At 43.0% G+C, this 115,343-nt stretch carries 82 protein-coding genes (1 of these 82 running past the window's edge); 34 read left to right on the top strand and 48 right to left on the bottom strand.

Annotation, left to right across the window (positions count from 1 at the left end; genetic code table 11):
• Window positions 1–751: 751 nt before the first annotated feature.
• The gene (locus AHMF7605_RS10970) at window positions 752–1,162 is read right to left on the bottom strand and encodes a hypothetical protein (protein WP_106929223.1); all 411 of its coding nucleotides are present in this window, start codon (window positions 1,160–1,162) and stop codon (window positions 752–754) included.
• 321 nt (window positions 1,163–1,483) lie between these two features.
• Window positions 1,484–1,732: a hypothetical protein gene (locus AHMF7605_RS10975; RefSeq protein ID WP_106929225.1), complete on the bottom strand. Its 249-nt coding sequence runs from the start codon at window positions 1,730–1,732 to the stop codon at window positions 1,484–1,486.
• Window positions 1,733–2,087: 355 nt separating this feature from the next.
• Between AHMF7605_RS10975 and AHMF7605_RS10980 the strand changes: the two genes are divergently transcribed.
• The 4 genes from AHMF7605_RS10980 (at window position 2,088) to AHMF7605_RS10995 (ending at window position 8,134) form a co-directional block, all read left to right on the top strand.
• Window positions 2,088–2,924: an alpha/beta fold hydrolase gene (locus AHMF7605_RS10980; protein ID WP_106929227.1), complete on the top strand. Its 837-nt coding sequence runs from the start codon at window positions 2,088–2,090 to the stop codon at window positions 2,922–2,924.
• A 332-nt stretch (window positions 2,925–3,256) separates the two neighbouring features.
• Window positions 3,257–4,177: an arginase family protein gene (locus tag AHMF7605_RS10985; protein ID WP_106929229.1), complete on the top strand. Its 921-nt coding sequence runs from the start codon at window positions 3,257–3,259 to the stop codon at window positions 4,175–4,177.
• A 56-nt stretch (window positions 4,178–4,233) separates the two neighbouring features.
• Entirely contained in the window at window positions 4,234–4,692 is a 459-nt protein-coding gene (gene aac(6'), locus AHMF7605_RS10990; RefSeq protein WP_106929231.1) for an aminoglycoside 6'-N-acetyltransferase, read from the top strand.
• 448 nt (window positions 4,693–5,140) lie between these two features.
• Entirely contained in the window at window positions 5,141–8,134 is a 2,994-nt protein-coding gene (locus tag AHMF7605_RS10995) for an outer membrane beta-barrel family protein (RefSeq protein WP_106929233.1), read from the top strand.
• A 168-nt stretch (window positions 8,135–8,302) separates the two neighbouring features.
• On the opposite strand, the gene AHMF7605_RS11000 is transcribed toward AHMF7605_RS10995, so the two are convergent.
• Together AHMF7605_RS11000 and AHMF7605_RS11005 are read right to left on the bottom strand one after the other, a co-directional pair.
• Window positions 8,303–8,557, bottom strand: coding sequence for an SGNH/GDSL hydrolase family protein (locus AHMF7605_RS11000; RefSeq protein WP_106929235.1), 255 nt, complete (start codon window positions 8,555–8,557; stop codon window positions 8,303–8,305).
• Window positions 8,558–8,759: 202 nt separating this feature from the next.
• Window positions 8,760–10,934 carry a carbohydrate binding family 9 domain-containing protein gene (locus tag AHMF7605_RS11005; RefSeq protein ID WP_106929237.1) on the bottom strand — a complete coding sequence of 725 codons (2,175 nt, stop codon included), beginning with the start codon at window positions 10,932–10,934 and terminating at the stop codon, window positions 8,760–8,762.
• A gap of 504 nt (window positions 10,935–11,438) precedes the next feature.
• Here AHMF7605_RS11005 and AHMF7605_RS11010 point away from each other — a divergent pair.
• Together AHMF7605_RS11010 and AHMF7605_RS11015 are read left to right on the top strand one after the other, a co-directional pair.
• Window positions 11,439–12,239 carry a polysaccharide deacetylase family protein gene (locus AHMF7605_RS11010; protein ID WP_106929239.1) on the top strand — a complete coding sequence of 267 codons (801 nt, stop codon included), beginning with the start codon at window positions 11,439–11,441 and terminating at the stop codon, window positions 12,237–12,239.
• 54 nt (window positions 12,240–12,293) lie between these two features.
• Window positions 12,294–12,692, top strand: coding sequence for a GNAT family N-acetyltransferase (locus AHMF7605_RS11015; RefSeq protein ID WP_106929241.1), 399 nt, complete (start codon window positions 12,294–12,296; stop codon window positions 12,690–12,692).
• Between the two features lie 82 nt (window positions 12,693–12,774).
• Here AHMF7605_RS11015 and AHMF7605_RS11020 read toward each other — a convergent pair whose 3' ends face one another.
• From AHMF7605_RS11020 to AHMF7605_RS11035, 4 genes are all read right to left on the bottom strand, one after another.
• Window positions 12,775–15,234: a TonB-dependent receptor gene (locus AHMF7605_RS11020; RefSeq protein WP_106929243.1), complete on the bottom strand. Its 2,460-nt coding sequence runs from the start codon at window positions 15,232–15,234 to the stop codon at window positions 12,775–12,777.
• Between the two features lie 838 nt (window positions 15,235–16,072).
• Window positions 16,073–16,489 carry a hypothetical protein gene (locus tag AHMF7605_RS11025; RefSeq protein ID WP_106929245.1) on the bottom strand — a complete coding sequence of 139 codons (417 nt, stop codon included), beginning with the start codon at window positions 16,487–16,489 and terminating at the stop codon, window positions 16,073–16,075.
• Window positions 16,490–16,910: 421 nt separating this feature from the next.
• Window positions 16,911–18,599 carry a sodium:solute symporter family transporter gene (locus tag AHMF7605_RS11030; RefSeq protein WP_106929247.1) on the bottom strand — a complete coding sequence of 563 codons (1,689 nt, stop codon included), beginning with the start codon at window positions 18,597–18,599 and terminating at the stop codon, window positions 16,911–16,913.
• Window positions 18,600–18,819: 220 nt separating this feature from the next.
• Window positions 18,820–19,698 (bottom strand): inositol oxygenase family protein, encoded by an 879-nt coding sequence (locus tag AHMF7605_RS11035; RefSeq protein ID WP_106929249.1) that lies wholly within the window; start codon window positions 19,696–19,698, stop codon window positions 18,820–18,822.
• Between the two features lie 178 nt (window positions 19,699–19,876).
• Between AHMF7605_RS11035 and AHMF7605_RS11040 the strand changes: the two genes are divergently transcribed.
• The 3 genes from AHMF7605_RS11040 (at window position 19,877) to AHMF7605_RS11050 (ending at window position 23,318) form a co-directional block, all read left to right on the top strand.
• Window positions 19,877–20,893, top strand: coding sequence for a LacI family DNA-binding transcriptional regulator (locus AHMF7605_RS11040; RefSeq protein ID WP_106929251.1), 1,017 nt, complete (start codon window positions 19,877–19,879; stop codon window positions 20,891–20,893).
• Window positions 20,894–21,145: 252 nt separating this feature from the next.
• On the top strand, window positions 21,146–23,005 hold the full coding sequence (locus AHMF7605_RS11045) for a beta-N-acetylhexosaminidase (RefSeq protein WP_106929253.1): 1,860 nt from the start codon (window positions 21,146–21,148) through the stop codon (window positions 23,003–23,005).
• Between the two features lie 28 nt (window positions 23,006–23,033).
• Window positions 23,034–23,318 carry a hypothetical protein gene (locus tag AHMF7605_RS11050; RefSeq protein ID WP_106929255.1) on the top strand — a complete coding sequence of 95 codons (285 nt, stop codon included), beginning with the start codon at window positions 23,034–23,036 and terminating at the stop codon, window positions 23,316–23,318.
• A gap of 266 nt (window positions 23,319–23,584) precedes the next feature.
• On the opposite strand, the gene AHMF7605_RS11055 is transcribed toward AHMF7605_RS11050, so the two are convergent.
• Complete coding sequence (locus AHMF7605_RS11055) at window positions 23,585–24,631, bottom strand: IS110 family RNA-guided transposase (RefSeq protein WP_106929257.1); 1,047 nt, start codon at window positions 24,629–24,631, stop codon at window positions 23,585–23,587.
• Between the two features lie 531 nt (window positions 24,632–25,162).
• Between AHMF7605_RS11055 and AHMF7605_RS11060 the strand changes: the two genes are divergently transcribed.
• The 7 genes from AHMF7605_RS11060 to AHMF7605_RS11090 all read left to right on the top strand — a co-directional run bounded on the left by AHMF7605_RS11060 (window position 25,163) and on the right by AHMF7605_RS11090 (window position 34,686).
• Entirely contained in the window at window positions 25,163–26,434 is a 1,272-nt protein-coding gene (locus AHMF7605_RS11060; protein ID WP_106929259.1) for a Gfo/Idh/MocA family oxidoreductase, read from the top strand.
• 273 nt (window positions 26,435–26,707) lie between these two features.
• A complete protein-coding gene (locus AHMF7605_RS11065) occupies window positions 26,708–30,169 on the top strand; it encodes a DUF1080 domain-containing protein (RefSeq protein ID WP_233219009.1) in 3,462 nt (1,153 codons plus the stop codon).
• Between the two features lie 729 nt (window positions 30,170–30,898).
• On the top strand, window positions 30,899–31,147 hold the full coding sequence (locus AHMF7605_RS11070; RefSeq protein WP_106929261.1) for a hypothetical protein: 249 nt from the start codon (window positions 30,899–30,901) through the stop codon (window positions 31,145–31,147).
• Between the two features lie 407 nt (window positions 31,148–31,554).
• Window positions 31,555–31,806 carry a hypothetical protein gene (locus tag AHMF7605_RS11075; protein WP_106929263.1) on the top strand — a complete coding sequence of 84 codons (252 nt, stop codon included), beginning with the start codon at window positions 31,555–31,557 and terminating at the stop codon, window positions 31,804–31,806.
• 490 nt (window positions 31,807–32,296) lie between these two features.
• Window positions 32,297–32,752 (top strand): tellurite resistance TerB family protein, encoded by a 456-nt coding sequence (locus AHMF7605_RS11080; protein WP_106929265.1) that lies wholly within the window; start codon window positions 32,297–32,299, stop codon window positions 32,750–32,752.
• A gap of 181 nt (window positions 32,753–32,933) precedes the next feature.
• On the top strand, window positions 32,934–33,116 hold the full coding sequence (locus AHMF7605_RS11085; RefSeq protein WP_106929267.1) for a hypothetical protein: 183 nt from the start codon (window positions 32,934–32,936) through the stop codon (window positions 33,114–33,116).
• 670 nt (window positions 33,117–33,786) lie between these two features.
• On the top strand, window positions 33,787–34,686 hold the full coding sequence (locus tag AHMF7605_RS11090; protein ID WP_106929269.1) for an SDR family oxidoreductase: 900 nt from the start codon (window positions 33,787–33,789) through the stop codon (window positions 34,684–34,686).
• A 293-nt stretch (window positions 34,687–34,979) separates the two neighbouring features.
• Here AHMF7605_RS11090 and AHMF7605_RS11095 read toward each other — a convergent pair whose 3' ends face one another.
• The 4 genes from AHMF7605_RS11095 to AHMF7605_RS11115 form a co-directional block, all read right to left on the bottom strand.
• Window positions 34,980–35,930, bottom strand: coding sequence for a DMT family transporter (locus AHMF7605_RS11095; RefSeq protein ID WP_106929271.1), 951 nt, complete (start codon window positions 35,928–35,930; stop codon window positions 34,980–34,982).
• A 310-nt stretch (window positions 35,931–36,240) separates the two neighbouring features.
• Window positions 36,241–37,173, bottom strand: a complete 933-nt coding sequence (locus AHMF7605_RS11105) for an ROK family protein (RefSeq protein WP_106929275.1) — start codon at window positions 37,171–37,173, stop codon at window positions 36,241–36,243.
• Window positions 37,174–37,176: 3 nt separating this feature from the next.
• Window positions 37,177–39,732 carry a glycosyl hydrolase-related protein gene (locus AHMF7605_RS11110; protein ID WP_233219010.1) on the bottom strand — a complete coding sequence of 852 codons (2,556 nt, stop codon included), beginning with the start codon at window positions 39,730–39,732 and terminating at the stop codon, window positions 37,177–37,179.
• A 249-nt stretch (window positions 39,733–39,981) separates the two neighbouring features.
• On the bottom strand, window positions 39,982–40,905 hold the full coding sequence (locus tag AHMF7605_RS11115) for an SIS domain-containing protein (protein ID WP_106929279.1): 924 nt from the start codon (window positions 40,903–40,905) through the stop codon (window positions 39,982–39,984).
• Between the two features lie 28 nt (window positions 40,906–40,933).
• On the opposite strand from AHMF7605_RS11115, the gene AHMF7605_RS29710 reads away from it, so the two are divergent.
• Entirely contained in the window at window positions 40,934–41,107 is a 174-nt protein-coding gene (locus AHMF7605_RS29710) for a hypothetical protein (protein ID WP_158267497.1), read from the top strand.
• A 25-nt stretch (window positions 41,108–41,132) separates the two neighbouring features.
• Here the strand turns inward: AHMF7605_RS29710 and AHMF7605_RS11120 are convergent, their stop codons facing one another.
• From AHMF7605_RS11120 to AHMF7605_RS11270, 30 genes are all read right to left on the bottom strand, one after another.
• Complete coding sequence (locus tag AHMF7605_RS11120) at window positions 41,133–42,926, bottom strand: RagB/SusD family nutrient uptake outer membrane protein (RefSeq protein ID WP_106929281.1); 1,794 nt, start codon at window positions 42,924–42,926, stop codon at window positions 41,133–41,135.
• A gap of 11 nt (window positions 42,927–42,937) precedes the next feature.
• Window positions 42,938–46,315, bottom strand: a complete 3,378-nt coding sequence (locus AHMF7605_RS11125; RefSeq protein ID WP_233219011.1) for a SusC/RagA family TonB-linked outer membrane protein — start codon at window positions 46,313–46,315, stop codon at window positions 42,938–42,940.
• Between the two features lie 288 nt (window positions 46,316–46,603).
• Entirely contained in the window at window positions 46,604–47,647 is a 1,044-nt protein-coding gene (locus tag AHMF7605_RS11130) for a FecR family protein (protein WP_106929285.1), read from the bottom strand.
• A 44-nt stretch (window positions 47,648–47,691) separates the two neighbouring features.
• Entirely contained in the window at window positions 47,692–48,369 is a 678-nt protein-coding gene (locus tag AHMF7605_RS11135) for an RNA polymerase sigma-70 factor (protein WP_106929287.1), read from the bottom strand.
• A gap of 723 nt (window positions 48,370–49,092) precedes the next feature.
• Entirely contained in the window at window positions 49,093–51,876 is a 2,784-nt protein-coding gene (locus tag AHMF7605_RS11140; protein WP_106929290.1) for a PQQ-dependent sugar dehydrogenase, read from the bottom strand.
• A 98-nt stretch (window positions 51,877–51,974) separates the two neighbouring features.
• Window positions 51,975–53,237 carry a nucleoside permease gene (locus AHMF7605_RS11145; protein WP_106929293.1) on the bottom strand — a complete coding sequence of 421 codons (1,263 nt, stop codon included), beginning with the start codon at window positions 53,235–53,237 and terminating at the stop codon, window positions 51,975–51,977.
• 208 nt (window positions 53,238–53,445) lie between these two features.
• Complete coding sequence (locus AHMF7605_RS11150; protein ID WP_106929295.1) at window positions 53,446–54,204, bottom strand: 3-keto-disaccharide hydrolase; 759 nt, start codon at window positions 54,202–54,204, stop codon at window positions 53,446–53,448.
• Window positions 54,205–54,347: 143 nt separating this feature from the next.
• A complete protein-coding gene (locus AHMF7605_RS11155; protein WP_106929297.1) occupies window positions 54,348–55,994 on the bottom strand; it encodes a RagB/SusD family nutrient uptake outer membrane protein in 1,647 nt (548 codons plus the stop codon).
• A gap of 19 nt (window positions 55,995–56,013) precedes the next feature.
• A complete protein-coding gene (locus AHMF7605_RS11160; protein ID WP_106929299.1) occupies window positions 56,014–59,067 on the bottom strand; it encodes a SusC/RagA family TonB-linked outer membrane protein in 3,054 nt (1,017 codons plus the stop codon).
• 413 nt (window positions 59,068–59,480) lie between these two features.
• Window positions 59,481–62,366, bottom strand: a complete 2,886-nt coding sequence (locus AHMF7605_RS11165) for a PVC-type heme-binding CxxCH protein (protein ID WP_106929301.1) — start codon at window positions 62,364–62,366, stop codon at window positions 59,481–59,483.
• A 16-nt stretch (window positions 62,367–62,382) separates the two neighbouring features.
• The gene (locus AHMF7605_RS11170; RefSeq protein ID WP_106929303.1) at window positions 62,383–62,604 is read right to left on the bottom strand and encodes a hypothetical protein; all 222 of its coding nucleotides are present in this window, start codon (window positions 62,602–62,604) and stop codon (window positions 62,383–62,385) included.
• A gap of 59 nt (window positions 62,605–62,663) precedes the next feature.
• Window positions 62,664–63,548 (bottom strand): sugar phosphate isomerase/epimerase family protein, encoded by an 885-nt coding sequence (locus AHMF7605_RS11175; RefSeq protein ID WP_106933431.1) that lies wholly within the window; start codon window positions 63,546–63,548, stop codon window positions 62,664–62,666.
• Window positions 63,549–63,914: 366 nt separating this feature from the next.
• A complete protein-coding gene (locus AHMF7605_RS11180) occupies window positions 63,915–65,660 on the bottom strand; it encodes a GMC oxidoreductase (protein ID WP_106929305.1) in 1,746 nt (581 codons plus the stop codon).
• A 41-nt stretch (window positions 65,661–65,701) separates the two neighbouring features.
• Window positions 65,702–66,622, bottom strand: coding sequence for a sugar phosphate isomerase/epimerase family protein (locus tag AHMF7605_RS11185; RefSeq protein ID WP_106929307.1), 921 nt, complete (start codon window positions 66,620–66,622; stop codon window positions 65,702–65,704).
• A gap of 232 nt (window positions 66,623–66,854) precedes the next feature.
• Window positions 66,855–67,736, bottom strand: coding sequence for an AraC family transcriptional regulator (locus AHMF7605_RS11190; protein WP_106929310.1), 882 nt, complete (start codon window positions 67,734–67,736; stop codon window positions 66,855–66,857).
• A gap of 707 nt (window positions 67,737–68,443) precedes the next feature.
• The gene (locus tag AHMF7605_RS11195) at window positions 68,444–69,409 is read right to left on the bottom strand and encodes a phosphotriesterase family protein (protein ID WP_106929312.1); all 966 of its coding nucleotides are present in this window, start codon (window positions 69,407–69,409) and stop codon (window positions 68,444–68,446) included.
• An 11-nt stretch (window positions 69,410–69,420) separates the two neighbouring features.
• On the bottom strand, window positions 69,421–70,824 hold the full coding sequence (locus AHMF7605_RS11200; protein WP_106929314.1) for an FAD-dependent oxidoreductase: 1,404 nt from the start codon (window positions 70,822–70,824) through the stop codon (window positions 69,421–69,423).
• Window positions 70,825–70,941: 117 nt separating this feature from the next.
• Entirely contained in the window at window positions 70,942–71,742 is an 801-nt protein-coding gene (locus tag AHMF7605_RS11205) for a sugar isomerase domain-containing protein (protein ID WP_106929316.1), read from the bottom strand.
• 66 nt (window positions 71,743–71,808) lie between these two features.
• The gene (locus AHMF7605_RS11210) at window positions 71,809–72,738 is read right to left on the bottom strand and encodes an ROK family protein (RefSeq protein ID WP_106929318.1); all 930 of its coding nucleotides are present in this window, start codon (window positions 72,736–72,738) and stop codon (window positions 71,809–71,811) included.
• 12 nt (window positions 72,739–72,750) lie between these two features.
• The gene (locus tag AHMF7605_RS11215) at window positions 72,751–73,533 is read right to left on the bottom strand and encodes an SDR family NAD(P)-dependent oxidoreductase (RefSeq protein ID WP_106929320.1); all 783 of its coding nucleotides are present in this window, start codon (window positions 73,531–73,533) and stop codon (window positions 72,751–72,753) included.
• 246 nt (window positions 73,534–73,779) lie between these two features.
• Entirely contained in the window at window positions 73,780–74,985 is a 1,206-nt protein-coding gene (locus AHMF7605_RS11220) for a Gfo/Idh/MocA family protein (RefSeq protein ID WP_106929322.1), read from the bottom strand.
• 468 nt (window positions 74,986–75,453) lie between these two features.
• On the bottom strand, window positions 75,454–76,449 hold the full coding sequence (locus tag AHMF7605_RS11225) for a mannonate dehydratase (RefSeq protein WP_233219012.1): 996 nt from the start codon (window positions 76,447–76,449) through the stop codon (window positions 75,454–75,456).
• A 129-nt stretch (window positions 76,450–76,578) separates the two neighbouring features.
• A complete protein-coding gene (locus tag AHMF7605_RS11230; RefSeq protein WP_106929325.1) occupies window positions 76,579–77,322 on the bottom strand; it encodes an RraA family protein in 744 nt (247 codons plus the stop codon).
• A gap of 404 nt (window positions 77,323–77,726) precedes the next feature.
• Complete coding sequence (locus tag AHMF7605_RS11235; protein ID WP_106929327.1) at window positions 77,727–78,572, bottom strand: SDR family oxidoreductase; 846 nt, start codon at window positions 78,570–78,572, stop codon at window positions 77,727–77,729.
• Entirely contained in the window at window positions 78,547–80,040 is a 1,494-nt protein-coding gene (uxaC, locus tag AHMF7605_RS11240; protein ID WP_106929330.1) for a glucuronate isomerase, read from the bottom strand. The genes AHMF7605_RS11235 and uxaC overlap by 26 nt, the downstream gene beginning before the upstream one ends.
• A gap of 39 nt (window positions 80,041–80,079) precedes the next feature.
• Window positions 80,080–81,789 carry a sodium:solute symporter family transporter gene (locus AHMF7605_RS11245; protein ID WP_233219013.1) on the bottom strand — a complete coding sequence of 570 codons (1,710 nt, stop codon included), beginning with the start codon at window positions 81,787–81,789 and terminating at the stop codon, window positions 80,080–80,082.
• Between the two features lie 411 nt (window positions 81,790–82,200).
• The gene (locus tag AHMF7605_RS11250) at window positions 82,201–83,634 is read right to left on the bottom strand and encodes a GH39 family glycosyl hydrolase (protein ID WP_106929332.1); all 1,434 of its coding nucleotides are present in this window, start codon (window positions 83,632–83,634) and stop codon (window positions 82,201–82,203) included.
• Window positions 83,635–84,024: 390 nt separating this feature from the next.
• On the bottom strand, window positions 84,025–85,443 hold the full coding sequence (locus AHMF7605_RS11260) for a TolB-like translocation protein (protein WP_106929336.1): 1,419 nt from the start codon (window positions 85,441–85,443) through the stop codon (window positions 84,025–84,027).
• Between the two features lie 10 nt (window positions 85,444–85,453).
• A complete protein-coding gene (locus AHMF7605_RS11265; protein ID WP_106933433.1) occupies window positions 85,454–86,908 on the bottom strand; it encodes a RagB/SusD family nutrient uptake outer membrane protein in 1,455 nt (484 codons plus the stop codon).
• A gap of 23 nt (window positions 86,909–86,931) precedes the next feature.
• On the bottom strand, window positions 86,932–90,063 hold the full coding sequence (locus tag AHMF7605_RS11270) for a SusC/RagA family TonB-linked outer membrane protein (RefSeq protein WP_233219014.1): 3,132 nt from the start codon (window positions 90,061–90,063) through the stop codon (window positions 86,932–86,934).
• Window positions 90,064–90,435: 372 nt separating this feature from the next.
• On the opposite strand from AHMF7605_RS11270, the gene AHMF7605_RS11275 reads away from it, so the two are divergent.
• The 12 genes from AHMF7605_RS11275 to AHMF7605_RS11330 all read left to right on the top strand — a co-directional run bounded on the left by AHMF7605_RS11275 (window position 90,436) and on the right by AHMF7605_RS11330 (window position 102,917).
• Complete coding sequence (locus AHMF7605_RS11275; protein WP_106929338.1) at window positions 90,436–91,329, top strand: AraC family transcriptional regulator; 894 nt, start codon at window positions 90,436–90,438, stop codon at window positions 91,327–91,329.
• A gap of 776 nt (window positions 91,330–92,105) precedes the next feature.
• Window positions 92,106–92,609 (top strand): hypothetical protein, encoded by a 504-nt coding sequence (locus tag AHMF7605_RS11280; protein ID WP_146153568.1) that lies wholly within the window; start codon window positions 92,106–92,108, stop codon window positions 92,607–92,609.
• A 418-nt stretch (window positions 92,610–93,027) separates the two neighbouring features.
• Window positions 93,028–94,278 (top strand): site-specific integrase, encoded by a 1,251-nt coding sequence (locus AHMF7605_RS11285; RefSeq protein WP_106929341.1) that lies wholly within the window; start codon window positions 93,028–93,030, stop codon window positions 94,276–94,278.
• A gap of 565 nt (window positions 94,279–94,843) precedes the next feature.
• Entirely contained in the window at window positions 94,844–95,926 is a 1,083-nt protein-coding gene (locus AHMF7605_RS11290; RefSeq protein ID WP_106929343.1) for a hypothetical protein, read from the top strand.
• A 97-nt stretch (window positions 95,927–96,023) separates the two neighbouring features.
• The gene (locus AHMF7605_RS11295; RefSeq protein WP_106929345.1) at window positions 96,024–96,359 is read left to right on the top strand and encodes a helix-turn-helix domain-containing protein; all 336 of its coding nucleotides are present in this window, start codon (window positions 96,024–96,026) and stop codon (window positions 96,357–96,359) included.
• Window positions 96,347–97,174 carry a BT4734/BF3469 family protein gene (locus tag AHMF7605_RS11300; RefSeq protein WP_106929347.1) on the top strand — a complete coding sequence of 276 codons (828 nt, stop codon included), beginning with the start codon at window positions 96,347–96,349 and terminating at the stop codon, window positions 97,172–97,174. The genes AHMF7605_RS11295 and AHMF7605_RS11300 overlap by 13 nt, the downstream gene beginning before the upstream one ends.
• A gap of 305 nt (window positions 97,175–97,479) precedes the next feature.
• Entirely contained in the window at window positions 97,480–98,814 is a 1,335-nt protein-coding gene (locus AHMF7605_RS11305; protein ID WP_158267498.1) for a primase-helicase family protein, read from the top strand.
• A 539-nt stretch (window positions 98,815–99,353) separates the two neighbouring features.
• Window positions 99,354–99,638: a hypothetical protein gene (locus tag AHMF7605_RS11310; protein ID WP_106929351.1), complete on the top strand. Its 285-nt coding sequence runs from the start codon at window positions 99,354–99,356 to the stop codon at window positions 99,636–99,638.
• Window positions 99,639–99,976: 338 nt separating this feature from the next.
• A complete protein-coding gene (locus tag AHMF7605_RS11315; protein ID WP_106929354.1) occupies window positions 99,977–100,339 on the top strand; it encodes a hypothetical protein in 363 nt (120 codons plus the stop codon).
• A gap of 190 nt (window positions 100,340–100,529) precedes the next feature.
• Window positions 100,530–101,414, top strand: a complete 885-nt coding sequence (locus AHMF7605_RS11320; RefSeq protein ID WP_106929356.1) for an AAA family ATPase — start codon at window positions 100,530–100,532, stop codon at window positions 101,412–101,414.
• Window positions 101,389–102,384, top strand: a complete 996-nt coding sequence (locus tag AHMF7605_RS11325) for a DUF3871 family protein (RefSeq protein ID WP_106929358.1) — start codon at window positions 101,389–101,391, stop codon at window positions 102,382–102,384. The genes AHMF7605_RS11320 and AHMF7605_RS11325 overlap by 26 nt, the downstream gene beginning before the upstream one ends.
• Before the next feature lie 74 nt (window positions 102,385–102,458).
• On the top strand, window positions 102,459–102,917 hold the full coding sequence (locus AHMF7605_RS11330; protein ID WP_106929361.1) for a JAB domain-containing protein: 459 nt from the start codon (window positions 102,459–102,461) through the stop codon (window positions 102,915–102,917).
• A 246-nt stretch (window positions 102,918–103,163) separates the two neighbouring features.
• Here the strand turns inward: AHMF7605_RS11330 and AHMF7605_RS11335 are convergent, their stop codons facing one another.
• From AHMF7605_RS11335 to AHMF7605_RS11345, 3 genes are all read right to left on the bottom strand, one after another.
• Window positions 103,164–103,697 carry a CPBP family intramembrane glutamic endopeptidase gene (locus AHMF7605_RS11335; protein ID WP_106929363.1) on the bottom strand — a complete coding sequence of 178 codons (534 nt, stop codon included), beginning with the start codon at window positions 103,695–103,697 and terminating at the stop codon, window positions 103,164–103,166.
• Between the two features lie 138 nt (window positions 103,698–103,835).
• Window positions 103,836–104,726, bottom strand: a complete 891-nt coding sequence (locus AHMF7605_RS11340; RefSeq protein WP_158267499.1) for a helix-turn-helix domain-containing protein — start codon at window positions 104,724–104,726, stop codon at window positions 103,836–103,838.
• Between the two features lie 759 nt (window positions 104,727–105,485).
• Window positions 105,486–106,664 carry an alpha/beta hydrolase gene (locus tag AHMF7605_RS11345; protein WP_106929368.1) on the bottom strand — a complete coding sequence of 393 codons (1,179 nt, stop codon included), beginning with the start codon at window positions 106,662–106,664 and terminating at the stop codon, window positions 105,486–105,488.
• Between the two features lie 379 nt (window positions 106,665–107,043).
• Between AHMF7605_RS11345 and AHMF7605_RS11350 the strand changes: the two genes are divergently transcribed.
• From AHMF7605_RS11350 to AHMF7605_RS11365, 4 genes are all read left to right on the top strand, one after another.
• Window positions 107,044–107,649: an RNA polymerase sigma factor gene (locus AHMF7605_RS11350; RefSeq protein WP_233219015.1), complete on the top strand. Its 606-nt coding sequence runs from the start codon at window positions 107,044–107,046 to the stop codon at window positions 107,647–107,649.
• A gap of 35 nt (window positions 107,650–107,684) precedes the next feature.
• Window positions 107,685–107,930 (top strand): hypothetical protein, encoded by a 246-nt coding sequence (locus AHMF7605_RS11355; RefSeq protein ID WP_106929370.1) that lies wholly within the window; start codon window positions 107,685–107,687, stop codon window positions 107,928–107,930.
• 20 nt (window positions 107,931–107,950) lie between these two features.
• Window positions 107,951–108,157, top strand: coding sequence for a hypothetical protein (locus AHMF7605_RS11360; RefSeq protein WP_106929372.1), 207 nt, complete (start codon window positions 107,951–107,953; stop codon window positions 108,155–108,157).
• Between the two features lie 947 nt (window positions 108,158–109,104).
• Entirely contained in the window at window positions 109,105–110,319 is a 1,215-nt protein-coding gene (locus tag AHMF7605_RS11365) for a sensor histidine kinase (protein WP_106929374.1), read from the top strand.
• A gap of 221 nt (window positions 110,320–110,540) precedes the next feature.
• On the opposite strand, the gene AHMF7605_RS11370 is transcribed toward AHMF7605_RS11365, so the two are convergent.
• Both AHMF7605_RS11370 and AHMF7605_RS11375 read right to left on the bottom strand, forming a co-directional pair.
• A complete protein-coding gene (locus tag AHMF7605_RS11370; protein WP_233219016.1) occupies window positions 110,541–111,284 on the bottom strand; it encodes an IS3 family transposase in 744 nt (247 codons plus the stop codon).
• A gap of 35 nt (window positions 111,285–111,319) precedes the next feature.
• Complete coding sequence (locus tag AHMF7605_RS11375; RefSeq protein ID WP_146153569.1) at window positions 111,320–111,655, bottom strand: transposase; 336 nt, start codon at window positions 111,653–111,655, stop codon at window positions 111,320–111,322.
• 387 nt (window positions 111,656–112,042) lie between these two features.
• On the opposite strand from AHMF7605_RS11375, the gene AHMF7605_RS11380 reads away from it, so the two are divergent.
• Window positions 112,043–115,343: the 5' portion of an SBBP repeat-containing protein gene (locus tag AHMF7605_RS11380; RefSeq protein ID WP_106929382.1), read on the top strand. It continues 2,024 nt past the right edge of the window; the window shows 3,301 of its 5,325 coding nt (coding positions 1–3,301); it begins with the start codon at window positions 112,043–112,045; the stop codon falls past the right edge of the window.

Consider the following 115,343-nt stretch of genomic DNA (forward strand, 5'->3'; position numbering starts at 1 on the left):
TTAACAAAACTGAATTATTGTACTTATTTAAAAAATATAATTCTTATCTTTTTCTAACTCTGAATGTATATAATCTAATATTAGAAATGGGTGCTCTTAGATTATATAGAAGTAAATATGTTTATTTATTAATGTTTGTAGTAACACCCACTCAGTATATCCTTTACTTAGTTTTACTATTTATCCTATAAAAATATATAATATCTTATAGAAAAGTCATTGTATTCTATCTATAGAAAACCCTAGTCTTTATAGTAAATACTATTATAACCTAATTAAGTACCCATTATTAAGCATCTACTACAAGAATTTATTCAATTTTTTAATCAATATAGTCTATTATATTTAAACTTAATTAAAGTGAACAACATTACTAAATTAAGCACTACTTTAGAAAGTACCAAATTTAAAAGGTTGCATTTTTATTTGGTTATACCCGGATAATTCAGAAGTTATATTTTTTAACCACTAAAGTGCTTAGCTTGAATACTTGAAGAGGTTCAATATCAAAGAAGTACAATAATATATTTCAAGAAATTAAATATAGAAGAAAGTAGCAATCAGTGCTACCCGTAAGTTAGAACCGTTTCATCATCAGTAACTTGAGTTATTTAGCCAATCATAGACTTCCATTGTTAACTATAACGAGGAACTATTATCTACTTAAAGTGACTGGTTGTGAAATCGGATGGTTGTTTGAGTTTTAACCAGGAATTGAAATTAGAAAAATTAATTTCCTGTCTGATTTTAATTAATCTTGACACAGCCAAGCAAGCGCCGTTTCCTGATTATTGAATTCTTTGGTTTGAAAAGCTAATGTTTCTTTATGCTTTATTTCAGCAGCGTAGCTTTTTAGCAAATTTTCGCGTAGTTCATTTTCTGAAATAATACGGGCCATTTTCCGCAATCGGGTATGATTAAAGGCAAGTACCAGCCTAAATAACATAGGCTTGTAAATTTTATCGTCCAAGGTAACAACCGATTTACTGGAATCAATCAATAACCTTTTAATATCATAGTGGCTAACAGTATCCAGCAACTTCTGAAAAGAGAACTCTAACTCCGAAACAGAAACATCTTTTATATCCGGCCACTGCACACTTAAAATGTCTGTCTTAACATCGTATATTAACTCCAATAAAAGATCTTGGTGTAAAATCATCTTGTATAAAAAGTATTAACTTTCTTTTAATCTACTTATATCACCGAAGTAATGCCACATATAGGAGGTTCGATAGATGAAATTCTAGGAGTATAATTTAACTAAATAATTGCTACTTCTAGCCTGGTTCCTGATAAGACTTTTAAGCAGAACCTGCCAGGTTACCAAATAACCAATAATTATAAGGAATAAAAAATTTAAATTATCCGCACCTACGTTTTTCCGGATAAAACGCACCTGACCGTAAGTTGACAAAGAATTTAGAAGCCGAAAAGTATTTAGATTCTATTCCCTTAACTAAATAAGTATATCGGCACTAAATTATTTGGGTTGACTAGGTACCAACTGTCCCCGCTCATCATAATAAAAAGCTCCCTCGAAGTAAGACATTGGAACTCTTAAAGCAGCCGCTACGGCCTTAACTGTTGCTGCTCCGTGTTCTTCGCTTTCCAGATTATGATACAATAAAATGGGAGTGAGCCCTAAATTGTTGGCTAGCTCATCAATAGTAATCGCAGAATGCTCTAAGGCTGTTTTAAGAAGTTGCGTACGGTCGTATCCGTTATCCATGAGTTCATGTTGTTTCTAGGTATTAATAACGATAAAATAGCAGAAAGTATTAACCCAAACTAAAATTTTGAAACTTCCCCAGGCAACTAATTCAAAGCCAACAAATTTTATTCAAATGCTGCTTGAAAGCTTTGATACAGCAACTCTCTTTCATGTGTGTACCCATTCTTCTAATCAAGATAAATCGGCATTAAAAGCAAAAGTAAGTAGTTTTACAATAGTTCCGGCTTGTTGCTCTCTGCTCCCCACTAGTTAGCAAAAACTATTTTAAAGCTGGCTACCCGAACTTATTAATTTTTTTTGATGGCAACAGAAAAATGGATACTTTAAAGTTTAATCTAAAGCAAAATCTGCTATGGCTCGCCTATTTAAAAGTCTTCTCTGTATTTTATGTTATTTTATTTTTACTCAGGGTGCCTTATCGCAAGAGAACCATTCGAATGTGGGCCTGAATATTGGCAAATATTATACTTCTTTTGACGGCATAAAAATTTATTATGAAGTACAAGGTGAAGGGCAACCGATACTATTGCTGCATGGCTTCACGAATACGCTGGATAACTGGAAAAAGAAAATTGTATATCAGGATTTACTAAATAAGGGCTTTCAAGTAGTAGTTTTAGATTTACGCGGCAATGGTAAATCGGATAAACCCCCAACTGTAGCTGGTTACCAGAAAGATGCCGAAGCCCGGGATGTAATGGGTTTAGCTTCTGCTTTGAAATTTAAAAATTACCAAGTGGCGGGCTACTCGCGCGGTGCTATCATTACCGCCCGATTACTGGTACTGGATAAAAGAATTACTGCCGCAGTATTAGGCGGTATGGGCGAAGCTTTTACCAATCCTAACTGGCCCCGCCGCCTTGCCTTTGTAAATGCTCTAAGCGGTAAAGAAGAAAACAAAGATTTTGAAGCTTTTTTAAAATCGGTTCAGGAACGCGGCCTCGATCGCCAGACCCTTACCTTTCAGCAACAAGCCCAGCCTAGCACCTCTCCTACTGAATTAGCCAAAGTACAAATACCCGTTTTGGTTATTTCCGGCGTTGCCGATAATGACAACGGCTCCGCCGAAGAATTAGCTAAATTATTACCCAAGGCCGTTGTTAAGAGAGTGCCGGGCGTGCATAATACCGCTTGGCAAACACCGGAATTTGCCCAGGAAGTAATAAGCTTTTTACAACTGAATAAATAATGGAAAAAGGAAGGTGAATTTAAAAAACGAAGTACCTGCTTCTTTGAAATAAGCTTTCAGGAATTTACCAGCACTTAAGTCAAAAAGCTTATTCCTAATAGTATGATTTTCATGTACTTATTTTTAATTGAATTATAGGCAAAAGTACAGAACAAACTTACCTCAATTAGGGAAGATATTTTATTGAGAGATATAGAATTAAAAACTACGCTTATTTTTCACCCGGTTAGGGAATTACCATTTTTTACTGCTTCCGATTTACTTAAAAAAATAAAGGAGTTATTACCGGCAATACTTAACTCTTGCATCAACAGTTATAAAAAAGCTACAAAGTGACTGATATAATCATTGTCGAGTTTCCTTCAAATCTCGGTTTAAAAGCTCCGGCACCGGGTAAAGAACCGGGCGTTAAAAAATTACCGGAATGGTTGCGCCAACATCGCTTCCACGAGTTACTAGCGGCTGATGAAGTTCTAACATTAGAGGCACCTTTGTACTCTCCGGACCGGGATCCGGAAACGGCCGTTCTAAATGCAGAAGCTCTGGTCGGGTATGCTCAGGAACAATCCGGATTATTGCAGAAAGTGCTAACAAAGCAAAAATTTCCGGTGGTATTAGGCGGCGATTGCAGCATTTTGCTGGGCACTGCGCTGGCTTTAAAACAAACCGGCAATTACGCTATATTTTACCTCGATGGGCATACCGATTTTATGGAACCTCATTTATCCGCTACGGGTGGGGTGGGTGGTATGGCTGCTGCCATGGTAGCGGGCTACGGCCCCCCAAAGTTAACCAATATCAATGATTTAGGCCCTTACTTTAAAGAAGAATACGTTTGGTGCGTTGGGAACCGGGAGTACGACGAAGAATATGAAAAAGCAATTCAGGATTCACAAGCGCATTACCTTTCCTTAAATGCCTTACGAGCAAGAGGAATAAATACTAGTATTAACTCCTTCCTCAAAATGATTGAAACACAAGAATTGGATGGTTTTTGGCTCCACCTGGACGTAGATGTTTTAGAAGACGAAGTAATGCCGGCTGTGGACAGCCGCACCCCCGGAGGATTAACCTATGAAGAACTGAACAGTATTCTAGCTGCTTTAATGGCTAGCCCAAAAGCAACCGGATTAGAAATAACCATTTTAGATCCGGACCTGGACCCCACCGGCCACTATACCGCCAGATTTGTTTCTGAATTCACTCAATCTTTTACCCAAGCTCGAAAAGTATACTCTCCTAATACGCTTTAACTAAAACCAGCCTATTACTAAATTTTTTGACCAGGAAACCGAACTACCAAGTTTACATGAGTACAGAACCCGAGGAACCAATTATTACGGCCCAAACAGAACACTTGGAAGAACTACTGACCATGGCTTTAGATTTATGGCCCGACCAGAATTACGAAGACCTGAAAACTGTTCTTCTAAAAATTCTCTCCTCCGATAGATTCAAAGTATTTCTGTTTCGGTGGGCAGAAGAGTTTGTAGGCTTTATTTATTTAGGTATCAGAACGGATTACGTAGAAGGTTCCGAATCGAGCCCAACGGGGTATGTAGAAGGCATATACGTGAAACCAGCCTTCCGGCGCAAAGGTATTTCCCGAAAGCTGCTGCAGGTGGGAGAAGATTGGGTAAAAGAAAATAACTGTACGCAAATAGGCTCCGATACAAGCTTAGATAATACCGTAAGTTACCATTTTCATTCGAGTGTTGGCTTTAAGGAATCCAGCCGTGTCATAGCTTTCATTAAAGATTTAAAATAATTTATGCTGTAATACTAGTTCAGGTTCCTCTATTTTTATTTTCTGCTTTTTGGTTTTTCTCAAATCTTTTAATCCTACTTTCAAGCGTTAGCTACTTTCCAATTTCCTTACCATCAATTTCAGTAAAACAACATTAAATTTTAAGCCGATTCTGAATACCAGCAAACGTGCTATTTGCAATTTTAGGATAGAAGGCGTTTGTTATTATGTGAAACTTCCGCCCTTAATTTTCAATAATCTTTGTCTGAGCAAATTAAACCCTTTGGCCTACTTACAATCTAATGGCCCTCCTACCTAGTTTAGATGTCTTTTTAAAAATAAAAAAGTCTTACGTAAAAGAATAAGTTATAAAAGTTTGTTTATAAACAGTATAACCTAAAAAGATACAGATTTACTTCAGATTTACCAACTACTTTTACCCGAATCATACTATTTTTTGCCCAGTACTATGAAAAAACCTGTATCTCTTCTGCTTTTACTAATTTTAGCGCTTTGCAATCAATTAGCCATTGGTCAAGGAACCGGAAATAGCGGCGCCCTGACGGGTTCACTGGCACCTAAAGGCAATAGCCGGATTACGGGTACGGTGCTGGATGCCACCAATCAACATCCGGTTAGCTTTGCCACCATTACCCTTAATAATCCTGCTTCCGGCAAAGCCTTGGATGGCGCTCTTGCCGACGATAAAGGTAAATTTACGATTAGCAATATTGGGGGCGGTACGTATCAGTTGGTGATCACTTTTATTGGTTACCAAACCCGGACCATTAACGATGTAAAAGTGAGTGGCCGGGACGAAGCCGTAAATCTGGGCGAAATTAAAATTAATACCAGCACCCAAACCCTGAAAGAAGTTACAATTGAAGCCCAGCGGGCCATGATTGAGGAAAAGGTCGACCGGACCGTATACAACGCCGAAAACGACCAAACCAACCGCGGCGGCGATGCTACCGATGTGCTCCGGAAAGTGCCGATGTTATCCGTGGATTTGGAAGGTAATGTTTCCATGCGGGGCAGCCAGAACATAAAAGTATTAATCAACAATAAACCCTCTACCATTGCCGCCAGCAGTGTGGCCGATGCGTTAAAACAAATTCCGGCCGACATGATAAAATCGGTAGAAGTAATTACGTCGCCTTCGGCCCGGTACGATGCGGAAGGTTCGGCGGGAATTATTAATATCGTTACCAAAAAGAATAATTTATCCGGATTTTCCTTGAATGTGGATGGCAGCGCCGGTTTACGGGGTTCTAATTTAGGTTTAAGAGGCTCGTACCGCAAAGGTAAAATGGGCTTTTCCTTGGGTGGCTTTGGCCGGTCTATGTATAACGTAAAAGGGGCTTTTAACAACGAGCAAACTAGTATTTTTACCGATGACTTAGGTATCGAAATCCAAAATTTAAGAAAACAAAGCGCGGATACCCGAAGCCGCAATTTGTTTGGCCGTTATACTCTAGGCTGGGATTATGATATAGATAAAAACAACTTTATTACCGCTTCGGTAATGTTCGGTGTCCGGAATGGCCGGCAAAATCAAGACTTTCTCCGCACTTTAACTTACCGCAATGAAACTTTTATTCGAAGCATTTTAGAGGATAGCGAATCCAAAGATTTATCGGGCAACGTGGATGTTAGTTTAAACTATACGCATACTTTTGCCAAGCCGCAGCAGGAGTTAAATATACTAACGCTTTTTAGCCGTAATAACCGCACCAACGATTTTATTCGCGATTCTTTAAACGAGGACAACAATGCAATCTTGCACCGCTTAAAAAACGACAACCAAAGTTTTAATCAGGAATCTACCATCCAGGTAGATTATCAAAATCCCATTGGGAAAACGCAACTGGTGGAGTTTGGGGGAAAAATCATTAGCCGCCAGGTTACCAGCGATTATCAATCTTCCGAAGCGGATGGACCTAATCTTCCTTTCGTGCCGCTCTTAAACCAGCAGTTTGCCAACGTATTTGATTATAACCAAAATATTTCCGGGGCTTATACTTCTTATACCTTAACGACTCCTAAAAATTATAGCTTAAAAGCTGGTGCCCGTTACGAGTATACGACCATTGATGCCCGTTTCAAAAATGGCACTAACGGCGAGCGGGATATTCCTTCGTACGGCAGCCTGGTACCCAGCGTAAACTTATCGAAAAAGCTAAAAAGTGGAAATACGGTAAAATTAGCGTATAACCGCCGGATCCAGCGGCCCTCATTGCAATATTTAAATCCAAACGTACAAAGTGCCAACCCCATAAATATCACCGTAGGTAACCCGGATTTAAGGCCCGAATTCACGAATAACTTTGAGTTAGGTTATAACACTTACCTTAAAAGTACTTTCTTAACCTTTTCCACTTTCTTCCGCAATACCAATAATTCTATCCAAAGCGTGCGGGAACCTATTCGGCCTGGCTCCGACACCATCCGTACTACTTATGCCAACATTGGTCAGGAAGATGCTTATGGATTTGGGGTATTTGGGAATGTTAACCTATCCAATAAATTATCGATTAACGGTGGTACAGATGTGTACTACGCCGTGCTCGACAATAACCTTGCGGACCCTCTGTTGAAAGCAAGTAACACGGGTTGGGTAGCTAGTGTTCGGGCCATGGGTTCTTATAATTTTGCCAAGGATTGGGGATTACAGTTATTTGGTTTTTACCGGGGGCGCCAAGTGCAGTTACAAGGTTTTCAAAGCGGCTTCGGAATTTATTCTTTGAGCCTACGCCGCGACTTTAAAGGTAAAAGAGGCAGCATTGGCATTGGAGCCGAGAACTTTATTACCTCTAATATTAAAATGCGCAGCGAATCACAATCCGCTAACTTTTACCAAAGAAGTACCAATACCATGTACAATACCAGCGTAAAAGTTAATTTCAGCTATCGCATTGGTAAAATGAGCATGGATGATCAGCCCCGGCGCCGGAAAAAATCTGTTACCAACGACGACCTAAAAGAAGGTGGTGGTGATGGCGGCCAGGATAATGGCGGAGGCGGTGCAGCCGGCAATAATGGTGGCCAAGGCGCAGCGGGTGGCGGACAAGGTCAACGCTCCGGAGGACAAACTCAAGGTACCGGAGGACGGCCTGGTGGGCAGATGCCACAAAGACCTGGCGCTGGCAACGGGCAGGCTCCAGCTGGTCGCTCTGGTCAAGTAACTCCTGGTCAAATAGTACCTGGTCAAGCCCCAACAACTGCACCTGGACAATCTTTACTCGGCAACACTCCCGCTGATTCAATAAAAAGAGCGCCGCTGACTCAACCAAATCAACCAACTGATTCTGTAAAGCCAGCAGCACCTACGGATTCTTTAAATCAAGCACCCGTTACTCAGCCTTCAGCTACCCCAACGGATTCGCTGCAACAAGCACCGGCTAACAGACCCACAACTCCGACTATGCCGGAAGTTAATAAGCAACCAGCCAGACAAGAGTAGGAAGCTTAAAAATAGATGCAAAAACAAAAAGCTGTTCTTAGTCAGAACAGCTTTTTGTTTTATTAGTTATTGCAACAACTATCGTCTAAATCAGAAATTTAAATTTCAAGCATTTAAAGTAAACCTGCTTAAAAGATTAGTGACAGCTTATAAAAATTTTAAAGTTTATTACCAAAGTTCCCGGCTTAGGCTATAACCTGGATGGCCTTGACTCAGAGCATCGGTAATTAAACCGGCAATAGTAATGGCTACTTCGCCGGAAAATTTATCCGCTTCGGCGCCGTTGGAGTAATGAACATGCAAAGATTTTACGTCGCCGTTTTGCTCAAATAAACAACGCGAAATCGCATTTAAGTTAATCAGGTACGATTGTTTTCTATCTAGTTCGGAATAAGTAAAAAGAATAACGTTTGGTTTTTCCATAGTAATAGTTGAGTTCCGTTAATAGTACCGCTTCGGTTACAAGTTACTCTGTACGGCTATCCTCTATTTTCCGTTATTTAATTTTCGAAGAGGTTTGTTTTTAGATAATGATTAACTAACAGTAATTTAAAAAATCAAATATTATCTTCATCGCCACTTTATAAAAATCCAGTTTAAATTAATTATAAGTTTTAATTAGTTTTTACATATTCCACCAATAAGTAAATTTAAAAACCAGCGCCCTACTCTTCACCGCAAAGTTGGTGGGTAAATAATTATCGGTGTACACGATAAATAAATCCGAAGCGGGTTTATAACGCCATTGCAAACGGGCATTTAAATTTACGTTATCTATCTGCTCGTTATATTGCACAAAAGTTGTCAGATACAAAGTGTTCGTTAGGGTAACATCCAAACGCGGCCCAATCAACCAGAATTTATTTCTTCCCCAAGGCTCGGGTAAGGTTATGTCGTTGAAATTGGCGGCCACCGCAATGCTCACGAAAGGCTGAAATCGATAACCTAAACTGCCCGCCAAATTTAACCGGGTACCATTGGCATAGTAGCCACCGTAACGCGTGCTAAAAGAATAAGTAAAAATGCTTTGCGGCTTCGAAATAAACTCCGTTCCCCACGATTTCCAGTTATGTTCCGTCCCGCGGGCCAGGGTGTCGCGGCGAAAGTTAGTCGGATCAAAAGGCTGCAATAATTTCACGTAATCATAAGCTGTCCAAGCGGTAAAGGTGCTCCGGCTCCGGAAAGTAAACGCATAAGAAAAGAGGCTGGTATTATCGGTAGTTTTAAAAGCTTCGTTCGTAATATAATTGGTACTAATACTGGGGCCATGGTTCAAAACAGGTCCTTTCTTCGGGAAAAAAGAATACCCTACTTTCGGATTTATCTGAATAAAACTTTGGCGCGGTACGTAACCCACTTCGGCCGTATAATTACGCCCTACGTACTGGTGCTGCCAGTTAATTAACCAGGCCCGACTAGAATATTGCAAATTGGCCGCATGTACCCAATCCCGCCCAGTTTTCCCCGGACTAAACGACTTTAAAACCATGGCTTTACCGGTCCACATATTATTGGCTGAAGCTAGGTTATATTCAAAACCAAAATTCCGATTATACCGGGAGTAAACCGGCTTGCCCGGTTCTTTGCCGGGAGTATAGTTTAAGGATTCTTTATTAATAAAAATAACGCCGATGTTAGACCGGGCAAAAACCCGCCTTTGCAACGAAGCTACCGCAAAGTTCTGAGCCGGAAGACCCATTTCGTCTACTTCGCCGGTTTGCATATCCATAATACCGAGCCGCCAGTCTTTATTTAACCGGCCGCTTAAGCGGGCACCGAAACGAATGGGTACGCCCAAACCAATGCGCCGGGAGAAAAAAGGCCGGATATTGGCGTAACCATAATTGGTAAATAAATCGCCGTTTTCGAGGAAAAACTGCCGCCTTTCCGGAAAAAACAATTCGAACCGATCCAGATTAGTTACCTGCTGATCCACATCCACTTGCGAAAAATCCGGATTGACCGTTAAATCCAGGTTTATAGCAGAAGTAATGGCTACCTTCGCGTCAATGCCTACTTCTTTGCGGTACTCCGTTTTTTGCTTACCCGAAAAATCACGAAAAAGACCGCCCAAAGCATAAGGAATTAAGGAAATATTGGTACCCGCTTCCGGTGGCGGTTGGTCCCAAACCAAGGTACCCGTATACGCCAAGGCGGCGCTCGGGAATTGCCGGGGAACCGGCGCCCAGGCCGATTTTTCGGTGCTTTTTAAATCCTGGCGGCTAAAGTTAATGCCCCAATTAGTGATGCCTTTTTTGTACCGGATGGTTTTAAATGGAATAGCAGCTTCAAAAACCCATTTATCGTCGTAATTTTTAACCGTAGAAACCCATTTATTATCCCAGCTTAAATCTACTTTACTGCCTTCGTACATAATACCGTCCCATTGCGCCCCGGCGGCATTGGCGCCAAAAGAGAAACCATTAGTTTGGTCATCGAAGGGGTCGATGAAAAAAATAAAATTATCGTTTTTCCCGAAGGCCCAATCCCGGCGAAGAGATTCTACCATGTACGGTCCGGGCAGGGTAACGTAGTTTACCGCTATTATGTAAATGTTATTTTTATCGTACGTCATGCGTACGTCTGTAGGAACCTGGGCAAGGCTGGTATCCATGGGCAACATCATGAAAAAATCTTTGGCTACGGCGGCTTCCTGCCAGGCCTGTTCGTCCAGTACGCCATCAATTTTTATTTCGGAAGAAGCTTCTTTAATGGGTAACTGATAAGCCGCATTCTTTTTCTGGGCCAGCAACGATAAGGAAAGAATAGTTAAGCAAAGCGTAAGTAAAGTTATTCTCATAAGCGATAATGAGGTATTCGGGTTTATTAGAATAAATAAAAGAGCTGAAGTAAAAGAAATTTAAAGCAAAGACGAATGTAGTGTTTTACGCGCAGGTGTACTTCATGAAAATAAAAAATAAATAATGCTCTTTAGCCAACATCATACAAGCGGGCAGATATTTCTGGTTTTAAATTAAAAAGGTCCGGGCTCAAACTCTAATAATAATTAATTTTTTCGTTGAGAAAGGACAATTGCGAAAGCAAAGCTAACCTCTAATTTTTTTATTATTAGTATATAAATAAGCTTTCTCGGGCTTATATTGCCTTATACTTTCATTAAGAGCATGCAGCAATTTCTTATTTTATTGTTGCTGGTTTCTGGCGAAGCCTTGGGGCAAAGCAAAGAACCAAATTATAATAAAGTGGCTGTACAATCATCTTAATATTGACTAGTGAATTAAGTTTAGATTTTAAATTTTGAAGAAGGACTCGCTCCTGATTCAACCAAGAAAAGCCAGATTACATGAGAAAACAAATTTTTTTACTACTTCTATTATTTACCATCTTCACATTTGTAACCCAAGCCCAAAACAAAACTCTTTGGAAAGGGAAAAAAAGTGCGGTTGTTTTAACTTACGATGATGGTCTGAACACGCACGTGAACCAAGTTATTCCGGCTTTGGATTCAGTGGGTTTAAAAGGTACATTCTATATTTCCGATTATTTTGGTGGGCTGCAAACGCAAATTCCTAAGTGGCGGGTTGCTGCCGCCCAGGGGCACGAATTAGCCAATCATACGATTCATCATCCTTGCACCGGCAGTTTGCCCGGTAGAGAATTTGTAAAACCCGATAATGATTTAAATAATTATTCGGTGCGCCGGATGACCGATGAGATCCGGACGATGAACACGATATTGTTTGCTATCGACGGAAAAGTTAAAAGAACCTTTGCTTATCCTTGCGGCGACACTAAAATTGGAAATACTCCCTACCTGGAAGGTTTAAAAAATGACTTTGTCGGTGCCAGAGGAGTTAGTCCGGCCATGCCCACTCCGGACAAGGTAGATTTGTACAACATTAGTTGCCACCTAGTAAACGGACAATCGGGGGAAGAACTGATAAAATTAGTAAAGCAAGCCGAAGCTAATCAAGGTTTACTGGTGTTTCTTTTTCACGGGGTTGGCGGCGAACACAGTTTAAATGTTTCGCTAAAAGCGCATCGCCAACTGCTTCAGTATTTAAAAAAGCGCGAGCAAGAGCTCTGGGTGGCCCCTATGCTGGACGTAGCGGAATTTATTAAAGAGCAGCAAAAAAAATCGTAATTCAAATCGTAAAATCTGGCTATTTTAATCTTCTATATAATTTCTAAAAGCAAAATGCCGATCATTTATAAATACGACGTGGTACCATCCGCTGAACAAATAATTGAATTATACAACAACGCCGGTTTACCCAGACCTACCCAAGATGCGGAACGAATCCGGAAAATGTATCAGAATGCCAATTTAATTATTACGGCCTGGAGCGGAGAGTTGCTGGTAGGTGTTTCCCGATGTATAACCGATTGGGTATGGAGTTGTTATTTAGCTGATTTGGCAGTACGCGATGCTTTTAAGAAATCGGGCATCGGGAGAAAACTAGTAGCATTAAGTAAAGAAAAAGTAGGCCCGGAATGTATGGTCTTGTTGTTAAGTGTGCCAACGGCAATGGAGTATTATCCTAAAATTGGCATGGAGAAAGTAGAAAACGGTTTTATCCTGCCTAGAAATAAATAATCTTAGAATAGAAGTTCCTGTAATGGATTCTCTTCTTTAGTATTTAATGACAGACCAAAGTATTTAATGACAGACCAAAAAATTAAAACGGAATAATAACCTTTACGCTGAAGTTTCGACCCATATTATAAATTCCCCGGTGATTATTCGGCGAAGCCTGGTAATATTCAAAATATTTAAGCCGGTTTAAGTGCGATTGGTACGCTTTATCCCATAAATTATTCACCTGAAAGAATAGCTGGCAAAATACCCGTCCGGATTTTTGTTTTACGGATGTTCCTAAACCGGTATTAAAAAGCACGTAGCCGGGAGTAGGCGTTTCAGTTTTATCTACCGCGTATATTTTGTTTTGCCGGGCGTAAGCATCCAGTTCCAAGCGGGCGTAAATGCCGGTGTAAGCTCCCACGGATTTCCGTAAAGTACCCCGGATTTCCGAACGAAAATGCAAAGGCAATATAAAAGGCAGGTATTTGGCGGCATCGCCGTAGGTTTCGCGGAGCTTGCTGTTTTTGTTTATACCTTTCACGTAAGCCAGGCTGTTGTTAAAGTTCAGCCACGATACCGATTCAGGATGCAGGTTTAAAGTAAATTCTCCGCCGTACAATTGGGCTTTGGATTGTTGGTATTTATAAGTAAGATTTCCTTGGTCATCCACAATGGGTTGTCCTTGGCTATCGCTTAAACGAGCCTGAAAAATATAGTTAGAAATGCGGTTATCAAAAACTTCTACGCTGACATCTACATTTTTCAGGTAAGCCAGGAAGCTTATATCTTTTTGAAAATTAAATTCGGGCTTAAATTCCCGGTTGCCTTGGTAGCGGATGTGCGCTCCTGGGTCCAGGCCGTTGGAACCCACTTCGTTTATGTTGGGAGAACGATAACCGCGGGCTAAATTAGCTTTAAATAAAATTCTCTCCGATAGATTGTACGTTGCCCCTAAACTACCCGAAACGCCGTGATAGGGGTGAGTAAACTCCGGAAATTGTAAATAAGCCCCCGGTTCCTGGGCATTTGCTTTCCGTCCGAAGCCGGCCGCATCCGTGCTGGTGTAAAAATTGTTCCAAATTAAAGAACGGGTATCGTACCGGATACCACCCGAAATATCGAACTTACCCAATGCCCGTTTGGTAAACACAAAAGTACCCACATCAAATAAGGCATAATCCGGAATCGGGAAATTAGTGGCATCTTTATTTTTATTCGTCTGGAACATGCCATTTACGCCCACGGTAGTTTCTAAACCATTCCAGGCGGGCAAGTTATAATGCACGTCGTAATTAAGTGTATTTAGCACCAGGAACAAAGCTGCTTTATCCGGCAGAGTAGGAAACAAAAATTCGCGCCGTCGGCTTTGCTGGAAGCCGAAAGTGGCATTGATATTTCCCTGACCAATGATGAACTGATTATGCGTATATACCCGGTAATGTTGGATGGCTTGGTGCAAATCGCCGATAGAATACGTTTTTAATTCGTTTTCCGGTACAATGGGCCGGTTTTTAACGTCATCGGCGTTCCCTTCCCGGATAGGTTTGGTAAATTGGCGGCTTAAAGAATCGCGGCTGCCATCCGGAATTTCCTGCAGATTATCGTAAAGAGTAGCCGATATTTGCGAAAAACCCCAAGATTTATCTACCCGGGCCGTACCGCTCACATTGTACTCGCGGTAGGCGCTGCCGTAAACCCGGCCATCCACAGGATTGCGGTAATTATGCGCTCTTTTTTGGGTACCGCGCAGATAAAATTTCCAATCGTTTTTGTTGTAAGATACGCCTAAAGAAGTGCCAATTAAGCCGTTGTTGCTGTGAAAATCCGTTAATAAATCGCCTTTTAACTTTCCGTCTACGCCTTGGGGTATTGCCGGAATCATGTTAATTACGCCCGCTAAGGCATCCGATCCGTAGGTAAGACTGGCCGGACCTTTTACTACTTCGGCCCGGTCAATACCGTACTGGTCTACCTCGGTGCCGTGCTCATCGCCCCATTGCTGCCCTTCCTGCCGGATACCATCGTACATATTAAGTACCCGGTTATACCCCAAACCCCGAATAAATGGCTTCGAAATGTTAGGTCCCGTAGTGGTAGCACTTACGCCGGGCACGCCTTTTACAATGGCATCAATAATATTAGAGTTTACGTTAATGTTAATTTCTTTCTTAGAAATGGTAGCAATCGGAATGGGGCTTCTTTTCACTTCGGTGGCCCGGGTAACTCCTGTTACCACAATTTCATCGAGCTTAGAGGTAATTTCTTTTAAAGTAAAATTGATGGTAGTGGTAGAACTGGGAGTTAAGGTGGTCGAAGCTTTTTCGGGCTGGTAACCAATACTGGAAGCTCCTACTTCCATGGTACCCGGCGGTACATTTTTAATTTCGTAATACCCTTTATCGTTGGAAGTAGCCCCAAGCCGGGTTCCGACAATCCCAACGGAAGCATAAGCCAAGGGTTCGCCATTCGCCATTACTCTCCCTTTAATTACACTATTCTGCGCAAAAAGGGAAAAAGAGGAAAGTAAAATAAAAATTAAAGTAAAAATATTTTTCATGTATCTGTTTCAATCAGCAGTTAACCACCTTCTTAATCGTTTAAACCCAGAATGGTATAAACTTAAAATCCAAGATGAAAAATTCTGAATTACTTTATCGATTTCAAAATTTGATAAAACCAAAAATGTAACACCTCCTTCTTTTAACTCCCAAAGCAGAAAATTTTCAGGATTAATATATTAAGCATTCATTCGCAATAATATAAAACAGATTAGATTTAGTATATTCATTTTTCAATAAATTGTTGTAAAATACACCACGGTAGCCGTTAAAACTGGAATAATTAACGGCCAGCGCTTCTTTGTTAAGAAAAATACCTACCAATAGCTTGTTTTTATTTAATGAATGTGGTGGAAGTTATTCATCAGAAAGATAAGCAAAACTAGCTTGAGGTATAAAAGACGCACTAAAGTCGGTTTACTTGTGGAGCCGGTTTCCGTCTTCAGGCGGCGACGCTCTCTTATTTCAACCGTAACTTGTTTGCCTCGTGGCTGGCGGGCACCGCCCGGAAGAACCAAACGGACTTTGAATGCTAGTAGTTGCTGCCTATCGGTAACCTCCTACCATCTTGGTAACCAGTAAATACGTTCTGTTTACTTCCATTTGAAATAATTTGCTATTATACAGAAATAATGGCTTAGCTTATATCTATCTCTTGCTTCTGAAAACTACTACAATTGCTTTCTTATAGTATCCCGGAAACTGAAATAAAACTAAAGGGGATAGGCAAATTGACTAAAACTTAGCACCTGAATCGGAATAACAGGAAGCATCGGGAATAAAAACGGATGCTTTTCTCTAGTTGTTTCCTTTCTTTGGATTGATACAATGGAAATATTACACTTCTTTCAGCCAGGCCGAGGCAGTTTCAATATCGTCGAAAACCAGGATGGTAATGTTGGGAATTTCGTATTTTAAGGCTTGTTCCAAAGAAGTTTGGCTTTCGGGACAAGGAGATTGCACCCAGGCCATAAAAAAACAACCCGCTCCTAGAAAACGGGGAAACCAGGAGTGTATCAACCAATTGTTAATACCCTCCGCCCAACGACCATGGACGTGCTGGTTATCGTTAATAATTTTCTTAACCGGATACTTATGTAAGGCTAGCAGAATATCTTCACACCCGACCATACCCATTTCATCGGTAATATTACCTTTCCAATTAATGTAAAGCCATTCCGCTTCCGCGTTGTAATCAATCTCTATGTAAGTTCTTTTTATCAGACTAACAGTAGTAGATAAGGAGGTTATCATTAGGTTAATTTAAAATATATAATGGAGTTCTGTAAACAAGCTTACACTTAGCTAGGATTGAGGAAATACAGGTCGGAATTTATACGAAGCTAATAAAATAATGCAAATAAATTGAAGATAAATATTATTTCATAAAAAATATTTCCCGGAGAAACATAAAAGCATTTCGGAGAACAATAATTTATTTATTAATATATACACATAAAAACCTAAAACATTTATATTTTCTTTTAATCTAATAACGTGACGAAAGGAGTTAATTATATAATTAATCAGAATAATTCTAAATTCACTAAACAACTTGCATATGTTTAAAATAAAAATTCATACTATTGATTTACCGCCTCTTACGTTTCATTTACTTGCACTATCAAAATACGTACATGATCAACTTTATCACAGGAAATTGAGTACTAGCAATTTACCAGAATTTAATGTATAAAGCAGATAAAATTAATAAGGTAAAAACCATCATTACAACGGTGGAGGATTGTAAACGAAACAGGTGCGAGTCTAATACAAATGCTTTGGTATTTACTTTTTCCCCGGCCAAACTAATGACCACCATTAACAATACCGTAAAAAAGAACGACCAACCCATGCAGATAAAGAAAGGAATTTCGTAAACATTATTGCTGTTCCGGAAGGCGGTGTACAACCAGGTTTCCGGGCCTAGCACATTAGGAGCAAACTGACCAAAGAAAATAGATAAAATAAAACCCGATAGGATACCGGCAATGGCCGCCGCGCCACTGGTTCTTTGCCAGAACATGCCCAGTAAAAAGGTCGCAAACACGCCCGGGCTAATATAACCCGTATATTTATTAATAAAGGTATAACCGCCTTCGCTGCTAATGCCCATCCAATCGTCCCAGGTGAAAATAATGCCTACCACCATGGCAAAAACAATAAAGAAACGGCCTACCCAAACCAATTGCTTCTCGCTGGCATTCCGGTGCAGGTATTCTTTGTAAATATCCAGGGTAAAAATAGTAGAGATGCTATTCGCCTTACCGGCCAAGGAGGCCACTATAGCCGCCGTTAAGGCGGCCAGCGATAAACCTTTAAGTCCGTTGGGCAGAAAACCCAGAATTGCCGAATAAGCCCCATCTTTACTGCCCCCGGCTAACTCCGGTAAGTGTCCGTTTTTATATAATACGTAAGCCACAATGCCGGGCAACATAACAATTACGGGCATTAAGAGTTTTAAAAATCCGGCGAATAAAATACCGGTGCGGGCGGTTTGTAAATCGGCGCCCAATGCCCGTTGAATAATATATTGGTTACAGCCCCAGTAATTTAAATTATTAATCCACACTCCCGCATAATACATAGTAATACCCGGCAAAATCAGGTATTTGTTAATACTTTCCTGCGAAGCGCCCGCGCTGGGTTTGTCAAATATCATATGAAAATGATCGGGAGCGAATTTCATTAAAGTGGTAAAACCGGCTATGGCGCTGCTGCCCAGCCCAAATTTTTCGCTCACCATAGTTAAGGCCATATAAGTAGTAGCCAGCCCGCCAATAAGTAATACGGTCACCTGAATAACATCGGTATACCCAATTACCTTCATGCCGCCCAAAGTAATAAAAATAGCAAATACGGCCAGGCCAATCATTACCAGATGAAAGGATTGGCCGCCTACTAAGCCATTTATAGCCAGGGCGCCCAAGTATAAGATAGAAGTAAGATTGATGAAAATGTACAGAAATAGCCAAAACACCGCCATTATTAAAGCTACCGTGTGGTTGTAACGGGTTTTAAGAAACTGCGGCATGGTGTAAATGTGATTTTTCAGGTAAACCGGAATAAACCAGATAGCCACAATAATCAGCGCCACCGCCGCAATCCATTCGTAAACGGCAACGGCAATTCCCACAAAAAAGCCTTCGCCGGACATGCCAATAAATTGTTCCGCCGAAATGTTAGAAGCAATCAGGGAAGCGCCAATGGCCCACCAGGTTAAAGAACCTTCGGCCAGGAAATAATCTTTGGTATCGGCAACTACTCGCCTTTTTTTCGAATAAATCCAATATCCATAAGATGCCACAAGAATAAAATAGATGATAAATACCAGATAATCAGCTAAAGTAAGCTTGTTGCTCATAGAAGGCCGTAGGTTAGAGGTTACAACGCATTAAAGTAAAGTAATAGTAACGGAAATGTCTGAAAAAGCAATAAAAGAGCTCGCGGTAGTTTAAAACCCCTTAAGCCGCAGGCAACTCATTCAAGCGAGTAGTTACCTGAGTGAATACATCTTGTTACTTAAATATGGGAAGAAAAACCCCTTCTAAGTTAAGAGAAGGGGCTGAAAACAAGATCAAAAATTAAAATTTAAGCGTTGCCGGTAAGTATTTGGCTATCAGATTTTCGTAATAAGGACGAAGTTCCGTCCAATTAGGTGGGGTTGGATTCTTTGAGTATAAATCGTAAGGGTTAAATAATTTTACCCATTTAAACATTTCGTGATCGTGCGCGTCCATTAAGTGGTCATAGGCGTTTTCGCGGTGTTGTGGGTAAAAGGAGTGATAGCGGAGCATGTATAAAGCTGGTTCCGGTAAATAATCTTTCATCATGTGGTACACATATTCATCGTGCCCCCAGGATAAATGCACATTCCGCAAACCGCAATTAGGTTCATAAACGCCGTATTTGGTATTAAATCTTGGGTCATTACTATCCGGATTGTCTTTGAAAAATTCCGGGTAAACAATTTTATCGGAAAATGCGCAGCCTACCGGAAAGGTATCCCCCACTACCGCCCACTGAGGTTCGCCGAATAAGCAAAGCACCTTACCCATATCGTGCATTAAGCCCACCATTACCATCCAATCCGGGTGCCCATCGGCGCGAATAGCTTCGGAAGTTTGCAGTAAATGCTGCATTTGGTCCAGATCGGTATCAGGGTCGGAATCATCTACCAGTTGGTTTAAAAACTGGAAAGCGTCCCAAACCGGCATTTCTTTCTTATCGAAGCGTAAGAAATCTTTCTCCTTCTCCAGCACAAAATCATAGCTCTGGTATCGGTGATTGAGCCGGTAAAATTCTTTTACGGTATCGCGCACGGGAGCTTCGTAATTCCGGTAGGCTTCGGTGGCTTTACCTTGGGCAATTTCTTCCGGGTCCGGATAACGGTCCAGTAAATTTTCTTCCCACTCTTCCAGGCTCTCCAATGGATTCAAGGCGTCTTTTTCGGCTAAGTTCATAACAATTTGCAATTTTATTAAAGTAGAGATTTCTTATCCTGCTAATTTTACTAATTTACTAAAATTTAAAGGCTTATTGTACCTTTTATTGGCTGTTTTATTTACGCAATCGTTTGCCTAAACTTATGCAGCGCTTCTATTGCATTGGCTATTTTGATTTTCGGTACCAGATTACATTATGGAGAAAGTAACCATTAAAAAATTAGCGGAAGAGTTAAACCTTTCGGCATCTACTATTTCCCGGGCCTTGCAGGATAGCTACCAGATTGGCAGCCAGACCAAACAAAGGGTGCTGGAACGGGCGGCTCAACTTAACTACGTCCCGAATTACCACGCCAGCGGTTTACGAAAAAAAGTAAGTAAAACCATTGCTGTAGTTATTCCGGAAGTAGCCGATAGTTTTTTTGCGCAAGCCATAAACGGCATTGAAGCCGTGGCGCAGGATTCAGGATTTCACGTTTTAATCTACTTAACCCACGAAAGTAGCGCCAAAGAACAGGCTATTTTAAAAGAATTTCAAAACGGCCGGGTCGATGGCGTTTTACTTTCTATTACCGCGGAAACTACCCACTACAACTACATTCAAGAACTAATCACCCGCGGTATTCCTTTGGTTTTATTCGATCGGGTTTGTGAAGACATGCTCACCACTAAAATTACTACCAACGATTTTGAAAGCAGCTATTTGGCAACTAAACATTTAATGGACTGCGGCTGCCATTCTATTGCTTTATTATCGGCCTCGAACAGTTTAGCCATTAGTAAAAACCGATTAGCTGGTTACAAGCAAGCTTTAACTGATAGGGGAAGACATTTTAAGGAAAATATTGTTGTAGAGTGCTCTAAAATAGAGGGAAAAAATTATCTATTAATTAAAGAGTTGTTGAGCCGCCCGGACCGGCCCGATGGTATAATGGCGACCGTGGAGAAACAAGCTACCAGTATTTACCAGGTTTGCCGCGAGTTAAATTTACCGATTCCGGAAAAGGTAAAAGTGGTGGGTTTTTCTAATTTACAATCGGCGGCTTATTTAAATCCGGCCCTTACTACCATTACTCAACCCGCTTTTGCTATGGGAAAAGCCGCGGCTACCAGCTTATTTAAAGCCCTTAAAAGAACGAATGGAAGTATAGTTGCCGAAAGCCAGGTATTGTCTTCGGTTTTGCACGTCCGGGATTCCACGTGCCGTCTTTAAATATTTAAGAGTCAACCTCCCAAACAGTTTGCTTTTAGAGTCTAAATACGTAAGCTCTATTAACTAAGAGTATTTTACTATAGAGTTACTACTTTCTATTTACTTAGCTAAATACCTTCCTTATAGAATTTAACTTCATAAGAAAAGAACAGATTACTGATTACGGAATATATTTTTATCCGCTGAAAGTTCCTGTAAATTTGTGGCGTACCTTCCGAATGATACCTTCTCTTTTATTCAATTAATTATTTCATGATAAAAAAAGTTTTCCTCTTTGTCGTCCTTTCCTGGTTTGGTCTTTTCTGGGCCCATGCTCAAACCAAAGAAATTCCCGTTGATAACCTCGGCTTAGTTCCGTTACCTTTAGAAGTTAAAGCTTACGAAGGTAAATTTACTTTGCCCGCTAAAGTAGTAATTGCCGCCAAAACCGCTGACGAACAAAACGTAGCCGGATTTTTAAAAGATTATTTTACGGTACTGGGTAAAGTGGCTACCGTAACCGCCGATGCGAACCTGGCGACGATAAAATTAAAAATCAGCGCGGTTACGGATAAAAATCCCGAAGGGTACCAACTAACGGTAGACCAATCAGGAGCTAGTATAACAGCTTCGGCCGGACCTGGATTATTTTACGGCGCCCAGACGCTGATGCAGCTTTTACCGCCCAAAGCGCAGGAGAATGTGGCCATTCCGTACGTGCGCATCACCGACGAACCGGCTTTTAAATGGCGCGGCAACATGTTAGATGTAGCCCGGCATTTCTTTCCGGTAGCTTTCGTTAAAAAATACATTGATAACTTAGCCACATATAAAATCAATACCTTCCATTGGCACCTCACCGACGACCAAGGCTGGCGCATCGAAATTAAAAAATATCCTAAGCTAACTACCATAAGCGCTTTCCGGAACGAATCTTTAATTGGGCCGCAGCAATTAATGAAAAAGCCCGAAGATTTTAAATACGACGGCCAACCGCACGGTGGCTTTTACACCCAGGAAGAAATTAAAGAGGTGATTGACTATGCCCAGAAACGCTACATTACCATTGTACCGGAAATAGAAATGCCCGGCCATTCGGTATCTGTTTTAGCGGCTTATCCCGAGTTAGCTTGCAAGCCGGGACCCTATCAAACTCGTACTTTATGGGGAATTTCCGAAGATATTGTTTGTCCGTCGGAGCAAACTTTTCAGTTTTTTGAAGATGTGTTAACCGAAGTGGTGCAGTTATTCCCGGGTAAATACGTGCACATCGGCGGCGACGAAGCCCCCAAAGACCGCTGGCGCGAAAGTAACCTGGTAAAAGATGTTATGAAAAAAGAAAAACTGAAAGATGTAGAAAAAGTGCAGGGTTGGTTTAACAACCGCATCGAAAAGTTCTTACTGGCTAAAGGCAAAAAATTAATTGGTTGGGACGAGATTCTGGAAGGTGGTATTTCTCCTAAATCTACAATTATGAGTTGGCGGGGCGAAAAAGGCGGCATTGAAGCCGCCCGCCACGGCAATGAAGTGGTGATGTCGCCGGCCTCGCATTTGTACTTAGATCACGGGCAGAACCCCGTTCCGCATAGCCCAGTAGAGCCTACGATGATTGGCGGTTATTTGCCTTTAGAAAAAGTGTACAGCTATAATCCGCTATCCAGCGAATTAACCCCAGCGCAGCATAAATTTATTCTGGGTACCCAAGCCAACTTATGGACCGAGTACATTACCATCCCGGAAAAAGTAGAATACATGTTATTCCCGAGAATTTTAGCGCTATCGGAGGTAGCCTGGACACCCTACGCAAAAAAAGAGTATTCAAACTTCCTGCAACGCTTGGGTAAACAATTCCCGCGGCTTGACGCTAAAAAAATAATGTACCGGGTACCGGAACCAGTAGGATTAGATGCAAGTAAAATCGTAACGCAAGGCGACAAAGCTATTCTTACCCTTTCTACGCTCTATCCCGATGCTCAGATCCGGTATACTTTGGATGGCTCCGTTCCGAACGAAACCTCGGATGTTTACACCAGACCTTTAGCTATTCCCATTAACCGAAATATAAAAGTTAGAACGGTAACCATTACGCCTAATGGCCGCCATAGTGTACCGGCTGAGGTAGTAATTCCTTAAATATTGATTTTGTTAAGCAAAGAGATAAATGGCAAGACACAAACCTTTAAAAAGTGTTTCACATAACTTCGGGCATTCATTTATTAGCTTAATGAACTACTTAAATGATGACTACTTCTTAGGGCATTTGTTGAAGCAGGTAAGGATAACCAAACTAACTCGGCTTGAAGTAGATATTCTAAATAATAAAGCTAAACCCGAAGAATTACTCACTAAACCAATCCATGATTCTGTAGGATATTGGAATGAGTGGTTTCCTGCTTTGGTCGAGAGTAGTGGCTCAACAATGGAGTTTGTTAAAAAGCAACTTTAGCAATAGAGTTTGACATACAGAATTCTAGATCTTATGCGAATGATAATAGTATTTTGGAGAATTCATTTATCTGTGAGATAAGAATAGTTGACGATAAGGGAAAAGAATACAAACATAGACACGAAGGATGGTGGTTTCCTGAATCATAAAAGAACTACAAGTGCTAACCACACCTATACGGCAGCAATGCCGCCGCAAAGGTACTGTGTCAAAAGTCAAGTTTATTTTCAGAATTTTTTAGGAAGCAGTCAACTCACCAGGTTCTGTTATCCTATGCAGCAAGGGCTTAGGTTCTTGCTGTTTTTTTGTTCGAACTCTGGGTTATAATATTGATTTTTCTGGTAAAGGCTATACATCAAGAGCAACAATTTTCGCTGGACGGCTACTAGAGCTACAATCGGTTTGGCTTTCTTTGGTCGAAGGCGTTGGTAAAATACTTTCAAGGTTGGATTCACGCGTATGGCCGTCATGGAGGGCATGTGCAGCATGCTCCGGATATGCTTGTTGCCTTTCTTGCTGATTTTGGTGCTGCCCCGGAAGTTGCCCGATTCCTTGAGTACCACATCGTAACCCGCATAGCTGGTCAATTGCTTGGCGGAGCTTATTTCATTAAACCCGCAAGTTTCTCCCACTACCGTTGCCGCTGAAAGAAAAGAGACGCCCGGAATGCTTTCCAGATAATCCATCTTTTGGGCCAGCTCTTCATCGGTGGCTACCAACTCCCGCATTTCCTGCTCCACTTCTAACAACTGCTCCTCCAGCATTTTTAAACGCCTGGTATACCTTTTTACTTCTTTTTTATTACTGTAAGCGGCCGTTTCTACGGCGTGTAGCCGGTTTTTCTCCCCATTCTTCTGCTTTAATAAAGATGATCGCTCGCGGCTTAAGGCTTTTAACTGGCGCAGGGTTTTATCGGGTGGAGACCAACGGGTGAGTTTGCGCTCGCAGCCCAGCATGGCTAGCATCCGGCTGTCCAAGGCATCCGTTTTAGAGCGCTGATCCAGGCTCTGGGCATAACGTTTTACCCGGCCTGATTGCATCACACTGATGGCAAACCCTTTCTGGTGCAGGTAGACGGCCAATGCCTCGTGATATACGCCAGTTGCTTCCAGCACCACGACTAGTTTTTCTTTGTTAACCCCCAGCTTGGTTAGCCAGTCGGTTATTTTCTGAAATCCGGCAGAGGTATTAGCGACCTCAGCAATAGAAATAAATTCCTTTTCTAGGTCCTGCCGTAAGGTGCCCAGGCAAACGGCTAAGGTGGCTTTGGCCACATCAATGCCCAGGGCGTGTTTTAATACATCTGCTTTCATAGGTTAATTGTTTTTAAAACCAGATTACTCTCTTCAACGCCTTTGCTCGTTTTTGATTCGGCCTTATCAAACGGACCTAGGTACTGTTCAAGCTCTAAAGAAAGTAGATAGCAGGGTGGAAATTCTATGCGGCGGCATCATAAACATGTGCCCAGCCAAGTCCACCCTATCCCTGCTACCTGATTTTTGTTAGAATTAATTTATTTATATTTAACCTACATACATAAGAAAAAGCTAACATACGAGCTAAGTCCGGTTAAGCGAAGAGATAGAGAATGATAATAAAAGGTTACCCGGAGCTAATATTTTAGAATTAGTCGGGTAACCTTTTTATTTTAAGGGAAAGATCTGTTTTTTAATTAGTTTAACGCAAAAGAAAATTAACGATAAAAAAGTAGCAAATTAGTAGTTTAAATACACCTTGTTTTAATCTTCCGGTGTCTTTATTAAGTAATCGGGTTAACTAAACTAGTATAAGTGATAAAAAATTAAGTATTTTAAGATTAAAACTATCATAAAGTAACTCCAACCATGACTCTACCAGAAGCAAACTCCAGGCGGAAATTCCTTAAAACTTCCATTTCGGCCCTGGCCGGTATCACCATTGTTCCCCGTCATGTTTTAGGCGGTAAAGGGTATCTTGCTCCGAGCGATCACCTTACCAAAGGTATTATCGGGGTGGGTTCTATGGGCCGGGGCCATATTCCTTATGCCGGCACCAAGGTGGTAGCTATTTGCGACGTAGAGCAAAACCATATAAAAATTGCTTTAGATAAAATTGGCAGTACGGTTAAAACTTTTTCGGATTACCGCGAGCTGATTCAATTACCGGAAGTGGATATTGTGCATATTGCCACCCCACCGCATTGGCACGGCATTATGGCCGCCGACGCAGCCCGGGCTGGTAAAGATATCTGGTGCGAAAAACCCATGACCCGGACTATTGGCGAAGGCAAGCGAGTGGTAGAAGCGGTGCAGCAACACGGCCGAATTTTCCGGTTAAATACCTGGTTCCGGTTCCAGGATATGTTCTACGGCATGCGCACTCCGGTTAAACCCATCAAGAAATTAGTAGAAAGTGGTTTATTGGGCTGGCCTTTAAAAGTTACCGTTGGCGCTACCACCGGCTACGACTGGAAGTTCTACTGGGTAGGTAAAACAAACCTGGATCCTATGCCGGTACCGGCTACCCTGGATTACGATGCCTGGCTGGGACCGGCGCCTTACAAACCTTATAACCCGCACCGCGTGCACCAAACTTTCCGGGGATACTGGGACTATGATGGCGGCGGTTTAGGCGATATGGGCCAGCATTATTTAGACCCTATCCAGTATTTCCTGGGTAAGGATGATACTAGCCCGGTTTCGGTGGAGGTAGATGCACCCCAACAGCATACGGATGCCGTAGGTACCTGGCGCCGGATTACGTACACCTATGCCGATGGCTGCCAGATTATTTTAGACGGCGAAGGCAAAGACACGAATGCCGCTTACATTGAAGGCCCTAAAGGGAAACTGTATCCTGGTTTCCGGTCGGATATTCCGGAACTAGAGAAAAAACTTGCTGCTTTCCCGGACCCGCAACCGCAAGTAACGGATTTTGTAGATGCCGTTAAAAACCGGAAGAAGTTTGCCTTAAACGAAGAAAATGGTCACCGTTCCTGCACCATTGTCAACATGGGACTCGCCGCTTTAAAATTAGGCCGTTCGCTCAAATACGATCCGGTAAAACAAGAATTCATCGATGATGAAGGTGCCAACCGCCTCATTGACCAACCCATGCGCGCGCCATTTGTGATTTAAATAGTATCTGCGGATTATCAGACTAAAGACGCAAAGTTGCTTCTAATTAGCTTTTGTAGAGCAAAACAACCATCTGTAAGCGTTAATAAATCTTTTATCCAGTTAGCTATGCAACATTAAGCAATTCAAAGTGCAGGATTGACGATTTTGTGTTTGAGCGTAGCGAGTTGAAAATCGTCTTGACTTTTTTGGTTCTATTTGTGTCAAGACAAAAAGAACAAATACTTCAACAATGAAACAACTCACTTTATAATCAAAGCAATAAAGCTAGCTATGCGAACATTTATTTTTGATTTTACCCCTTCGTTATACATGAAAAAACTTTCCTTAATATTTCTTTCTTTTCTATTAGTTTCGGGCAGTTTAAAAGCCCAGACTAAAGTCGATAACCGGACTATTTCTACCCGCATTGCCGATGTTTTGGCGCAGTTCCCGGCCCAAGATGCCCAGCAATTAGCTACCAACATGAACGAGGTGGGTGCCTTGGGAGAAGCCGGCTTAGTAGAAATAGCTAAAATGCTGGTTCCCCCTGGTCAAGGGGATAATTCTAAAATACAATATGCTTTAGGCGGTTTTTCTTATTATGTAACACAGGGCAACCGCGAAAATCTACGAGCCATGGCGGCCAATGCCTACGTGAAAGCTTTGGACCAGGTAACCGATCCGATCAATAAAACTTTTTTAATTTTTCAGCTGCAAATGGTCGGTAAAGACGAAGCCGTAGCAGCTCTAATTAAAAACTTGGGAAACGATCAGGTTTGTGGTCCGGCTGCCCGGGCGCTGGTTAAAATAAATACCGCATCGGCCAAAACAGCTTTATTAAATGCCTTGTCCCAATCTCAAGGAACTTGCCAAATGTCGTTAGTAGAGGCGTTAGGTGATTCGCGCGATGCGGCCGCTGTATCGGCTATCAGTAAATTAGTTAGCAGCAGCGATCCGAAAATGAAAAAAGTGGCGCTTTTTGCCTTAGCTAACATTGGGGACCCTGCCGCCGAACCGGTATTAGCCGCCGAAGCCGAAAAAGCAGGTTTTGCTTACCAGAATGCCAATGCCACGGCCGCTTATCTGCGTTGGGCCGAAACCATGCTCGCCGCCGGCAATAAAAGCCAGGTAGAGAAAATGGCGCAAACTTTATTAAGCAAAACTACTCAGGATAACCAGGTTCCTACCCGCATTGCGGCTTTAAAATTTTTGGTCAGAATTCAGGGAGAGCAGAGTTTACCTTTATTGTTAACCGCCGCGAACGATAATAATCAAGCCTACCGGGTAGCAGCCTTAACCCAAGCGACCGAATTTAAAACCGGCACCTCGGAGTGGTTAACTGCCCTGAAAAAAGCTAAACCAGCCGCCAAAGCAGATATTATTAATTTTTTTGGTATCCGTCAGGATGCGGCGGCTTTACCGGCCTTGCTTAAAGCCGTAAAAAATAAAAAACAAGATGTTAAAGTAGCCGCCATAATTGCCGCCGGAAAAGTAGGTCAGGAAGCCGCTTTGCCAGCTATTATAAAAGCCATGCGCAAAGGAGATTCTACGGTGGTGCAGACAGCCCAAACGGCAATTCTCACCATGAAAGGTACCAATGTAGTGCCACAGGTAAGCCAAGCCTTGCCAAAGATGAAAGAACCTGCCCGGGCAGCCTTATTAGAAGTTTTAGGATCGCGAAAAGCTTCCGAGCAAATTAATGTGGTACTGGCTCAGGCTAAAAGCAAAAATCCGGAAGTAGAGTTAGCGGCCTTAACCGCCTTAAAAGATATGGCTACCCAGGAGAATTTAACCTCTTTGTATCCCTTGTTATTAGCTGCTGACCGGCCGGAAGAAGTAACCGTTATGCAGGAGGCCATTTACAACGCCGTAAAAGGTGAAAGCGATAAAGCCAAGCAGACCGATATTATCCTGCAGCAAATGGCGCAGGCGCCCGCCGATAAAAAATTATTGTATTATTCGGTTTTAAGCAAAATTGGTGGTAAAAAAGCCCTACAAACCGTAGTTACTAACTTTAAATCCGGGAACGATGAAACCAAGAAAGCCGCTTTTGCCGCTTTAGGCAACTGGACGGATTTTAGCGCGGCCACTGAAATCTTTAATATTGCGCAATCTGATCCAAATTCATCTTATTTTGACCAGGCTTTGCGGGGATATGTTCGTCAGGTAAGTACAGCTAAATTCCCGGCAGAGCAAAAATTATTGCTGTTAACCAAAGTAATGGATATTGCCAAAACCAGCGATCAAAAAACCGTTATCCTGCGCGAAGTAGGTAAAAGCCCAACTTATTTATCGTTGTTACTAGCCGGTAAATATTTAGACGATCCGGCTTTAAACCAGGTAGCCGCCGATGCTGTTACCAACATTGCTTTAAATAACAAAAACATTTTCGGGCAGGATGTACGCGATTTGCTGAACAAAGCAATGAGTGCCATGCAAGGCGCCGAAGTAGAATATACCAAAGCAAACATCCGCAAGTTACTCGACGAAATGCCCAAAGAACCCGGTTTTGTATCTATGTTTAACGGCACAGATTTAACTGGCTGGAAAGGTTTAGTAGCTGACCCTATTAAGCGGTCGAAAATGGATGCGAAGACTTTGGCCGCCGCCCAACAAAAAGCCGATGAGCAAATGCGGCAAGATTGGCAGGTTAAGAACGGCGAAATTGTATTTGTTGGAAAAGGGTTTGATAACCTGACTACCGTAAAAAAATACGCTGATTTTGAAATGCTAGTGGATTGGAAAATCTACGACGACGGGAAAAAAGAAGGCGATGCCGGTATTTACCTACGCGGTACTCCGCAAGTGCAGATGTGGGACACGGCCCGCGTGAAAGACGGCGCTCAGGTAGGTTCCGGGGGTTTGTACAACAATAAGGTAAATCCTAGTAAGCCATTGAAAGTAGCGGATAATCCTTTGGGCGAATGGAATAACTTTCGGATTCTGATGCAAGGAGATCGGGTAACCGTTTACCTGAATGGCGAACTGGTAACCGATAACGTAATTTTGGAAAATTATTGGGATGCCAAGCTGCCGATATTCCCCCAAGAACAAATTGAACTGCAGGCGCACGGTTCACCAGTTGGTTACCGCAACCTATATATCCGGGAAATTCCTCGCCCCAAACCTTACCAGCTGAGTGCAGCTGAAGAAAAAGAAGGGTATAAAATTTTGTTTGATGGCACCAACATGCACGAGTGGCAAGGCAATACCATTGATTACACCATTGATGCAGGCACTATGTTGGTTTCACCGAAGCCAGGCAGCCGGGGAAATTTATACACGAAAGATCAATACAGCGACTTTGTTTTCCGGTTTGAGTTCCAATTAACTCCTGGAGCTAATAATGGATTAGGAATTAGAGCGCCTTTAGAAGGCGATGCCGCCTACACCGGTATCGAATTACAAATCTTAGACAACGAAGCGGATATTTACAAAGCTTTACAACCTTACCAATACCACGGCTCGGCCTACGGTATTTTGCCCGCTAAACGCGGGTACCTAAAGCCAATAGGCGAGTGGAACTACCAGGAAGTAATGGTAAAGGGTCCGAAAATAAAAGTAATTCTAAACGGTACTACCATCTTAGATGGCGACCTAACCGAAGCCCGCAAAAACGGCACCGCCGATCATAAAGATCATCCGGGCATCAATCGCGACTCAGGTTATATTGGTTTTCTGGGCCATGGCTCTACTTTAGCTTTCCGGAACATCCGGATTAAAGATTTAAGCAAGAAATTAGCCGTTAAATAATATTTTATCTGTCCTGCAACAAGAAACTATAGCTCAGCAGCAAATTAGTTGTTTCCTGCTGCAGGACAGATGATTTAAATATTGTTGTTATAAAATTTCCTAGCTACAACTTTAGAGATAAGGTTAATTTTGATCGAAATCAATAAAAAATTTCACCTTCCATTTACTCACAACAAAGAAATTAGAAGTGCAACGGTGCTTTTAGGTTCTCCCTCCCAAGTAAGCCTAAGTAAATTATTTTAATCGCCCTACCCAGTAAAATTATCACATAACATTATAGTAGTTATTTCCGGATTGTTGGATTTTATAAGCCGAACAACGAACAACTACTGACAACTTTTCAATTAGTTAAAGTTGCTATTTAAATTTTGCTTTTACCAGGTAAAGCAAAAGCTTACCTGGTAAAAACAGGTTATGGAATGAATAACCTTTTTCATTGAAATTCTTGCCGGCTTGGGGGTAGCCAGTTTGGGAAACACCCGTAAATTCGGGCTTTAAATATTTGCTTATTGTTCCCGCCGATAGTAGGTAGCTTGCCGTTCTTTTTTTCTAAAAAAATACAGATTGAAAACAGAAGCTCAAAAAGTTCTGGCTTGCTTCTTTAAGGAATAATACGTATACAATCCATCTCCCATTTTTAAACAACTTAGTTCGACTTCCTGGCAACTATTTCCCCTACCCTTTCCGTCTTGTGGTAAACTATTATCCTGCCATTAAACCACTAGAGCTATGCTGAATTTAAAAGACTTCAATCATTTAACCCATTTAGAAAAAATGGTGTATCTTAAAAAATGGGGAACGTATTTAGCTATTCGCCGGACTAATGTATTTGAGATTAAGCTCTATTATTTGCATAATTTCTATGTAGAACTTTATTGCCGGCCTGCTTATGGCACCTGTGAATACATTGGCAATTTTCAGGATACTACCATGCTGGAACCATACCTGAATAAGATTAAACTAGATATATATTCTTAGGTTTGTCTTCGGTAAATTGTATGTTAATTTTACAACCCCGGAACCTGTTGTAATAGGCTCAGGCAATTATAAATCTTCACAAATTAGTTTAACCATTTAAACTAATTTGGGTACCGGCAAACTCTTTACCCATTCCTCCCTGACCTACCTTATTCCCGAGTAATTAGCGGATAAAAAATGGCCATTTGTCTCGTGGAATAATTTTATCGTAAAAGTTTTTATTCCCGCCTCTAAAAACGTAGTCTGGCATAATATTTATAATTACATATATAAATCATAATCAATATAATATGCTAAAATCTTTACTCACTTTTACTCTAATTCTCGTATTTATAGCTGGTTCTAAAAAGAACGAGGAAAAGGACAATCTTTTTATCTAATTTCTATCCATTTATACGTAAGCCATTATGAATTTATACGATTTTTTTAGTTGCGATCACGAGGAACGGGCAGAGTTAGTTTGTACCCAGGGCGAGTTAGTAATAGTTCGTGGAAGCGGGGCTTACCGTATTTGTCTTTATACCATGGGCAGATTTTTTGCGGAAGTATGGTACCGGGCAGACAATAACGAGGTAGATCTGGTAAGAGGCTTTAAATCTTTGGATATGCTGGAGCCTTACCTGGAGTTGGTAAACTTATCGGAAATAACAGAAGATTAGTGATGAACGAATATCAGTGGATAGTAGCAGTAACCGTAATTGCCTGGTTAATCTGGGTTAGCATAGAATGGTTAAAGCAGCGATGGACATCGAAACCAAATAATCGGCGTAAATACAAAAGCTTATAACTATTTAATTTAAAATTTTCTTAAAGATATTTTCCGGCAAAGATCAATACCTTGAGTTTGTTCTTTGCCGGAATTACGATCCTAAAAAATAAAAAGCCACTCTCCCGGGTGGCTTTTTTCATTTCCAATGTTGTAATAATTTAAAAATTATCGGCTTACCATTTCCGATTTTTAGCATCTTTGCTTTATATTTAAGTATGTTTAACCATTCAGGCAGATACTAAGTAAGAAAAAGGTTAAAGTTAAACATTATTTTTACCGGCTTGTTTACCGAAGAAGTTACAGTTGATTTTGGCGGATAGTTCTAAATTTTACGTAGTTTTCCGCTGCTTTACCTGTTAGTCTATTTTACCTGTACAGCTATGGGACTTTTTGATATTGTATTAAACCCAACTCAACCGCCAATCATCTATACTCCCAAGTCTGAACCCGAAGCCTGGTTAGCCATTATGTTTAGCTGCATGGCAGTAGATGAAGATATTTCTGAGGCCGAGACGAATAAACTTTCTCAGATAATGGTGGCTAAAACTCTTTTCCAGAACATAGACAAAGTAGCGCTGTACGAAAAGGTTATGAACCTGCAATTGCAACTGGGCAGTAAAGAACTTATCGATCGAAGCGTAGAAAAAGTGGCGGAGGAAAATAAACCTACCTTATTTGCTCTTATCGTAGAGTTATTGTTAGCCGATGGCATCTTGGCCGATAAAGAAAAGGAAATTACCGACTACCTGGCCAGCGCTTTGGATTTAGAGGAACACCTGGCGACAAAAATTATCCAGGTAATTTTGATAAAAAACAAAGATAATATTCAACTCTGATGGCCCTACCTATAGCGCTATAAAACTTACTTCCATTTACGTACTCGAAAGAGAAACGGAAATACATTTAAAGAAATATTTAGTTTTTAGAGCCATTAGCAAGTTCTACGAAAGTTAAAGGAATCCACTGCTACTAAGAACAACTAAAAATTAAGCTTCCTCCGAAGGTACGAACCACTCCATGGCCTTGGCGCTGGTAGTAAAGTTTTTAAATGCAATAGGTAATTTAAGTTCTCGCCTAAGCTCGCTGGAAAGCTTAGCCGAATTTTCTTCTCACTTTTTATCGGATGTTCCTACCCACGCTACCTTCTTTAAATTAGTATTCATTAAATCCATCCCGAAGCGAAGAGTAATGGTTTTATAGACATCCTCTTCCACCTCAATAATTGATTTGCTCGAATCTAACAGCAGATTTTTATGTGGTAATTTCTAATATTTTCCACAATAAGATTTAAGCAAAAACTCACTTCCGACATCCCAAATTCCCGGACATCCGGCATACTGGTTATCAGAACGTCCTTTGCCGGACTATAATCAAGCGTAATAATCGTACTATAAAGGAGCAAGTATTTAATCGTTTACAGACAAATAAGCAAAATTACTATTTTAAAATCACTACTTTTCTACCAGGTTTACTCAGTGCTTAATCAAATTAAAAATTAGAAAGGATGAATGAGAAGGCCAGACTAAAAAGGGGATAAAGCTAGAATTGGTACCAACTTTATTTCTACAAATTAAATTGGAATAGCACAAGTACTTCTCCAAAGTAGATAGTAAAATAAGGCTTATGGATGAAGTAAATAGAAGAAGCACCCAATCCTCATTCATCCTTTCTAATTTTTAATTTAATTAAGCACTAAGTTAAAGATGGCGTTCCCTTTATCCCACTTTATAAATATCGGAATCCTACAGCTAATGAATTAATACTTCTGATTATCAAACAAGTAAAATAGTGTTGTAACGAAAGCCGGCCTTCCTCGTCCTAAATTTTATGATACATAACTATTTATAAATCAATATATTACTTTATAATTATGAAAGAAAACGAGGAAAACCAATCTGCTATGCAAAACCCCCAGGAGCAGTATCCGCAACCACCTTTCTCGGAGAAAGAACAATCTGTACCCGGTACCGAGGCCGAAATGCAAACCAAGCCCGATCACGGCGAAGACTCTTATCAGGGATGCGGAAAACTGACCGGGCGAAAAGCAATTATTACGGGCGGAGATTCGGGAATTGGGCGGGCGGTTGCGATAGCTTTTGCCCGCGAAGGAGCAGATGTACTCATTTCTTATTTGAACGAAGACGAAGACGCCCGGGAAACGGCTAAATACGTGGAAGCGGCTGGCCGCAAAGCCGTTTTGGTACCCGGTGATATTAGCGAAGAAACCCATTGTAAACACGTCGTTCAACGCGCAGTAGAAGAACTCGGCGGACTCGACATACTGGTAAATAATGCGGCTTTCCAGATGGAACGGGAAAGCTTGCAGGAAATTTCAACCGAAGAATGGGACCGGACGTTTAAAACCAATATTTATTCGATGTTTTATTTGTGCAAGGCCGCCGAACCGTACCTGAAACCGGGGAGCACCGTCGTTAATACTACTTCCGTTAATGCTTACAAAGCTCCTCCTAAATTAATACCGTATTCGGCAACGAAAGCGGCTATTCAAAATTTTACGGCTAGTACGGCCCAGCTTTGGGCAGATAAAGGTATCCGGGTAAATTGCGTAGCTCCCGGTCCTATCTGGACGCCCCTTATTCCTGCTACTATGTCGCCGGACCATGTTAAAAACTTTGGCGAAAGTGTACCCCTGAAACGGGCCGGTCAGCCGGCGGAACTGGCGCCCATTTTTGTTTTATTAGCTTCACAAGACTCTAGTTACATGACGGGCTCTACGGTGCAAGTAACGGGTGGTTATCCAACTATCTAAGCGGGTAAGTTAAAAGTGGTATTTTCAAAATTTAACAATTTCCGGCCAGGAACAGGCGTTTCCTTATCGGTTAAGGGAACAACACTGCAAAAAATACTTTCGCAAGGTGGGTTCGACACAAAAATAGCTTATTTTTCCGTCAGCTGGTGAGGATATAATTGAAACAGAACAAATGAAGTAGTTGCTAGAGAAGGTTACTCTATTGAATTTAGTACTATTTTAGATTTGTTTGTCAGTAGCTATTCCCTTCTACCAATAGGACCTTTTTAAGATGCCAAACAAAGTGCTCCTAATTACACTATCTTACTAATTTCCAAATTAACGTCCACCGGCGGAACATTTGTTTTCTTTTTCTCTACCGACAGGAATAAAGAGCCAAATATGGCCAGGCAAATGCCAATCAATTCGATGGAGGCCAGCTTTTCGCCCAATAAAAGAATAGCTAGAATTATAGTAAAAACCGGCTGTAATGCCCCCGCAATGGTGGTTACCTGCGAGGCTTTGCCTTCGGCCCGGTAGGCAGCAAAACTGGCCAGCACGCCTAAGCCGTTCAACATGCCGGCTAAAGTGCCTACCCAAAGTGTTTGCCGGGAAAAGTTAAATTCAACCAGGCCAAAAACTATAAAGCCACCTGCCATCAGCGCGGAGGAGAGAATAAAACTAAGGTAAGACCATTCGGCGGAAATGTAATTGGTAGTTACTTTTTGCGCCGCACTGAAAAACCCCCAGAATAACAGGGCAATAAACGCATACAAGAGCCATACTTTTAAGCCTAATTCTTGCCAAAATAATCCTGGATTATCTAAAATCTGAGATTGCCCCGAAAGCATAATAATGGCCGGTACGATAATCACTATACCAATGGCGTTGAGCCAGTGCATTTTCTCTTTGAACACCAGCAACGCAATCACGATAGTAATTAAAGGATACAAATTAGTAACCGGAATTACTACCGCCGCTTGCCCGCCGGTGCTGAACGACTGGAAAACGGCCACATTCCCAACCACCGCCAGCACTCCGGCCACAATGCCCCAGATGATTCCTTTCGTACTTATTTCCTTTACTTTACATTTCCGGATTATAAATGGCAGGGTAAACAACATACCAATGGAAAAAAGGAAGTGATTGGTGAAAGGGGTAATATCGCTGGAAATAAACTTGGCCAACACGCCCCAAACACCCCAGCAAAGCGCAGCCAGGATGGCAAAAACTAACCAAAGCCTTTCTTTAAAATATTGCATCATACATTATCTTTTAGTTGTAAAAGGGGATAGAATAAAATATCTGTTGGCATAGCTGTGGCTTTTGTTTTGACTATAGCTTGAGTTGTTTCATTTCCTCTGCTATTGTTCTTTTTGCCTTGACACAAAGTAAGAGGGCCCCTACCCCCACTTGCTCCGCTCAAACACAAAATCGTCAAGCCTTGCACCTGGCTGAGGCTGTTTGTTGCATAGTTAATGGGTAAAATTAAATTGGTACATAAAGCAGCTAGTACTATCGCGAGCGCCCTCGATCGTGAGGCCTATCGTCCGGCCTCTGGCCGGTTGTACAACCCTACTGATTAAATAAGGCCGCACTCCCCAGTATTCCGGCATGGTCGCCGAGTTCCGAGAGTACAATGCTGGTATGATAACTTTTATATGGTTTTAAATAATTAACTTGGCTGAGTTGACTCAAATAGGGATTCATCCCTCGGGCTACCCCTCCACCCAATACAATAATATCGGGAGCAAACAAATTGATGTAATTATGAATACCTGTTTTTAGATGGGTTAAAAAACTGGATACGACAGAATGAGCATCTAAATTACCTTTTTGTTGCGCTTCAAAAATGGTATCTACCGTTAAGGGTAAAGTCGGGTATTTCTCTTCCCATTTTAAGCGAATGGCGGAATCAACAATACCGGTGGCGGAAACCAATGCCTCCAGGCAGCCGGTTTTGCCGCAGTAACAGGCAACATCGGTTTGGCCGATTGATTGATGGCCGCTCATGTGGCCAAAGGCGAGCTTACTTTCAAAAGTACCATCGGCTACAAACCCTACACCTAAACCGGTTCCCAAAGTAAGCACCAATACCCGATTATATCCGTTTCCTTTCCCATACAAAGCTTCGCCTAAAGCTACCACGCGGGCGTCGTTATCAGCCTTACAGGCTAAGGAGCAAGATTCTTGAATCAGTTGCGTTAAGGGGTAGTCCTCCATAAATTCCAGAAAGCCATACGTAGAATCTACCGTACCATTTGCCAACACAAAGCCGGTCACGCCAAAGCCAGCACCTAATAAAATAGTTGGCTCTTTCTCGGCCCGGCTCTTTAATTGCGCAATTCCAGATGTTATGGAATGTAAAAATTGAGCTCCATCCTTTTTCTCGGTAGGTGCTATTACTTTTTCCAGAACTTCTCCCTTGTTTAAATCCACCAGTCCCATTTTGGTTCGGGTTCCGCCAATATCTACCCCAATAGCTAATTTTCTTTTTCTGTTTGACATGCGCTATTTTGTTGCTTTAGCATTCTCAAGAACCACCCGGAAAGTTTTGATTTGATGATGCCCAATGGTTTCCTGTAAACTTCCGTTTAGGATGGTGGCTTTGTTCAAATCAGTTTCCACGTGGGTCGTTTGGTGCGCAGTAGTAATCTGAGGGGTAAAAGATAGCTTAACCGGGGAGTTGTTATTTTTAAAATTCCATAACCGGGTAATTATTCCTTTCGCGGCACCTTCTTCGGCTGGTTTAAGGCTCCACAATAAAACATTCGGGTCACTTACCTTTAAGAAGGAATAAGTTTTATCTGAATAAATGGTTTGGGTGCCGGTTATCCTGCCAGCGACCAGCGGGTTTTGGTGTTCTAAGGAAAAACGCATAGAAGCCGCGGCATTAAAACCGGCATTTGTGCTTAAGGCAAAGCGCTGGGTAAACAAACTATCGCCTCCTTGTTTTAAAATGCCTAATTTAGCCCCATCTACCTGGCCGCCCGCTAACACCGAAATCTGAGCAGTTTTTGTATCTAAATTGGTTAAGGCACTGTTACCGAGTTTCAGGAAGGCGCAATCGGCGTTAGATAAGGTAATACCCTGCTTGCCGTTGTTAATAGCTGCGAAATGGTTTAAGGTGAGCCAATCAAAGCGGGCATTCTGGGTGGCATAGTTCCCGCCTTGGATTACTGGTTTTGCTTTTAATATAGTGCCGGTTTCTTCGTGCCATACATCCGCGCCTGTTAGGTTATAAGAAAAAGCCCAGCTCTGCACTTCTCCAAAATTTTGGGTTATCTGATTCTCTATATCCACTCTCGGTATTTCTTTAAATAAGGTAATCCGGCTGGTATGCGCTAAAGGCTTTTGGCCAGTACAGAGTATGGTCACGGATACTGGTCCCTCGTGCTCAATCACAATCGAACCTATATTATCGGAGCCCGAACCCAAATCATTCATAAATTTACCATTCACTTGCGCGGCATACTCTTTATTGCCTTGGCGTTTATCAACAAAACTGGTAATGACACCCTGGTTGGTTATTTTTAACTTATAAAAACTATTCTCGAAAACTTGGTTGGCGTAAGTTGCGGCTTTTGGTAATGCTTTAGCTGGGGAAGAAGTTATTTCGAATACTTTATACCCGACGGAAGGTATATCCGTCGCTAAAATCCGGATAAATTCTTTGCCTTTACTCTTAATTAACTGGGAAGGTACTTCCTGGTTGGTCTGGGTATCTATTACGCGAACGTTTTTAGTGCCGGTGTAAGGGAAATCGCAAACATCGGTACGTTGCCAGCTAAGAGGGTTGAAGACGTAAAACTGGGTTTTATTAGAGCTAGTTTTAATGTAGGTTCCTAGCTTTTGCTGCGACAGGTTATACAATGTATCGACGTAGGTAGTCAGCTGGTTTTCAATTTTGCGTTGCCAGGCAGCTCTATCCTCTCGTGATACCGGACCATCAGCGGTCCAATCGTGTTCGTAGTAAAGCCCCAACGCCATCCAGGCCGTTTTTTTCAAATCCGCCAGATTACCGGCAAAGTTTTTATCTTGTTGGCTTACCAGCGAAGCCATAGCTTCCGCGGCCCGGAGCTTTTCGACGGACCGTTTTACTTTGGCCGAAAGCTCGGCCATAGAAGCACTATACAAATCCCATTCGTTGCCATAAGCGAGCGACTCCTCCGGAATGACCTTACCGTAAGCCGCTTCAAAGGCTTTAAAATAATCCGATTGATTCGATACAATAACTTGCCGCTGGGCATTAGTTTTAGCTTGGGCGGTAGTGGTAAAAATATCCGTGGTGGTTTGCAAATCGTCCCAGCCGAACCCAAAAGCGCCGGCAATGTGGTACGGATGCGCCGGCGATTGGCATAAAGCCGTTAATTGGTCGACGGCTAAAGCCGGGTCGCGCGCTTCCGCGTAACCCCCCAGTTGTTTATTTCCGCCGGGAGCAATGGAATACCATTTCATGAGCACCTTACTGTTATCCAGCCCTGTATACCAGTACACTTCTTTGTTGCGCTTTTTTAAATCTTTCATTTGAGAGGCACAATCGCAGACTCCTTTCCAGCTATATTTTACCCCCGCGCCCGCCCACAACGAACCTAAGCCTAAGGGCAAAGTCTGATTTTCCATAGCTACGGCCTGGTCCAGGTCTAAATTATATCTTCTTTGGAGGTAACCCGCGTAATACATGCCGCGCAAAATACCTTCCGTAGGGCTAGCGCCATAACACGATACTACCGCATTGTAAGGCACGCTGATATGCCCTGATTTTATTTTAGAGATTAACTTCTCAAACTCAGCCGGGCTTTTATTTTTTTCGTATTCCCACAACCAATAACTACCATCGCAGTTAAACCGGCTTTGGTAAGGGGCAGGTAAGTTGGCGGTTTTATCACTTTGCCCGATATAATAATCGAGCATCTTAATAAAAGCTTCTTTATACTGCTTTTCATTCCCCGTCCACATATAATCGGTATGGTCATCGTTGGAAATGTAGAATTGGGTTTGTTTAGTTGGTTGAGCAAAAAGCAGGTTTGGTAGGGCCATACCCAAAAACAAAAGGTATATTTTCATAATAGTCGGGTATCTGATTACGCGGTGAACTAATTCGGTAAAAGTTTGAAAAAGTGCTGTATTAGCTAAAAGAAGGCATTTCCCTCCCCTACCCCCTCCAAAGAGAGACTTTTCTACTAATCGCTATTTTCTCTTAAGTTAATTACCTCACTGTGTACTGAATACACCGTGAACTAAGTAGGTTGCTATTTAGTAGCATCAGGCGCGGCATGTTTTGAAACCCGCCGGGTCTATTTGCTGAGAAACAGGTTATTCTACTTCGGTAACTTTGCCGCCCACGATGAAGGTATCGCCGGCATTTAATTTCTGGGCCAGGTAATACGCCATAAAATTAAAGGGTATTATATTATTTAAAACCGATAGATTTTCGCTTACTGCCGGTTCTTCCACGGTAAAAACGTGCGCTCCGGCTTGCTTTATTTTTTCTGAAAGTTTATAACTGCGGTTATAAGATTCTCCTTGCGCTATTATTTGTATCACAATGCTTTGCCGGGCGGTTTCTTTAGGACCGTGGTCGTATTGCGCCATGGGCAAACCATGGAAATTACGTTTGGTACTCTCACTTAAAATAAGCGCCGCTTCTAAAGCAGTGGCAATATTTGGGCCGTCGCCCGTAATGTAAATGCCGTGGATTTTTTCACTTTGCAGCAACGAAAAAACTTCAGCGGCCAACTGCTCTCCTTTTTGTTGGTACGCCCGCATATTTTTAGTTAATACCTGCCAGGCGTCGGAGGCATCTAGCCCAAGTCCTTTAAAAAGGGCCAGTAAGGTATTAGTATAGGTTTTAGAAGAAGAAAACTGCTCTTCACCCGCCAGGATGGGTATTACCTGTTTTACATTTTTGGCGGTGGCCAACAGGCTTTTACCATCATTTGTAATGGCAGTATAATTCTGGAATAAATTACGGCACCATAGCGCTTCACTGCTTCTGCCAGATTGCGATAGAATAACGGCATGGGGAAGCTTTTGGTCTGATTTTAAGTAAGTAAAATATTCCGAAGCTAGCTCCGGATAAATGGGAATACCCATGTACTTAAAGGCGAGCGGCGCAAAATAAGAAGACCCCATGCCTAAGTAGGGCACCTGCAACGGTAATGTATATGGGGGTGATTCAGTCAGCAGTATTCTTCCTTTTTCAGGTATTTCCAGTATTTCTTCCAACATTTTATTCATTAGAACTTAAAATTTAAATTTAGTGCGAGTGTCCTCACTCGAGTTTGTCTATTGTTCTGTCAGAGGCCGGTATAACCCCAGTTTAGTTATTCTGATAGAGCGTATGTCGGTTCGCCTGGCCAGAGACTTCCCGGATAATAGACACGAGCAAGGACACTCGCGCCAGAGAAACGATCATAAATTTAGTAGCCCCACTGACTAATTTTGAAAATTCTTAATCCCTGCTTTTAGTAAAGCGGATTTTGAATGAGCAGTTTGTTGCGATTCATTTCGTCTAACTTAATAGGCATGAAATAAGACCAGTCTTTCCAGGTTCTATCCCGGACACTCACAAAGGAGTAGGTCGGTTTTTCCATACCTAATTTATAGCGGATGTCTACGCCCAGTGCGTTAGTAGAAAGTACTTGGGGGGCAATCATCCACCGCCGGATATCGAAAAAGCGCTGGTCTTCGTACATTAGTTCTATTTTTCGCTCCTGCCTTATCTTTTCCCGCAATTCATTACCCGAACCAGTAATAGTAGGTAAACCGGCTCTTTTCCGGATAATATTAATTACCTCCAGTGCTTGGGCATCTTCGCCTAATTCATTAGAAGCTTCGGCATAGTTTAATAAAACTTCGGCGTACCGTATAAAGCGCCAAGGCGCATCTTGCTTTAAAAACTGGGTATTCACGGTAGGATCGATAAATTTACGCAGGTAGTAACCGGTATAGGTACCGTCTTCTTTCGCAGCAAACGAACTGTTGCGGGTATCCAGGCCACCTACCCAGGAGCCATCAGGCTGCTCGTAATACCCTACTTGGATTACTCCCACTGGGTCTAAAGATACCGCCCCAGCCTGACGAGGTTGCCATTTGGCTCCTTCGAACAAAATGTTGGCGTAAAAACGCGGCTCGCGGTTTTTATAAGGGTCGGCCCGATGCACCGGATTATCCCAGCTAAATTTACTGCCATCGCTCATTTCAAAGGCATCAACTAACTGACTGGTAGGCGTATTGCCGCCATAACCGAAGTAGCCATTTGGGTTATTGTACCGTCCCGGGTTATAGCCCTCCGCAGAATTCTGAATAAAAAAACGAACAAAAATATCTTCATTGGTTTCTTTCGATAAAAAAATCTCTTCGTAATTCTTGGCCACATTATCGCCCGGAGCCGGTTCTTTTTTGTACAGGTCGTATACATTTAAATCCATTACGGCTTTCGCGGCGTTCTTGGCTTGCCGCCAGCGTTCCGCCCGGTCGCCGCCCACGTAGCCAATTAATTCCGGATTAGGGTAGCCCTGCGACCAGGCATTCTGGTTATGGTATAAATTGCTGGCCGCAAATAATAATACCCGGGATTTAAGAGCTAAAGCCGCTCCTTTGGTAGCCCGGCCTTTCAGATTTCCGCTGTAACTATCGGGCAATAAAGCCGCCGCTTTGTCGCAATCATCCACAATAAATTTAATGCATTCTTCAAAAGTATTCCGGGCCGCGAGGTGGTCGTCGTTCAGCCCGTAAGGAGTGGTAATGATGGGCACGCCCCCGTATAGAAAAACCAAATTGTGGTAATGGTACGCTCTCAAAAAGTAAACTTCACCCAAGAGCCGGTTTTTCAGTTCTTCATCGTCGTAGGTATTTTTTTCTACTTCCTGCAGAAAGAGGTTACAGGCCCGGATGCTTTTGTAAACAGTCTCCCAAGACATTTTCCAGGCCCTGGCATGTACGCCGCTCATCCAACCATTATTGGGTTCAAACACGGAGTAATCGCTGGGTGTTATTAACGATTTTGTAACGTTGCTGCTGCCGCCATCGAAGGTAAGAATGGCCTCGTCCGAAATAGAAGCCATCATTAATTCGGTAAACCCATGCGGAATATTATTGTAAACGTTATTCACAAAAGTCTGCATTAAAGCCAGGTCGGTCCAAACAACATTGCCGCTGTATTCGCTCGATGGTTGTTTATCCAGGAAATCGTCGTCGCAGGCAGGAATGGGAATCAGGAATAAAAGAACCAGGCAAGTGTATAGTAAATTCTTCATGATATCCGAAATTAAAAAGTTAAAGTAAGGCCACCATTCACTACGCGCTGCACCGGATAACTGGAACCGGAAGTATTATCTGATTCCGGGTCAAAGTCGATTAAGTCCGGGGAAATAGTGAACAGATTATAACCACTCACGAAAAAGCGCAAGGCGCTAACTCCTATCCGGTTAATCAGGCTCGCTGGTAAATTATAGCCTAATTGCAGGGTTTTTAATCTCACATAATCGGTGTTCCGGATAAATTGGGTGTTAAATTGGGTGCGCCAGTATTCCTGTGAGCGGTTAAAGGCCCGGGGTTCACTGGCATCCGGATTAGCTTCCGTCCATCGGTTATTATAAAAATCTTGGAGAAAATTGCCGCTGTCGCCGGAGTAGGTATCGATGTAGCGAATGGCGCCCGTGGCTCCCTGAAACAATATCGATAAATCAAAGGCTCCATAAGCCAGGTTGATATCCACGCCGCCGTTAAACCGGGGAATATTGGTTTTTTCATTCCGGACCCGGTCATTCCCGTTAATAACGCCGTCGTTATTTACATCTTTAAAAATTACATCGCCGGGCCGGGCACCTTGCCAGTGCGGGTAAGCATCTACGGCAGCCTGGTCCCGGAAAATGCCCAAAGATTGGTAAAAAAGGTCTCCATCTGGGTTATTCGGGTCGGTAGGAATAGGTTTGCCGGTAGACTGCTGATATTCCGGCCGGCCCGGTGATTCATCCCAGAAAAGGATTTTGTTTTTAGAATAACTGCCGTTTACCGATACGTTATATCTGAACTTTTGAAGTTGGTTTTTATAACCAACATTAAACTCCACGCCGCTATTTCGTACTTTGCCGATATTTTCCTTGGGCAAGGTAATACCGGTAGAAGAAGGTACGGAAGCATTCCGCTGCCATAATATCTGGGAACGCTTATTATTAAAATAATCGAACTCAAAATACAATTTGCTGTTAAAAAGACCGGCTTCAAAACCAATATTAGCTTGATTGGCCACTTCCCAGGTTACGTTCTCGTTTGGAATCCTAACTTCCCGGAGCAGTTTATTTTCTTGGGTGATGCCAAAAATGTAGGTATTGGCGTTAAAGCCGTAAGAAGATAAATATTGCCATTCGTCGATGCGGTCATTACCGGTCTTGCCCCAGGATGCCCGAACTTTAAAATTATCGACCACGGGCAACGCATTCTTCCAGAAATTTTCTTCGGATAATCGGTAGCCGGCCGAAACACCCGGGAAAAAGCCATAACGGCCTTCTTTCGGAAAAATGTACGAGCCATCATACCGCCATACAAATTCGAGGAGCAGTTTTTCGAAATAATTGTAATTAACCCGGCCAAAGTAATTTAAGCGAGCGTTTTCGTAGGCTACCCCGGTATTATCTTTATTTATATCGCCACCGGCAAACAACTCATCAATGGCCGATGAAACAAAAAACCGGCGGTAAGCGGAGAGGCTATTGCCGCGTCCCCGACGCGATTCCGAGCCAACCATAATTTTGAATGCATTCTTCTCAATGTTTTTTTCGTAGGTTATAATTCCGTTAAGCAGAATATCCTGGTTATCTTCGGCCCATTCCTGTAACCTTGGGTCGTCGAAGCCTTTCTTGCCTTTTACCAAAATGGGTTTGCCGTTGGTGTCGTACGAACTGCCATCCCAGGAATACAAGTACCAGGGAGTTTCCCAGCGTTTGCGAAAACGGAACGTTTTATCGAGGCTGGCATTGCCGCTAAAAGCCAGTCCTTTTACCCACGGAACTTTTACATCTAACCGGATATTACTGTTTAAAACAAATTGCCGGGTCCGGTCGTAACCGGTAGCATCGGTACTGGTAACCGCGGGGTTATTGCCTTGTTCTACGTCCGGGCCGGGTGTGCCATCGGGCCAATAAGCGTGTTTTCCGGGGTCGGAACGCATCAGGCCCGAGAATATATTGCCACTGCCGAAATTTGGCGCATTTCGGTTTTCCATTCGGCCCGCTACATCAAACCGCAGGCTTACATTATCGGATATTACCCCATCAATGTTGCTGCGAAAATCATATTGTTTATAATCGGTAGAGCTTTTATAGTAATAGCCATCCTGAAAGCGGGAACCCATATTCAGAAAATATTTAATTCTTTCACTGCCTCCCGTAAGAGTGGCATTCAAGTAATTTTGCCGGGAACGCGGCTTTAGTACTTCTTTATACCAATCGGTATTGGGGTGACCCCAAGGGTCGGAGCCATCCTGAAATTTCTGAATATCACCCGGACTATATCGTGGTTGCCGGTTATTGTAAGAATCAATTTCATTAAGCAGGGTAGCGTATTCGGCGGCATTGGCCATTTCCGGTATGCGGGTAGGCTGGTTATAGCCTTCGTTGTAATTAAAAGTAATTTCTGGTTTGCCGGTTTTACCGCGTTTGGTGGTAATTAGTATTACCCCGTTGGCCGCTTGCGAGCCGTAAATAGCCGCCGAAGCATCTTTCAGAACAGTAATACTTTCAATGGTATTGGGGTCGATGCGTTCTAAGGACCGGCCCGGAATACCATCTACAATTATTAAAGGATTATTATTGCCTAAGGAATTGGTACCCCGGATGCGAATATTAGAACCATCGCTACCGGGTTCGCCACTGCGTTGAACTGCCGTTATGCCAGGTAAACGTCCGACCAAGGCATTACTCACGTTGGCTACCGGGGTTTGAGTAATTTTTTCGCCTTTCACCGAAACTACCGAACCAGTAATAGTGGCCCGCTCCTGACTACCATAACCCACCACCAAAACTTCACCGAGTTGTTTGGCATCCGGCGCAAGGGCAATATCTATCACACTTTTGCCGCTTAGTAGCACTTCTTTAGGTAAATATCCTACATAAGAAAACACCAGCGTGCCAGTGGTATTTTCGTCCGGTACATTTAATGTAAAGATACCCTCTGGGTCTGTACTGGTGCCAATGGTAGTTCCTTTTATTACCACCGTTACCCCTGGCAGACCGGCTCCGTTTTCATCCGTAACTTTTCCGGAAACAGATACATCCAAAGGATTTGAAAACTCATTTTTTATCCCAGCTGCGTTCGATGTACTCTCGGTTAAGATTCCGGAGAGACCAGCGGAAGTAGTTGCCTTATCCGTTGTGTCGGCCGATTTAGGAGCCAGAATCAGGTACGTTTCTTCATCAATTTTTTTATATCTCAGGCCGGTTTTCTTCAGCAAGCTTCTCAGGTTTTCTTCCAGTTTCCTGCCCGGCTGAATCAAGGTTGGATTAACGTATACGTCGTTGAGCAGTTTCTCCTCGAACATAACATCTACGTGGTACTTGGTTTTTAATTGCATCAGCGCCTCCCTCAGGAGCACCGACGAGTTAGCTTGTGGGCTGGTTTGCTGGTTCTTTTGGACAGGTGGCTGCATACTAACCAAGTTTTGCGAGTAGCCAACCAGTGGGTAATGTCCATACCCTACCAGGCACATGAATACTAAACAATATCGGGTAGACTTTCTCATAAGTAAAACGCAATTAATAGGTTAACTCTATAAAAAGGTAAGCGTATGCGGAATAGACGTGGCGTACTTGCGCCACAGTAATCTGAATAAAATGAGACTTATAAGGTTCAAGCCACAAAAGCTTGAACCAGGATTATTTTATTAGAATGGTGTTCCCTCCTAACTCCTTTAGGAGAGTATTAAAACTTTTTTAAATTAAGGCTGCGCGGTTACGGGTTCGGTAAGCTGATAAGTAGATTTATCTACTAAAACTAATTGCAAGTCCAGCATTTCGGAAAGCGATTGCAGAAGCGATTCGGGTTTAGTTACTTTAAAAGTTCCGCCAAAGGTGCGATTGGCCACCAAAGAATCCGGTATAATTAACTTAATTCCAAAACTTTCTTCCAAAATAGCCGCAATTTCCCGTACCGACGTATTGTCGAAAATAAACCGTTTTTCTTCCCAAGCCTGATGCGCCAGCAACGATTGTTTATGTTTCAGTTGTAACTTGCCACCCGAATTAATGGTAACCACATCGCCGGGCCGGATAGCCAAAGGAGTTTTAAGCCCACTTTTAGGTGACCGCAACCGTACTTTCCCTTGGTTGAGCACTACTTTACTGCCTCTTTTCCGGCTGAACACCACAAATTCGGTCCCTAGTACTTCTACCTCTAGTTGCTCAGGAGTCCGAACGATGAATTTCTGGTGACTTTTTGTGTGTACTATTTTAAATTTTGCTTCGCCACTTAGTAAAACCTCCCGGCTCTTGCTTCCAAACCCAAACCTTGGAACTCTCAGGCTTGAATTAGCATTCATGACTACCCGGCTGCCGTCGGGGAGCGCCAAGGTTTTTACTTCTCCGTAGGCAGTCCGGTATTCGGTATTTAAAATTTGGTCTTTTTGTACCCAAAGCGTAGCAAAAGAAATTAGCAGAAAAACCACGCTGGCGGCAGCATACCCGTATCTAAAGCTCCGAATAGAGCTAAGAAAGGGCAATACCTTGGTAAAGTCTGTATTGGAAGTTGTGCAATTTTTACTGCCTGTGCCAGCTTCCTGTATCCGAAATAATAATTTTTGGTAAGCTTCTCCCGTGTCGGGGGTTAGTTGCAGGTTCTCATTCTCCCATTCTTCGGTCCATTGATAATACAATTCTTGGTTAGCTTCTTCTTCCAGCCACTTTTGTATAAGCGCCCGCTGCATGAGAGTCGCTTTTCCCTCAAAAAAATTAAACAATGTATGTTTATCAATTTCCGCTTTCATAGTTTAATAAAATGTATGCCCTCTCCAAGGTCATCAGTATAGAATCAATGCTCGGCCATCATCAGAACCTGCACCATCCCGACCAGAGTCAGAAAGGCATCTTTCTTTAAGATTTTCCGGAGAATGTGGAGTACCCGAGTGATATGACCTTCCACGGTTTTAACAGAAATCTCTAATTTATCCGCGATTAAAGCGTTTTTCATGCCTTCAAACCGGCTCATTATAAACACCTTCTGGCTTTGCGGCGAGACCTCCTTAATCAGCTTATCAATTTTCAGGTAAAGTTCGTTGTACTGCAGCATCTCGTCGGGCAAGGCTTTTTTATCTAAAGGGTCATTTTCGTAAATATCTACTTTAGGCCTTTTATGAAACCCCGACCGCAAATAAGACAAAGCCTGGTTACGAGCTGCCACGAACAAATAAGCCCGGTAAGAGGTGTGGTTCTTTTGGTATAATTGATGTTCCCAAAAACTAAAAAACACATCGGCTACCAAATCTTCGGCTATGTCCCGGGATAAAGTAATACGGGCCACATGGCTGCACAAGGGCCGGTAATACCTTCTGAAAAGCATTTCGTATCCAGCTGCCGGGCTGTTTTCAAAGGCTTTCCGGATGAACAATTCGCTATCATTCAAATTAGTAGGAACCACCTCTTCTTTCCTATCCGACACAGAAATAGGATTATAGCAGTCCTCTGAATTCAGCTTGTCACTTGCAAACATAATGTTATCCGAACAGTTATCAGTAAGACGCAACAGGTTCAATTTACCCTTGGTCTTTTGATAAAATTTATTGAAAAAAAATATCCAGATGATTGTCGTTTATCAAAAAACTTCAATTATCGGGTTCTAGTTTGATGATTGTGGCAAAAGGAGGCGGAAGAATAAATTCCATTTAAGGTCATATCAGCAACTGGTTTAAGGTAATAAAGCTAAATCCTGTTATTTTTATAAATCAATATTTATTCAATACAAAAAACTGCAGTTGAATGCTGTATCTACCTCTTTTATGGAATTAAGTAAAATCAATTTGGTGTTAATTCCCGATTTAAAAGATAATGGTGTAGTGTGAATGCAAATAAATAAGAGGACAGAAATAAGTTCAAGTATTCTGTCCTTCAGGAGAAAACTATTCTGCTTCATAGCTAAATAGTTTCCTCCTGAAGGACGTAAAAAATTATCTTTCTCTATTGTAATTTAATTTTGGCCAATTGCTTATTATAGTTTAGTTTACAGTTACCCCTAAGTAAAATTATCTAATTCTCCATTTAATCTATTTCCAAGGTAGACTTCGGTATCCTCCATACTAAATTATTTACCGACTATATGCCCACCTCTTTCTGGGATGTCTATGCAAATGCCAAATCAGCCAAAGAGCGAATGAAAACTCATTAGATTGGTTATAAACTTTAAGTTTTCAAGATTGAAATCTTTACATAATTTAAATTATTTATAAGCGGTATCGGATGGCAGGAAATAAACCCAATTGAGGCTTAGGTATTTGTTCCCTTGGTCAGGTGGGAAATTCGTTGCGACTACATAGAGCGAATGTTTGCCGATCAAAGGTTTAATCCGGAGGGTTTGTTCTTTCCAATCCGTAATCAGATTGGTGATATTTCCCCCAGGGGTTTCGTTGGGTTGTAAATCAAGGGCACCTATTTCGATGCCACTAGGTTTATCTAGCCGGAAAGATAAACGGCAAGTAAAAGAAGTAGAAAAAGCTATCTTCAGGTTTTCAATAGTCGTCAGATCCAGGTTTTGGAAAGAGATATAGCTATTGTCAGCGGGAAAACGAATATAGGCATTGTTGTAGCGGATGGCAGCCTGATTCTCATCACAATAGATGGCTTTTACCTTGGCATTGCGTAAGGCCTGCGTGATTTGCCCCACCTGAGGTGGGGTATTCCCAAAACCTTTGTCCTGGTACATGCTCCGGAAAATATATAATCCTTCCGCCTTATTATCTGGTTTAAATATACCCTGCATAGGTAACCGGTTTTTTGCTTCCTGATTCATTTTAACAGCCAGGATATATTTAACCATTTGGGAAACTTCTTTGTCCGTGAGTTGGGGGTGGGCCGACATGGCTGCTTCGCCCCAATTGCCATTACCACCTTTAATAACTTTTTGCGTTAAAGCGCTGATGCTTTTGTCCTCTTCGGGGTAGCGGTTGGCAATTTGTACCCACGAGGGGCCAATGGACTTTGTTTTTTCCTGATGACATCCCAGGCAGTCGCTTTGCTTAATTAATTGTTGACCGGGATGCAGATAAATGGAGGTGGGTTTTTCCTGATTCTGAGCCAGAAAGGTTAGGTCCGTTCCCATATCGGCCAAATCTACCGTCGTTAATACTTCCTGAGGAGCAATTTTTCCAGTACCCAAACTGCCGTCCTCCTTGTCTTTCACTTTCACCTGGTAGCGAACAGGCATCTGATTCCAGTAAAAACTCTGATTACCGGCAAAGTTGATGGTTACTTCCGGTTGCTCATTCCCTGCCTCAATTTTAATTTCCTGGGTAGAACTCTCACCTTGGTTATCGGTTACTTTTAAAGAAATTCGGAAGCTGCCAGGGCGATCGAACTGATATTTTGTTTCGGAACCTGCTGCAAGGGATTTTTCCGAGTCCAGTAGTTGCCATTCATACGTCAGCTTATCGTTTTTATCATAATCAAATGATTCTGCTCCCGAGAAAGAAACAGTCAGGGGCACCGCGCCCGCCGTTTTGCTGGCCTTAATTTTAGCTACTGGCGGTCGGTTACCTTCGATGTAATCAATCCGGACGAGGCGGGAATTCTGATTTTGGGCAAACCAACCGGTACCATATTCCAGCACGTAGAGCGCTCCATCCGGCCCAAACTCTAAATCTATCGGATGGTCGAATTTTGCGGTCGGCATAAACCGTTCAATATCTTTGATGTTACCGGCTTCATCCAGAGTTACTACATTTATCCAGTCGCGCAGCCACTCGGCGATAAACCACTTGCCATTGTAATAATCCGGAAATTTACGCGGCGTTTTCACCCAGGCAGGTGTTTGCTGGTAATTTTTGCTGTAATAAAAGGGTCCGGCAATCGGGCTTTTGCCGCCCGTACCTAAATTTTTGAATTCTTTCGATTCGTCGTAAGAATACCAGATTAACGCGCCCACAGCCGGTGGCAACTCCTGTGATCCGGTATTGTTGGGCGAATTATTAATGGGTTTTAGTGGGTTAAAAAACAGGCCTGTTTTCTCGGTAGCAAAGTCGAAGTCCGCGTAGGGTTGGTTGTTGCCGGCAAAATAAGGCCAACCGAAAAAGCCGGGTTGTTTGGCCTGGTGCCATTCGTCGTAGCTGATGGGCCCACGGGCCGGATTATCAATGGTATTCTGGCCAACATCGCCCCAGTACAACCAACCGGTTTTGGCATCAATAGCAATCCGGTAAGGATTGCGCACACCCATGGCGTAAATTTCGGGCCGTGTTTTAGGCGTATTTACCGGAAACAAGTTTCCTTCGGGTATGGTGTACGTACCATCCGGTTCGGGTTTAATGCGCAGTATTTTGCCGCGTAAATCATTAGTGTTACCGGCGGTTCGTTGCGCATCCCAGAACTCCCGGCCTTTTCTTTCGTCGATGGAGTTGTAATAACCCGGATTGTGCGGATTGGTATTGTCGCCGAGGGCAATGTATAAGTTCTTATCCGGTCCAAAAGCCAGCGAACCCGCCGAATGACAGCATTCCTGACGTTGCGTCGGAATCTCCAGCAATACTTTTTCGGACTTTACGTCTAAGGTGCCATTGGCAAAATTAAACCGCGACACCCGCTGTACAGCTTTATCCCCTACCGGAGAATAGAAAAAATAAATAAAATGATTTAGCGCATAATCCGGGTCTAAAGCCAGACCTAATAAACCATCTTCCAAATCGTGGAAAACGGGTAGATTAGTTACTAGCCGCAGTTTATTTTCTTTGGCGTCAAACAGCTTGATTCCCCCGGTCCTTTCAATTAGCAATACATCCCCTTCTGGCAAAATCTGCAGTTCCAGGGGTTCATTTAAATTAGAAGCCAGTTCTATTTTCTGAAAACGTTCCGGGTCGGGTACTATTGGCTGGGTTGGTGCTTTGGTTTCGGAAGAGGTTTTGCTGTTTACTGCTTTATTCGCACTGGTACCTGTACAAGAAGAAAAACCTAATGCAATAGCTAAACAGATAAATAATAGTGAAATTTTAAAGGCTCCGAATAAAACCTGCATAAACTCAAAATTTTTATTTTTAAAGTATTTGTAACTAGTACCAACGATTACCTGCCTTATGCCGATTTAAAGTTAGAAAAGACAAAAATTTTGTTCCTTTAGGTAGTTGTAATAGAACCAGCATACTCTTCCTGAATCGGTAACCCGGCAGCATTAGGTTTATTTTTTTTATTTTGATCTTTGAAGAACAGCAAAAATAAAAAGGTTACCACGCCAGCAATGGTAGCGGGTATTAACCAGATAAATGACCAATCGTGATTTCCGGTTGGAGTCTGCCATTTATCTACCACTAACCCTGAAATAAGCGAACCGATAAGCATGCCAACCCCGTAGGTGGCTAAGGTAATCAGGCCTTGAGCCGCGCTTTTGAACCTTTCCCCGGCTAAGTTATCGGTATAAATCTGACCGGTAACAAAAAAGAAGTCGTAACAAATACCGTGTAAAACAATACCTACAATCAACATCCAATAGTTGGCAGCGGTATCTCCGAACGCAAATAAAATATAGCGAAAAATCCAGGCCAGCATTCCAACGGCCAGCATCTTTTTTACTCCCAAACGGACAAAAAACAAAGGCATTAAAATCATAAATAACAATTCTGATACCTGGCCTAAAGACTGTTTGCCAGCCGCCGCTGCCATTCCTATTTCATTCAGAAAGGGATTGGTAAAATTGTAGTAAAAGGATAAGGGAATGCAAATGGCAATAGAGGAGATAAAAAACAACAAATAAGATTGGTTTTTAAGTAAGCGCAGGGCATCTAAACCCAGGATATCCGCAATGGTAGTTTTCGCTCCTTTTTTTACGGGTGGTGTAGCAGGCAATGTAAAACTAAATAAACCCAGCAGTGCCGAAGCAATGGCGGCCATTTTAAAGGTTAAATCTAACTGCCCGCCCTGTTCCCAATTAAGCCAACCAATGGTAAAACCCGCTATAATCCAACCCATTGTTCCCAGCACCCGGATAGGTGGGAATTCCTTACCCGGATTTTTCATTTGCCGAAACGAAATAGAGTTGACCAAAGCAAGCGTGGGCATAAACAAAATCATGTAAATTAAAATGGCAGGATAAAAGCTATCGAAGTTAGCCGCCGTAGAAGCATTCCATAACAAAACACTACCTAATAGATGCAACCAGCCCAGAATATACTGCGCCGAAAAGAAACGGTCGGCAATTAAACCGATAATAAAAGGCGCTAAAATTGCTCCAATAGATTGAGCCAAAAAAGCCATTCCTACCTGGGTAGCCGAAGTGTGCAGATTGGTCAATAAAAAAGTACCCATGGTAACAAACCAGGCGCCCCAGATAAAAAATTCGAGAAACATCATGGTGGAGAGGCGTAATCTTGTTGCTATTTGCATTTAACTTTAAATTTATTTTTTGTAATAAGATTCTAGCTTATCAGTGAGCTAAAAGAGCATCATTTCTGGCTCTTGGCTGATAATTTACGGCAGAGCTATTATTAAAGTAGAAGCTTTTCCCTAAGCATAGAAGGGACGGGATGGTTGATTTTACATTGGATTACCCCATTTCCCTTAGAATTTCCCACGGGCAGTTTTCTAGCCTGCTTTACAACTCCCTAATCCAGATATTGCGAAAACTCACTTCGCTGCCGTGCCCTTGCAGCCGGATAGATGCTTTATCATGAAGTTCGTAGCGGGGAATACCGATGTACTGGATGGTTCCCTGAATTTCGAAATGGTTCAGCGTTAAAATGCCGTTATGCACCACCGTAACATAAGCGGGTTTTTCGAGAGAACCGTTGTATCGAAAACGCGGCGCGGTAAAATAAATATCGAATGTTTCCCAATTGCCCGGTTTATTAGCAGCATTTGCCAGCGGAATAACTTGTTTGTAAATGCTACCCATCTGGCCATTGGCGTACAATGGAGTTTCGTTGTTATAGGAGTCAAAAATTTGAACTTCGTACCGTTCTTGCATAAACACGCCACTATTACCCGCATTATTACGGTCCTTACTGGTTTTAGCATCAGCTGGTATTTTAAATTCCAGGTGCAATTGGCTATCCCCAAACTTTTGTTTGGTCTGGATATCGCCGCTGCCTAATTTAACCGTCATAGCGCCGTCCTGCAGTTTCCATTGGCAAGCGCTATTATCTTTGGCCATCACCCAACTATCGAGGCTTTTCCCATTAAAAAGTACGATGGCATCGGAAGGTGGGGCGCCATTTAGGCCCGGCGTCACTACTGCGGGTTTTGGCTCCCATAATTCCGTAGCCTCCGGTTTAGAATAGTCTTTTTTAAAAATATCCTGCGCATGAGCTATACTACCACCCAGCACAAGCAAGCAAAAAATTATTTTTTTCATATAAGTAAATAACAGATAGCAGGAAGGTTCAACAAGTTTTCAGGCACAAAAAGCTACTGGGTAATGCAGATAGGTTGCCGTACTTGCCCAGCGGGAGGTTGATGGAGTCCTAAACCCGCTGAGCAAGCAACGTAACATTACTTTTAATAACCAGGATTTTGTTCTAAGCCTGTTTTATTTATTTCGGATAATGGAATAGGCAGGTAATACATTCTGGCGGTAAAACTTCTTTGCTGCACATCAATAATATTATATTTCAAAACCCCGTTTTCTTTTTTCCATTCGATTCCTTTGGCGTTTTTATTGCCTGTTTCCTCCGCAATCATCCATCGGCGTACATCAAAAAACCGTTTCGATTCAAAACATAATTCAATTCTTCTTTCATGTTGGATATCTTCCAGTAGCTGTGCACCCGAAGAATTAATTTCCGGCATGTGAACCCTGGCACGTATTTTATTTACATATTCTTTCGCAACGGCTTCATTGCCCAAATAATATTGAGCTTCGGCGTAGTTTAAATACATCTCGGCCAGCCGGAAAAAGATAAAAGGTTGCTTTCCTAAACCTTTTTTAAAATCCAGGCTTTCATCCATAAATTTGCGCATAGAATAACCGGTAGTAGCATAATTCCACGATTCCGGACCATCCCGGGAGTCTAAACCGCCGGGTAAAAAAAACTCGGTTTGCCGGCCCCGGTAAGTAGCGCCCTGGTACACGATATTGGCATAAAACCGGGGGTCGCGGTTTTTATAAGGTTCGGCCGCATGTTCCGGATTGGTCCAGTCGAAGTTGGTGCCGTCCATCATCTTAAAATCATCTACTAAGTTTTGCGAAGGAATATTACCCGACCAGCCATTATAGCCATTGGGAGTATTAATCTGGTCGATGTTGGGATGACTAAATTCAGGAGAATACGGTCGGGCGAAAATAATTTCCGGATTAGCTTTCAAGAAAATCTGGGTATACTCTTGCCAGGTATTTACCGGTACCAGCGAATAATAATTTAAATCTATTACTGCTTTGGCTGCGTCGGAGGCTTGCTGCCATTTATTTGCTTGATCATAAGTAAAAAGCGGACCGTTGGGCGTGCTGGCCGGATCGTGTAGTTTACTGGCCGCATACAGCAACACTTCCGATTTTAAGGCTAGGCAGGCTCCCTGGGTTACTTTACCCCAATTTTCGGCAGTCACTGTGGGGGGCACCATCTCTTTGGCCTCATCCAGTTCTTTTACTATAAAATTAACGCACTCCTGGTAGCTGGCTCTTTTTTCGGTAAATTCATCGTTTAAGCTATAAACATTGGTAATAAGTGGTACACCGCCAAAAAAACTGATTAAATCGGCGTAAGCCTTGGCCCGGATAAACTTCATTTCACCTTTTAAACGCTTTACTTTTTCAGGATCGGCTCCTGGCACATTATCAATCCGGTTCAGGAAAATATTGATATTCCGGATGCTCTTATATCCGTCTCGCCAGCTATTTGTAAACACACCCATATTACTGGCGTCGATGGTTCCGGAACTTACGGGCCAAAAGCCATAGTCAAATAGCATAAAGGCTTCATCGGTAGCCGTGGAAAGCAGGCCACCCGCCCCTTCCTGCGGCCAGCCCCAGCCTCCTAAGGCATCATATGTGGAAAACACCAGCTTCTCTGCTAAATTAATATCCTGCCAAACATCCTCATCAGTGAAAGAAGATCTAGACTTTTTATTTAAAACTTCTTTTTCACAGCCCGTAACTATTATCAGTAAAAGGCTGGTAATCATCCATATTATTTTAGTCGCTTTCATATAACTTGCCCTTATACTATTAAAAACTTAGATTTAATCCGCTCATTATGGTGGTTTGCTGCGGGTAATAGCCGGCATTAGAGGTGTTTATTTCCGGATCGAACTGGCCTTCTATCTTTTTGAAGGTAATTAAATTGGCTCCTCGCACATATAATCGTAATCCTTTTACTTTAATCCGGGATAGCACATTGGAAGGCAGATTGTAGGCTAATTCTACATTATTCAGCCGGAGAAAGGAAGCATCGTATAACCAGAAATCGGAAGCTTTGGTATTGTAAATATCTGTTCTTTGGTAGGCCCGGGGGTATTTAGCGTCCACATTATTTTCGGTCCAGCGGTCATTAAACAGGTACTCCGGCTTATTACCCCCATCCAAAAACAAAAGCATGGTTTCGGCTTTGGCCTGCCCACTGAAAACTGCGTTTAGTTCAAAGGCCTTATAGGCCATTCCTACGTTAAAACCATATTGAATCCTGGGAATGGGGGAAGTATATTTTCTTACCTGGTCATTACCGTTAATCTGTCCGTCTCCATTTACATCCACGTATTTGATATCGCCGGGTTTGGTACCGGGTATATGGGGAGAATTGGTGATTTCGTCTTCCGAACGATATAAGCCATCCGTTTTATAAACCACCCAGGAATTTAAAGGATGGCCTTCCTGAGCTCTATATGGAGGAACATCTTTCGGCTCATCCATAAATACAATTTTATTTTTATTGTAAGTTAAATTACCACCCAGGTTGTATTTTAATTCGCCCACGTTGCCCTGATGATTTAAAGCTACCTCTACACCTTCATTATCTACTTCGCCTAAATTTTCGAGGGGCAGTTCCAAGGCCGTATATTCTGGTACAGATTCGCTTCGGGTAATTAAAATTTGACTGCGTTTGGATTTAAAATAATCCACACTGATGGATAACCCCCCTCGCCATAAATCAGCGTCTAAACCCATGTTCCGGTTTTCAGATACTTCCCAGGTAATATTCGGATTACCGGTATTCGTGATGGTAAAGCCGTTTTCCCGCCGCGGGCTTTCGCCAAAAATATAATAGTTGTTTAATTCGTATTGCGTTAAATACTGAAAAGCGCCAATCCGGTCGTTGCCCATCTTGGCCCAGGAGGCCCGCAGTTTTAAATTATCCAGCCATTTTTTCGTGAAGCCCATAAAGGATTCCTGCGAAATATTCCAGGCCACTGCTACCCCCGGGAAAGTACCAAATCTTTTGCCGCGCGGAAAATTGAAAGAGCCATCCCGTCGTACGGTAATATCCAGCAGGTATTTTCGCATATAATCATAACTGAAAGAACCAAAATAATTGACCCGACCCGTTTCACTGGACGAGCCCTGGTTATCGCGCAGCGCCTGACCTCCGGTAAATAATTCTACTTTCTGATCACTGATTAAATCTCTGCGGAAACCACTCAAGGTTTGCCAGGTACCTACCTGCTGCTCGTATGCAATAAAGCCACTATAGTTATGTTTGCCAAAATTCCGATTATAGGCTAACCGGGCATGGTACAACTGGCTTTGGTTCATATCATTAGCCTGATTTAAGGTTCTAGTATTTCCTACGCTTTGATTTTGGCCGCCTTGCGGCACATATTCGCCGGTGGTTTCGTTGTAATCATACACGGTCCAGATATTATTAAATACTTCTCTACTCCGGATATCAAAATCAAAAGCCGCGTAGCTATTTAGCGCTAAGCCTTTGGTTAGCCAATCCAAGTTGTAATTGAGCGATAACCGGGATTGAAAAATTTTATTCTTATTCTCTACCCAACCGGCCTCATCACTGGATATAATAACCGGGTTTTGACCCTGGGGCCCACCTACCCCCGGCAAACCATTGGGGTAATAGGCGGTATTGTAAGGATAAGCCCAATTCGCAATAAAGGGCATCATCGAAGTTACATCGGTAGCCGTGCTGTGTTGCTCCTCTAACCTGCCGGTTAAATCAAATCCTAAATTTAAATTTTGCGTAACTTGGGCATCTATGTTCGATCTTATTTGATATTGATCATACTTCAGATCCTTGGATTTATACAGCCCGTCCTGATGCAGATAATCACCGCTTATGTAATACTTCACTTTTTCGCTACCGCCAGAGGCCGATAGGTTATGATGCGATTGGGGTGCCCAATCTCTAAAAACTTCTTTGTAAAAATCGGTATTGGGGTGCGTTAACGGGCTAGTGCCGTTTCTGTACTTTTCTAAGTCTTCTGCGGTCCATTGAATGGCCCTTCCGTAACGTTCCGAAATTTCATTTTCCCAGGTGGCATACTGATAAGAATTCATGTATTTGGGCAAACTGGTAAAAGAAGAAACCCCGTAATTAGAAGATAACCGGATTTCACTTTGGCCTGCCTTGCCTCTTTTGGTTTTTACTATTATTACTCCATTGGCTGCCCGGGCACCATAAATAGCGGCAGCAGCATCTTTTAGTACACTAATGCTTTCAATATCATTCGGAGTTAAATGGGAAAAGCTTTCCCGGGGTACCCCATCAATAACAATTAATGGAGCGTTATTTCCCAGGGTCGATTGTCCCCGGATTATAATATTGGCATCATCACTGCCCGGAATCCCTCCTCTGTTATTTACTACTAACCCGGGTATTTTTCCTTGTAGAGCCTGGGTTAAATTCATCTGCGAAGTCTGCTCAATGTTTTTACCATTGATATTGGCAATGGCACCGGTAAGTTCCCCTTTCTCTTTTTCTCCGTAACCTATTACCACCACCTCTTCCAGAGCTTTTGTATCGGATGCCAGTGATATATTAAAAGTAGATTGATTATTAATTGGCACCTCCTGCGTAAGGTAGCCAATAAAAGAAACTACCAAAGTACCAGCAGCATTGGGGACCGGGAGCGAAAAACTACCGTCAGTACCAGTAGCGGTACCAGTAGAAGTTCCTTTGAGTAAAACGGTTACCCCAGGCAAAGCCGCCCCGTTTTCGTCGGTAATTTTACCTTTTAGGGTTACCCCTTGTGCGTAAGCCTCTACAAACGCTATAAAACAAAGAAAAAATAGCAGCAAGTATCTCGCCTTTTTAAATAAAGAATGTTTCATAACTTTTTTGGGTTTAGATTTTATTCGATAAATAATAACTAATTAAATGTTGACTCTTTAAGCTACTGCCGGGCAATTAGGAAATTCTAAAATTTTAAAATCCTGAATTGTAATCACCCAGGAGCGTGAAGCTTAGCTACCGGATGCTATAACCACCGGAGAATATAGGCTGCGCTTTCAGGCTTCAGCCGGTACATTTTTAAGGTTGTTTTACTATTCTGGTAATAGCAATAACCCTTTCGTGTAGGCACATAAAAAGTACCCCAGACTCGTTTGAGCTGATTTTTACCGTTTTATCAGGAACTCGATTGTAAAAAACGAAGAGAAAACCTTACCTGAATTCTGTATCGTAATGTAGTTTGGTAACTTTAGCTGCTCTTTAAATACGTTTAAATAGTGCCATTCTGAAATTATTACAAACTCTTATCTTTTTGCAGTAAAAACGCCGTAATATCGGCTACATCCTGCTCGCTGAGTTGCAGGTGTTTCGGGGAAGGCATGGGACTCGTTTTGAGTTGCTTTTTACTTAAAACCCGCGTGGATTCCATCATGTAACGCCGGCCATAGATATCCAACACGGTTACTACCGGTCCTTCGGATAGTAACAAACCATACAGCATGCCGCCATTTTTTAAAGTAATTAAATAAGGCTCCGAACCAAAAGCGATACCAGCTTCCGGTTGTACGATGGCTTGGGACAAACTTTGTTTATCGTACTTATTATTAATATTAGTCAGCACCGGCCCTATTTCACCACCGGCTTCCCCTACTTTGTGGCAGACCAGGCAATTACCATACAACAACTTCTTACCTTTAACCAGATCTCCGGGCAAAGCAGTTATTTTTTGAATAGAGTAAGAAACCGAATCCGAAGTGTCAAAATAACGGGAGATTAATGATTTTATATAGCGGTCATCCTCCCGCAGCATTGGAGCTTTTACCAATTGCTGAATAGTATCGGGCAATTTCTGGTCAGCGGCTAAGCTTACTAAATGCAGCTTACCCACTTTACTTTTTGCCAGTTCCATCGCCGCGCCGGAACGTTGTGCTATATTCAGTTGGGAGTTAGTTACCTTGTTCCGCAGAACCAACAATTCCGGATGGGCTTCCGGTAATTGATTATCGGGGCTTTGCCAGTTTTTCAAATATGCCCGCCAGTCGTTGGTTTTCCGGAACTGCAACCAGTATTGCGCGAAGCTAACCATATCGTTTGGTGCGTTCTGAGCTAGTTGACGTACGGCATCAGCAGCCGGACGAGTAGGAACAAAAGCGAGGGCTACTAGGGCTTTTTCCCGCTCCTTAGTCGATAATTTTTCATTACGGGCTCTTTCCTGCAGGGCATTAACCGCAGCAGGCGGATGCAATTCCCAAACCAGATTAACCAGTGATTGGGGCCAATTGGCTGGTTCTTGGGCATTAAAATGCTTCAGTAAGGTTGGGTAGAAAACCTCGGCCTCTCCTTCCAGGGCAATTCCTAAGGCATTCAAATACCACCGGTCATGGCCGTCGTAACCGTCTATTAGAGTTAAGAGGATGGGTTCCGTTTTTTCTAAAGGCAATCCGCGCAGTGCAATTGCCACTTCTCTTCGTACGGCCGGCGACTTATCCGAAGCTAATTGCCCGGCGTAATTTATTACATTTTGAGGATTAGCTTGCCGCAAAGCCCGCAGAGCCGTTATTCGAATCTGCGCGTCCGAATCTTGCAGCAAGGTTTCTACTTCTTTAATCCCCGGATTACCTAATTGTGCTAACAGATAAACGGCCCGCGCCCGCTCATACGGATTCTCCGAAGATAATACTTCTTTTATCCGCGGTACTACTTTTTCACCTTGAGCTTTCAGAAGTTTAAAACCCTGGTTCCGGATATTAATAGCCGGATTTAACAAAGCTTGTATCTGGCCCGCCGTGTTACTTAGGTCGATTGCCGGAACAGTTAATTTTTTATTTTTAGGAGCAATGCGGTAAATGCGGCCATATCCTTTTTTATCGTTCATCTGGTGCCCACCGACCACGGGGTCATAAAAATCGGCGACATAAATAGCTCCATCGGTACCAATAGCTACATCACTGGGTCGGAACCATTTGCTTTTATCTTCCTTTATATCGTTCCATCGGTAATTCGTATCATCCGTTTCGACGGAGGAGATAAAGTTTGTCCGGTTTTTTAACGGAAAACCGGCACCTTCCAGTTTGGGCAAGTAACCAAAAATAATATTGCGGCCCGCATCGGCGCTAAGCAGCAACCCCCTATATTGTTTTCCAAGAGCATCACTTTCGTTCAGTACGATTCCAGTGGGTGAACCCGAACCATAAATATCTCCGACGGGCAATACGCCCGGGTCTTCCTGGTGCCAATGGGCCGTTTCGATACTTTGTCCCGGACGCCGGTCGGCCTGCCAGGTGCGTTCGCCGGTAGCGCTAAAGTAACCAGCGTTGCTTCCTTCCATTACCCAGGTAGTACGGCAAGTAGCGACCTGGTCGTCATTATCACTTTGCCATAAATTACCATAAGAATCTACGGCTACTTCGTACGAATTACGGAAATTATGCGCCATTACTTCTAAACCGGTACCATCCGGGTTTACCCGAAAGGCGAAACCTCCCGTATAAATTTTACCATTACTACTTTTTAATGCCGGGGTATTTTTATCATTATAAGGAGAGCCGCCGGTATAGACGCTACCGGCACGTATGGTTCGCCCGTCTTTTCCGGTAACATTATGGGGTCCGGCATTGCCGGTAATAAAATACAATTTTCCGTCCGGACCCGCCAGGCCAGCATGTAAACTATGGTCATGGTCTAGCCCCCCAAAACCGGTCAGGAAAACTTCTTTTTTATCCGGCTTATCGTCTCCGTTTTCATCAGTATACACAATAACCGATGGCGAACAGGAAACTACCACCTTATTACCTAACACCGCAATACCCAATGGGGAACGAAGGTCTTTGTCCTGCACAAATACTTTAGAAGAATCTGCTACACCATCGCCATTGGTATCTTCCAAAATCATGACCCGGTCACCTTCCGGATGTTTTAAATAACCGTCCGCATTATTAAAGTTCCGGTAATTTACGGCTTCGGTGGCCCAGATGCGTCCTTTAACATCTACATCTATATTGGTAGGATTATACACTTGCGGCGATTCAGCCCAAAGGGTTGCTTCCAAATCATCCGGAACAAACAGCGCCGGTCTATTCTGGGTAATTTTTTCGGTTTGTTCTTTGCCGGGCTTGCAGGAGAAGAGCAGCAGCAGAAAAGATAGAATAAAACAAACTTTGGTTTTATAAATTTTTATCATTGGATAAATATTGCTGTTAAGTAAAGAGATTACATAAAGTAACTGTTCGCATAGCTTCTGCTAAAACTTTGACTTCTAAGTAAGTTGTTTCATTGCTCAGGTCTTGTTCTTTTTGTCTTGACACAAAGTAAGAGGGCCCCTTCCCCCAGAACCAACGAAAGTCAAGACGATTTTCAACTCGCTGCCGCTCAAACACAAAATCGTCGGGTTCTGCACTTTGAACGGCTGATTGTTGCATAGCTTTCTGTTAATTGGTAAATGGAAACTGGTAAATGGTATTTGGTAAATGGTAGCCAACTAAGCCTTATTCAGCACCGACCGAAGGTATTTTAAATTGGTAACATAAGATTTATAAAGGTCTGCTCCTTCCGGCAACGCTCCTTCTATGATTACCCAACCCTCAAAACCCATATCGTCCAGAACCTTTTTAAGCCGGACAAAATCTACTTTACCCTGGCCTAATAAAAAACCATTCTCTTTCGCGTGTACTTCACAGATGTATTCTTTGCCGAGGCGGCTCATTTCTTCGTAAATGTCGTAGCCCATTTGGGTAGAATTTGCTACATCGTAATACACTCGTACATTTTGGGAGCCAACGGCCTGTATAATCTTTAAATGATCATCAGCGCTCAGCCAGGATTCAATGCCCAGTATTATCCCGGCTTTTTCGGCTTTGGGCGCTACTTTCATTAAACGACGAATGACTTCCTGAATGCCCGCTTCATCGCCTCTCAGGTCTCCTTTACCAAAGAAAGCCAGCAGTATTACCTTACAGCCCATGGCTTTCGCTACATCGATGCTGTCGCTTACCCATTCTTCGGTTACTGGTTCCGACTTGTAAGGCACGTTATTTAATTCCCCAATGGCCAGACTGGATATCTGCACCCCCTGTTTTTTGGCGGCGTCTTTATAAGCTTGCTGCACTTCAGGGCGCCGGAGATGCATGTTGTTCGCTACCGTTCCTAAACTCACCTGCACGCCATCAAAGCCTATTTTCTTGGCAAAAGCCAGGGCCTCTACATCGCTACCCTTATTTATAGACCAATCGCAGGTACTTATTTTGTATTTTGCCTGGTGGGCAGAAGCAAATACCTCCCACCAAGGAGCAATAATGGAAAGACCAGCCAAGGCCGCACTGCTTTTAATAATTTGACGACGGGAATATAGATTCTCCAGGAGCATAAGTAGCGAATAATTAGTATTCTTTCGTTTTTCGCAATCTTTAACCAAATAAATATTATTCAAATATGACTAATAATACAGGCTTATTCTGATGCTTTTTTATCGTTTTCTACAAATGTTCAATCACTTGTTATTTCCACTTGGTAACAATTTTAGTAAAATTTAAAAAGGAGATGTGGAAGAAAGTTTAATTACCGGAAATAAATTCTGATCTCTTTCCTACAAGGTCGCTTCTTTTATTTACAATGCGGATTTTGGACGGAGCGAGAAAAGATTTATCTGCGACGCTACTGATTATTTAAAATAAACAGCGCAACGCCCGCTGGGCAGACGTTGCGCTGTTTTAATAAAATTTAAAAAATAGACTCAAGAAAGATTTTGTCTTTTTAATTCTTTAACGGCGTAGTCCACAGCCCGAGCCGTTAGAGCCATATACGTTAAGGAAGGATTTTGGCAGGCATTAGAAGTCATGCAGGACCCATCGGTAACAAATACATTCGGGGCACCCCACACCTGGTTATTCGCATTTAATACCGACGATTTCGGATCTCTTCCCATGCGGGCCGTGCCCATTTCATGAATGCCTAAGCCGGGTGCCTGGTTATTATCGCTAGCAGTTATATTCTTAAAGCCCGCTTGTTCTAACATTTCAGAACCACTAGAGAGCATATCTTTCAGCATACTGGTTTCATTGGCCTTAAATTCACAATCAATTATTAATTGCGGAATACCCCAGGCATCTTTCTTTTCCGGGCTAAGAGTTACCTTGTTTTCATGATAAGGCAAGCATTCTCCCATACCCGTCATGCGAAAGCTCCACGGACCAGGTTTAGTGAGTGCCTCTTTATAAGCTGCCCCCATTGCTTCGGTTGTTACATTTCCTGTTAAACGCACTCCGCTAGCCGCAAAAGCATAGCCCCGGATAAAGCTGCTTTGTCTGTCGTGGCCCACGTTTCTGTAGCGGGGTATATACACGCCGGCCGGTCTTCGTCCGTAATAATAGGAATCTTGCAAACCATCGAACTGGCCGCTGATGTGCCCCCGGTAATTATGGTCCATTAAATAATGGCCTAGTACGCCGCTATCGTTGCCTAAACCATTGGAAAAGCGGGCGGAAGTAGAATTTAAAAGCAGTAAAGTAGAATTAAGGGTACCAGCATTTACAAAAATAATTTTCGCATAGTATTCCGTTTCCTCTTTGGTGTTGGTATCTATTACCCGTACGCCCTTTGCTTTTTGCTTTTGCTCATCATAAATTAGGGAATGCACCACCGAAAAAGGTCGTAAAGTCAGGTTTCCGGTTGCTGTAGCGGCAGGCAGCGTTGCCGAGTTACTACTAAAATACCCGGCAAACGGGCACCCTCGGGCGCAAAGGTTCCGGTACTGGCAAGGGCCGCGGCCTTTTAGACCTTTGGTAAGATTGGCGGTGCGGGAAATAATTAAATGCCGGTCCGGGTAATTCTTTTCGATACTGCTTTTTAAGTGTTTTTCCACACAGTTCATTTCCATGGGAGGCAGAAACTCGCCGTCCGGCAAATGCGGAATTCCATCGCGGTTACCACTGATACCTACAAACTTCTCTACATAAGAATACCAAGGAGCAATATCTTTATACCGGATGGGCCAATCGATGGCAATGCCTTGTTTGGCATTGGCTTCAAAGTCCAGGTCGCTCCAGCGCTGGGTCCAGCGGGCCCACATTAAAGACTTGCCGCCCACCTGATAGCCTCGAATCCAGTCGAAAGGCTTTTCCTGGCTATAAGGATGTTCGTTATCTTTTACAAAGAAATGTTGTGTAGATTCATCGAAAGCATAACACCGGCTTACAATAGGGTTTTCTTGTACTGTTTTCAGGGCCAAGCGCCCCCGGTGCGGAAAATCCCAGGGATTTAAATTAGCGGTAGGATAATCTTTGATGTGCTCCACCTGGCGGCCGCGTTCCAGCACCAGGGTTTTCAGGCCTTTCTCGCACAATTCTTTGGCCGCCCAGCCACCGGATATTCCCGAGCCAATCACTATAGCATCGTAGGTGTTTTCCGCAATGCCTTTTAGATTCAGATTCGGAGAACCTTTGGTTTGTTTATTTTGGCTCTCGTTATCTGCTGTTACCATATATCTGAAGCATGAAATAGGAATGAGAAATTATTTGTTTTTTACCAGCCAAAAACCTTCGTTACATAATCGCGGCTTTTCTTCCAGTCTTCTTTTACCGGATTTACCGGTGGGTTATCAAAAGCTAATTCGATAGCCGCTCTCCCTTTAAAATTCACCTTTTGTAAAGCTGCCGCCATAGCCGGAAAATCGGTAATTCCCTCGCCCACTGCTTCGGTCCATTTACCGTCGGCTTTCTGGTCCCGGATATGCAGGTAAACTATTTGCTTACCATAGGTATTAATAAACCAAACCGGGTCAACGCCCCCGCGAACCAGCCAGTTTAAATCCGGGCCCAATTTAATATTCGGAATTCGGGCCAAAGTTCCTTTTAAATCGTGCAGGTTGTTTACTACTTCATAGGTATGGTTATGTAAATTGGCTTGAACCTTATTTTTGTCACAAACCTGAAGTATCTTTTTTAATAAATCAGCCTGCGCATCTAATTCCGGTTCCGTTTTAACTCGCTTGGCATCTCCTACCGAAATACCGAAGGTACTGCCTCCCAGTTGATGCAGGCGCTCCACTACCAATTCTACATCTTCCAGTATTTCCTGCTGTTTATCGCGGTTCCACATTTCGCCGTTGTAGGAAGTACCGGTTACCGGCAACTTATATTTTTGAATTAATTCTTTAATGCGGGAAACGGCATCAGCATGCTTCAGGTTGGGCTCCATCATTTCCACCCCTTCTATGCCGGCATATTTAAAATCCTGGAAGACTTGCTCTAATATAGGGGTACAATCCCAGTTAGGAGGATATTTGCTGGCATACACCCAAAGGTGCCCGCTCACAGGTATACCCTTCTCAATGTTGTTCTTCCCAAATAACTTTTCCGGAGAAAAATTACCCACTAAGCCGGCACCAGCTAAATAAGCGGTTGCTTTCAAAAATCCACGCCGGGAATTATTCTTGGTTTTCATTTATATTCGTTTGTATAAGCAAGTGTTATTCCTGAGATTCCAACCAGTATCCCCTTAAAATAGATAAACCGGTCCCCTGCATTCACTTTTTTTGCATTTTAGACGGCAATTAAAATCCTCAAAACTAAAGCGGTTCTGGTAATTTATTATTAATAGTTTGCAAACGTTCGTTTAATTACCACTTGCTTTTAGCTCATAATTCCGAAATAATAACTTGAGTTAAAGGAGAATGCTAGACATAGGAAGAACTTTCGGTTCTCAATTTTTTATATTTTAGGGGAGGAATCCCGGTAACTTTCTTGAACTGCAGATTGAAATTGGACATATTATTAAACCCGCTTTCATAACAAATCCGGGAAATATTAAATTTATCTTCCAGTAGTAGCTTACAGGCGTAACCTACTCTTACTTCGTTAAGATAATGCGAAAAGCTTTTTCTGGTGCAGGCTTTAAATGAACGGCAAAACGACGGAACCGACATATTGGCCACTTCTGCCGCATTGGCCAGGGATATATCTTTCCGGAAGTTCGTAATAATGTATTCATGCACTTTGGTAATTGGGTCGGTACCGGCGGCAATATACTGCTCCACGAATCCGGGACTGACTAAAAGCTGGTATTCTTCCGATAAAGCAAGTAGTTCCAGAATATGTAGTAAGTGCGTAATCCGTCTGTAACCACTTACCTCCAGCATTTCCTGCATGCAATCTGTAATTTGCTGGCGAGTGTTTCCCAGAATTTTTATACCAAATTTAGCTCTATCAAAAAGTTGATTCACTGAAATCATTTCTGGCAGGTTAAAAAAATCCTTACCCAAAAATTCTTCCCGGAAGTGAATAACTATGGCCTCAGCTCTGAGTGCTGTATTACCCTGATAATAAATCGGGTCATTTTGATAAGAATGGGGCAAATTCGGACCTAAAAAAACTAAATCACCATCGGTAAATCTTTCGGCATTGTCCCCCACCGTTCGTTGCCCGGAGCTTTTGATAACCAGTACGAGTTCATATTCCGGATGATAATGCCAAGGGGTGGGGTAATAGGAATATACATCCTTTTGCAGTATAAAAGAATATTTAGGCTCTAAAGTTAGCTTTTCAAGTCGCGGTTTCATAAACGAGAATATGGGCTTATGTAATATATCTATTTTTTCCTAAATAACCTCTAAACAGAGTTGCTTTGAAAGAATCATTTCATCATCATTTATTTACTTAGTCAATAGGCAGTATAAACATTTATTTCGTCAGAAAATCTACTCTGTCTTTTTCACTTCCTTCTATGGAGCCTTTTCAAGTCTCCAAGCGGTGGTGCTGATGAGGTAGAACCGTACCCTGTTTGCCTCATGGCCGGCGGGCCCCATCGGGACACTCGGGCGGGCTACTTTTCCTTTGCTCCTAACGTCGCAATGCCTAACGGCACCGGAAAACCAGCAGGCCCTCGCTGTCCCGACTGACGTCTCTTCTACTAAAGACTGCTTATCTAAATTTCTAGCTTACATTTTAATTCTTGTTCAAATATTAGCCTAATCTTAGGAGGAAAGCATTTAATTGCATTTCCCAATCAACATTTACTTTTTACCTATTTGCTATGAAACAATGAACCAATCAAAGTGCAAGAGTTGACGCTAAACTGTTCGAGCGGTCAGCGAGTTTTTAGCGTCTTGACTTTTTTGGTTCTTTTTGTGTCAAGACAAAAAGAACAATACCTAAACTATGCAACAACTCAATTAGAAATAAAACAACCGCCGCAGCTATGCTAATGATTACCTGTTATTCAAATAATTAATTGTTCTTAAATTTAAGAAGAGCCAAAAACTCATTCTTATTTACAAAAGGCATAAAGTTGAGCCGGATTTTTAAAAAAGATATTCTCGTAATAATTACCTAAACCCATCTGTTGCAAATTATCTTTAAAAGTAGTTAACAAGAAATTCAAGCCTGGCTTTCCGCCATACGATAGCCAGTAACTACTTTTAGCCGCGTCCATCCCCATGGTAATCTGGTCCGGAAAATCAGGCAATAAGGCTTCCAGAAATTTGTAAGTCCAGTTAACTTCTTCTTTCCAGCGAAAGGCACTATCGAGTTCTACTCTAACACCCGTTTGCAGCAATTCGCGGTTATACTCTATATCCTGGTAGCGGTCTACATGCGAAATAACAACATGTTTTAAATCAGCGCCCATTTTATCGAATAGCTTTGCTTGGTCCAGGGAATGTTTACCAAAATTAGTGTGCGTTAATATGGGAACTCCGGTTTCTTTGTGGGTATTTACCACCGTGTGAAATATCTTTTCCTGGTGCGCCGTAATTTTTTCATCGCCGGTGGCCAATTTTACCATGCCGGCTTTGTGCGGGGTTCGCTCCACGTAAGGCCCATTATAATCATGCGCATCAATGCCCTCTGTTACATCGGCCACAAATAATTGCGTTAATTGTTCTTCGGTGTAGGCGTAGCGCCAATGATTTGGCAAATAATACTGTTCCAGGTGAATTCCGGTTGGGGCAATAATGTGCACCCCAGTCCGGCGGGACACTTCAGCCAGTTTAAGCACATTTCTCCCGCAATCGGCCGGCATGGTGTCGACCATCGTGCGGCCACCTGCTTCGTAAAAACGCTGCAATTCCTCGACAACTTTTTCTACGTCGTTCAGCAGAAACAAAGGATTACCGAGGGTCGGATAGCTTTCGTCGATAATAATGTGCTCGTGGGAATAGGTTAATCCCATCGCATCCGGAGAAATATCGCCGAGTACGGTACGCACAAATGGCTGGTTAGGGCTTGGTTCCATAGGCTAAGAAATTACAGCGAATGAGCGATGGTATTTTTAACCCGGAAATTATTCTGCCAACCATTCCGACTAGTATCGGCTATTGTATCGGGGTTATCCAGAATAGCCCCTATTTGCAGCAGTTTGGTCTGTAATTGCGGAATATCTACAGCATTCGCAGCCGTATTGGTATCCAGTGAAAGTACCGCCGCTAAACCCGCGGCCTGCCCCATCGACATGGTCTGGGCCATGGACCGGCAGGAAGCATGCGCATCGTGAGTGGCCGAAAAACAACGGCCGACTACCCAAACCTGTTCGCTGCCTTTCGGAACAATCGTACCATAAGGGACGCCATACACGCCATTTTCCGGAATGTATTGCCAAAACGTTTCGTCTTCGCCGTTTTTGCCGGGCCGATGGTCTTCAATGGGCGCTCCGCAAAGAAAAATACGGTCAGGGGGCATAATACCGGATAAGCAATCTTCTTTGGTGAGGCGGTACTCCCCGTAAACGCGCCGGGTTTCCCGAACGCCAATCTGGTGCGATAGCCCGATAATTTTAGAATTTTCGTAACCGGGAACTTCCTGGCGGAAAAAATCCTCGTAAATAAAAGATTGCCTCCTTCCTTCAATTTCGGCCTGGGTCAGTTCCTCTACCTGCAACGCGCGTAAATCACTTACCTTTACCGCCACCGTAGAAATACAACCGGGCTGGCACATTTCATGAGCGGAGCCTTCTTTGCGGGGCAGCGGATGTTTACCGGTTTCCATAGCCTGAATCATTTTTTCTTGCAGCATCTGCTTGCCGCCTGCTTTTTTAAATTTATCCAGGTCTACGTTACACATCCGGAAAGTGGTGGTCATGCTTTGGGCCGGCTCTAACTCACCGGCAACTTCGTAAGCGTACCCAGCTAAATGGCAAAAATCAGCATCTCCCGAAGCATCAATTACTCTCTTGGCTTTTACCTGGTGGAACCCACTTTTATTCCAGAAAATACAACTTATTTTCTCTCTTTCGGTTCTTACTACATCCACCAGGGTAGTATGCAGCAGAAAACGGATACCCGCATTAATAATTTTTTGGTCCCAGACCAGTTTTAAACGTTCCGGATTATAATTAACGCCGGTGCCTGCTCCGTAGGTATTAGGCCGTAAAAAGATATCACCGGTTTTATTTAATTCATTTACAATAGCGTCCGGTAAACCAGCCACTATTTTTTTAGGCGCTTCCCCAGGGGTGAAAAATCCATAAAAAGTATCCAGCATTTGGGTAGAAGTACCACCGGGAAAACCATATCTTTCTACCAGCATCACTTTATACTTACCCGAATGGCTGGCGGCTAATGCGGCCAGGCAACCGGCCGAACCGGCGCCAATTACCAGAATATCGGTTTCCGTTAGTAAGGGTACCTGATGATGATTGATAAAGGTCAGCATGGTTTTGAGTTAGTCCACAGTCCATAGACGACAGTCCACGGCTATTTTTTATATTTTTGATTAGTAACTTACTTCAAGCAGAATGAAGGAATTAAATAAGATTGTTTACATTATGACTCAACATGACTCAACAGGTAAACCCGCTCCAACTGATTTATACAAGCCCGCTAAACGGTGAGCGTGCTGGTCGTAGGCACTTTCGAATAATTCTACAGCCCTTTCTGGCCCAACTATTACGGCCCCACTCAACACGGTAGGTGGTTGGCCGGCTTCGGTAAGCAAACGAGCCACTTCGGCTTTAATGCTATTCACCAGTATAGCTCCCCCAACGGTAGAACCGGGAGCAACCGGCGTATCCAAGTTTGGCACGTATACCATCGCATCACCTGCCGGGGCACCCGTGTCGAGGATTAAGTCCGCAAAATCGCTCAGCTTTTTGCCATCCTTTCTTTTACTGGTGCTACCGGCGGAATGTGCGTTGGTAATTAAGGCTACTACTTTAATACCTTTCTTTTGAAAATTTTCGGCAATTTCAATAGGTACCACATTACAGCCACTTGAGGAGATGACTAGAGCAGTATCCTGCGGACTTAAATCAAAATTGCGTAAAATTCTTTCAGCTAAGCCCGGTACGTTTTCCAAAAACATTGCCTGCCGCTGGCCGTTGGCGCCTACTACCAGGTTATGGAAAGTCAGGGATAGTTCCACGATGGGGTTAAACCCGGGAAAAGAACCATACCGTGGCCACATTTCCTCTACCATAATCCGGCTGTGCCCGGAACCAAACACGTGTACCATACGACCGGCTAAAATAGTTTCGGCAAACCAGCTAGCTGCCGTCCTTATTTCCTCTGATTGTTTTTCTACTACTTCGATTATGTGGCGGCATTTATCCAGATAATTCTTTATTACATCCATATTAATAAGCTTACAGATTAAAAATTTAAAAATGCAAATTTGTACTTTGAGTATAAGCGGCAAAAATTATAGCAACTGTCCCTGTAAAACCCGGTTCATGGCAAATCCGGCAGCGCCTACTGCTCCGGCTATATCACTGTAATAGGCTTGCTGAATGGGAGTTTTTTTGCCCGAATTTTTCCATTCGTACACTTCTATAAAACTGGCTAAAGGCTTATATAATGCCTCGCCAGCTTTGGTTATTCCACCACCTAAAATAATTAAATCAGGAGAAAGTAAATTACCTAAGGAACAAAGACCCAAAGCCAACTTCCTAACCGAATTCAGCCAGACATAAGTAGCAAAAGCATCTCCCTGTAAATAGGCCTGCACCAAGGCCTTAGTGGATGTAAATTTTCCGAAAGAACGTATCGAAACTGTAGCATCGCCAATGGCATTTTCCAAGGTTCCGGGCATACCGGTTATGCCGGGGTCTTCTTTATCTACATCCAAGGTCATGTGTCCTAAATGGCCAGCCATTTGATAATTGCCCTGGTATAATTCACCGTTAATCAATATACCCCCTCCTACCCCTGTTCCCAAAGTAAGCATCACTATATTTTTAATACCCTGACCGACCCCAAACTTTGCTTCGGCCATGAGGGCGGCATGGGCATCATTTAATACTCTCACCTCTTTTTCTCCCAAAAACTCTGACCAAACAAGATTTTCTAAACCATCCAGCCTACCCGGCATGTTTCGAATGGCCGAATTTGAGTTATTAGGAAGACCAGGTGCGGCTACTCCAATGGCTTCTATGGCATAGGCACTTTTAAATTTTAAATCCTGAACCATTTGAAATACCGCCTGTTTCCAATGGCTACCCTGTCCATTACTACCCATGGGTTCAGATTCAGTGGCTTGCACCGCCCGATGTAATATCTCCCCGGTGGTGGCATTCAGCAGTACTCCTTTAATGTTTGTGCCGCCTAAGTCAATTCCGATAGCTGTTGTCATACTTCTGATAAATTAGGATAGCTGCCCATCGCTTATACTCCAACCGCCATCTATGGCTAAAACCTGGCCGGTAGTAAACCTAGAACTATCCGACATAAAAAAACAAGCTGCTTCATCCAGGTCCTCCGGCTTGCCAATCCTGCCACCGTCGAGGGGTTGTTTAGTTTGGATATAACCCATGATGGCATCATCCTTGGCGGCCCTTTGGGCCATAGGCGTTTCAACCAGAGCGGGGGCAATAACATTTACGCGGATATTTTCTTTGGCATAATAAGCCGCAATAGATTTGGAAAAACCGATAATAGCTGCTTTAGCGGTGGCATAGGTGTGGGTAGCAAAGTACCTGGGTGCCGGTGAGTAGCCAAGTACGGAACCCATATTTAATATGGTGCCACCTTGTTTCGCCTCCCGAAATGCCCGAATGGCTGCCTGGTTGGAAAGCATGACCGAAGTAAGATTAAGGTCTAAGGTTTTTTGCCATCCTTCCAGGGTAATTTCATGTAAGGGTCCATCGCCCATGCTCCGGCCACTACCACCCGCTACGTGGTAAAGTCCATCCAAACGACCCCATTTCTCCAGGCAAAGCGCAATGGCCTGGGCAGCGGTATCTTCATTTGTGGCATCTCCCGTTAAAACCAAACCGGATGAACCAAGTTCTTCCTGCGCCAGTAGAGCCGTTTCCGGATGACGGCCAACTGCTACCACCTTGGCCCCTTGTTGCAGGAATGCCTTGGCCGCCGAAAGTCCTAATCCAGTGGTACCCCCGATAATGACAATATTTTTGTTATGAAGCATAGTTTAGTCCATAGTCCATAGACGACCGTCCATAGTAGCAATTATTTTGTTGTTAGATTTTTAAGTTTATTATCTCACTTAAGAAATAACCTCGAAGAACTCATAGCCAGGCAGATGTTACTCATTAAAATTCAAGAACTTCGACAAGATAAAATTTAAATTTATTGTATTATTCCTTATTAATTATCAGGTAATTACAAACCAAACAACTAATAACAAATAACTAACAACTACTAACTACCCTTGTTAATCCAGCACTCGTTGCACCACTTGACCACCTGCTTTTTCCTTTAGAATCAATTTTTTTCTACCATCCGGCAATAATTCTTCTTTAATCAGGTAGTGGTTGTAATCGTATTCTATGTAGTTCTGCTGTTTTTCCTCTACCTCATTACCTCGCCACACTTCTAATTCTACTGGTTCCCATTTTTTTGTTCTGGCTGATTTATAGCAGGCATCCATAATGGCATTGACCACATAGCCGTCGTAAAAAGTTTCCATGGGTGAGGTGCCTTTATCCAGGGCAGTAAACATGTCGTCGAACATTTGCGGATAACCTAAGGCGTGGGATTCGTCGCCTACCGGAAAGAGCCAACCTGTTTCACTTTCGGCTTTTTCGGCCACATAACCTTGTTCTCCTATACTGGTAAACATTTCCAAGCCGGTCCGTAAAAAGTGGTCTACCCGCAGTGTACCTTCCGTACCAGATACTTCATCTCTCAAATCCATACCTCCCCGGTAGGTCCAGCTTACTTCAAACTGGCTCATGGCACCGTTGGCATATTTCACTAAGCCAATCGCATTGTCCTCCGCTTCAATTGGTTTTACCAAGGTATCGGCCCAGCACATAACTTCTACTGGCCGAATATCTTTGCCAATATAGTTTCGTCCGATTTCAATACAATGGCAACCCATGTCGATAATGGCGCCGCCGCCCGAAAGTTCCGCGTTCCAGAACCAATCGCTGTGGGGTCCGGGATGGGCTTCGCGGGAGCGAGTCCAAAGAACTTTTCCTAAAGCACCGTTTTTAATGGAGGTTAAGGCTTTCAGGGTTTTAGCCGGATAGGCCAAATCTTCTAAATAACCATGAAAGACACCTGCTTCTTCCACTATTTTTAACATTTCCATAGCTTCCGCGGCATTCCGGCCCAAAGGTTTGGTACATAAAATACCTTTACCCGCTTCGGCCGCCAAACGAACCGCTTCTAGATGCAGGTTATTGGGCAAACCGATAACTACCACATCGGTCTCCGGCGATTGAATAGCCTGAGCCAGATCGGTTTCGTAATGAGGAATATCCCATTGAGCGGCAAACTTTTGGGCTCTTTCCTCTGAACGGGAATATACCGTGTGTATCCGGTCCAGCTTGCGTTGCCCGTGTAAACTCATAGCATAAAAATTACCAATCAGACCGGTGCCCAAAAGTAAAATGCGGTAGGGTTTGTTTTCCATGGTGTTAGGTTTATGAGTATCAGTACATTTATGGGTGGTGACTTTTGTAAAGGTTTTCTTAGAAAATTCAGGCTTACATTCCCTCCACAGTTCCATCTAGGAGCCAGCTTTCAACTTTATTGGATTGGTTTGAAAGGTAAATCCCGAAACTTTAAATCTAGTAATAGACTGATTGATCCTCTTTCCATTTTCTAATACCTCCTGATACAAATTTGAAAAATTAAGTAGTGCTATTCTGATGTTTTTTAATCAGTTTTTACAAATATTTTATTAGCATTTCGTTTCCTACTAAATAAAATTGCGACCATCCTTCTTAATTCTTAAAAAATAGAAGGATGGTCGCAATCAAGGCTCTTGCTGAAGATCCTTTTATTTCTCCGAAATTAGATTCGATAAATTTTGAAAAGTTTAGGAAGTATTGAATTCTTTTAAAAGGTAGTTATTGTTGTTTATCTATTTATTCCTGGTTTATTCCATCGGAATACCATAAGCATCCGCCGCTCCTTTGATACAGCCTACGGCCAATATTTTGCCGGTAATTTCGTAACCCACCGACATCCCACCCGCAAATAGATTTTGATTTTCGCCGTACATGGCGGGGGCATGGTCGGGGCGCAACGGACCAGCAAAGCCGTAATCACCGTAATGTTTCAGCATTTCGGCCATGGGCGTAGGGCCGTTGTCGTGAAAGGTTTCCCGGAATTTATATTTGTCACCGGCTACATCCCGCAGGTGCAGAAAAGCAATTCTATCTTGCTGTAACCAATTTTGAGAGATTGCTTTTAAATCTTCGTCCATGATTTTAAATGTAGCCTGACAAAACGTGATGCTGTTACTTTTTACCGGAAATTTTGCCCAAACTTTATCAAAAGCGGCCGCACTGGTCAGGATTCGGCTCACCCCTTTTAAAGGGCTGACGGGTGGGTCATCGGGGTGCAAGGCCATTTTTACGCCAGCTTCTTCTGCTACGGGCAATACCGCATTTAAAAAGTAAAATAAGTTCTCCCAGAGTTTAGCTTCGGATATCTGCTGTTCTTCGGACACCAACTGCCCTTCTGTATCGGCTACATCGAACTCACTGACAATAGCCCCTCCCCGCTCGACAATATCTACGCGCGTGCGGAACCAACCAATGACGGCCATGAAGTTGTAACAGAGTAAAGGTATTTCCAGCCGTCCCATATTCCGGAGCATCGCCTGGTATTTTTCTATTAATGCATCGCGGCCGGGCAGTCCTAACTTAATTGCGGACATATCAAACTGATCTCCTTCCAGACCATACAAATTGAATCCAGCCTCGTTAAAATCTTCTTTAATGGCTTGCAACGACGCAAAATCATAAGGAGCCGGGCGACCGGATAAATCAGGCGCAGCTTTAGTAATGGCATAGTTTACCCCGATTTGTCTGGCCAGCGTCCATTTGCGCTCGTCGAATTTCGGAGGTAAGAGCATGGATAATTTCATGGGAGAGGGGGTTGCAGGTTGGAAAGTTGCAGGTTGCAGGTTGAAAAGTTGAAAGGTTAGAAAGAATCAAACAAACAATTCAGTAGTCCAACAATCCAACTATTCAACAATCTAATAATTCAGCCATACTTAAAAATAGCCGCCTTGTTCGGTTATCTGGTGGATGGTTTGGCCTTCGTGTACCCAGCCGAATATTTTCTTTTCATTTTCTTTAATTTCTTCTGCCCGTATTAACACTTCGTAGGCTATGTCGCGCGGTACGGCTAACACGCCATCGATATCGCCGAGTAAAATATCGCCGGGTTTAATGGTAACATCGCCAATTTGCAGGGTTATCTGGTAATGGGTAATCAAGCAGCGGCCCAGGCTGCCGTTGGAGGTGCGGTACTTATAAAATACCGGGAAATTGGCTTCCAAAATCTGGTGGGTGTCGCGGATGCCGCCGTCAATGCAGGCTGCTTTTACTTTTAAACCTTTAGCGGTAGCCGTCATCACGCCGCCCCATAAGGTGGCTTTTTCGTCTTTGCTGGTATCCCAGATTACAAAAGCATCTTCGTGTAATTCACCCAGCATTTTCGTCCGGTATTCCATTTCGCCGCTTATCATGCTGTTGGGCGCACTTTTTACGGTAAAAGCAAAACCGGCCACCGTTTGGTACTCCCGCAAAGGAATGATGCGGTTGGGCAAAGCTTGATTTAATAAGCAAAACTCCCGCAGCACATCGTTCACGGCCCCGGTGTATAATTGTTCAAACCGGGACAGCAACTCTTTATCGGAAACCGGAAAAACTTTATTAGAAACACTTTGCCGCGATTCTATAAGTTTCTCCAGATTCATCATTCCTACCTCTTTTTTATATTGGTCTACACTCATTTTTTTAATTTTTATTAAAGTTATGTTACTTGATTAAACTTAAACATTCTTCTCTGGCGCCAGTTTTAGCAGAGCGAGACTGGTGACGAACAGACAAGAGCCAGTCTCCCGAGCAATGTCTTTAAGTAAGGGAATAATAGCTTTTGAAAAAATTTAATCAGATGCTATTTGTCATCCCCCTACCCCCTGCGAAGGGGGGCTTTTTTCTTCCGATTGGCTCAGGTTAAAGACATTGGTTGAAAGACTGACCGGTGCCTTTTAAGCATTAGTGATGCTCTGGTTAACCCTAGCGCTTGTAGAGAAGTAAACTTGTTTGCTTCGTGGCAAAATAAAGTCCACCTGAATGACACGAATATTACGTTACCTATAAATTGCACTTTTGAAATACTGCATTAGACCATGAATTACACTCCCGAAGACGCCAAAAAGCCTCCATCAATGGGAATTACTGTGCCGGTTACAAAGCCAGCGGCTTCGTCGTTGATGAGCCAGTTCATGCAGCCAATTAATTCGGTAGCTTCGCCAAAACGGCCCATGGGCGTATGCTGTATAATATTGGCGCCCCGGCTACTGTAGCCTTCGGGGGTTAATAAGAGTTTTTTGCTGCGCTCGTTTAAGAAAAAGCCTGGAGCAATGGCATTCACCCGGATGTTGGCCGGAGCCAAGTAAGCCGCTAGCCATTGGGTAAAATTGGCAATACCGGCTTTGGCAATACCGTAAGCGGCCACCCGGGAAAGCGGCCGGTAACTGTTCATAGAAGCAATATTAATAATACAGCCTTGTTTGGTACGCGCCATGTCTTTACCGAAAACAAAACTTGAAATAACGGTGCCCATGGTATTTACCTCTATCACGCTTTTAAATTTTTCCATATCCAGGTTAAAAAAGCCCCGGAAATCGGCGCTTCCATCATCCAGTTCCTGTTCCTCAAATTCATTAATCGTGGTTATAGCATCCGGTTGGTTACCACCGGCTCCATTAATTAGTATGCTACAGATGCCTAATTCTTTTTTAATCAATACCTGGGCTTCTTCTACTTTTTGCTGGTCCGATACATCCGCGCTCACCGAAATAGCCGTACCGCCTTCCGCCTTTATCTGCTCTTCTACCTGCACTAGTTTATTCATATCCCGGCCAATCAGGGCTACTTTTATTTCTTGCTGGGCGAGCGCACGAGCCATTTCGGAACAAAGCGTACCACCGGCTCCGGTAACTACCGCCACTCTATTTTGTAAATTTATATTTACCATTATTTATTTTTAAAAGCCAATTCTTCGCGTTGTGATAAGATATATTCCGGATTAGTTCTTCGAGCGTGGATTTATCGCTTGGGATGCGCCCTGCTTCGGCCCATTTGCCTAGTAGGTTACAGAGTATTCTTCGAAAATAGTCGTGCCGGGTAAAAGAGAGTACACTCCGGGAATCGGTCGTCATGCCGATAAAATGGGGCAGCAAGCCGTAGCTGGCAACCGCCAGTAATTGTTTTTCGATGCCGGTTAAATGGTCGTTGTACCACCAGGCGGGCCCGAACTGAATTTTTGCGGTAACCCCATCTTCCGCAAAAGAACCGGTTAAAGTTGCCAGCGCTTCATTATCAGCCGGGTTTAGAGTATACAGAATAGTTTTAGGTAAATTATTCTGGCTATCCAGGGCATCTAAAAAGCAGCATAAGCTATCAATGTCGCAGGTTTTTCCGATGGTGGCAAAGCCGCCGGCCGGACCGGCTAATTTTCGTAAGCGGGTGCTGGTAGCGCGCTGGGCCCCGATGTGCAGTTGCATGACCCACCCACGTTTTCGGTATTCTTCCCCCAGAAAAACCAGTAAAAAAGATTGTAACTGCACTTGCTCCGCCAGTGGCAAAACTTCGCCTTGTATTAGTTTTTGTAAAAGTTCATTTTCTTTTTTTGGGGCCGGTAAATTAAAATGAAATCCGGCATTCAGGGCATGGTCGGCTAATAAACAACCCGTGTCACTAAAATAATCCAGCCTTATTTGAACCGCCTCCCGGAAAGTTTCCGGAGAATGAATGGTTACTCCTGCTTGAGCAGCTAGTTTTTTAAGCCAATTAGAAAAAGCCGGATGTCCTACATTCAGAATGCTATCGGCCCGCAAAGAAGGCAGCACCGTAATATTGTTCGACTTAAAAGTGGCCGCCTGGTGGAAGGCTAAATCATCCAGTAAGTCATCGGAAGTACAAACTAATTCGGTATTAAATTTTTTTAAAATATCTAACATCCCGAAGTTGTTCCTTTTCAATTGTTCGTTGCAGGAGTGCCAGATTTCTTCGGCAGTACCGGGGTTTAGTAGTTTATTTATCCCAAAAACAGTTTGTAGTTCCAGGCAAGACCAGTGGTATAAAGGATTACCCAGAGTATTGGGCAATGTTTCGGCCCATTTCAGAAATTTTTCCTTATCCGCAGCATCGCCCGTAATATACTTTTCCGGAACGCCATTCAGGCGCATAGCCCGGTGCTTATAAGGGTCGTGGGTAATCCAGAGCTGGGTGATATTGGCAAAGGTTTTATTTTCGGCTAAGTTCTGCGGATGCAAATGATTGTGGTAATCCAGAATAGGTAAATGGGCTGCTACCTCGTGGTAAAGTCCGGCGGCCGTTTTATTATCCAGTAAAAAATTTGGCGTTAAAAAGCTGCCGGCAACGGGCGCGGTGCCCAGAGCTTTGGCGGCTTCGGCTAATAAAAAATCTTCTTTGTTATACATGTTGTTTACCGTTAGTTGGTAGGCAATTCTTTTACCCGATTAGTTTTGCTGATAGGTAATTGCTTCCGGCTCGGGCAATGCCGATATTGCTTTTTTATCTTTGGATTTGGCTTGTACCCATAAAATTCCGGCCCCAATCAAACAAATAGTCCCAGCGCCAAAACTTAACTGTCCGCTTAATTTAGTGATGGAGGGTAAACTCATGGTTAAGAATAAAACGGCGGTGGTACTCATGGCAATGGCAAATAAATATTTTAAGGAGCGCATAAATACTTCATTTACTACCGGCTTTTCGGCGGCCGAAATAGGGGTGGCTAATTTTTTAAAAAAAGTATTTACACGAGCTTCGTAAGTTGGATTTTTACTCGGAACCCAGCCAGAAACAACCATTATCAGAATACAGATAACTATTTGCAGGAGCGTGGCAGCTTCCCAGGAAATACTTTTATCCTGGTTTAAAATCAAGCCGATGATAATACCCGCCACAATGGTAACCAAGGCTCCCCAGGGTTTAGGCCGGCGGTATAAAATACCCATGAGTAAAGGAATAGACATGGGAATGGCAAAAAGCCCAGTGAAAAGTTTATTGGCTTCGAAGGCACCGCCAAAATTGCCGATATACAAAGCCCCGAACGTTACCAGAATACCAATCAGGAAGGTAGAACCACGGGCTACCAGTAACAAATTACGGCCTAAAGCATAAGGAGAAATTAAACGCTTGTAAATATCCTCGGTGAGTACGCCAGCCACTACATTATAAGTAGCACTTAAAGCCGACATAGTAGCCGCAAACATAGCCGCAATCATCACGCCCATTATCCCTTCAGGCAACAGCCTCAAACACATGCTCACGTACGCCATTTCTTTATCCGCTAAATCCGGAATATAGCTGCGGGCCGCAATGGCCGGAATCAAAAAAACTACCGGAAAAACAAAAAAGAAGGCGGCCGTAATTAGGCCCATTTTTGCCCCTGCAGCTTCGTCGCGCACGCTGTAAAAACGCTGAATAAACGCCCAGTTGCCGTTGTACTTAATGAGCACCATGACGTAATAGCCCAGTAAAAACAAGGGGGTTCCTTTGGGTCCGTTAAAAAAGGTAAAATGCGCCGGAATGGTGAGAGTCAGATTGTCCAGTCCGCCCACTGCTTTAATGGAAAGCGGCAATAATATCAACGTGGAAAATATCAGAATCACAAACTGAACCGCGTCGGTTACCACTACGGCCCAAATTCCGCCTAAAACCGTGTAGAGCACGACAATCAGGCCCGATACCAAAATAGCGGTTTCCAGGGAAAGCGGAGTTGCCGCTGCGATAAATAGCCCAATGGAATAAAGGCGCACCAAACTATCTAGAATTTTAAAACCAATACCGCCCCAGGATAAAATTTGCCGCACCGGTGCATTATAACGGGTTTCGAGAAATTGCATGGGCGTAATTAACCCAGCGCGACGCCAGCGGTGCGCAAAGTATTTGGCGGCGATTAAAGCGGGCGGCACGGAACTCCATAATATTAATATGGCCACTAAACCGTATTCGTAAGCAATGCCGGCGTACGCGACAAACACAAACGTACTGAACAGCGACATAAAATTACTGATGGCTCCACCCAAAGGCGGAATAGAGTTATCGCCGACAAAATAATCGTTAATATTTTTGACGTATCGGCCCAGAAACAAGCCAATGGCTCCCATCAACACCATATAAATGCCTATGGCGGAGTAATCTAACAACTGCAGCGAATCCTTCATACAATTTAATTTACTATTTGCGGGCTTTTTTTAAATGTGATATAGGGTTGATTCCTAGCGCTTTGTTGGTTTCTCTTTGGAGCCTTTTCAAGTCTCCAGGCATTGGCGCTGTCTAACTTGTTGACTTCAAGTTTGCCTCATGGCCGGCGGGCCCCGTTTGGCTCTTCCGGGCTGTCTAAGCTTCCTTTCCTCCTTCGTCGGAATTCTGCTCCGCAGAACCACAACCTTAGAAGGCCCTCCACAGCCAAACTGATGTCTGTTGTTAATAGCCACCGCTTACCGGGTAGCCACCGTTTAAATATTTCCGGGACTTACGCAAAAGTATCAAAATGTCCCCCTTTGAGGGGGGTAGGGGGATGATGAGTAAGAACGTTCATTTTGCCAAAATTCTGATTCCCTAAATTATAGCGGTTATTTAATTAAAGTAAGGATGGATTTTTCGGCAATAGCTACGGGATAATCGGGTACTGGAATATTGGTGAACGTATAAGTGTTACCTTCTTTTTTCCAGTCATTTTTCGGAATTTCATATACCTTACCCGATATTAAATCAATAAAAACCGGGGCTTTAAAGGTACCCGAAAGAGTGAGGGTAGTTACTTTAGGTGGGTACCTTTCGGCAGGTGTGGCTTCGTCGGCCCAAATGGTGGCCAATGAGCCGTTGCTTTTTTTGTGCCGGTAACTGAAAGTAGTAATATTTTCCTGGTTTACTTTTAATTTATTTTCTGGATTACGTTCCAGTTGGTTATCAAATAGCGAGAATATGTTTTGGGCCGCTTTGTAAGCTATTTTGGGCCGTTCAATGGTTTTATCGGGATTCGTTTTCAGCAAGCCTTTTGAATTAACCCCGGTCATATGGTCACCGGCAGCATAATGAATATCACTAATGGTAAATAAGTTAGTGGAGATACCCCGGCCATGGTCGCCGAGCATCCGGCGTAAGTCCCATTTTACCTGGGTAAGTTCGGTCCAGTCACGTTCCCGCATGGCGCCAATGGTAATTTCTTTAGGCGTAGATGGGGCCCCATTTTCTCCTTGCATGTACTCAACCTGCATGCCGTGTTTCGCGAATACTTTCCGCAGTTCATCCACCCGTTTATAGGTATCTTCCGGACGTAAAGCATAGCCGTGAAAAGTTACCACATCCATTAAATTTTTCTTATTAACGGTACTTAAATGCGTTAATACGGTATCGGCATATTCGTTCCAGGTCATGCAGCACAAGGCCAAGCCAATAATCCGGGCATCAGGTTGTTCCTGGCGGATAATACTAGCGGTTCTTTCGTGAAAACGGGCAAATTGACTGGCCGTAAACTTTTTGCTTAAGTCAGGTTCATTCCAGATTTCCCATTCGGTAACCCGGTTTTTAAAATGTTTCACTAAAGCTTGTACCCAGGCATCCCAGGCTTTTAAGGCTACTTCCGATGTTGGAATTCCTCCTGCCAAAGCTGCCTCGCCCCCACCCTCGTAAATGGAATTACCATAAGAAGTCTGAATCCAAGGCTTTATTCCCTGGCTCAAGGCATCGTCTACCACGGCATCTAACCAAGTAAAATCGTATTGGCCTTTTACTTTTTCACATTTGGCCCAGCCGCCCTGCAACCGGATGCGGGTAGCGCCCAACGGGCCCAGGTATTCTTTGTACGCCTGGTAATTGGTATAATCCCGGTCCAGGGTTTCCCCGCCAATGCTCCAGGTAGAATTTCTTATTTCTTTCGCAGACCGTGATTTTAATTGGCCTACTTCTTTCCAGCTAGTTGGCACCAATGTATTTTTTGGTTCTCCTATACTGGTTGTAAATAGTAGCTGTGAAAGCAGGGTGGCAATAGTTAGTAATGGTAGCATATATTTTTATTTCGTAATTTTTTATTCTATAATTTAAATTTTACAGAAGTTTATAATAACCTCCGTTTTGCATATTCTGGAAAGTCCCCCTTGGAAGTGACGGCCGTTAAATTCTAGCAAGCCTTCCTTCACAATGGCGCGAGCGTCCTCGCTCGTGTCTGACCATTGTCCGGCCTCTGGCCGGTAGAAAACCATTTTAAGCCTATAATTTAAAATTAACCTTATATCCGTTCGCCCGGCCAGAGGCCTACCAGATAATAGACACGAGCGAGGACGCTCGCGCCAGCTATAATCAGCTTTAATATAAGGCAACTTAACTGCTCTTCCTTCCAGAAGGAGAAAATACAACAGCCGCATAAAATCAGTTTATAATATAAGTAAACAGCCACATTAAAATCCTTCAGCAGTTTTTAGCTTCTTTTCACTTTGCTTTTCGGCGGGGATATTTTTAGAATATTTAGTTACTAAATCTTTTAAATCAGCAATAAACACGTTCCGGGTATTTCCTTCATAGCCATTGAATATGACGTAGCCACCGATGCGGTCCCAGGCCGGATGCGGGTCGATACGGAATTCGCCTTGCGTATCGGAGACAAAAATTTTAAAAATTTCTTCTTCCTGACCGGTGTAGGTGTTTAACAAACGAATGGGTGAGATGCCCTTCCCCGGCGCAATTGGTTCATCGGGGTAAGCATCGGTAATAACCAGCGGCAAGCCCGCGGGGTGGTAAGAGGGATGGCCGGAACCGGGTGTAAAAGCTACTTTCAAGTCGGAACCATCGTATTTGGCCGTGATAAATTCTAAACCGGGCTGGCCGTCTACGTTCAGGTTCATCGAAATACGTTCGCCGTCGGGCATCCAGTTCACGTGGTGCCCGCCTTTGGACCATTGCTCCGGCGTGATGGCCGTCCGGATATCGCTGCCATCCGGCCGCATGGTGATCACTGCCCGGCGCCGGCTCCCGCCTTTCACCGGCGACCACTGAATAGTAGTTAAAAGCCGGGTACCCTGCGGATTCCACTTCACCTGAAAGAGGTAAAATTCATGTTCTTCCGGATTTGGAATTTTTATACTGGGTACGGATTGTTCATAAATTTGCCGGATGGTAGCTATGCGCTTGGTTTTGTTAGTAGCAACAGTAGTAATATCCAAGCCATCCGTTTCTACCGGGCCGATGTTTCGTTTTGTTAGATTATCCGGTAGAACCACGCCGTAGCCTACCTGGGCAAACCGCGAAGATACCAGGTTGTAAGAAACTAAATATTTACCATTGTTCGACACCATAAAAACCGTGTTGCTCATCCGTTTGGCTTTACCTGAAAAAGGGTTTAGCTGTACCGCAAAAGCTTTCCAGGTGGTAGTGTCTACGTCGTTAAAATATAGTTTCTGGTCGGAGCTGCCCCATTGCACGTTAGCTCCCATTTGCATTTCGTAGCCGCGCGATTGCGCCACCACCCGTTCTTTGTTGGTTTGCATATCTACTAAAACTACATCCCCGGCCCTGCCAGGTTTAGGCGATTCACTCTCCGAAGGAAACCGAAACAATGCCAGGTACCGGCCCGAGGGGCTTAAAGGCGAAGTATCAAAAAAGCGGTGGATAATGCGACCGGAAATTACTTTTCTGACCCGGCCAGAATAAGAAGAATCAGCTTCTGCCTGCCCTAATTGATTACAGCCAAATTTTAAATCTTTTGCCTTATTGGCAACCGGCAACCGGCTACCAGCCCTAACAATAACTTCTTCGGCCCGGGAAACTACTAGGGATAAACAGTTAAGAATAAAAATTAAGGTAAACAGGAAATTCTTCATTATTGGATTATTAATAACCAGGGTTTTGGGTAAGCTGACTGTTCAAATCGGTTTCACGCTGCGGTATCGGAAATAGACGATGGAATTCTTTTACCGCATATCCCTTAGTCGTCATGACGGGTAGATAGCGACCGGTCCGGACTAAATCAAACCAACGATGGCCTTCAAACGCTAGTTCTACTCGCCGCTCCTGTTCTAAAGCTAAGGCAAAATCAGCCTGGCTTAACCCGGTTTTTTCCGGTAAGCCCGCTCGGGTCCGCACTTGGTTCAGGAATGGTTCGGCGGCAGCGGTCTGTCCCTGCGTATTCAGCGCTTCGGCGTACATGAGCAGCACATCGGCGTAGCGCAAGAGCGGGAAATCGGTATCGGCATCTCCGGATTGTGGCCCGGTTTGTTTGTATTTCACTACGTAGCGTACATTTACAAGGGTACCATTAGCGGCGGTGTAGGTCGATTGCATGGAAGCATCTTTGCGCAGGTCACCCGGCTCGTAAGCTTTTTCCATATCTTCGGTGGGTTGCATAAAGCCACCACCCGAACCAGTAGTACCGAATAAAGTGCCCGGTATGCCCCAAGGAATTAAATCGGACCAAAGCGCGCTTCCCTGCCCAACCAAACCGGTTTTATACTGCACGGCCAAGATTACATCTTTATTATTGGCGTAAGAAGTAGCCGGGCTGAAAGTAGCAGCGTATCCCGTAGATAAATTAAATTGACCCGAAAGAATAACTTCATTCAGTTTGGGAGCCGCTAATTCCGGTTGGTTCCGGGTGAGGTAAACCTTACCAAGTAAAGCTTTGGCGGCCCATTTAGAAGCCCGGCCCGCTTCAGTAGCCGGAATAGTAGCCGGTAAATTATTTTCGGCTACAATTAAGTCAGAAATAATCAAGTCATAAACCGCATCGGCACTGGTTCGGGCGATGGTATTGGTGCCGTAAGGATTATCAATGCTATTTTGAATTAATTGCACGTCGCCGAATAAGCGCACCAGGTTAAAGTAATTAAAAGCACGCAGAAACCGAGCTTCTGCTTCGTAACGCACTTTCAGGGGTTCTTCGAAAGTAGCATTTGGCAATTGGTCCAGGATGGTATTTACCCGGCCAATACCGATGTAATGCCCGGTCCAGGCCGCCGTAGTAACCGTGTTGGACAGAGAAATATTAAATTCATCGAGTTCAAACTGCGACAGATTCGAGACTGCTTTGGTGGCCCCGTGGGTGCTGTTATCGGAAGTTACTTCGGTGAGCCATAACATACTGGCGTTCGTGCCGCCGTTGCCGTACAAGCCCGGATTTTTAAAATTAGCGTAGGCGCCAATAACCGCATTGTTGAAATCGGCAGCGGTTTTGTAAAAGTTTTCGGCGCTCCGGGCGGTTTGCGGCACTTCGTTCAGGAAATCCTCACAGCTGCTAAGTAAGGTTAGAAAAAGAATAACCGCGGTATATTTTATAAAAAATGCTTTCATATCCTTATACATAATGATGATTATTAAAAACCCAGATTAATGCCAATGGTGAAGGAACGGTTGATAGGGTACGTACCAAAATCTACTCCTAAAGCGGTTTGGTTACTATCGGCAATGCCTACTTCCGGGTCGTAGCCAATATAATCGGTGAAGGTGTACAGGTTATTAACCGCCAGGTAAACCCGGGCATTCTGAATTTTCCAGTTTTGCAATAAGGAGCTGGGCAAATTATACCCGAGCGTTACGTTGCGGATGCGCCAGTAAGAGGCATCAAAAATATACAGGGAGCTGTAAGAAGTGTTCGCGTTTAAACCACCCCGGATAGCCCGGCCAAATAACTTACCGTCCTGGCTTACTCCGGGTTGTTCGGGAGAGCGCCAGCGAGCTTCATCGATAAACTTTAAGTTATTCTGTACCCCGGCATTGTTAATGGAAAACATGGCATTATACACGTCCTGGCCGTACATGCCGTTGGTGGTAATATCCAGGGAAAAGCCTTTGTAGGAAAAAGAATTGTTAAAGCCGAAGAAGAAGTCAGGATTAGGGTTACCGATTACTTCGCGGTCGTTGTCATCCATTTTACCGTCGCTGTTCACATCTTTCCACCGGATGTCGCCAGGTTTAGCGTTGGGTTGCGTACCACTTTCCGCTATCTCCTGGGCTGTATAAAAAATACCTATGGCGCGCCGGCCATAAAATACCCCAATCGGGTCGCCCACCTGGGTTACGTTAGAATTGGCGCGGGGAGCGGTGCTGCCGAAAATCCGAGCGGTTTCTTCGTTCATGGCCAGTACTTTATTTTTATTAAAAGTTATGTTAAAATTGGTACTCCAGCTAAAATCTCCCACCAGGTTGCGGGTATTTATTCCCAGTTCAATTCCTTTATTTTGTACTTCGCCTACATTCACGAAAGCATTGGTAAAGCCGGTAGCCGAGGGGGTTTGAATATTAAAAAGCATGTCTTTATTCCGCTTGTCGTACCAATCGCCGGTAAAATTTACCCGCCCGTTCCCCACGGATAAGTCCATTCCGATATCTAACTGGCTTTGTGATTCCCAGCTTAAATTGTTGTTCGATAAAGTAGCAGGAGCTAAACCGGGCACTACAGCATCGCCAATGACGTAATTATTGCTCCCCAGTAAACTTATGGCTCGGTAATTACCAATGGCGTTGTTTCCGGTGATGCCATAACTAGCCCGTAATTTTAAATCATTGATAAATTTAAAGTTGCTCATGAATTTTTCGTCGGAAAGGCGCCAGCCCACGGAGGCGGAGGGAAAAGTACCCCAGCGGTTGTTTTTACCAAACCGAGAAGAACCATCGCTGCGAACTGTGGCGGTAAGCAAGTATTTATCTTTATAAGAATAATTAGCCCGGGCGAGCAAAGAAACTAGGTTATTTACTTCAATGTTCTGGCTGCCGCTGTTTACAATGCCGCCGTTAATATTAGTAATCAAGTCATCCGGAAAATTGCCGGCATTCACCGTTACGTTATTGTTATATGCTCGTTGTGCCGTAAAACCGCCAACAAAGTTTACCAGGTGGTTGGTGCCCAGATTTTTTTTGTACGATAAAGTAGTTTCGCTGAGCCAGTTGGTATTTTCGGTATTGGAGGCGCGGGCCGTGGCCGGACCGGTAGGAGCCGCCGACGAAAGCGTAGATGGATTCCAGAGATTAGATTTGTAATAATTTAAGTCTACCCCAAACGAAGTTCTTAATTTTAAATTGGGAATAAGAGTATATTCCAGGTACGCATTGCTCAATAACCGGAATTGGGATGAAGGATTTTGTAGCTCGTTTGCAATTTTTACTGGGTTCTGAATAGCGGCATTACCGTCGGCAGGAATTAAAGTGTTGCCGTAAGTACCATCCGGATTATATACCGGAACCGAAGGGTCCATGCCGGTAGCGGAAGCAATGATACCTAAAGCCCCGTAATGGCCAGCCGCCGGCACTTCGCGAAGTTGGGTAAAACTGGGCAGTAAACTCACACCAAAAGCTAATTTTTTGGTAAGCTGCCCATCCAGGTTCGCCCGGAAATTATATCGCTTTAAACCCGAATTTATAATAATACCTTCCTGGTTAAAATAGCCCCCGGAAACCGCGTAGCGCAAAGCATCCGTGCCACCCGAAGTTGATAATTGGTAATTACTGATAGGAGCGCGCCGGAAAATAGCATCCTGCCAGTCGGTGGTGGGCAGCCCCGCCGGATTTCGGTATTTTTCCGAAATATCAAAGTTAACCCCCGGCCGGATGGTATTATCATCGTTTATATTGGCATTCGGGAAGTTATCCAGGTAACCGGCATTTCGCGCATCTACCACCATAGAAGCAAATTCCTGGGCATTCATTAAATCCAGTTTTTTACCTACTTCCTGAAAGCCCATGTAGCTGTCCAGTTCAATCCGGGGTGCCCCGGATTTGCCACGCTTGGTAGTAATAATTATTACTCCGTTCGAGCCCCTTGACCCGTAAATAGCCGTAGCCGAAGCATCTTTCAACACATCCACCGATTCAATATCGTTGGGGTTAATGGTATTTAAAGGATTCCCGATGCCCGCATTACTTACCGGATACCCATCAATCACAAACAAGGGCTGCACGCCGCCGTTAATGGAAGATACCCCACGGATTAATACATTTACATTGCCGCCTGGGGCGCCCGTAGTAGTCGAAATCTGCACCCCGGCCACTTGCCCCTGCAAGGCCTGGTCTACACTCGAAACCTGAATTTTCTGGATGTCTTTGGCGGCTACTGAACTAATGGCCCCGGTTAAATCTTTTTTCTGCTGCTCACCATAACCCACTACTACTACTTCCTGTAAGGCTTTATTATCGGCTACCAAGGTTACATCGTGGGTGCCGGCACCTTTAAAAGGTATTTCCTGGGTTAAGTTACCAATGAACGAAAATACCAGAATTCCATTTTGTTGCGGAGAGTTGATTGTGTATATCCCTTCGGTGTTGGAAGCTGTTCCGATGGAAGTACCTTTTACTAAAACCGTAACTCCCGGCAAAGGCTCGCCTTTTTCATCGGTAATTTTGCCGGTAAGCACCACTGGCTCCTGGCTCTGGGAAAAAGCTGGTGTGATGCGGGTTAAAAAGAACACCACTAGCATCCAGCCATAGTGGTAACCTAATAAAGTTTTTATCATGGTTTTTTTATTAAATGGTGGTAAGTAGCAGGCTTTAGGCAGAATTTAATTTTTTTAAATTTTTTAACAACAAAGCAGCCTTATCAATTAATTAATTTTAAATAAATCTGTAAATCGTTTTAAATTTTAGTAAATTTATATATTCCACCAGCCATTCACTTCGATAAAATTTGCTATATCTGATACTATTTTTGCATATTTAGGATTCTGTTTACTTTAGCTGGCAAATTCTGATGTTTTGGAAGCAGGCATACTTATTTAGGCAATCACATCAGAATATTATCAAGGGTTTAATAAATAGATTATCCAGAAAGGAAGCTTGTTGACAAGAAGAAGATTAAAAGTTGTAAGGATTATCTAAAAGGCTAAGAAATGCATCCGCTTTATTTAAAGAAGAATACTAAAAGCTTTGAGCAATCTTTCCAGATGCAACATGCCCGGGTACCGCATACCTACGATACCTGGCATTGCCACCAGGAATTGGAGCTAAATGCCATTATTAAAGGAACTGGTACCCGCTTTATCGGCGACCACGTGGGTGCTTTTTCGGATGGTGATATGGTTCTGGTGGGTTCCAATTTGCCGCATGTCTGGAAGAACGACAAAGAATATTACCAGGGGCAAGATACTTTGTACGCGGAACTAATGAATTTCTTTTTTCTGGAGGATTTTGCGGGCAAAGAATTGTTTCAGTTACCCGAACTCCAACCCATCCAAAATTTGTTACAGCGAGCCAGCCAGGGGATTCGGATTTATGGAAAAACCAGCGAAACCATCCAGCGCAAAATGAAAAAAATATTCCGGCTAACCGCTGGGGAAAGGGTAATAACCTTGATGCAAATATTGAATATTATTGCTCACTCCGATGAGGTGGAATTATTAGCCAGTCCCGGATTTATAAATTCTTACCAGGCGAATAATACTAGCCGTATTAACAAGGTGTATGATTTTATCATGAACAATTTTCTGGAAGAGATTACCCTCGAGCAAGTCGCCGAGGTAGCTAGCATGAACGTAACGGCTTTTTGCCGGTATTTTAAACGGGTTACTAAAAAATCATTTGTACAGTTCTTAAACGAAATCCGGATTGGCTACGCCTGTAAATTGTTGCTGGATGAAAAATTAACGGTTTCCCAAATTTGCTACGAATCCGGGTTTAATAACTTATCTAACTTTAATAAGCATTTCAAAGCTGCGACCAAACATACCCCGCAGCATTATAAATTGCAGCACCAGAGCAGCGTTGGTAATAAGGGCCTGTCTTGAAATTCTTTTATCATTTAAAATTAGCTCTGGAACCGTCCAGTAGCTGCCTTTCCCCATATCGAACTAAAAGGACCTAATCCTAGACTTAGGGAAACACCGTTTTCTCGTAGCCACCTTAAAGAATCTGTTAGGAATAGATAAGATATTATACCAGTTAGTAAATAGTAAGGTGCCATACAGAGTCTTATAGCGATTACGATGGCTTTTCTTCGGAGCCTTTTTAAGTCTCCAAAGAGAGGCTGAGAAAGCAGTAACTGCTCTTTCTGGGGCAGCTACTTTTTACTATTTGGTATTATCCGGGAGTTTGCAGCTTCTGCTGTAATTATCCCTAAAGAATTTATCGAAACCATGGATGAGCGTGGACTTTCAGGCAATGATGCGGTCCACGAGGATGCCCCAGCCTTTCAGCAAGTTGAAAAAAAGAAATAAAGTTTTCTATTAAATTCACTAAAAGATTTTGAAAGTTATTATAAAAGCCACTTTGCATAAAAGAACTTTTAATTAAACTAATTCTACTACTGTAACACCCATGCTTATTCCTGAGGCAATAAGCAGATACCAATTACGAATGCAAGGAACGATAAAATTAAGACTTAAAATTATGGATTCGCCAACACGAATGGCATTGGCCGAATAACTACACATTTTATATTATTTTCATCCTTAACTGGTAACAATCTACTTCTTAGCCGGATGTATAAAGGAATTCAAATACTATCGTAATAGTGTTCAAAGAATTGCCTACTAATATGTTCCTGTACTTTGTAGTAACAGTTATGGCAATTGCCATTTCTTTCCTAATATTTTCGAAGCCAGTGGATAGTCCAATACTTCATGGCAATAGGGATGTATTAGAAAAAGAACAAATTCTAAAAAGCTATGCCGATCGAAGACTAGCGAGGCAGATGTGGTTTTTAGGAACTTTGTTTCTATTAGTTATTGGCGGTAACTCTTTAGTTTATTATGTAAATGCAACATTAGATACCAAGTGGAGCAACGTAAAACCATCTGCTCTTCGTGATCTAAACAAGAATTCATTTATTAATTATGTTAAAGAAAACAAATCTATAGTCAATGCCGCTGTTACTCCGCAAGGTATTTTAGCAATAGCCGTTATTAATGATGGTCGAGACAAAAATCTAATGGCTATTTATTATTGCCGGTTAGCTAAGTCTAAGAATATAGGGGTAAGTGGGGTTAAAATAGTTGATGCCTCTGATGCGAATTTTACGGAAGAGTACGCTTCCGGAACAGTATTGGCTAAGTCATTTTGCAACTAAGCCCTCCAGCAACTTTTAACCGGCTAGACAGCAATAAGGTGGCTACTTCCCGCTACCTCTTTCCGGAGCTTGTTGGCACAACGTATCCGCACATATAACCACGGGCGCTTCGGATAGAATAATGCCGTTCGCTTTATTTATTCGATACACAACAAACTAGAAGACATAAAAAAAGGGACAAACCTTAATTACTCAAGTTTGTCCCATCAGGTGATCCCGCTGGGAGTAGAACTTTTTATAGTTCAGTTACTCTATCTTACCTTAAATATGCCTTTAGGATTGATTTGGAGTATATTTGAACTATGCAGAACATAAGTACGGATAATCTGTAGTAAGTTGAAATAAAAATTAGTGTCCGAAATGTTTCCGAAGCTTCGGACAATTCCTATCTTTAGGTTACCACCAGAGACGAACTTTTATGACCCTCAACTACTATCTGGATAAACCTAAATCCGAGGAACAGACTGCTATTTACTTATTTCTTCGGACGGGAAAAGAAACCATTAAACTAAAGACCGGACAGTACATCTATCCCAAACATTGGAATACCAAACCTGATAAGAACGGGTATCACGTGAAGCGTTCCTATACGGGTAGCCCTGAGTTTAACGGCTGGTTAGATAACCTGATGAAGGAGGTACATCTTCTTTATAATAACCTTACCCAAGGTAATAAATCAGTGGCACTGCAGGAATTGAAAGAAGCAGTGAAAAATATCTTTGAAAAGAAGGCTCCAGCTGAGGAGGCAGATTTATTTGAACACTTCCGGAAATATATTGAGACCAATAAGAGTGAGCGGGCGAAAGGTACAGTAGCCAGGTATAACGTGTTTCTAAGGCACTTAGAGGACTTTAGCAGCAAGTACCGCTATAAGGTTAGTTTTGAAACCATCAACTTGCATTTCTTTGACTTGTTCAAAACCTACCTAGTTCAAGATCTTAAGCATACGGATAATACGCTCTGGGTAGATTTTGCGGCGCTGAAAACTTTTATGGGATGGTCCTTTGAACGGGGCTTACATCAAAATCTCACTTATAAGAAATTCAAGGCACCCCAGAAAGATGTAGAAATCATCTATCTAACAGAAAATGAACTGATGACTCTCTACCAGGTAGAACTTCCATTAGGAAGTAAGCTGGACAAGGTTCGGGATGTTTTCTGCTTTGGCTGCTTTACCGGTCAGCGTTACTCGGATATTGCTAACCTCAAGCGAAAAGATATTAAAGATGAGCGGTGGACAGTACGTGCCGTAAAAACGGATAATACCCACTATGTCCCGCTGAATTCTTTCGCACTATCTATATTGAATAAATACCAACTCGCACTCAGGCCCTTGCCGGTAATGTCGAATCAAAAGACAAATGAGTACTTAAAAGAGCTAGGAAAGCTGGTTGGAATCGATGAGCCCACCAGTCTGACCAAGCGGCGAGGAAATGAGAAGCTAACGAATACACAACCTAAGTACGAGTTTATCAGCACGCACACAGCCAGGCGCACCTTTATTACTCTATCTTTGGAAAAAGGAATGCGACCGGAGGTAGTCATGCGAATCTCAGGACATTCCAATTATTCTACGTTTAAAAAGTACATTAAGATTAGTGAGAAAGTAGCCGAAGTGGAAATGAATAGTATCTGGCAAATGCCAGTAGCCATGAAGGTAGTGTCTTAAATTGAAAACAATTGAGCGATATAGGTGGTGTATTGACTCCTGTTCCATGTCGGTTAAATCATAATTATCTTCCTTCCGGCAATTGAAATACCCTAGTGATTTAGCTAAATTATTTTGGTTCTATACGTCAAAATAAAGATCGGGATGGTTTGTGAGAATTAGGCTCGTAATCGTACAGCAGAATAAAATAGGGAGACAGCACCTGCCTTAAAGACCATTAAAACCGACTTTTTTGCCACTTACTTACAGGTGATTCTACATATATATATAAATAGCAGGTCGCACTTTGATCCTTACCGGTGATTTATAACTAGAGGACAACCGAATACCAATGTGAGCTAATATAACTAGTAGAAAATACTAAATCCACTCCCTTTACGTAAAGTCACAAATGAAAAATACGAACTTAGTAGCAACCACTCTTTAATCCATTATTCTGCTGGGAGGGTATGCGTTACGTATACGGATTTTTGGTCTTGCTTATTATTTAACTAAGAAATATTACATTAGGGTTGGCCAAGAAATCACCGAAATGAAAAAGAGGATAAAATTTTGAACCAGAAGAATGGAAAAGGATAAAGACAAAGAAGAAAAACAAAACCCAAGTTTTCTGGCACCTAATTCAACTGTGCCCTATGAGGAAAAAGAAGATTATGAGGAAAAAGAGAATAACGAGGAAGCAGAGTTCTACCACCGCAAAGGGCATGTGCCACACTTCCTCCTATACAGAGAAAAATTAATAAGCAAATTTATAAATGAGATTGAACAATTTACTGAGCTAGAGTTTCCTAAATCGCATAACTTTTTTCCAGAACTATCTACAGACCCATTTCTAACAAATTACTTTAAACCCGAATTCTTTGTATCTGAGGACAGAAAAAATACTTTTAAGCGGTTTATACAAGAGATAGTTAAAGCTGGATTTAAGAAGCAGGCAATCGACTACTTAGATAAAATTGTAAAGAAAAATACCTTGCAAATAGAGCAACATGATTTTTCCAATGGAAAAGTAACCCCTACTGTTTTTGGTACTACTAATCAAGCTGAGTTGTTTTGGAGTGATATTTTTGACTTTATACTTCTTGACCAGGAGGAAAGAATAATAACACAGCAACGTCTTGAAGTAGACAGATTATTTCTCAATTTCTTGGTCGATTTTAGTACAATTTTATTTGTTGAAAGGGAAAATCTCACCCAGCAAATGTCAAATACAGTTTTCTCGAACAACAAGGCAGAAAAAAAACGGCCAGGTGAGGTTTATGATGATGGGCTACTAAGGTGTGATTATCGTAAAGAACAAGTTTTAGAATATTTCATGCAACTAGCACATAAGAATTATTATACCGAGGAGCAGGTCTGGCAACTTTTAAAATCCAATTTCCGAGTATTTTTAGAATCCGACCAAGTATTTGAAAAAGTAAAACTTCCAAGAGTAGAAAGTTTACCTCAAAACTATCTCATGTATTTTGTTTATCAGTTTTATTTTCATCAGCCAAGTAAAATGTTTAATAAGGAAAGAGCTTGCCAATTTTTATTTGACAATTTCAAATACTTTGAGGTAGATAAAATAAATTTTAAAACGGTTTACAACAATATGCAAATAAAACCAAAGAATGGATACGGTTTTTCGGATGCTATCCTACGTTAATTTAGGATATATCATATTTATTTCAGTATGTAAAAATTTGACATAGAATATACATTACGCCTATTTACCTCCTTGCGGCATAACTAACCCAATAGTCATGAAAAAGGAGTTTTTAAAAGAGTTTATATTTAAAACTCAGCTACTCACCGAGGAGGAAATTAACCTAATAGCTGATTGTTTTGTTCATAAATTACTAAAGCAGGTTCCATCTTTAGCTACTAATCCGGATAGAACAGTAGAGGAGCCTATCAAAATGCGGGAGGTCTGCCGTTTATTACAGATTTCCGATACTACCGCCCGCTCTTGGATGGCCAAAGGAACCTTGTCTTTTCATCGTATAGGTTCTCGCGTCTTCTTCTATAAGAGTCAGGTACTTTCAAGCCTAGAGCAACCACTTACTAGCAGGAAGGAGGGAAAGAAATGGAAAGCTTAAACTTCCCCTCGAACCATGGCGGTCTTTCATCTCACCCAAACTTTTTCTTTAGTCATTTAAAAGAAGAAGCTTGTTGCCAATATGAGTTTTTAAACTTAGTTGATAAAGTAGGAGAAGAAAACGCTCTAGCCATAGTAAACGAGCACCAACAGTTCCTCAACCAAAATTGTAATGCTACGGACAATCCTATGGTTAAGTGCCCCCTTCTAAAAAGTTATGAATTGCAAGTCAATACGCCAGCAACAGGCTTCAAAACTAAGGTGCCGGTATCCCAGCAGGTTTGCAGCGTGTTTTATCCTCTAAAGACAAAGCTGTACCGCCCTAGATTTTCATACCTGAGCGAGATTGCCGAACAGATTAAAGGACCTAATTTTGCAGCTAAAACGAAACAATTAGGGTCTATAACGGATGAAGTGGAACGAAAGCAGTTTGAGGAGGATAATTTTTATAGGGCTACCTTCTCCGGGGCTTATGCTGAATTGGACGAAAGTAAGCTACTCAAAACCTCAGGCCTTATTTGTATTAGCTTAGACCAATGTGGTAAGCGACTGGATAAATTCCGTTCATTGGTTAATGCAGAACCTCTCACCGTGATGAGCTTTAAAAGTGCGGATGGGGATGGTTTGCGAGTGTTGTTTCAAATAACTCCATATATCAGCACCCAATCCGATTACTACAAAGCATATTCTATCTTGTTGAGGGAACTATGCGGTTTACCTTGGAGGATCGATTTCAAAGTGACGAAGATGAGCCAAGCCTGTTACCTGCCCCATGATCCCGAAGTATATGTCCATCCTAACCTGAGTGCATTATGAAAAATGTGAATAATACATTCAGTCCTGAAGTTATTCGAACCATTCAAGACCGCGCATATGCTCTAATTAAGACGAAAGATGTAAGTCTTCCAGAGGCTGTCACCATCATCAGTTCAGAAAAAGGAATCCACCAGCAACCGGTTTTAGAGTTTATACAGCCCATTTTCGATACTATTCATACTACTTGTGAGGAGTTTTGGAATATATCTCCAACTGGAGCTAGAAGCCGACACAAAGTCATTATTGACAAAGGTAAGTGCCTGGACTTAGCCCATAAATTAGGCTTCTTTCAACTACGAGGCCCTATGGGAACCAAGATAATCCAGCTAAGGCAAAAGATTATAGAAGAGGTAGACCTGATAACGGTGAAACATGCCTTCTTAGATTATATAAATACCTTGCCCGCTGCTTTTGATGGTATACTCCGGGCTCACCTACGAGCCGCCTGGCTGGATGAATGTACGCGAATTTGTGAAAACAATTTCTTACAAAACCTAGCGATTTTAAGCGAGCCATTTTTGAAAGCTAATGGGCAAACCGGCTACTTCTACTTTAACAATGGATTTGTCGAAGTAACCAAAGCAACCATCACCCTCAAACCATATAAAGAGTTACCAGGTCTTATTCGAAAAACGCAAATTATCCCGCGAGATATTGTCATTCTTGACGAAGAGGTAGTAGTTGATTGTTCAGAATTTTATCGATTTTGTGAAAATGTAGTAGGTAAAGATAGCAAACGCTTTTATGTATTGATAATCGCCTTGGGATACCTTATACACTCGCATAATTCCAGAACTACCCCGGTAGCTGTTCTTCTGTATGACAAAGGTGGCCGGACCGGAAAAGGAATAATGGGCCAAGCCTTAAAATATATGACTAATGTGCTCAATTTAGATGGTCGAAATGCAGATATCAATAGTCGATTTGTTCTGCAAAGATATAATCCAGGAGTAAACATCGTCTTTATTGATGATACAGATCCAAAACGTTTGCCATTCGACCGAATTTTTTCTTGGTTGACGGAAGGCATGGAGGCCGAGCAGAAAAACAAAGGCTCCTATTATATCCCCTTTGAGGAGGTACCCAAATTCTGTATTACCTCCAACTTTGTTTTTGAGGGCACTACGGCCAGCCACGAAGGACGCCGGGTTGAGGTTGAATTGGATTCTTTTTACTCCCTGGAATTTACTCCAGAAATGGATTTTGGGCATAAATTGTTTGATGATTGGGATGATCAGCAGTGGCTTCTATTTGACAATATGATGCTCCTGTGCTGCCAGTATTATTTAGCGGACGGTATTCAGCGCTATAAGTCGGCTAACATAGCCCGGGAAAGACTTATTCTAACCACTAGTGAAGAATTCGTTATGTGGGCCGAGGAAAACTTAATCCAACTAAAAGTGGGTATCGAAATAGATAAATACATTAAATGGCAAGATTTCTTAGATAAGTCAGAATTTACGGAGAAAACGTTTCCTCAAGGAAAATTCACTCATTGGATGAAGGTATACCTGAAAGGCCAAGGGTATGAGACCAAAGATGGCAAAAGCCGTGGGGAACAACCCCGAAGAGAGGTATTATTAATTGTCCAGGTTCCTACTCCTGAAGCCGACAAATACAACCAAAGTGCCGACAAATGACCCGACACCTACCAAAACTTGCTTCCGCTGTTTACCCTTTCCAACTCTAATCTGTCGGTTAGATTGGCCCATGTCGGACTTGTGTCGGCTTAAATATCGGAAGCAAGATGCGGTCAGAAGTCTTTAAAACCACAATGTAAGCTTGTCGGGTATTTTTATTAATTTATTGAATTAAGGTTATGAATATAATAAAACAAAGAAGTACTAATAGAATTAATACAATAAGTATGTTCCTATAGGAAGAAATAGCTTTCTAAGTCGACATCCAGACAACGGCACTGGTACCTTCACCCAAATCATTAAATGCTGGTAAGCGGTGACTGCCTATAAATTCGGAAGTGCCACGTACTTACATTAAAGGCTTAAACGGGTTAGCTACAAACTTAGTCCTACCGTCATCTACTGGATATTGTTGTTCTTTTCAGCTTCTTAAAACTCAATTATTAGTCAACCCATCTTTCTGAGCTGCATATTCTGGATTCCAAGAATAAAGAAACGGCACCTTCACTTTAATAGTTCATACAAAAACCAAGAACATTATGCTTCAAATTAAAGAATATGTTACTGAACCAGATAATACTTTTTATATAGTAGCACAGGTAAAAACGAACGAAGACGCTCTACTGCTGCAATCTATTTTTCGGGATGCTCTGTTTGCGAACAAAAGCATTGTATCCTTTTTCGGCTTAAACGAAGACTTGCAAGATGTTCTCGCCTTTACCTATCCCATTAACCGTCTTTTTAAGCTGGTTCATGTTGGCCAGGGTAAAAACATGAATTTAGAACTTCTTCCCCTCTCTCCATCTTCTGGTCCAAATCATTAAGGTTCCGAGAACCTTAGTTTTGAGTTGCAATTTACCTTAAGGAGAGAAAGGGAATTTTTAATTTCCTGATTATTGAATACTGTCGCAAATTATTAGTTATAGAACTGCTGGGCCAGGAGGATGATTCAAGTCCTTGCTGGTTCAGCTTATCTTAATCGTAACAGTTTAAGTGGGGGAAGTTTTCTTTACCAGGTATAATTATCAGAATTAAAGTTTTCCCGCCATCTAGCAATAGCCGCTTAAAAAAATTTTATATAATTTTTTTCAGACGCTCAACCAACCTTTCCCTACCCCCCCATACCAGTCGGATTTTAAAACTTAACCTAAATTTAACTGTTATGGCCACTACCAAACAATTTTCCGTTTCCAGTACCACCATCCTGGGCTTAGCCCAGGCCAATGCCAACGCCGGTTTATTACCGTTGAATGCCCGCAAAGGCAAGGTTTACGAGATTACCGAAGAGGACATCCAGCGGGTGGATCGACTTGGCAACATCGGCGCTATCCGGGGCTTGCAGCTGGCTTCTTCTACGGGTAAGATTCACAGCAAGTATACCTGCACCCTGGAAGCGGCCGATGAGAACGCCAAACGTATTCTTATCAAGAAAGGCCCGCGCAAAGGCGAAGAGTTTCCCGTTCCCTCCTTCGAAGAAACGGAAGACTCCTTCATCATCGAACTCGTACCCAGTACCGTCTCTTAGGTATAATGCACCCTGAAAGGGGTGCATTCCTTTATTTATCCATTTTCCTTTCACCAGGATATGAGATTTTAGCCTTCTTAATAAACGGTTATCACTTCTCTAACCAGCTCAAAGGTAGCAAACGATCTCCCGGGTATTAGTCTCCTGCTTATACTCTCAATTTTCTCCTTTTACTTCTTTAAACCTATTTATGCAACTACAACCCGCCAAACGGACGCAGGCCCGCATCCGCCTGTGCTTACAAGGACCCTCGGGCTCGGGTAAGACTTTTAGTGCCTTACTCCTGGCTTATGGACTATGCGGGGATTGGTCCCGAATTGCCGTCATTGATACGGAACACTACTCGGCTTCCCTTTACGCGCACCTAGGCGCTTACCAGGTACTTCCATTAAGGGAGCCTTTTTCCCCGGAACGCTACCAGGAAGCGGTGCAAGTCTGTGAAAACGCCGGCATGCAGGTCATCATTCTGGATACTATTTCCTTTGAGTGGCAGTTTCTCTTGGATTACCACGCTTCCTTGAGTGGCAACAGTTTTACCAACTGGAGCAAAGTCACTCCGCGCCACAATCAATTTATCAAAGCTCTGCTCCTCTCCCCGGCCCACATCATGGCCACGGCCCGCACCAAACAAGAGTACGTGCTCTCGGACAAGCAAGGCAAGCTGGTACCCGAAAAAGTAGGACTAAAGTCTATCCAACGAGATGATCTGGATTATGAGTTCACCCTCGTCTTTGACCTGGACACCCGAAACCAGGCCACTGCCTCTAAAGACCGGACGAGTCTGTTCCAAGGTAAGCCGGCCCAGCTGCTCACCTCCGAGACGGGTAAACTCATCCGGCAATGGTGCGAGCAAGGCAGCCCGGTTGAACCGCCTTTAACGGTGCGAGAGCAGATTGCCCGGTGTACCACCCTGAAAGAACTCCAGCAGCTCTACCACCGCTACCCCGAGCAGCAAGGGTATCTCAAGCCTGAGTACCAGCGGCAAAAGCTGGCCCTGATCAAAAGTACCCTCACCCAAAATCATTTAATTACTTCTAACTTAAACCAAAATGGAAAACACCATCCTTCCCATTAACTCTTATCCAACCCGTCGGATGCACGCTACCCTAGAACTGGAGCCAGCTTCCAGTTCTAGGGCGTTTATTGAAGCCAATACCCTGCCGGTAAGCTTACCCGAAATCCAGCACCATCACTTGATACCCGTCTTTGTCAAAGACAATGAGCCGCTGATTAGCCAGTGGGATTTCATCCAAACCGTGGTGGAGGCCGTTACCGACACTTTCCGGGGCGAGCAGATCCTCCGGCCACAAGTGAGAGTATCCCACCCCATTAAAGGCCGCATCCCGGAAGCGAAAGACAAACCCGCTAGTCTGCTATTGGACTCCGAGCGCACCATCTACTACGAACGGATGATGTTCTGTTTGGAAATACCTACCGTGATGGATGTGATCGATGGCAATACCTTATCCTTGCTAGTAGGCGGGGTAAAAGCTTATAACCTCGACAACCTCTACAATAAGAAAGGAGCTCAGGAACACTTTAAGCTCTTCATCGGCTTTCAGAATATGGTTTGCACGAACCTCTGTGTCCAAACCGATGGGTATATGAGTGATTTAAAGGTGACGAGCCTAGAGCAGCTTAGAACGGGTATTTACCGGCTGCTGGATAGTTATGATCAGCTTCGGCACTTAAAACAGCTGCAAAGCTTAACCGAATACTCCCTTACCGAGCCGCAATTTGCCCAGCTTTTAGGTAGATGCCGCATGTATTCGTATTTACCGGCCGAAGCTAGAAAGCAGATTCCCGCTTTGTTGTACGGGGATACCCAACTGGGTACCGTGTGCAAGGACTACTACCGGGACGAAAGCTTCTGCCGGCAGGAAGATGGTACCATCAACCTGTGGCGGCTTTATAACCTGTTTACCGGCGTGAACAAATCGACTTACATTGACCAGTTTCTGGATCGGTCGGTAAACGCGCTGGATTTTACCACGCAAGTGCAGCAGGCCCTAGATGGAGGAAATGCCAGCTGGTTTCTGAACTAACTTACTTCTTATTTAAATTAACTTATACACCGCCCACCCGACGTAAGTTAGGGTGGGCTTTTTTCTTTAAGACCATGGACAAGAAGATAAATACCGTGCGGGAAATCCGCCTGCAATACAAATCCAAACTAAAAAGAGAGGGGGAGCCCGTCATTACTAGTTCGGATGATGCCTACCAAATACTAAAGGAACATTACGATGCCGACTACCTGGCCATCCGGGAGGAGTTGCTCATTCTTTACCTCAACAATGCCAACAAGGTACTGGGCGTATACAAAGGATTTAGCGGCGGTATCACGGCTACCGTAGCCGACATTCGGCTGATTATGGCCGTGGCCCTTAAAGGGCTGAGTACGGGCATCATTCTCTCGCACAATCATCCTTCGGGAGCACGAACGCCTTCGGAGGCGGACAAGAAACTTACCGAGCAGCTTAAGAAAGCGGGCGAACTGTTCGGTATCAAAGTACTAGATCATCTTATTATTACTCCCCAGGATACCTACTTTAGTTTTGCCGATGAGGCGTTGTTGTAAGAAAACTTAATCAGTCGTTTCTTTTTCCGGTTTTCTGGACGTTATCTGTAAAACTGGTTTTGTAGTTTTTACATTTTGCCCTTAAGAACAATTAATAACAAAGTTACTTTACGTTGAGAATTTATTTACCTTTCAGGTTCTTTCAACCACTCTATTAAAAATAACACTGGTTATCAGGCACTGGATTTAGTCGGCAGTTAAGGATTTCTTTACCCCTACAACCTACTAATTTGCCCTAAAATAATCTTACCAAACCGCGTAACCGTTCCAAATAATGTGCAGGAGAATGGGAACCAGTAAGGAACGGGAAGAGTACAACGACAGACCCAGCAGCAGACCATTGCCAAAAATTAAAAAGATTATCCCCCAAGAATACTCCACATGAATCCCGGCCCAAGCACTGGTAACTAGTAATAAGCTCATCCATGGATTAAGCCCCGTTCGTTTAAGTCGGGTCAATAACAACCCTCTAAATAGCATTTCCTCCGCAACCGGGCCCGCCATAACCACGGCGAAGACGCGAGCAATAGAAGTAAATACGGGTTGTTGTTGCCAGGCGGAAAAGTCCCAGTCTCCCCGCCAGTGCCAGAAGTAATCCGTGCCGAGCATATAACTCCCAAAAACCAGAATCCAGAACAGGAGCATCTTATAAGGGGGCGGGACGAATAAAAAGTCGCCTTGCCAGGAATAATGCAGTTTTTTCTGGGAAATAAAGGAAACCAGCGCAATGGTTAAAAGCGGTATCAATACCTTCCACAACGGATGAGAAAAGTACAGCATAGCTCCCCTAGATTATTGGTTTTAAGTTTCGGTTCACCAGGGGAAAGGAATAGGGGAATGTGGCGAGTAAGGTTCCTGTAAGGGGCATCTTTCTGGTTGTTGTGTCCCCAAAAATGCCACTTTGTTAAAGGAAAGTATTTATCCAATCCTGCTAAATTGCTGACGATACAGCAAAGGGGATAAATGATAGTAGTTCTTAAAGGCTTTACTAAAGCTATAGATATCCGCAAAACCCACGGCCAGCGCAATCTCGCCCACGGACCAGGATTCGTGTTGCAAGAATGTCGCGGCCTTCTCTAACCTTTTTTGGGTTTGATACAGATGGGGACTCTTCCCGAAGGCGTGTTTAAAGGTCCGAAAAAAGTGAAACTCGGATAAAGCGACGGTGGCGGCCAGTTGCGAGATTTTTAGGTTTTCCGGAGCCTCATCCAGCAAAAACTTAGCCGCTTGCACCCGCTTAAAGAGCTCCTTTTTAACGGAGGTTTTTTTGGCCGGAAGGTTGAAGGCTTTCTTGGTTAGGTAGCTATGAGCCAGTAAAAGCTCCTGCGCTAGCTGGAGGTAAAGCTCCTGACAGGGAAGATGCAACCGGCTTTTAGCGGTATTTAAGCCTATTTCCAGGTTATGGAGAGCCGACTGTAAAGAATCATGGGTATAAACACCTTCAAAAAAAGCAAAGTTGCTTTTAGCGGATTCAAAGGGATTGTCTAGGAGTTGTGTTTCCGGAAGCTGGTAATTTCGGGCAACATCGGCCAGTAAAGCTTCCGATAAATAAATACCAAAAGCGGTCACCGGAGCCTTGCTGTAAGGAATGGAGACGTGAAAAGATTGGGCTTGGTTAATGATTAAATACTGCTTAGCCCGCACGGGAAGGGTCTTGTTCTCGAGCGAATAATGTTCGGTTCCAGTGAGCACATAATTGAGGATGACAGCCGTGGCACAGCCAGTATGTTCGAATTGCTGAACAGTAGAATACAAGACTTTACTGCCCTGCCCGTTGGTACTGACTTCCGAAATGGTGTTGCTAGTCATGAAAGGTCTCCTACTCTCCGCTGCGGGAAGGTGCATTAAAAATAGTTACTTTTTGTCAAGAATACAGGTCTTCTCTTTACTAATTTAAGTATTAGCAGAAATTTGTTTAAAGCAACCTTTTTTCCCAGGAGGGAGGGAAGGGTTTAGAACTACTTTACATAATTGAACTTATTGGGCAAGGATAAGAGGGTAAAAACGGCTATAATCAGCAATAGAACAGCTGTAAATTCGAGAAAATGGGAAACCTGCTTAAGCTAGGCCTTATCCTATATGTGACCGTGCGGAAATAGATGGGCCAGCTGTCTGGTAAAAAGACAGAATGCGGAGATTATAGCTAGCCATTATCCCTAAAACAACTTTGGAAAGAGCGAGATTATAGGAAAAGGTTAGGTGTTTGACAATAGGCTACTATCATTCATAATTTTATTTCCGAGCATAAATGTTCCTGATGGTATTATATTACACCCAATTAATATTCAGCGTTATTAGTGGTTCTGAGTAGAATCATCGGCCCAATCCTTAGCGTAAGCAGCCAGTAATTTAGATAAAGGTTTATGGATAAATTACTGAATCCCCAGTTTTTTATAAATGTCTCGGCCAAGTATAAGTATAGGCGGCCAGTAACAAAAACACGATTTCAGACGATTTTAAAATGCCTCTTCGATTTAGGGCTTGCAAAAAGAGGGGACAGAAAGCCCCCTCTCTGGCAACCAATTACTTTAGAGTGATTACCTAACAAGGTTCTCCTATTCCGCGCCTCTATTTAGTGAAAGCTTTCTTTAAATCCGCTGCCGCCATTGCCTGCGCTTCTTTGGCTTCGGGTAAAACGGTGGCCATGCCAAAAAACTCGTGTGTAACGCCCGAAAAGGTTTTTTGATTGACGGCTACACCCGCCGTTTTTAATTTATCCGCCAGCATTTCTCCTTCGGACAGCAGAGGATCCAGCTGCGCGTTAATGATCGTGGTGGGAGGCATGCTCTTTAGATCCGGTGCTTTGGTTAAGGTGATCATAGGATTATTGCCATCCGCGGGGCTCCGGAGATATTGCTTAAAGAACCATTCCATCAGGGGTTTATCCAAGGGTTTCGCGCTCGCATATTGTTGATAAGATTTTGTTTGGGTATCAGAGCCCGCAATGGGATAGACCAGGACCTGGTAGAGGGGTACCATAGCCCCTTTTTGTTTGGCCATCATACTAACGGCGGCCGCCAGATTACCTCCGGCACTTTCGCCTACCACGGCCACCCGTTTGGGATCGCCTTGGAGCGAAGCGGCATTCTTCAGTACCCATTGGTAAGCGGCATAAGAGTCATTATGGGCCGTTGGAAATTTATGCTCGGGCGCTTGCCGGTAAGCCACCGATACTACTACCGCGCCGACCTGCTCGGCCAATCCTTGCGCGGAGGCGTTATAAGTGTCTAAATTAGCAATCACCCAGCCCCCGCCGTGGTAATAAACAATCACCGGAAAAGGACCTGCTCCTGATTTGGGGGTATACACCCGGGCATGGATCGAACCACCCGCTACCGGAATGCTTTTGCCGGTGGTATCTACCGGTGCCGGAGGCATGGGGATATTGTTTTTTTGCATGACGTCGAGCACGGCCGTGGTAGGGCTAGGTTGCTGGCGAGCTTCTGGAGCGGATAAAGTGGGCAAGGGTGGGGTTTTATAACTAGCTAGTTGTTCGAGTACCACTTGCATGGGAGGCGTTATCTCGGGGGCCCAAGTGGGTTTCGGTTCTTTCGGCACTAAATTCAGGGCGGCCGTTCGGCTGGAGTCAGCAGTGCTCGCTAAAGAATCCGCGGTAGTAGCGGTTGCATTACCCGTAGTTTCTTTCTGATTGGTATTACAGCTGACAAGCGAACAGCCCAGCGCCAGGTACAGGCCAAGCTGCCAAGTCCCAGTAACAAGAAAATTCAAGGAATTATTATTTTTCATAGTTGATAAGGGTAAGAAGTACTTCCGTTTTAGGATTACTTACGTAATTCAACCCGCCAACCGTTTGCAGCAACTCTCTCTTTTCACCGTTTTATTACAAATATCATGGGCAACAATTTGCCGGTCTGCAGAAGGTCTAGGTAAATCCTTGGAATGAAGGAAGTCCTTCTACGACGAATTCAAACAACCAGAAAAATTAGTATATTTAAATATTTACTTGCTCATCCTGAAACTTTTCTATTGCGGAACGTACTAGGTATACTGCTTCTTTTTCCGGTTCTATACCCTGCGGTTAAAGCCGTTACTCTACTCTTCATCCGGTTGTTAGAATCATTACGAGTTATTGCTTTCAAACCCATTTTTCTAACTACTACTACCCTTGGCAACAAACGCTACTCTTTCCCCGACATCCTCTGCTTCTCCTTATCTAGGTGAGGATACTGAAACAACCATCACGTTAGAGGCCACGATCATCTATTATCTGCAACACCAAGAAGAAAAAGGCCTGGTCTTGTTATATGATTCGTATTCACCAGCTCTGTACGGCGTTATCTTCCGGATAGTGAAAAGTCAAGCATTAGCCGAGGATGTCTTGCAAGAAAGTTTCTTTAAGATCTGGCATAGTTTTGCGCGCTACGAGGCAGAAAAAGGCCGCTTATTCACTTGGATGGTCAACATTGCCCGGAACCAAGCCATTGATACGATTCGTTCTCGGGCTTACCGGAAAGGATTAAAAAACCAATCTTTAGAAATAAAGCATCTTCCTATTCCGGAGAACCGTTCTTCTTTTGAACCCGCCCATATCGGCCTGCGCGAGCTCACCTACCACTTAAGGGGGGAACAAAAAACGATTATCGACTTAATGTATTTTGAGGGTTTTTCGCAGGCCGAAATTGCTGAGCAGATGGCTATTCCACTCGGTACGGTAAAAACCCGCGCCCGGAAAGCCATTCAGCTTTTAAGAAAGTTTTTTAATCAGCCGTAAGGGAATTTATTCTAAAGTTAGTTTGTCCACCCATCATGGAATTAGGTGATTTCAACCGGGCTACTAACCCGCAGCGGGCCGCTCTGGTCTGGCAACGAGGAACGTTTCTGGCGGATCGGGTAAGCGGCGGTTGTACCCTTTGTCTCTACCACATGGGTCCTTTCTTTGCCGAAATCTGGTACCGGGTAGTCGATAACGAAATTCAGGGAGTACGCGGCTTTAAAAGTGTAACTTGCCTGGAGCCTTACTGGAACTTAGTAGACATATCCGATATTACTTAGCCCCTCTTACATAGCCTATTATGAAAACCGAACCAGAAGTTTTAGCCAGAATCCAGGAGTTAGAAGAACAAAATAAGCTTTTAGCCAAGAAAGACCAGAAAATTGTGGCGCAAGAAGAAATTGATCAGCAAGCCATGGGAGTCATGCTGGAAAACCAAAAGCAGATTAAAAAAAATGAAACCTTCCTGGAGGCTTTAAAATGGGTGGTAGGTAGCCATAGCGATTGATTACGCCTTCCCCGCTCAACCCCCCTTATCAGCGGGCCGGAGCCGATCGGCACTCAATGGAACCAACCTTCTTGCTCGATTACTCCCCAGTTAATTCGGAAATATCTACCGCCTCTAGGTAAGGAGTTAAATGAGTCATGTTTTTAAAACCGCGTACTAATTCTACCTTGTCGGTTTGCCGGTTATACCAGATTTCGGTAAAAAAACACCCATATCGTAAAGGGATACCAGGTAAATGCCTCTTAAGCGGGATAACAAGAATAGGCCGTATCGGCTTACCAGACGTAGTCGCTTATTCTGGGGATTTCGATGAAACTCTTCCAGTTCCATAGAGAAAGGTACGTGCAAATTCAGGGAGAGTTCAAGATAAGGGTGCTTCGGCTAAAAAGCCATTTAGCCGAAGGAAGAAAAGCTCTGTTTTAACGAACCTTAGTTTACCCCTTCTTTGCATTTACTATAATTAGCCGGATAAGGCAGTAGATTGGGCGAGTGGTAGGGGAGGAGCACCGTTTGGCCTTGCTGCCAGCAACAGCCTATCCTTCTGATGGAACGGAAGCGGGATAGGGAAAAGAGGGATTATTGGTTTTCCGGTTAAAGTACCAGAAAAAGTGCTTAATAAAGTCCTGCTTCAAACGCTATCAAGGCGATTTTTCTGATAACAATAATTATGTTGAATAAGGTGATTTTCTGACTTTTATACTATTTTAAAGACAAAATCTAATGCACTTGATTTTGTTGGTTATAGCAAGATCTAAAAATGCCTTAAAACATTGGGACTGATAAACAAAAATGTATAAAAACCTTTAACTTTGTTATTTCTAGGTAAGTCTCTAAAGCCTCAACCCTTATTCCATCAGAATTGAGTTTTATGTTCCACTACCCTGATTAATAGAGCTAACTATCTATCCTCATAGGTTGTTGTTTTTAGTAATTTACTATTATTCTACATGATTTCTTCGAATAACAACTTATTACAAGATCTGGAAGCAATCCAGAATATTTCTTTTGTGCCGAACATGCTCGAGTTTATTTGCCAAGTAACCGGGATGGGGTTTGCGGCGGTAGCTCGGGTAACTCCAAATAAGTGGATCGCCTGCAGTGTGCGGGATGAAGTGCAGTTTGGATTAAAAGCCGGGGAAGAATTACCGATTACCAGTACCCTCTGCAACGAAATACAAGATCACCGCCGGCCGATTATTATTGATAATGTGGCGCTAGATTCAGCGTATAAGCATCACCATACCCCGCAGATTTACGGCTTACAAAGCTATATCTCCTTTCCTATTATTTTAAAAAATGGCACTTTTTTCGGTACCCTTTGTGCCATTCATTCCAAACCGGCGGCGTTAAACAACCAGAAGGTTGTAGATACTTTTACCATGTTTGCCGAAATGTTATCCTTTCATCTACAAAGTCAGGATTTACTAGAACGGAGTTACTGCGCCACCGTTGAGTTACAAAATAAAAATACCGTCCTAACGAAAGCTAATAACGATCTGGATTCCATCGTGTATACGGCAGCCCATGATCTAAAATCCCCCATTACTAATATTGAAAGCTTGGTAGAAGTCCTTTCGTATTCGATGGAGCAAGAAAACTTAAATCGGGCTGAGATTAACCAAATCATTGGATTAATGAAATCTTCCTTAAAGAGTTTTTATACGACAATTCAAGATTTAACCACCATTATTGAAGCCGATACAAGTAAAGAGCAGGAAACCGCCGAAGAAATACCCCTATTAGAGTTGGTGGAAACTGTGAAATGGGACTTGCAACAGCTTATTGACGAATCCCAGGCAAAAATAGAAGTAAATGCAGCAGAAAACGTTATGCTCCACTATCCTCGGAAATACTTTCGAAGCATCCTGTATAATCTTTTAAATAACGCTCTTAAATATCGTTCTCCGGTTAGAACGCCGGTAGTACTAGTCGCATTGCTTCAGGTAGAAGGAAAAATCCACTTTTCTGTTACCGATAATGGTTTGGGTATTGCTGAAGACCAACAAGATAAAGTATTTACTTTATTTAAGCGTTTTCATAACCATGTTGAAGGTAGTGGTTTAGGGTTGTACATCGTCAAAAAGATGGTGGAATATGGCAATGGGCAAATACAGGTAAATAGTACCCTGGATCAAGGCACTACCATTACCGTCATTTTTTAAGTTTCTCATTCAAGCTGACTCGTCCTGAAAAAAGTTGACAGTTTACATTGTTAATCCTATACCAGGTTGACAGCTGTTTCTTAATCCGGTCAGCCCTTTACACCTTATACCGTCACCCTAGGTAAAGGGTTCTGGCAACGGCAAGCCTTCTTGGCCTGCATCTTACTGCATGGGCACCTCCTTTCCCTTCTTGGTTGTATAATAGTTTTTCCAGTGTCTCTTCAGCTCGCCGGTCCTGCCGTGGCCACGGCGAGCTGAGCCGCCGCCAAGTCCGGGTACACTGTCTCCAGGAGCTCCTGCTTGAGGACACCGTTCACCCGCTCGGCCAGCGCATTCTCCAGCGGGTCGCCGCTCTGGGTCATGGAGATAGCAATGCGCCGCTCCTGCAGCAGCCTAACATACCCTTGGCTGCAGTACTGAATACCCCTATCCGAGTGATGGATCAGATAATCTTGCCAGGGGCAGTTAGCAAGGGCCATCTCCAGAGCCCGGATGCATCCCATAGCAGAAAGATCTTCACTGAGAAAGAACCCGACGATCTTGCGGCTGTAAGCATCGGTAATCAGGCTCAGGTAGGCAAAACCTTCCTCCAGGTGAATGTAGGTGATGTCGCTCACCCATAGCTGCCCGGCAGCCTTGGGTACAAAATCCACAGTCAGGTTCTCGTACTTGTGCAGCCAGTGACCGGAGAAAGTAGTCTTGGGCTTAGAGCACCTTCGCTTCCTGACTAGCAGAACGTGCCCACGCAGAAGTTCAAAGAAAGCGTCTCGGCCTATTTCAATGCCATGAGCAGCCATAAAAGGTGACATCATCACCAGCAGCTTGCGCGCCCCCAGCCGCTTCTGCGTGCGACGGATTCGTAATACTTCTTGCACAAGCAAGTCCTCTTGCAGCGCTTGCTGCTGCCTGGTTTTGAGATGCTGGTAGTACGCCTGTCTACTGTAACCAAACAAGCGGCAAAGCACTCCAACTGCTTGGAAGGGCGTTCTTTGCTCTACTCTCAGGATTGCTTGGTACCAGACTTTTTTAAGATGGGAGTTCCGAGTTCCTTCTCGGCAATAAGGATCGCCTCCTGCAGGGCCTGGTTGTAGAGTCTGGCTTTGCGTAGCTCCGATTGCAGGGTCTCGACATCGGTCGGCAGCTTGTCTGTGGGTAACTCCCGCAACAGCCTGGCTCTTCTGAGTTTGTGTGGTTTTTTCATGCGCCCTTGGTACTCTTTTACCCAACGGTGCAGGCTACGGTAATCAACCCCACATCTATCGGCCACTTCGCGATAGCTCTGCCCGGAGGTGAGATACTCTGCTACAATACGTTCTCTTAATGCTTTGTCCTTCATTTTCGTTGACTTTTTTGTCAACTTATTTCAGGACTAGACAGACTATTCAAATAAGCTGAAATATGCCAAGTTTATCTAAGTTGAGATGATATCTTCTCCTATCTGTTTCCTTCAAGCCAGGTGTCCTCAATAGCTATTTTGACAGTTAGAAAATAATTTGGTTAGTACTACTTTCCTTATTAACCGAGTAATTATCTATAAAGTAAAGTATCTAAATATATAGAACATTATATTTATAAAAAAATACTAAACTGGCATAATTTTTCTTAGACACTAAAAACCATCACAAATGGGGGGCTTTCAGTGTTTCAGAAAAATAGAATTGATCTTAATACTACCTAATTTCTGCTTAAAACGCTGAATTTTTCTTGTTTTTAAACAATTTGCATGCAGAAACCTTTACTTCTTTCTCTTCTTTTATTCATTTCTTTTTCAGCACTCAGCCAGGACTGGCAGTGGGTGCGCGGTGTAGGTGGACCTGATTATAGTGAAAGTAAACGCATTGCCACGGATGCTAATGGAAATAGCTATGTCTTAGGAAACTTTGCCCAAACTTTTCGCCTGGAAGGTTTAGAATTACAAGGCTCCCCCAACGGAGAAGTATTCCTCATCAAATATGATACTAATGGGTTATTAAAGTGGGCCAAGCAGTTTGGAGGAACTTCAATTGTAGAAGGGGAAGACTTATTCGCCGATGCTAGTGGCAACCTTTTTATTACGGGTAACTTTAAAGGAACAACCTCTTTTGGCTCCTATACGCTTACTAGTCCAAATGATAGAAGTCTTTTTGTGGCTAAGTTAGATGCCAATGGCAACGTATTATGGGCAAAGCAAAGTTTTAGTTCCGCAGGAGACGTAAAAGGCCGGAATTTAACCGTTGATCTTAGTGGCAACACCTATGTAACGGGTTCTTTCTTTGAATCCGCTACTTTCGGATCTACTTCTATCCAGGCTACCAAAGATGAACAGGTGTTTATCAACAAATATAATTCCCAAGGAGATTTGGTTTGGGTAAAGATGGCGGGTGGTCTAGGAACATGCTTAACTCACGGACTTACTACGGATACTAACGGGAATTTGTATTTAACGGGGCAATTTTGGCATACGGCTGTATTTGGGTCTACTATTCTTTATAAAAACGACCCTATAACCTCTCCGGGAGAAATTTTCCTAGCGAAATATGATGCGGCCGGTAATGCTTTATGGGCCAAGCAGGCCGGGGGGGCAGGTAGTGATGTAGCTTCTGGAATAACCGTTGATAATAACGGAAATAGTTATATAATAGGTTTTTTTACCGGGACAGCCCAATTTGGTTCAGCTACCATTACCGGTAGTGTAGGCAAAAATATTTGTATAGCTAAGTTTAGTACCACGGGTGGCCTTATTTGGATAAAAAAACATCAAGGTTCTGGAGATGCAATAGGCATAAGTATAGATTTAGACGCCAGCGGTAATGTCGTTACTACCGGCTATTTCAAAGGCTCTCTTTCCCTTGAAAATGCTACCCTGATAGCTCAAGGTGGCTTTGATACCTATTTTGCCAAATATGATATTTCCGGCAATATAACCGGAGCCATACAAGCTGGAGGTTCGGGAACAGATTATCCAAAGGATTTGGAAGTAAATACCAATGGAAAAATTTACTTTACGGGTGATTTTGAAGGGCCTGCTACCTTTGGAACCTCTGCTCTTTCTGGTGAAGTTGTCATTGGGAAATTAAATTCCATCAGCTATAACCAGGAGCCAGTTCCAACAATTACGGTAGGGGCTTTGAACCGGAGTTCTATGTGTCTAGGTACAGTAATGGAAGTTCCTTTTACCACCACCGGTCGTTTTGGTGCCGATAATACATTTACCGTTCAACTTTCCGACTATGCTGGGTATTTTGATAATCCAACCAACATCGGCAGTGGCACTACAAGCCCTATTACAGTTAGGATACCAACTGATGCCTACCTAGGAACTAGATATAGAATAAGAGTCGTCGCTTCTTCTCCCAAGGGGATAGTAAAAGATAATGGTGCAAATTTAACCATAAACAATCCACCTACTGTTACAGCCTCAGTTGCTGCCAGGACTATTTCGGCCGGTTCCTCTACCACTTTATATGCTTCAGGAGCAGATACGTATGTTTGGTCACCCACCATCGGACTTGATAATGCTAATAGTGCTAATCCTGTAGCTACACCTACAGTTACTACCACGTATATAGTTACGGGCACCAAAGACGGGTGCACTAGTACCGCCTCTGTTCTTGTAAAAGTAGAGCCGATACCTACCGCAGGAAGTATTTTTAAGTGGAACTCCGTTAAATATGAAGGGAATATAGGATCTGCTTCTGGATATGGTACTGGAACCGATGCCAAGGGTAATATATATTTGGTAGGTTCTTTTTCAAACTCCATCACCTTTGGTTCAACTACTTTGAATGTTCCCGGATATGTGGGCCATGATCAAATATTTTTAGTTAAATATAGTAATAATGGCCAAGTCTTATGGGTGAAACAAATAGGAGGCGATTTGCACGATTATGTTTCTGATTTTGCAGTAGATGCGAATGGAAACATTTATATAACTGGTTGGTTCAGCTCCCAAATGACTATAGGCACCAAAACCTTAGTAGAAGATGAAAGTGCTGAAGGTATTTCTTACTTTGTCGCTAAACTTAACTCCGAAGGAGAAGTAGCCTGGGCCAATAAAATTGAGGGACCAAATAATAGTGTTACCGCTATTACAGCAGCTCCAAATGGAGAAGTTTATATTTCTGGTACTTTCCGTACGGTTGCTACCTTTAATGAAACTTCATTGACCAACAACGGCAATAAATTGGACTATTTTTTAGTGAAATACACCATAGATGGAAAAGTAGTTTGGGGCAAATCTCTCACGGGTAGTAGTATAAAAGGATACAGAAATACCGATTTAGTTACCGACAGTAAAGGAAACCTATATGCAACCGGCTCTTTTAGCAAAGGAACTTTAGAAATTGGACCTTATATTCTAACAAGTAAAATAGAATTTACCAACTCCTTTCTTGCCAAGTTCACTCCGGATGGCCAGGTGCAATGGGCAAAATTTATAGGTCAGGAAACAAGCTCTTATTCTCATACTACTAGTAGACTTATTACTATTGACAAAAATGATAAAGTGTACCTGGCTGGAGAATTTAATCTATACACCAAGTTCGATAATGTAACTCTCTCGAACATTGGAAAGTCAAATAATTTTCTGGCTAAATATGATGAAACCGGAGCTTTGCTTTGGGTAACAGAAACTGGAGGAGAAGTATCTGGAATTACCACCGACACTCAAGGGTCAATTTATACTACTGGTAGCTTTACCAACTTAGCTAATTTTGGCACAAAACAACTGGCCATTACTGATCAGGAATATGCTGCTTTTGTAGTTAAATATGATGTAAATGGTCAAGTAATATGGGCAGAGCAAGCAATAGCTAGTGAATTTTGGCAAATTTCTAGTGGTGGGATAAGTGTAGATGAAAAGCAAAATATCTATATAGCAGGAAGTTTAGACAAAGGGGGAACTTATACCCCCATCACTTTCGGGTGCCAAACCATTACCCTTATAAAACCACAAATAGGAAGTTATTTCTTGGCTAAGCTAAGTCCGGGGAATGGCGCACTGCCCACCCTTGTAACCAGCAAACTAAGTACTAATACTGTATGTG

It is taken from the genome of Adhaeribacter arboris (genome assembly GCF_003023845.1).
Lineage (GTDB): Bacteria > Bacteroidota > Bacteroidia > Cytophagales > Hymenobacteraceae > Adhaeribacter > Adhaeribacter arboris.

Coding starts and splice junctions, on each gene's coding strand:
- AHMF7605_RS11185 (WP_106929307.1), bottom strand. CDS start 66,622: ATGAAAACCAAGAATAATTCCCGGCGTGGATTTTTGAAAGCAACCGCT.
- AHMF7605_RS11070 (WP_106929261.1), top strand. CDS start 30,899: ATGCTGAATTTAAAAGACTTCAATCATTTAACCCATTTAGAAAAAATG.
- AHMF7605_RS11365 (WP_106929374.1), top strand. CDS start 109,105: ATGATTTCTTCGAATAACAACTTATTACAAGATCTGGAAGCAATCCAG.
- AHMF7605_RS11130 (WP_106929285.1), bottom strand. CDS start 47,647: ATGAAAGCGGAAATTGATAAACATACATTGTTTAATTTTTTTGAGGGA.
- AHMF7605_RS11055 (WP_106929257.1), bottom strand. CDS start 24,631: ATGAAAGCAGATGTATTAAAACACGCCCTGGGCATTGATGTGGCCAAA.
- AHMF7605_RS11270 (WP_233219014.1), bottom strand. CDS start 90,063: ATGATAAAAACTTTATTAGGTTACCACTATGGCTGGATGCTAGTGGTG.
- AHMF7605_RS11075 (WP_106929263.1), top strand. CDS start 31,555: ATGAATTTATACGATTTTTTTAGTTGCGATCACGAGGAACGGGCAGAG.
- AHMF7605_RS11225 (WP_233219012.1), bottom strand. CDS start 76,449: ATGAAATTATCCATGCTCTTACCTCCGAAATTCGACGAGCGCAAATGG.
- AHMF7605_RS11170 (WP_106929303.1), bottom strand. CDS start 62,604: ATGCAACAATCAGCCGTTCAAAGTGCAGAACCCGACGATTTTGTGTTT.
- AHMF7605_RS11295 (WP_106929345.1), top strand. CDS start 96,024: ATGAAAAAGGAGTTTTTAAAAGAGTTTATATTTAAAACTCAGCTACTC.
- AHMF7605_RS11125 (WP_233219011.1), bottom strand. CDS start 46,315: ATGCAGCCACCTGTCCAAAAGAACCAGCAAACCAGCCCACAAGCTAAC.
- AHMF7605_RS11040 (WP_106929251.1), top strand. CDS start 19,877: ATGGAGAAAGTAACCATTAAAAAATTAGCGGAAGAGTTAAACCTTTCG.
- AHMF7605_RS11050 (WP_106929255.1), top strand. CDS start 23,034: ATGGCAAGACACAAACCTTTAAAAAGTGTTTCACATAACTTCGGGCAT.
- AHMF7605_RS11305 (WP_158267498.1), top strand. CDS start 97,480: ATGGGAACCAAGATAATCCAGCTAAGGCAAAAGATTATAGAAGAGGTA.
- AHMF7605_RS11340 (WP_158267499.1), bottom strand. CDS start 104,726: ATGACTAGCAACACCATTTCGGAAGTCAGTACCAACGGGCAGGGCAGT.
- AHMF7605_RS11200 (WP_106929314.1), bottom strand. CDS start 70,824: ATGCTGACCTTTATCAATCATCATCAGGTACCCTTACTAACGGAAACC.
- AHMF7605_RS11015 (WP_106929241.1), top strand. CDS start 12,294: ATGCCGATCATTTATAAATACGACGTGGTACCATCCGCTGAACAAATA.
- AHMF7605_RS11150 (WP_106929295.1), bottom strand. CDS start 54,204: ATGAAAAAAATAATTTTTTGCTTGCTTGTGCTGGGTGGTAGTATAGCT.
- AHMF7605_RS11195 (WP_106929312.1), bottom strand. CDS start 69,409: ATGGAACCAAGCCCTAACCAGCCATTTGTGCGTACCGTACTCGGCGAT.
- AHMF7605_RS11330 (WP_106929361.1), top strand. CDS start 102,459: ATGGACAAGAAGATAAATACCGTGCGGGAAATCCGCCTGCAATACAAA.
- AHMF7605_RS11060 (WP_106929259.1), top strand. CDS start 25,163: ATGACTCTACCAGAAGCAAACTCCAGGCGGAAATTCCTTAAAACTTCC.
- AHMF7605_RS11300 (WP_106929347.1), top strand. CDS start 96,347: ATGGAAAGCTTAAACTTCCCCTCGAACCATGGCGGTCTTTCATCTCAC.
- AHMF7605_RS11205 (WP_106929316.1), bottom strand. CDS start 71,742: ATGGATGTAATAAAGAATTATCTGGATAAATGCCGCCACATAATCGAA.
- AHMF7605_RS11260 (WP_106929336.1), bottom strand. CDS start 85,443: ATGAAGAATTTCCTGTTTACCTTAATTTTTATTCTTAACTGTTTATCC.
- AHMF7605_RS11315 (WP_106929354.1), top strand. CDS start 99,977: ATGGCCACTACCAAACAATTTTCCGTTTCCAGTACCACCATCCTGGGC.
- AHMF7605_RS11220 (WP_106929322.1), bottom strand. CDS start 74,985: ATGGAAAACAAACCCTACCGCATTTTACTTTTGGGCACCGGTCTGATT.
- AHMF7605_RS11290 (WP_106929343.1), top strand. CDS start 94,844: ATGGAAAAGGATAAAGACAAAGAAGAAAAACAAAACCCAAGTTTTCTG.
- AHMF7605_RS11145 (WP_106929293.1), bottom strand. CDS start 53,237: ATGCAAATAGCAACAAGATTACGCCTCTCCACCATGATGTTTCTCGAA.
- AHMF7605_RS11245 (WP_233219013.1), bottom strand. CDS start 81,789: ATGAAGGATTCGCTGCAGTTGTTAGATTACTCCGCCATAGGCATTTAT.
- AHMF7605_RS11020 (WP_106929243.1), bottom strand. CDS start 15,234: ATGAAAAATATTTTTACTTTAATTTTTATTTTACTTTCCTCTTTTTCC.
- AHMF7605_RS11010 (WP_106929239.1), top strand. CDS start 11,439: ATGAGAAAACAAATTTTTTTACTACTTCTATTATTTACCATCTTCACA.
- AHMF7605_RS11105 (WP_106929275.1), bottom strand. CDS start 37,173: ATGTCAAACAGAAAAAGAAAATTAGCTATTGGGGTAGATATTGGCGGA.
- AHMF7605_RS11180 (WP_106929305.1), bottom strand. CDS start 65,660: ATGGTAACAGCAGATAACGAGAGCCAAAATAAACAAACCAAAGGTTCT.
- AHMF7605_RS10970 (WP_106929223.1), bottom strand. CDS start 1,162: ATGATTTTACACCAAGATCTTTTATTGGAGTTAATATACGATGTTAAG.
- AHMF7605_RS11235 (WP_106929327.1), bottom strand. CDS start 78,572: ATGGTAAATATAAATTTACAAAATAGAGTGGCGGTAGTTACCGGAGCC.
- AHMF7605_RS11155 (WP_106929297.1), bottom strand. CDS start 55,994: ATGAAAGCGACTAAAATAATATGGATGATTACCAGCCTTTTACTGATA.
- AHMF7605_RS11280 (WP_146153568.1), top strand. CDS start 92,106: ATGGCAATTGCCATTTCTTTCCTAATATTTTCGAAGCCAGTGGATAGT.
- AHMF7605_RS11120 (WP_106929281.1), bottom strand. CDS start 42,926: ATGAAGAATTTACTATACACTTGCCTGGTTCTTTTATTCCTGATTCCC.
- AHMF7605_RS11215 (WP_106929320.1), bottom strand. CDS start 73,533: ATGCTTCATAACAAAAATATTGTCATTATCGGGGGTACCACTGGATTA.
- AHMF7605_RS11035 (WP_106929249.1), bottom strand. CDS start 19,698: ATGAACTTAGCCGAAAAAGACGCCTTGAATCCATTGGAGAGCCTGGAA.
- AHMF7605_RS11320 (WP_106929356.1), top strand. CDS start 100,530: ATGCAACTACAACCCGCCAAACGGACGCAGGCCCGCATCCGCCTGTGC.
- AHMF7605_RS11090 (WP_106929269.1), top strand. CDS start 33,787: ATGAAAGAAAACGAGGAAAACCAATCTGCTATGCAAAACCCCCAGGAG.
- AHMF7605_RS11080 (WP_106929265.1), top strand. CDS start 32,297: ATGGGACTTTTTGATATTGTATTAAACCCAACTCAACCGCCAATCATC.
- AHMF7605_RS11160 (WP_106929299.1), bottom strand. CDS start 59,067: ATGAAACATTCTTTATTTAAAAAGGCGAGATACTTGCTGCTATTTTTT.
- AHMF7605_RS11355 (WP_106929370.1), top strand. CDS start 107,685: ATGGAATTAGGTGATTTCAACCGGGCTACTAACCCGCAGCGGGCCGCT.
- AHMF7605_RS11085 (WP_106929267.1), top strand. CDS start 32,934: ATGGCCTTGGCGCTGGTAGTAAAGTTTTTAAATGCAATAGGTAATTTA.
- AHMF7605_RS11165 (WP_106929301.1), bottom strand. CDS start 62,366: ATGATAAAAATTTATAAAACCAAAGTTTGTTTTATTCTATCTTTTCTG.
- AHMF7605_RS11190 (WP_106929310.1), bottom strand. CDS start 67,736: ATGAAACCGCGACTTGAAAAGCTAACTTTAGAGCCTAAATATTCTTTT.
- AHMF7605_RS11025 (WP_106929245.1), bottom strand. CDS start 16,489: ATGATAACCTCCTTATCTACTACTGTTAGTCTGATAAAAAGAACTTAC.
- AHMF7605_RS11250 (WP_106929332.1), bottom strand. CDS start 83,634: ATGCTACCATTACTAACTATTGCCACCCTGCTTTCACAGCTACTATTT.
- AHMF7605_RS11375 (WP_146153569.1), bottom strand. CDS start 111,655: ATGAAGGACAAAGCATTAAGAGAACGTATTGTAGCAGAGTATCTCACC.
- AHMF7605_RS10980 (WP_106929227.1), top strand. CDS start 2,088: ATGGCTCGCCTATTTAAAAGTCTTCTCTGTATTTTATGTTATTTTATT.
- AHMF7605_RS11175 (WP_106933431.1), bottom strand. CDS start 63,548: ATGCTCCTGGAGAATCTATATTCCCGTCGTCAAATTATTAAAAGCAGT.
- AHMF7605_RS11005 (WP_106929237.1), bottom strand. CDS start 10,934: ATGAGAATAACTTTACTTACGCTTTGCTTAACTATTCTTTCCTTATCG.
- AHMF7605_RS11065 (WP_233219009.1), top strand. CDS start 26,708: ATGCGAACATTTATTTTTGATTTTACCCCTTCGTTATACATGAAAAAA.
- AHMF7605_RS11115 (WP_106929279.1), bottom strand. CDS start 40,905: ATGAATAAAATGTTGGAAGAAATACTGGAAATACCTGAAAAAGGAAGA.
- AHMF7605_RS11285 (WP_106929341.1), top strand. CDS start 93,028: ATGACCCTCAACTACTATCTGGATAAACCTAAATCCGAGGAACAGACT.
- AHMF7605_RS11275 (WP_106929338.1), top strand. CDS start 90,436: ATGCATCCGCTTTATTTAAAGAAGAATACTAAAAGCTTTGAGCAATCT.
- uxaC (WP_106929330.1), bottom strand. CDS start 80,040: ATGTATAACAAAGAAGATTTTTTATTAGCCGAAGCCGCCAAAGCTCTG.
- AHMF7605_RS10975 (WP_106929225.1), bottom strand. CDS start 1,732: ATGGATAACGGATACGACCGTACGCAACTTCTTAAAACAGCCTTAGAG.
- AHMF7605_RS11310 (WP_106929351.1), top strand. CDS start 99,354: ATGCTTCAAATTAAAGAATATGTTACTGAACCAGATAATACTTTTTAT.
- AHMF7605_RS11030 (WP_106929247.1), bottom strand. CDS start 18,599: ATGAGCAACAAGCTTACTTTAGCTGATTATCTGGTATTTATCATCTAT.
- AHMF7605_RS11265 (WP_106933433.1), bottom strand. CDS start 86,908: ATGAAAGCATTTTTTATAAAATATACCGCGGTTATTCTTTTTCTAACC.
- AHMF7605_RS11045 (WP_106929253.1), top strand. CDS start 21,146: ATGATAAAAAAAGTTTTCCTCTTTGTCGTCCTTTCCTGGTTTGGTCTT.
- AHMF7605_RS11325 (WP_106929358.1), top strand. CDS start 101,389: ATGGAAAACACCATCCTTCCCATTAACTCTTATCCAACCCGTCGGATG.
- AHMF7605_RS11360 (WP_106929372.1), top strand. CDS start 107,951: ATGAAAACCGAACCAGAAGTTTTAGCCAGAATCCAGGAGTTAGAAGAA.
- AHMF7605_RS11140 (WP_106929290.1), bottom strand. CDS start 51,876: ATGCAGGTTTTATTCGGAGCCTTTAAAATTTCACTATTATTTATCTGT.
- AHMF7605_RS10995 (WP_106929233.1), top strand. CDS start 5,141: ATGAAAAAACCTGTATCTCTTCTGCTTTTACTAATTTTAGCGCTTTGC.
- AHMF7605_RS11135 (WP_106929287.1), bottom strand. CDS start 48,369: ATGTTTGCAAGTGACAAGCTGAATTCAGAGGACTGCTATAATCCTATT.
- AHMF7605_RS11000 (WP_106929235.1), bottom strand. CDS start 8,557: ATGGAAAAACCAAACGTTATTCTTTTTACTTATTCCGAACTAGATAGA.
- AHMF7605_RS11345 (WP_106929368.1), bottom strand. CDS start 106,664: ATGAAAAATAATAATTCCTTGAATTTTCTTGTTACTGGGACTTGGCAG.
- AHMF7605_RS11230 (WP_106929325.1), bottom strand. CDS start 77,322: ATGAGTGTAGACCAATATAAAAAAGAGGTAGGAATGATGAATCTGGAG.
- AHMF7605_RS11210 (WP_106929318.1), bottom strand. CDS start 72,738: ATGACAACAGCTATCGGAATTGACTTAGGCGGCACAAACATTAAAGGA.
- AHMF7605_RS11095 (WP_106929271.1), bottom strand. CDS start 35,930: ATGATGCAATATTTTAAAGAAAGGCTTTGGTTAGTTTTTGCCATCCTG.
- AHMF7605_RS11335 (WP_106929363.1), bottom strand. CDS start 103,697: ATGCTGTACTTTTCTCATCCGTTGTGGAAGGTATTGATACCGCTTTTA.
- AHMF7605_RS11110 (WP_233219010.1), bottom strand. CDS start 39,732: ATGAAAATATACCTTTTGTTTTTGGGTATGGCCCTACCAAACCTGCTT.